98 protein-coding genes, 1 other RNA gene, 3 pseudogenes and 1 CRISPR repeat array (1 of these 103 running past the window's edge) are annotated in these 115,343 nt (G+C 45.5%); of the genes and pseudogenes, 62 read left to right on the top strand and 40 right to left on the bottom strand.

Annotated features, from left to right (window positions below):
- From gntU to ABLA76_RS00495, 4 genes are all read right to left on the bottom strand, one after another.
- On the bottom strand, positions 1–59 hold the start of the coding sequence (gntU, locus tag ABLA76_RS00510; RefSeq protein ID WP_348986446.1) for a gluconate transporter. The gene continues 1,279 nt to the left of window position 1, outside the view; only the first 59 of its 1,338 coding nucleotides appear in the window; it begins with the start codon at positions 57–59; its stop codon lies off the left edge, out of view.
- Positions 56–613, bottom strand: a complete 558-nt coding sequence (gene gntK, locus ABLA76_RS00505; protein ID WP_047768847.1) for a gluconokinase — start codon at positions 611–613, stop codon at positions 56–58. The genes gntU and gntK overlap by 4 nt, the downstream gene beginning before the upstream one ends.
- A 220-nt stretch (positions 614–833) precedes the next feature.
- The gene (gene gntR / locus ABLA76_RS00500; RefSeq protein WP_348986456.1) at positions 834–1,829 is read right to left on the bottom strand and encodes a gluconate operon transcriptional repressor GntR; all 996 of its coding nucleotides are present in this window, start codon (positions 1,827–1,829) and stop codon (positions 834–836) included.
- Positions 1,830–2,279: 450 nt separating this feature from the next.
- A CRISPR array of direct repeats spans positions 2,280–2,738; the repeat unit is 29 nt; unit sequence GTGTTCCCCGTGAGTACGGGGATAAACCG.
- A 225-nt stretch (positions 2,739–2,963) separates the two neighbouring features.
- Positions 2,964–3,161 (bottom strand): AbrB/MazE/SpoVT family DNA-binding domain-containing protein, encoded by a 198-nt coding sequence (locus ABLA76_RS00495; RefSeq protein ID WP_348986445.1) that lies wholly within the window; start codon positions 3,159–3,161, stop codon positions 2,964–2,966.
- A gap of 433 nt (positions 3,162–3,594) precedes the next feature.
- On the opposite strand from ABLA76_RS00495, the gene ABLA76_RS00490 reads away from it, so the two are divergent.
- From ABLA76_RS00490 to ABLA76_RS00425, 14 genes and pseudogenes are all read left to right on the top strand, one after another.
- Positions 3,595–3,855 (top strand): transposase, encoded by a 261-nt coding sequence (locus ABLA76_RS00490; RefSeq protein WP_348986444.1) that lies wholly within the window; start codon positions 3,595–3,597, stop codon positions 3,853–3,855.
- A 247-nt stretch (positions 3,856–4,102) separates the two neighbouring features.
- On the top strand, positions 4,103–4,501 hold the full coding sequence (locus tag ABLA76_RS00485; protein ID WP_348986455.1) for a VOC family protein: 399 nt from the start codon (positions 4,103–4,105) through the stop codon (positions 4,499–4,501).
- Positions 4,502–4,553: 52 nt separating this feature from the next.
- Positions 4,554–7,304 (top strand): CRISPR-associated helicase Cas3', encoded by a 2,751-nt coding sequence (cas3, locus tag ABLA76_RS00480; RefSeq protein ID WP_348986443.1) that lies wholly within the window; start codon positions 4,554–4,556, stop codon positions 7,302–7,304.
- Positions 7,304–8,923, top strand: a complete 1,620-nt coding sequence (gene casA / locus ABLA76_RS00475; protein ID WP_348986442.1) for a type I-E CRISPR-associated protein Cse1/CasA — start codon at positions 7,304–7,306, stop codon at positions 8,921–8,923. The genes cas3 and casA overlap by 1 nt, the downstream gene beginning before the upstream one ends.
- The gene (casB, locus tag ABLA76_RS00470; protein ID WP_348986441.1) at positions 8,916–9,467 is read left to right on the top strand and encodes a type I-E CRISPR-associated protein Cse2/CasB; all 552 of its coding nucleotides are present in this window, start codon (positions 8,916–8,918) and stop codon (positions 9,465–9,467) included. Before casA ends, casB begins: the two co-directional genes overlap by 8 nt.
- A gap of 41 nt (positions 9,468–9,508) precedes the next feature.
- Positions 9,509–10,546 carry a type I-E CRISPR-associated protein Cas7/Cse4/CasC gene (gene cas7e / locus ABLA76_RS00465; RefSeq protein WP_348986440.1) on the top strand — a complete coding sequence of 346 codons (1,038 nt, stop codon included), beginning with the start codon at positions 9,509–9,511 and terminating at the stop codon, positions 10,544–10,546.
- Between the two features lie 11 nt (positions 10,547–10,557).
- On the top strand, positions 10,558–11,331 hold the full coding sequence (gene cas5e, locus ABLA76_RS00460; RefSeq protein ID WP_348986439.1) for a type I-E CRISPR-associated protein Cas5/CasD: 774 nt from the start codon (positions 10,558–10,560) through the stop codon (positions 11,329–11,331).
- Entirely contained in the window at positions 11,318–11,992 is a 675-nt protein-coding gene (cas6e, locus tag ABLA76_RS00455) for a type I-E CRISPR-associated protein Cas6/Cse3/CasE (protein ID WP_348986438.1), read from the top strand. Before cas5e ends, cas6e begins: the two co-directional genes overlap by 14 nt.
- Positions 11,992–12,162: pseudogene (locus tag ABLA76_RS00450) on the top strand (subtype I-E CRISPR-associated endonuclease Cas1); the annotation flags it as partial. The gene cas6e and the pseudogene ABLA76_RS00450, both read left to right, overlap by 1 nt.
- 555 nt (positions 12,163–12,717) lie before the next feature.
- Complete coding sequence (locus ABLA76_RS00445; protein ID WP_348986437.1) at positions 12,718–13,713, top strand: hypothetical protein; 996 nt, start codon at positions 12,718–12,720, stop codon at positions 13,711–13,713.
- Positions 13,713–14,864 (top strand): BamA/TamA family outer membrane protein, encoded by a 1,152-nt coding sequence (locus tag ABLA76_RS00440; protein ID WP_348986436.1) that lies wholly within the window; start codon positions 13,713–13,715, stop codon positions 14,862–14,864. Before ABLA76_RS00445 ends, ABLA76_RS00440 begins: the two co-directional genes overlap by 1 nt.
- Before the next feature lie 35 nt (positions 14,865–14,899).
- A complete protein-coding gene (locus tag ABLA76_RS00435) occupies positions 14,900–15,997 on the top strand; it encodes a DUF4056 domain-containing protein (protein WP_348986454.1) in 1,098 nt (365 codons plus the stop codon).
- Between the two features lie 288 nt (positions 15,998–16,285).
- Positions 16,286–16,531, top strand: coding sequence for a hypothetical protein (locus ABLA76_RS00430; protein WP_348986435.1), 246 nt, complete (start codon positions 16,286–16,288; stop codon positions 16,529–16,531).
- Between the two features lie 14 nt (positions 16,532–16,545).
- The gene (locus ABLA76_RS00425) at positions 16,546–16,785 is read left to right on the top strand and encodes a helix-turn-helix domain-containing protein (protein ID WP_348986434.1); all 240 of its coding nucleotides are present in this window, start codon (positions 16,546–16,548) and stop codon (positions 16,783–16,785) included.
- A 33-nt stretch (positions 16,786–16,818) separates the two neighbouring features.
- Here the strand turns inward: ABLA76_RS00425 and ABLA76_RS00420 are convergent, their stop codons facing one another.
- Complete coding sequence (locus tag ABLA76_RS00420) at positions 16,819–18,549, bottom strand: ABC-F family ATP-binding cassette domain-containing protein (RefSeq protein ID WP_348986433.1); 1,731 nt, start codon at positions 18,547–18,549, stop codon at positions 16,819–16,821.
- A gap of 587 nt (positions 18,550–19,136) precedes the next feature.
- On the opposite strand from ABLA76_RS00420, the gene ABLA76_RS00415 reads away from it, so the two are divergent.
- The 7 genes from ABLA76_RS00415 (at position 19,137) to ABLA76_RS00385 (ending at position 23,535) form a co-directional block, all read left to right on the top strand.
- Positions 19,137–19,574 (top strand): hypothetical protein, encoded by a 438-nt coding sequence (locus ABLA76_RS00415; RefSeq protein WP_348986432.1) that lies wholly within the window; start codon positions 19,137–19,139, stop codon positions 19,572–19,574.
- Positions 19,575–19,631: 57 nt separating this feature from the next.
- Positions 19,632–20,633 carry a DEAD/DEAH box helicase gene (locus ABLA76_RS00410; protein ID WP_348986431.1) on the top strand — a complete coding sequence of 334 codons (1,002 nt, stop codon included), beginning with the start codon at positions 19,632–19,634 and terminating at the stop codon, positions 20,631–20,633.
- Between the two features lie 431 nt (positions 20,634–21,064).
- The gene (locus ABLA76_RS00405; RefSeq protein WP_348986430.1) at positions 21,065–21,733 is read left to right on the top strand and encodes a DedA family protein; all 669 of its coding nucleotides are present in this window, start codon (positions 21,065–21,067) and stop codon (positions 21,731–21,733) included.
- A gap of 219 nt (positions 21,734–21,952) precedes the next feature.
- Complete coding sequence (locus ABLA76_RS00400; protein WP_047768817.1) at positions 21,953–22,258, top strand: YqjD family protein; 306 nt, start codon at positions 21,953–21,955, stop codon at positions 22,256–22,258.
- Position 22,259: 1 nt separating this feature from the next.
- Positions 22,260–22,661, top strand: a complete 402-nt coding sequence (locus ABLA76_RS00395) for a phage holin family protein (RefSeq protein WP_047768814.1) — start codon at positions 22,260–22,262, stop codon at positions 22,659–22,661.
- Positions 22,654–22,947, top strand: coding sequence for a YqjK-like family protein (locus ABLA76_RS00390; RefSeq protein ID WP_348986429.1), 294 nt, complete (start codon positions 22,654–22,656; stop codon positions 22,945–22,947). The genes ABLA76_RS00395 and ABLA76_RS00390 overlap by 8 nt, the downstream gene beginning before the upstream one ends.
- A gap of 192 nt (positions 22,948–23,139) precedes the next feature.
- Positions 23,140–23,535: a DoxX family protein gene (locus ABLA76_RS00385; RefSeq protein ID WP_348986428.1), complete on the top strand. Its 396-nt coding sequence runs from the start codon at positions 23,140–23,142 to the stop codon at positions 23,533–23,535.
- A gap of 122 nt (positions 23,536–23,657) precedes the next feature.
- On the opposite strand, the gene ABLA76_RS00380 is transcribed toward ABLA76_RS00385, so the two are convergent.
- The gene (locus ABLA76_RS00380) at positions 23,658–24,563 is read right to left on the bottom strand and encodes a LysR family transcriptional regulator (protein ID WP_348986427.1); all 906 of its coding nucleotides are present in this window, start codon (positions 24,561–24,563) and stop codon (positions 23,658–23,660) included.
- Between the two features lie 112 nt (positions 24,564–24,675).
- Between ABLA76_RS00380 and ABLA76_RS00375 the strand changes: the two genes are divergently transcribed.
- On the top strand, positions 24,676–25,377 hold the full coding sequence (locus tag ABLA76_RS00375; RefSeq protein ID WP_348986426.1) for a pirin family protein: 702 nt from the start codon (positions 24,676–24,678) through the stop codon (positions 25,375–25,377).
- Positions 25,378–25,434: 57 nt separating this feature from the next.
- Here ABLA76_RS00375 and rnpB read toward each other — a convergent pair.
- Positions 25,435–25,821, bottom strand: an RNA gene (gene rnpB / locus ABLA76_RS00370) — RNase P RNA component class A.
- A gap of 42 nt (positions 25,822–25,863) precedes the next feature.
- Complete coding sequence (gene rsmI, locus ABLA76_RS00365) at positions 25,864–26,754, bottom strand: 16S rRNA (cytidine(1402)-2'-O)-methyltransferase (protein WP_348986425.1); 891 nt, start codon at positions 26,752–26,754, stop codon at positions 25,864–25,866.
- Between the two features lie 63 nt (positions 26,755–26,817).
- Here rsmI and ABLA76_RS00360 point away from each other — a divergent pair, with 63 nt between their 5' ends.
- The 4 genes from ABLA76_RS00360 to dolP are packed head-to-tail and all read left to right on the top strand — an operon-like array spanning position 26,818 to position 30,191.
- The gene (locus tag ABLA76_RS00360; RefSeq protein WP_348986424.1) at positions 26,818–28,554 is read left to right on the top strand and encodes a penicillin-binding protein activator; all 1,737 of its coding nucleotides are present in this window, start codon (positions 26,818–26,820) and stop codon (positions 28,552–28,554) included.
- Positions 28,555–28,579: 25 nt separating this feature from the next.
- A complete protein-coding gene (locus ABLA76_RS00355) occupies positions 28,580–28,960 on the top strand; it encodes a YraN family protein (RefSeq protein WP_348986423.1) in 381 nt (126 codons plus the stop codon).
- A gap of 54 nt (positions 28,961–29,014) precedes the next feature.
- Positions 29,015–29,605, top strand: coding sequence for a DnaA initiator-associating protein DiaA (gene diaA / locus ABLA76_RS00350; RefSeq protein ID WP_047768800.1), 591 nt, complete (start codon positions 29,015–29,017; stop codon positions 29,603–29,605).
- 10 nt (positions 29,606–29,615) lie between these two features.
- Positions 29,616–30,191, top strand: a complete 576-nt coding sequence (gene dolP / locus ABLA76_RS00345) for a division/outer membrane stress-associated lipid-binding lipoprotein (protein WP_348986422.1) — start codon at positions 29,616–29,618, stop codon at positions 30,189–30,191.
- A 21-nt stretch (positions 30,192–30,212) separates the two neighbouring features.
- Here dolP and mtgA read toward each other — a convergent pair whose 3' ends face one another.
- From mtgA to arcB, 3 genes are all read right to left on the bottom strand, one after another.
- Positions 30,213–30,962: a monofunctional biosynthetic peptidoglycan transglycosylase gene (mtgA, locus tag ABLA76_RS00340; protein WP_348986421.1), complete on the bottom strand. Its 750-nt coding sequence runs from the start codon at positions 30,960–30,962 to the stop codon at positions 30,213–30,215.
- A gap of 4 nt (positions 30,963–30,966) precedes the next feature.
- Positions 30,967–31,620, bottom strand: a complete 654-nt coding sequence (gene elbB, locus ABLA76_RS00335; protein ID WP_348986420.1) for an isoprenoid biosynthesis glyoxalase ElbB — start codon at positions 31,618–31,620, stop codon at positions 30,967–30,969.
- Positions 31,621–31,856: 236 nt separating this feature from the next.
- Positions 31,857–34,199 carry an aerobic respiration two-component sensor histidine kinase ArcB gene (arcB, locus tag ABLA76_RS00330; protein WP_348986419.1) on the bottom strand — a complete coding sequence of 781 codons (2,343 nt, stop codon included), beginning with the start codon at positions 34,197–34,199 and terminating at the stop codon, positions 31,857–31,859.
- Positions 34,200–34,870: 671 nt separating this feature from the next.
- Between arcB and gltB the strand changes: the two genes are divergently transcribed.
- The 3 genes from gltB to ABLA76_RS00315 all read left to right on the top strand — a co-directional run bounded on the left by gltB (position 34,871) and on the right by ABLA76_RS00315 (position 41,578).
- Positions 34,871–39,328, top strand: a complete 4,458-nt coding sequence (gene gltB / locus ABLA76_RS00325) for a glutamate synthase large subunit (protein ID WP_348986418.1) — start codon at positions 34,871–34,873, stop codon at positions 39,326–39,328.
- Positions 39,329–39,338: 10 nt separating this feature from the next.
- Positions 39,339–40,757: an FAD-dependent oxidoreductase gene (locus tag ABLA76_RS00320; RefSeq protein ID WP_348986417.1), complete on the top strand. Its 1,419-nt coding sequence runs from the start codon at positions 39,339–39,341 to the stop codon at positions 40,755–40,757.
- 314 nt (positions 40,758–41,071) lie between these two features.
- Positions 41,072–41,578 carry a hypothetical protein gene (locus ABLA76_RS00315; RefSeq protein ID WP_348986416.1) on the top strand — a complete coding sequence of 169 codons (507 nt, stop codon included), beginning with the start codon at positions 41,072–41,074 and terminating at the stop codon, positions 41,576–41,578.
- A gap of 123 nt (positions 41,579–41,701) precedes the next feature.
- On the opposite strand, the gene sspB is transcribed toward ABLA76_RS00315, so the two are convergent.
- The 5 genes from sspB to zapE form a co-directional block, all read right to left on the bottom strand.
- Complete coding sequence (gene sspB, locus ABLA76_RS00310) at positions 41,702–42,199, bottom strand: ClpXP protease specificity-enhancing factor (RefSeq protein ID WP_348986415.1); 498 nt, start codon at positions 42,197–42,199, stop codon at positions 41,702–41,704.
- Between the two features lie 3 nt (positions 42,200–42,202).
- Complete coding sequence (gene sspA / locus ABLA76_RS00305; protein WP_047768787.1) at positions 42,203–42,844, bottom strand: stringent starvation protein SspA; 642 nt, start codon at positions 42,842–42,844, stop codon at positions 42,203–42,205.
- Between the two features lie 426 nt (positions 42,845–43,270).
- Positions 43,271–43,663 carry a 30S ribosomal protein S9 gene (gene rpsI / locus ABLA76_RS00300; RefSeq protein ID WP_045959780.1) on the bottom strand — a complete coding sequence of 131 codons (393 nt, stop codon included), beginning with the start codon at positions 43,661–43,663 and terminating at the stop codon, positions 43,271–43,273.
- Between the two features lie 15 nt (positions 43,664–43,678).
- On the bottom strand, positions 43,679–44,107 hold the full coding sequence (gene rplM, locus ABLA76_RS00295) for a 50S ribosomal protein L13 (RefSeq protein WP_047768784.1): 429 nt from the start codon (positions 44,105–44,107) through the stop codon (positions 43,679–43,681).
- Positions 44,108–44,345: 238 nt separating this feature from the next.
- Positions 44,346–45,473, bottom strand: a complete 1,128-nt coding sequence (gene zapE / locus ABLA76_RS00290; RefSeq protein ID WP_348986414.1) for a cell division protein ZapE — start codon at positions 45,471–45,473, stop codon at positions 44,346–44,348.
- A gap of 355 nt (positions 45,474–45,828) precedes the next feature.
- On the opposite strand from zapE, the gene zapG reads away from it, so the two are divergent.
- The 3 genes from zapG (at position 45,829) to degS (ending at position 49,057) form a co-directional block, all read left to right on the top strand.
- The gene (zapG, locus tag ABLA76_RS00285; RefSeq protein WP_047768780.1) at positions 45,829–46,227 is read left to right on the top strand and encodes a Z-ring associated protein ZapG; all 399 of its coding nucleotides are present in this window, start codon (positions 45,829–45,831) and stop codon (positions 46,225–46,227) included.
- 299 nt (positions 46,228–46,526) lie between these two features.
- Positions 46,527–47,906, top strand: a complete 1,380-nt coding sequence (locus ABLA76_RS00280; protein ID WP_348986413.1) for a Do family serine endopeptidase — start codon at positions 46,527–46,529, stop codon at positions 47,904–47,906.
- 89 nt (positions 47,907–47,995) lie between these two features.
- Complete coding sequence (gene degS / locus ABLA76_RS00275; protein ID WP_348986453.1) at positions 47,996–49,057, top strand: outer membrane-stress sensor serine endopeptidase DegS; 1,062 nt, start codon at positions 47,996–47,998, stop codon at positions 49,055–49,057.
- Positions 49,058–49,118: 61 nt separating this feature from the next.
- Here degS and murA read toward each other — a convergent pair whose 3' ends face one another.
- From murA to mlaF, 7 genes are all read right to left on the bottom strand, one after another.
- Positions 49,119–50,381 carry a UDP-N-acetylglucosamine 1-carboxyvinyltransferase gene (gene murA, locus ABLA76_RS00270; RefSeq protein ID WP_348986412.1) on the bottom strand — a complete coding sequence of 421 codons (1,263 nt, stop codon included), beginning with the start codon at positions 50,379–50,381 and terminating at the stop codon, positions 49,119–49,121.
- A gap of 57 nt (positions 50,382–50,438) precedes the next feature.
- Positions 50,439–50,693, bottom strand: coding sequence for a BolA family iron metabolism protein IbaG (gene ibaG / locus ABLA76_RS00265; RefSeq protein WP_047768772.1), 255 nt, complete (start codon positions 50,691–50,693; stop codon positions 50,439–50,441).
- Positions 50,694–50,829: 136 nt separating this feature from the next.
- Positions 50,830–51,183 carry a lipid asymmetry maintenance protein MlaB gene (gene mlaB, locus ABLA76_RS00260; RefSeq protein WP_348986411.1) on the bottom strand — a complete coding sequence of 118 codons (354 nt, stop codon included), beginning with the start codon at positions 51,181–51,183 and terminating at the stop codon, positions 50,830–50,832.
- A 1-nt stretch (position 51,184) separates the two neighbouring features.
- The gene (gene mlaC, locus ABLA76_RS00255) at positions 51,185–51,814 is read right to left on the bottom strand and encodes a phospholipid-binding protein MlaC (protein ID WP_047768768.1); all 630 of its coding nucleotides are present in this window, start codon (positions 51,812–51,814) and stop codon (positions 51,185–51,187) included.
- Between the two features lie 34 nt (positions 51,815–51,848).
- Positions 51,849–52,361 (bottom strand): outer membrane lipid asymmetry maintenance protein MlaD, encoded by a 513-nt coding sequence (mlaD, locus tag ABLA76_RS00250; RefSeq protein ID WP_047768767.1) that lies wholly within the window; start codon positions 52,359–52,361, stop codon positions 51,849–51,851.
- A 4-nt stretch (positions 52,362–52,365) separates the two neighbouring features.
- Entirely contained in the window at positions 52,366–53,148 is a 783-nt protein-coding gene (mlaE, locus tag ABLA76_RS00245) for a lipid asymmetry maintenance ABC transporter permease subunit MlaE (protein ID WP_285811811.1), read from the bottom strand.
- 10 nt (positions 53,149–53,158) lie between these two features.
- Positions 53,159–53,962, bottom strand: coding sequence for a phospholipid ABC transporter ATP-binding protein MlaF (gene mlaF / locus ABLA76_RS00240; protein WP_189758744.1), 804 nt, complete (start codon positions 53,960–53,962; stop codon positions 53,159–53,161).
- A gap of 230 nt (positions 53,963–54,192) precedes the next feature.
- On the opposite strand from mlaF, the gene ABLA76_RS00235 reads away from it, so the two are divergent.
- From ABLA76_RS00235 to rnk, 15 genes are all read left to right on the top strand, one after another.
- Positions 54,193–55,170 carry a calcium/sodium antiporter gene (locus tag ABLA76_RS00235; RefSeq protein WP_348986410.1) on the top strand — a complete coding sequence of 326 codons (978 nt, stop codon included), beginning with the start codon at positions 54,193–54,195 and terminating at the stop codon, positions 55,168–55,170.
- Positions 55,171–55,194: 24 nt separating this feature from the next.
- Complete coding sequence (kdsD, locus tag ABLA76_RS00230; RefSeq protein ID WP_348986409.1) at positions 55,195–56,163, top strand: arabinose-5-phosphate isomerase KdsD; 969 nt, start codon at positions 55,195–55,197, stop codon at positions 56,161–56,163.
- Positions 56,164–56,231: 68 nt separating this feature from the next.
- Complete coding sequence (kdsC, locus tag ABLA76_RS00225) at positions 56,232–56,795, top strand: 3-deoxy-manno-octulosonate-8-phosphatase KdsC (RefSeq protein WP_047768762.1); 564 nt, start codon at positions 56,232–56,234, stop codon at positions 56,793–56,795.
- A gap of 18 nt (positions 56,796–56,813) precedes the next feature.
- Entirely contained in the window at positions 56,814–57,407 is a 594-nt protein-coding gene (lptC, locus tag ABLA76_RS00220) for an LPS export ABC transporter periplasmic protein LptC (RefSeq protein ID WP_348986408.1), read from the top strand.
- Positions 57,388–57,936, top strand: a complete 549-nt coding sequence (lptA, locus tag ABLA76_RS00215; protein ID WP_348986407.1) for a lipopolysaccharide ABC transporter substrate-binding protein LptA — start codon at positions 57,388–57,390, stop codon at positions 57,934–57,936. The genes lptC and lptA overlap by 20 nt, the downstream gene beginning before the upstream one ends.
- Positions 57,937–57,942: 6 nt before the next feature.
- Entirely contained in the window at positions 57,943–58,668 is a 726-nt protein-coding gene (gene lptB, locus ABLA76_RS00210; RefSeq protein WP_348986406.1) for an LPS export ABC transporter ATP-binding protein, read from the top strand.
- Positions 58,669–58,737: 69 nt separating this feature from the next.
- Positions 58,738–60,183, top strand: a complete 1,446-nt coding sequence (gene rpoN / locus ABLA76_RS00205; protein ID WP_348986405.1) for an RNA polymerase factor sigma-54 — start codon at positions 58,738–58,740, stop codon at positions 60,181–60,183.
- 68 nt (positions 60,184–60,251) lie between these two features.
- Positions 60,252–60,539 carry a ribosome hibernation promoting factor gene (hpf, locus tag ABLA76_RS00200; RefSeq protein ID WP_348986452.1) on the top strand — a complete coding sequence of 96 codons (288 nt, stop codon included), beginning with the start codon at positions 60,252–60,254 and terminating at the stop codon, positions 60,537–60,539.
- Between the two features lie 193 nt (positions 60,540–60,732).
- Complete coding sequence (ptsN, locus tag ABLA76_RS00195; RefSeq protein ID WP_348986404.1) at positions 60,733–61,200, top strand: PTS IIA-like nitrogen regulatory protein PtsN; 468 nt, start codon at positions 60,733–60,735, stop codon at positions 61,198–61,200.
- Positions 61,201–61,240: 40 nt separating this feature from the next.
- Positions 61,241–62,092: an RNase adapter RapZ gene (rapZ, locus tag ABLA76_RS00190; protein WP_047768744.1), complete on the top strand. Its 852-nt coding sequence runs from the start codon at positions 61,241–61,243 to the stop codon at positions 62,090–62,092.
- A gap of 17 nt (positions 62,093–62,109) precedes the next feature.
- Complete coding sequence (gene npr / locus ABLA76_RS00185; protein ID WP_047768742.1) at positions 62,110–62,382, top strand: PTS phosphocarrier protein NPr; 273 nt, start codon at positions 62,110–62,112, stop codon at positions 62,380–62,382.
- 369 nt (positions 62,383–62,751) lie between these two features.
- The gene (locus ABLA76_RS00180) at positions 62,752–63,594 is read left to right on the top strand and encodes a hypothetical protein (RefSeq protein ID WP_348986403.1); all 843 of its coding nucleotides are present in this window, start codon (positions 62,752–62,754) and stop codon (positions 63,592–63,594) included.
- A 39-nt stretch (positions 63,595–63,633) separates the two neighbouring features.
- On the top strand, positions 63,634–64,959 hold the full coding sequence (locus tag ABLA76_RS00175; protein ID WP_348986402.1) for an LLM class flavin-dependent oxidoreductase: 1,326 nt from the start codon (positions 63,634–63,636) through the stop codon (positions 64,957–64,959).
- 247 nt (positions 64,960–65,206) lie between these two features.
- The gene (alr, locus tag ABLA76_RS00170; protein WP_348986401.1) at positions 65,207–66,439 is read left to right on the top strand and encodes an alanine racemase; all 1,233 of its coding nucleotides are present in this window, start codon (positions 65,207–65,209) and stop codon (positions 66,437–66,439) included.
- Positions 66,440–66,645: 206 nt separating this feature from the next.
- Positions 66,646–67,056 carry a nucleoside diphosphate kinase regulator gene (rnk, locus tag ABLA76_RS00165; protein ID WP_348986400.1) on the top strand — a complete coding sequence of 137 codons (411 nt, stop codon included), beginning with the start codon at positions 66,646–66,648 and terminating at the stop codon, positions 67,054–67,056.
- Between the two features lie 50 nt (positions 67,057–67,106).
- Here the strand turns inward: rnk and pmbA are convergent, their stop codons facing one another.
- The gene (pmbA, locus tag ABLA76_RS00160; protein ID WP_348986399.1) at positions 67,107–68,450 is read right to left on the bottom strand and encodes a metalloprotease PmbA; all 1,344 of its coding nucleotides are present in this window, start codon (positions 68,448–68,450) and stop codon (positions 67,107–67,109) included.
- Positions 68,451–68,648: 198 nt separating this feature from the next.
- Between pmbA and yjgA the strand changes: the two genes are divergently transcribed.
- Positions 68,649–69,185: a ribosome biogenesis factor YjgA gene (yjgA, locus tag ABLA76_RS00155; RefSeq protein ID WP_348986398.1), complete on the top strand. Its 537-nt coding sequence runs from the start codon at positions 68,649–68,651 to the stop codon at positions 69,183–69,185.
- Positions 69,186–69,271: 86 nt separating this feature from the next.
- Here the strand turns inward: yjgA and ABLA76_RS00150 are convergent, their stop codons facing one another.
- From ABLA76_RS00150 to mreB, 9 genes are all read right to left on the bottom strand, one after another.
- Positions 69,272–69,430: a hypothetical protein gene (locus tag ABLA76_RS00150; protein ID WP_348986397.1), complete on the bottom strand. Its 159-nt coding sequence runs from the start codon at positions 69,428–69,430 to the stop codon at positions 69,272–69,274.
- 87 nt (positions 69,431–69,517) lie between these two features.
- Positions 69,518–70,963, bottom strand: coding sequence for a metalloprotease TldD (tldD, locus tag ABLA76_RS00145; RefSeq protein WP_348986396.1), 1,446 nt, complete (start codon positions 70,961–70,963; stop codon positions 69,518–69,520).
- Between the two features lie 18 nt (positions 70,964–70,981).
- A complete protein-coding gene (nit1, locus tag ABLA76_RS00140) occupies positions 70,982–71,830 on the bottom strand; it encodes a deaminated glutathione amidase (RefSeq protein ID WP_047768726.1) in 849 nt (282 codons plus the stop codon).
- On the bottom strand, positions 71,827–75,639 hold the full coding sequence (gene yhdP / locus ABLA76_RS00135) for an AsmA2 domain-containing protein YhdP (RefSeq protein ID WP_348986395.1): 3,813 nt from the start codon (positions 75,637–75,639) through the stop codon (positions 71,827–71,829). The genes nit1 and yhdP overlap by 4 nt, the downstream gene beginning before the upstream one ends.
- Before the next feature lie 107 nt (positions 75,640–75,746).
- Positions 75,747–77,216 (bottom strand): ribonuclease G, encoded by a 1,470-nt coding sequence (rng, locus tag ABLA76_RS00130; RefSeq protein WP_047768722.1) that lies wholly within the window; start codon positions 77,214–77,216, stop codon positions 75,747–75,749.
- Positions 77,213–77,800 carry a Maf family protein gene (locus ABLA76_RS00125; protein WP_348986394.1) on the bottom strand — a complete coding sequence of 196 codons (588 nt, stop codon included), beginning with the start codon at positions 77,798–77,800 and terminating at the stop codon, positions 77,213–77,215. Before ABLA76_RS00125 ends, rng begins: the two co-directional genes overlap by 4 nt.
- A 77-nt stretch (positions 77,801–77,877) precedes the next feature.
- Entirely contained in the window at positions 77,878–78,366 is a 489-nt protein-coding gene (gene mreD / locus ABLA76_RS00120) for a rod shape-determining protein MreD (protein ID WP_348986393.1), read from the bottom strand.
- Positions 78,363–79,364: a rod shape-determining protein MreC gene (mreC, locus tag ABLA76_RS00115; RefSeq protein WP_348986392.1), complete on the bottom strand. Its 1,002-nt coding sequence runs from the start codon at positions 79,362–79,364 to the stop codon at positions 78,363–78,365. The genes mreD and mreC overlap by 4 nt, the downstream gene beginning before the upstream one ends.
- 108 nt (positions 79,365–79,472) lie before the next feature.
- A complete protein-coding gene (gene mreB / locus ABLA76_RS00110; RefSeq protein WP_047768715.1) occupies positions 79,473–80,516 on the bottom strand; it encodes a rod shape-determining protein MreB in 1,044 nt (347 codons plus the stop codon).
- Positions 80,517–81,083: 567 nt separating this feature from the next.
- Between mreB and ABLA76_RS00105 the strand changes: the two genes are divergently transcribed.
- The 9 genes from ABLA76_RS00105 (at position 81,084) to fis (ending at position 88,791) form a co-directional block, all read left to right on the top strand.
- Positions 81,084–82,058: an oxidoreductase gene (locus ABLA76_RS00105; protein WP_348986391.1), complete on the top strand. Its 975-nt coding sequence runs from the start codon at positions 81,084–81,086 to the stop codon at positions 82,056–82,058.
- Between the two features lie 155 nt (positions 82,059–82,213).
- Positions 82,214–82,666 (top strand): type II 3-dehydroquinate dehydratase, encoded by a 453-nt coding sequence (gene aroQ / locus ABLA76_RS00100; RefSeq protein WP_047768710.1) that lies wholly within the window; start codon positions 82,214–82,216, stop codon positions 82,664–82,666.
- Positions 82,667–82,693: 27 nt separating this feature from the next.
- A complete protein-coding gene (gene accB, locus ABLA76_RS00095) occupies positions 82,694–83,140 on the top strand; it encodes an acetyl-CoA carboxylase biotin carboxyl carrier protein (protein WP_348986390.1) in 447 nt (148 codons plus the stop codon).
- A gap of 13 nt (positions 83,141–83,153) precedes the next feature.
- Positions 83,154–84,503: an acetyl-CoA carboxylase biotin carboxylase subunit gene (gene accC, locus ABLA76_RS00090; protein WP_047768706.1), complete on the top strand. Its 1,350-nt coding sequence runs from the start codon at positions 83,154–83,156 to the stop codon at positions 84,501–84,503.
- A gap of 130 nt (positions 84,504–84,633) precedes the next feature.
- Positions 84,634–84,876: a YhdT family protein gene (locus ABLA76_RS00085; protein WP_047768703.1), complete on the top strand. Its 243-nt coding sequence runs from the start codon at positions 84,634–84,636 to the stop codon at positions 84,874–84,876.
- Positions 84,866–86,311, top strand: a complete 1,446-nt coding sequence (gene panF, locus ABLA76_RS00080) for a sodium/pantothenate symporter (protein WP_348986389.1) — start codon at positions 84,866–84,868, stop codon at positions 86,309–86,311. Before ABLA76_RS00085 ends, panF begins: the two co-directional genes overlap by 11 nt.
- Before the next feature lie 26 nt (positions 86,312–86,337).
- Positions 86,338–87,219: a 50S ribosomal protein L11 methyltransferase gene (gene prmA / locus ABLA76_RS00075; protein WP_348986388.1), complete on the top strand. Its 882-nt coding sequence runs from the start codon at positions 86,338–86,340 to the stop codon at positions 87,217–87,219.
- Positions 87,220–87,503: 284 nt separating this feature from the next.
- A complete protein-coding gene (gene dusB, locus ABLA76_RS00070; RefSeq protein ID WP_047768699.1) occupies positions 87,504–88,487 on the top strand; it encodes a tRNA dihydrouridine synthase DusB in 984 nt (327 codons plus the stop codon).
- 7 nt (positions 88,488–88,494) lie between these two features.
- Complete coding sequence (fis, locus tag ABLA76_RS00065) at positions 88,495–88,791, top strand: DNA-binding transcriptional regulator Fis (RefSeq protein WP_010847912.1); 297 nt, start codon at positions 88,495–88,497, stop codon at positions 88,789–88,791.
- Between the two features lie 205 nt (positions 88,792–88,996).
- Here fis and ABLA76_RS00060 read toward each other — a convergent pair.
- Together ABLA76_RS00060 and ABLA76_RS00055 are read right to left on the bottom strand one after the other, a co-directional pair.
- Positions 88,997–89,453, bottom strand: a pseudogene (locus ABLA76_RS00060) (phage portal protein); the annotation flags it as partial.
- A gap of 38 nt (positions 89,454–89,491) precedes the next feature.
- Positions 89,492–89,599 (bottom strand): annotated as a pseudogene (locus ABLA76_RS00055) (type VI secretion system tube protein Hcp); the annotation flags it as partial.
- A gap of 708 nt (positions 89,600–90,307) precedes the next feature.
- Between ABLA76_RS00055 and ABLA76_RS00050 the strand changes: the two are divergent.
- A complete protein-coding gene (locus tag ABLA76_RS00050) occupies positions 90,308–91,699 on the top strand; it encodes a hypothetical protein (protein ID WP_348986387.1) in 1,392 nt (463 codons plus the stop codon).
- Positions 91,700–91,723: 24 nt separating this feature from the next.
- The gene (locus tag ABLA76_RS00045; RefSeq protein WP_348986386.1) at positions 91,724–92,518 is read left to right on the top strand and encodes a sulfite exporter TauE/SafE family protein; all 795 of its coding nucleotides are present in this window, start codon (positions 91,724–91,726) and stop codon (positions 92,516–92,518) included.
- A gap of 227 nt (positions 92,519–92,745) precedes the next feature.
- Here ABLA76_RS00045 and ABLA76_RS00040 read toward each other — a convergent pair whose 3' ends face one another.
- Both ABLA76_RS00040 and ABLA76_RS00035 read right to left on the bottom strand, forming a co-directional pair.
- Positions 92,746–93,153, bottom strand: coding sequence for a carboxymuconolactone decarboxylase family protein (locus tag ABLA76_RS00040; protein WP_348986385.1), 408 nt, complete (start codon positions 93,151–93,153; stop codon positions 92,746–92,748).
- Positions 93,150–94,361, bottom strand: a complete 1,212-nt coding sequence (locus ABLA76_RS00035; protein ID WP_348986384.1) for an MFS transporter — start codon at positions 94,359–94,361, stop codon at positions 93,150–93,152. The genes ABLA76_RS00040 and ABLA76_RS00035 overlap by 4 nt, the downstream gene beginning before the upstream one ends.
- A 145-nt stretch (positions 94,362–94,506) precedes the next feature.
- On the opposite strand from ABLA76_RS00035, the gene ABLA76_RS00030 reads away from it, so the two are divergent.
- Positions 94,507–95,418: a LysR family transcriptional regulator gene (locus ABLA76_RS00030; RefSeq protein ID WP_348986383.1), complete on the top strand. Its 912-nt coding sequence runs from the start codon at positions 94,507–94,509 to the stop codon at positions 95,416–95,418.
- 96 nt (positions 95,419–95,514) lie between these two features.
- On the opposite strand, the gene ABLA76_RS00025 is transcribed toward ABLA76_RS00030, so the two are convergent.
- On the bottom strand, positions 95,515–96,402 hold the full coding sequence (locus ABLA76_RS00025; RefSeq protein ID WP_348986382.1) for a LysR family transcriptional regulator: 888 nt from the start codon (positions 96,400–96,402) through the stop codon (positions 95,515–95,517).
- A 95-nt stretch (positions 96,403–96,497) separates the two neighbouring features.
- Between ABLA76_RS00025 and ABLA76_RS00020 the strand changes: the two genes are divergently transcribed.
- Complete coding sequence (locus ABLA76_RS00020; RefSeq protein ID WP_047768284.1) at positions 96,498–97,865, top strand: MFS transporter; 1,368 nt, start codon at positions 96,498–96,500, stop codon at positions 97,863–97,865.
- Positions 97,844–98,248, top strand: a complete 405-nt coding sequence (locus ABLA76_RS00015) for a hypothetical protein (RefSeq protein WP_348986381.1) — start codon at positions 97,844–97,846, stop codon at positions 98,246–98,248. Before ABLA76_RS00020 ends, ABLA76_RS00015 begins: the two co-directional genes overlap by 22 nt.
- A gap of 136 nt (positions 98,249–98,384) precedes the next feature.
- On the opposite strand, the gene ABLA76_RS00010 is transcribed toward ABLA76_RS00015, so the two are convergent.
- Both ABLA76_RS00010 and ABLA76_RS00005 read right to left on the bottom strand, forming a co-directional pair.
- On the bottom strand, positions 98,385–113,888 hold the full coding sequence (locus ABLA76_RS00010; protein WP_348986380.1) for an amino acid adenylation domain-containing protein: 15,504 nt from the start codon (positions 113,886–113,888) through the stop codon (positions 98,385–98,387).
- Between the two features lie 929 nt (positions 113,889–114,817).
- A complete protein-coding gene (locus ABLA76_RS00005) occupies positions 114,818–115,009 on the bottom strand; it encodes a hypothetical protein (RefSeq protein ID WP_348986379.1) in 192 nt (63 codons plus the stop codon).
- Positions 115,010–115,343 lie beyond the last annotated feature (334 nt).

The following is a 115,343-nucleotide window of genomic DNA, read 5'->3' as shown; positions in this document are numbered from 1 at the left end:
AAAAACAATAATAGGAGAACAGAGCCGACGGCTGTCAGAACCAGAGTTACAGTACTCATGAACATCCCTCACTAATACGGTTAATGGCGTGGATATGGTCAATGGCTTTAATCACATTTTTGATGACTTCATCAAGATCAGGTTTGATATCAATGTGATGGACATCCTTTTCATCACTGGTCGGCTCTTCCAGTGTCTCAAATTGCGAGATGAGCATTTGCGGCTTGAAGAAATGCCCCTTGCGGGCTTTCAGGCGGCTTTCGATTAAGCCAAGATCCCCTTTCATATAAAGAAATGACAGGTTTTTGTTGCCATCACGTAACATATCCCGATAGTTTTTTTTCAAGGCAGAACACACGAGCAGGGAGATAGGGTTGGTGCGCTGCATGGCAAAAATGGCATCATTGAGTGCCATCAACCACGGCCGACGATCATCATCATTCAAGGCATGACCCTGTGCCATTTTTGTAATATTGGCACGGGGATGAAGAAAGTCCCCATCCAGAAACGCAGCCCCTAGTTCACGGGCAACACCACTGGCAACCGCAGATTTACCGCTGCCGGATACCCCCATCAATACAAAAACGTGGTTTGGCTGTTGGGTATCACTCATATCAAACTCCTTTACACAGACCTTACTGCTTTGATATCCATTTGATTTATAATAAAAAATTAGCAGTGGAATAGTAACCATCAAATGTTACCGGTAACTAATTGCCGGTAACATTAGCAGTGGAGCTGGATGGTAGGCAATCAATCAGAACCATCAAAAAAGGAAAATGTGAGGCTTATCGCAATTGAAAATGGGAAAGCATCATTTTGAGCTACAAAAATTAAACACTTTCACCCAATGAAAGGGTAAACCCAACATCGATCAGAGTTTGTTCCAGCGTTTCCCCACTCAGACGAGCAAGCAAGGATTCTGCTGCCTTGCGTCCCATTAAGTTACGAGGAGTCAGCACGCTGGCAAGCTTGGGTGTCATTACCTGGCCGACATCATGACCATGAAAGCCAGCTATCGCAATTTCTTCCGGTATTTTGATCCCCTGCCGCTGGCACTCAAAAATCGCCCCGATAGCGATATCATCATTCGTACAAAACAGGCCATCAATTTCGGGATATTTCTGGCAGGATTCCTGCAAAAGCTGCGCGCCTAATGAATAAGAAGAGCTGACGGGTGTCATCATTTTTCTTGGTTGAAGCCCGGCACTGAACATCGCCATTTCAAACCCTTGCAAACGGATCAGCGTTCGTTCATCCTGCCGGGCACCGAGATAAATAATGTTTTTGCAGCCGCGTTCGATCATCGCCATCGTCATCTGACGAGCCGCTGCTAAATTATCGATCCCTACTGCAATATCAAGGCAAGGCGATACACTGTCCATCAATTCAACTACGGGTATGCCTACTGTTTGCAACACCTTTAACGTTTTGGAGGTATGTGTGCGTTCCGCCAGAATCAGGCCATCAATATTATAGGCAAGCAGGGAGAGTAAACGTTCTTCTTCTTTTTGGGCAGAATAACCATAGTGGGCAAGCATAGTCTGATATCCGTTGCGATCAGTCACATGCTCAATACCGCGAATGACTTCGGCGAAGACCTGATTGGTCAATGAAGGAAGCAAAACACCTATTGCACGACTGGTCGAATTGGAAAGAATATCGGGTACACGGTTAGGGATATAACCTAGTTGCTCCACAGCTTCCGCGATTCGTTTTCCCAACGCGTCAGAAACCTGATCGGGATTACGTAAAAAACGGCTGACCGTCATTTTTGTGACGCCAACGAGGTCGGCAACATCTTGTAAAGCTGGTCGTTTTTTCTTCATTTTCAATGTAATGCAATCAGTTATTGATAGGTACAGAGGAATAACTCGCGGTTTTAACATATTTATACAGCATCACAACACGCTTTCTAGTGAAAAATGCCAATCTACTCGCATCTTATTTATCAGTAATTGCTGAAATTGTGATGGATTACACGCGCTTGAATAAATCTTCCAACATGCTGGTAACATCCCCACCGCATAACACAATAGTTTTCACACCCTTACTCTTTTTGTTGTTGCATTAAGGCCAACAGGTTCTTTTGCGATTTCTGTGATGGAAATCTCATAAATTGGTAAGTAAGAATTAAAAATATGGATGAAATGTGATCTGAATTACAGATAGTAAAACAGCAGAATGAAAGCGAAAATTTGACTGACTTTATAGACTAAAAAAATGGTAGAATTTTTCCGCCCTAAAAAGATGTTATAAAACATATGGATAAAATTAGAGTGTTCCCCGTGAGTACGGGGATAAACCGGTGATTAGCGTCAGGCTTCCCGAAGATGATGCGTGTTCCCCGTGAGTACGGGGATAAACCGTTTAGTTTACTTCTTCACTATTTTGTATTCAGGTGTTCCCCGTGAGTACGGGGATAAACCGTTATTTGTGTCTCATAGAACAATTGCCAATCAGTGTTCCCCGTGAGTACGGGGATAAACCGGAAAACCAGAACCACTAAAACATAATCTTAGTGTGTTCCCCGTGAGTACGGGGATAAACCGTTTTTCAATCATAGCTGGATTATGTAAATCCAGTGTTCCCCGTGAGTACGGGGATAAACCGTAAACGCGCTGTAAGTACTTTCTCCACTGGTAGTGTTCCCCGTGAGTACGGGGATAAACCGGGGGAAACCCCCAAGTAACCGATGAATTTATCGTGTTCCCCGTGAGCACGGGGATAAACCGGAACTTGATGGATAAGAATTGCCCCCTGGGTCGATAATTCTTCGGGTAAGACAACTTCTAGCATCATGCCCCTCACGGTACTGGTAGTGGGAATCACAACAGCAAATCCGGTATGCTCGTTAAACATCTTTCGAGAGATCACAAACGCAGGGCGGCGTTTCATCATTTACTTCCCTGCGCTCGGAGCAAAATCCAATGAAACAATGTCTCCTTTGTCTGGTATGTACATCAAATCACTTCCTTACCAACAGGATTAGCATTGATCCATTCTCTATCCTCATCTGTTACCGTAAAATATTCTTTAGGACTTCCGGCTAACAGTGATTCCAACGTTAACTCTTCTTCGATTGGTGTAAGCACAATTTTGTTATCTTGAATGGACAAATCAAGCTTTGAACCCGTATGCAGATTGGCGAATAACAACAACAGTCATGCCCATCATCATAAACACAATAGAGACGTAATGATGGTGATTTGCTACACTTCAAATCACTGCTTCTGGCAAACATAGTGAAGATAACAATCAGGAATGTATTTGTCTTAAGAAAAGATAAAAAATAGAAATGTCCACAGTTTAGTGATATGAATACTTTTCCCCGTGAATACGGGGATAAACCGTTTTTATTTTTACTTTTATTTGATCACAACTTATGTTCCCCGTAGATACGGGGATAAATATCTATCTGGATATCTAATCTATACACTAACAGGTGTGAATAAATGATAATCCAAGCAGCCTAATTTTTAGAAGTTTTTCTTTTTTTGCTTTTATTTGAAATTGAAAAAAAATTTGCCTTTCCACAAACTCCCTCTACACTTTTAAAATATTCCACATAAAAATTCTCATAGGGGACAAAATTTGAAACGATATTCACCTGAAAAAAAACGAGCCATGCAAAAAAAAATGCTACCGCCCTACAACATCAGTATTTCCTCTCTGGCCAAATCAGAGGGAATCTCTAAAAGCACCCTGATTAGATGGCGCAAAGAAGCGCTGACACAAATAAAAATGCAGCACCTACAAAATGAACAAACACTGATATATAGAGATAAAACACTATCAGAAAAAAATATTCACGAAGGATTACAATTTACTATAAAAACTATCATAAAAATCTAATTCATAGCGAGATGAGATGAAATTTTCATCATTACCTTCTCATGTGATTTTAAATGTGATCAATATTCCATATAAGATAGAATGTTAGTGATAACATAATATAAAATAGGGTAAATTCTCCAAATCCGTTGTTAACAGAGTTGATTTAGCTAATTTTTTAAGAAATTCGCTATTTTAAAATAATATAATCACCCAGGAAAACACTTTGATTGCTAACAATGTAACAGAAATAACTTACTGGAATCGTATGGTGCCAGAACTTACTGTGACCAATTTTGCGGCTTCACTTGATTTCTATCAAAAAATATTGGGTTTCGAAATATTAATTCGTCGAGAAAATCCCGACTTTGTTTATTTAGGATTAGGTGAAGCACAATTAATGCTGGAAGTATTTCATGACAATGGTTGGAATACCGGAGAACTCAATAATCCATTAGGGCGCGGTATTAATTTTCAAATTGAAGTCGATGACATTATGCCAATCCTGGAAAATCTGAAAATTAACGAAATAGAACTTTATCGACCACTGGAAGATAATGATTACTGCATAGGTGATACCACAATCTGTCAGAGAGAATTTCTCGTTCAAGATCCAGATGGTTATTTACTTCGATTTAGTCAATATATAGAAAACACAGAAGATTAATGACAAACTATTAATATAGGAAAGTTATAATTTTATTTATTCATGAGAGCATATGACTAACTTAATAAATAACTTTAATTACCTCACACGATATTGGGGAAAAGCTAAAAAGAATCCCTATTCTAACGAAAATTATCATCTCCTGGCTTATCACTGCTTAGATGTCGCCGCAGTAGGCCAATTATTATTGGCGCCACATAAGAAATTAACGCAAGATCTCGCAAATTTTTTGGGATTATCATCAGAATCATTACAAAACCTGTTTTCATTTTTTCTGGTACTGCATGATATCGGCAAATTTGCTTCTGCATTTCAGCAATTATATTCCCAGGAAAATACTGAGCTAATTAAACCGGAGCAATACTCCCCCTATGATTCCAAATTTTTCAGGCATGATCGGTTAGGGCTATTTTTCTGGAAAAAAATTCAGGATGACGTACTGTTGACTTTAGTGGGAAATGATGGCTTTCGATTCGGTGAAGATAAACAAAAGAAACAAGCACTGAAAACGTTAATGGTTTTAATGCAGTGTATACTTGGTCATCATGGTAAACCCATTGATGATGATCATTGGAGCGCAATTACCGATTTTACCGAGCCCCAAAATGTTATCGATGCCACAGCATTTACCCATGATCTGCTGACACTTTTTCAACCTCATCTGCCACTGGCAAAGCTACTTTCAAAAGAGTGGCGGCGCAAACTACAACAAGTGAGTTGGCAACTTGCCGGTATTGTCGTGCTGGCAGACTGGATAGGCTCTGACTGTTACCATTTTCATTATCAAACCAAAGCCCTTCCGCTGGCAAAATATTGGCTGATTACCCAAAAACAAGCCCAAATCGCCTTAGATGGTATTGATATCCATAACACCCCCGTGATATCTCCTTATACTTCTATCCAGGAGTACTACCAATTTTCACCAACTCCATTACAAAAATGGGCGGAAGAAGTCTCGATTGATGACTCCCCACAGCTTTTTATTCTGGAAGATGTTACGGGCGCAGGCAAAACAGAAGCCGCCCTTGCCCTGACTCACCGCTTAATGCAAACCGGGGCTGCGGACGGTTTCTATTTTGGCCTGCCAACAATGGCGACTTCCAACGCCATGTTTAGCCGAATCGCTAAGCATTATCATCATATGTTCGATACCAAAAACGGCAAACTGCCCAGTATCGTTCTCGCGCACGGTGCACGTGAAATGAATGATAATTTCCGTGACATCATCCTGACGTCTGAACATAACGACAGTGACTACACCAGAGACGATAGCACCGCGACAGCACAGTGCCACCGATGGTTGGCTGATTCTAATAAAAAAGCTCTATTGGCCTCGGTGGGCGTAGGCACTATCGATCAGGCATTACTTGCCGTTTTACCGAGAAAATATCAGTCACTTCGATTGATTGGGTTAAATCGCAAGGTATTGATCTTTGACGAGGTACACGCCACCGATGACTACATGTTTGCATTGCTGGAAAGCGTATTAAGTCTGCACTTGCACCAGGGTGGTTCCGTGGTATTACTGACTGCCACACTCTCCTTGAAACAGCGGCAACGGCTGGTGGATATCTGGTTATCTGCCAGCGGCATACCACCGCAGAAATTGCAAAAAATGGCCTTTCCACTGGCAACCCATGTCACGTTAAATCCAGAAACTCCACTGATTGAAACTCCCCTGCACAGTCGCCCAGACGTCAGCCGTACCGTCACGGTAAAAACCGTGAATCATCTGGATGGCGGCGTACAAATTGCCCTCAACGCCGCTCAGAATGGGCAATGCGTGGTTTGGGTTCGCAACTCAGTGGATGATGCACTCCAAGCTTTCCGGCTTATTCAATCGCACATGGCGCAACCGGAAAATTGCCTGTTATTCCACAGCCGTTTTATTTTGCATGACCGAAAAGCGATCGAAAATCGTGTGCTGGCAATATTTGGTAAAGAAAGCAAGCAGAAGGATCGGCAAGGAAAGATCCTGATTACAACGCAAGTCTTTCAGGAAAGCCTTGATGCAGATACGGATGTCATGATCTCCGATATCTGCCCGATCGATGACTTGATTCAACGGGTTGGTCGTTTGCACCGCCATACTCGCAATGCAAATGGCGAATACAAGCAAGGCATTACCGATAGCCGATCTGCACCTGAATTATATCTCCACGCCCCAGAATGGGATGATCAACCCAAAACTGATTGGTTGAGCAAAGATTTTCGCAATACCCAATATGTATATCGTTCAGCCGGGCGTTTATGGCTTGGCTTACGCGAATTACTGCGCTTAGGTGCCATTCGTATGCCTGCTGAGGCGCGAACCTTGATCGAAGCCGTTTATGGTGAAGACGCCGATGAACACATCCCTGAAGCACTCAAACACAAGGATAATGAAGAGATAGGAAAAGGGCGGAGCAAAGACGCCGCAGCACGCTCACAAGCCCTGCAATGGCAACGCTATGAATATAGCAAACGCAGTGCCCACGGCTGGTATGACGATGACGGCGATATCAGTACCCGATTTAGCGATATCGAAACGGTGAGTGTGCTGCTCGTCAAACTGACTGAAAACGGGGAATTAATACCGTGGGTAGAGGATGAAAAATTCCCTGTCCAATTAAGTATTGTCAAAATTTCAAAAAACAAATTTGCCGATAAGCTGCAACCCGTACCAGAGTCCCTTTCTCAAGCCGTGGCGCGGCTACAGGATCAATTCAAGTCCGTCAAATACCTGCAAATCTGGCTGCCAGAGAGTGACCCCCAGTTTACTTATGATCCCAACATCGGTTTTTATCCTAAGCAGGAGGCGTAATGAACCTCGTCAAAGACGCATGGCTGACTTTTAGAATGAGAAATGGTAGTGAGAAAAAGTTACCGCTGACGGCAATCGGCGATCCTGCCGTTGTCGATTTTTCCCTGCCACGGGCTGATTTTCAGGGCGCCGCTTACCAGTTAGCCATTGGTTTGCTGCAAACGGTTTTTGCTCCTGAAGATGAAGACGAATGGTATGAATTTTATCAACAAGCCCCTACCCAAGCTGACTTACAGACTGCATTTCATCGCGCAGAACATGCTTTTAATCTGACGGGGAATGGCCCTCTGTTTATGCAGGATTTTGATTCGTTAGCGGAAAGAAAACCCTCCAACATTTCAGGATTATTGATTGAATCACCCGGTGAAAAAACATTGAAGGATAATACTGATCACTTTATTAAACGCAACCAATGTGACGTGATCTCCCCTGAAATGGCCGCCATTGCACTATTCACATTACAGATTAATGCTCCTGCCGGCGGTGTTGGACATCGTGTCGGGTTACGGGGAGGTGGCCCACTAACGACCTTGATTCAGCCACAAGAACCGGATGCTTCGCTATGGCAAAAACTTTGGCTTAATGTCATTAATCGGGAACGTTGGTCTTATCCAGATCCTGATCTCAATAGCTCAGACGTTTTTCCCTGGTTGGGTAAAACGCATATCAGCCAAACCGCAGGGACAGAAATTTACGCACATAATGTCCATGAACTGCATATGTACTGGGCCATGCCACGGCGAATCCGGCTGGAGATAGAGGATAAACCCGCCATCTGCCAATTAACGGGGCAGGCAACTCACCTATCCGTTGCCAGTTATCGTAGCCAAAACTATGGCAACAACTATTCTGGCACCTGGCAACATCCTCTAACCCCCTATCGATGGAATCCGAAAAAACCGGATGAAGAGCACCTTTCTGTCAAAGGGCAACCTGGTGGTGTTACCTACAAGATCTGGGATAGCCTGACTTTTTCCGATGATAAACAGGGTCAACAGGCAGCCCAGGTTGTCGACCATTTTCACCAGATCAATGATTATTTTGCCGATGAACAGAGTTCCACGCCACGGTTATGGGTTTTTGGCTATGATATGGACAACATGAAAGCCCGCGGTTGGTACTCCAGCACCCTGCCTCTGTTTTCCATGCCGATTGAAAAGAAAGATGCTGTTTTCCGGCGCGTCAAAACACTACAAAACCTCTCTGCCAATGCATTAACTCAGTGTCGTACCCAGATCAAAAGCGCGTGGTTCCGTCGCCCGAATGAGATAAAAGGCGATATGTCATTTATTGATGCGACTTTCTATCAACGCACTCAGGCCGCCTTTTTTAAGGCTGTACGACAGATTGTCAGCAGCCAGCATAAAGCTTCTTCCCTATCCACCGAAGACGCTAAAATCTGGCTCTACCAACTCAGAAATACCTGCTTTGATCTCTTTGATGAGTTCGTGCTGTCAGAAGATACCGATCCCCAAAAACTCATCGAAAAAATCGAGGCACGACAAATTCTTACCAAGTGGTTAATGGGTTCTAAAGATATCAAGTCATTTATGACAGAGCACAATATAGAAACCCAATCATCCAAGAACAAAAAGAAGGAGGAGGTTATCAATGAATAACCTAAGTGAAGGTCGTTTACTGCGCTGGTGGGAAAGCATGTTTTTATCCTCCGAAGAATTGAAGAAAAAAGAGATCCCCCCTGCACCCACGCTCTTTAAAGCTGAATTAAAGCGTTGCCAGGATATTGAGGCAGCAACTTTCACCGAAGGTTTTCGCGCATTATGGTTCAGTTTGCCTGAAGATATCATCAAAGAAGCTCAGCAACAGACCGTTATGCGATGGGCGATGATTGCCGTCACGTTGGTGTATGTCAAAACCAACACCACCACTAATCTGGCAACTGCCGCTGGCACCAAAACCGAAAATGACAAGCCGATTGTCAGTACACATCGCTTTGCCCAATTGCAGGCGGCCAAAACACCCGATGAATTTATTATGCGTTTGCGGCGCATCCTACAACAACTGAAAGGCCAGGTTTCCGTGTTATCCCTCGCCAAAGATATTGAACAATGGTTGAGAGAGTACCACCAGCCAAGAGCCTATCGAGCCAATAAACGCCTCTGTGTGCAATGGGCGATGGATTACTACAAGGCCGCTAAATAACGCCAATAATTAACCACTTTTAATCTAATAAGGAATTTTAAATGAGCCAATTTATTCAGCTACATCTGTTAACTTCCTACCCTCCAGCCAACCTGAACCGCGACGATCTCGGACGCCCTAAAACCGCCAGAATGGGCGGAGCGGAGAGATTAAGAATGAGTTCTCAAAGTTTGAAACGCCACTGGCGCATCTCTGATCTGTTTCAGGATGCCCTCGCAGAGCACCTTGGTTTTCGTACCAAGCGCTTTGGATTTCAGGTTTATCAACGCTTGCTTAATGGGGAAGTTAAAGAGATGCAAGCGGCTGAATGGGCTTCTGCCATTGCGAACGTATTTGGCAAAAAGAAAAAAGATGAACCCCTGGAAATTGAACAACTGGCACATATCAGCCCGGCAGAAAAAGAGGCTACCTTTGCTTTGGCCGATAAACTTATCGACGAAAATCGCGCACCAACCAAAGAAGAGCTGAATCTGCTGAGCAGAGAAAAAACAGCCGTAGATATTGCCCTGTTTGGCCGTATGCTGGCATCCAGCCCTGCCTATAATGTGGAAGCCGCCTGTCAGGTTGCCCATGCGATCAGCGTTCACCGTGTTACCGTAGAAGATGACTATTTTACCGCTGTTGACGATCTCAATGCGGGCAAAAGCGATTCCGGTTCGGCTCATATTGGCGAAACCGGCTTTGCCGCCGCGCTGTTCTACAGCTATATCTGCATTAATAAATCTTTGTTAATCGAAAATCTGTCCGGCAATGAAGCATTGGCGAACCAAGCCATCGCCGCCCTGACAGAAGCCGCGATTAAAATCGCCCCGTCCGGCAAACAAAACAGTTTCGGCTCCCGCGCCTATGCCAGCTATGTGTTGGCGGAAAAGGGAGAATATCAGCCTCGCTCCCTGTCTGTTGCGTTCTTAAAACCCATTGATAGCGAAGATCAGGCAACTGATGCCATCAAAGCGTTAGAAGATCAGAGAGAAAACTTCGATAACGTTTATGGCGCTTGTGCTGACACGCGCTATAGCATCAACGCCATCACGGGTAAAGGTTGTTTTGCTGATCTACTTCAATTCGTTACTGAATAAAAGAGGCCAATATGAAGACTTACCTGGTCTTTCGTTTATATGGAGCACTAGCCAGTTGGGGGGTGGAGGCGGTTGGTGAAAACCGGCCAACCGGCACTTACCCAACCCGTTCGGCTATTCTGGGATTATTAGGTGCAGCACTGGGCATCCGGCGCGATGATGAAACACAACTCATGGCATTGCAGCAGAGTGTCAAAATTGCCATCAAACAGATCGTTTCCGGTTTATTGATGCGGGATTACCATACCTCTCAGGTTCCTTCGCAAGAGAAAAAACAGTCTCACCCAACCCGTAAAAGTGAGTTACGTGATAAATCTAAATTAAACACCGTACTGTCTTCACGCGATTACCTTGCTGATGGCGTGTGGGTTATCGCAATTTCATTGACCGAACAGGCCAGTTTCCCCCTTTCTGCCCTGCGTGATGCGCTGCTAAAACCCGTTTTTACGCTGAGTCTTGGGCGAAAATCCTGCCCTCTTGCACTGCCGATGATGCCGCAACTGACAGAATATCCGTCATTAAAAGCAGCCCTTGATACGCCTTTTCCTCTCTTGCCTTATCAATCAGAAAAGGCCAATCACTATTATTGGCAGCGTAATCATGATGTCGTGAGTTATTTCTGGGAAGGAAATAAAGACGAGATCATGATCCCTGATACGACAATACTGACTCATCAACTTTGGAATGAGCCACTACCACGCAGCCGCTGGCAGTTTACGCAACGCACGATGCACCAATTATCGTTCCAGTTATCCGGCGTGGAGGGAACACATGTATCTGTCTAAAGTCACCTTGCACCCTTTTGCTTACCCTATACAAGCACCATCACGAAAACAGACGAAAAATGATGTCTATGCTTCCCACCAACTCTTGTGGCAATTGTTTACGGGGCAGGAAGCGCGCAATTTCCTTTTCAGGCAAGAGATGAGCTTAAGTGGCAGACCTGAATTTCTTGTGTTGTCCACGACCACACCGATAGCCAATTCCCCGCGGTTCCAGATTCAGACCAGGTCTTTTGCCCCTCAATTACATAATGGACAAAAACTGGCGTTCAAACTCCGCACGAACCCCACTGTCTGCCTCACAGATAAAAATTCAGGCAAACAACTTCGCCATGATGTATTGATGCATGCCAAGCGTCAGGCAAGACATTCTGGTCGCTCAGGAGACATTGAATCAGTAATGATGCAAGCCGCCCAAACCTGGATACAAGATGAAAGACGGCTGGCTAATTGGGGTATTCGCTTTGATTTTCCCCCGGATGTTGAACGCTATACTCAACATCGCAGCTTTAAAGCCTCTGGCCAGAAAGTGGTATTTTCCAGCGTAGATTTTCAGGGTGTGCTCACTTTGTCAGATAGCAAACTTTTCCTTGAGCAATACCAGAAAGGATTTGGCAGGGCAAAATCCTTTGGTTGTGGGTTAATGCTGATAAGGGCACTGTAATGGTATTTATTCCATTAAAACCCATTCCCATCAAGGACAGGAATTCAATGATCTTTATTGGCATGGGACGTATTGATGTCAAAGATAATGCGTTTGTTGTGATTGATGAAGTCAACGGTGAACGTATGCATATTCCCGTCGGCTCCCTTGCGCGTTTAAAGTTGCTGCCACCAATAGCATTGCTCCTGACAGGCAAGTCAGAATTGCTTGTCGTGAAAAATTCAGGACAGACAAAATTTTGAAACGCCTTATTCCCTTGATTGAAGAAGTCCTTGCAGTGGGCGAAATTTCCCCGCGTAGCGGGGAAATATAACACGCATCTTGAAGTTGGATTGGTATAACTACTAATTAAATAAGGTAATAGCAGATCAAAAATAAAATTATCAATTGTCTTTTAACAATGACTTATTGTAATAAGTCATATAAATAATAAATAAAATTAAAACCTTTATAAGCTATCCTCTTATTTTAGGTAACCGAAATAAAAATCAATACAGGAAATAATTTCAATATAAATTAATCATTTTTACTAATACTTTGGAGAGATAAAACTCGCTCTATTTGACGATAAAACAAACGAATATGCCAAATCGTGCGATATTCCATCTACAAGCATAAATCGTTGATGATTGCCAAAAAGAGCTATGATAATCTACGCGCCTTTCCGGCTTAATCTGTTCATTTTGCACACATAAAAACACCAAAAATAGGAAGCAAATTTACTTATGAACTTAACTAACACGCGCAAATTGTTAGCAGCGACGCTATGTCTGGCGACCTCCTATGGTTATGCAGATAGTGATCGCCCACTTTTTTCATTAACGGTGTCAGAATCTGGCGCTCCACAGGTGAACCGTGACGGTAGCTTATCCCGCACTACCAAGTCTGAATCTCGTATTCTGCCAATTTGGGGCGATGCAGCACGCGCCAAAGGCTACGACCTGCCTGAACCGTTTGGTGCTAGTTATAGTTATATGAATCTGCGTCAGGATGTTGTTGTAGATAGCATTAAATTCAGATTCACCAATCCGCTGTTCAAACCTTGGGAAAGCCAGACTATTGTTAATGCTGGTGATACCCGAGGGAAAAGCGAAACACATATGCTTAAATTGGATTCCTGGATCTTACCTTTCTTAAATGTTTATGGTGTATATGGAAAAACTAAAGGGACTTCAAAAACCAATCTGGATAGCATTTATATACCAGGGTCTTCACCTGACGAACCATCGTGGGAAAACTTACCTTTTGAGCTAAATTTCAAAGGGAAAACCTTTGGTGGTGGTGCAACCCTTGCTGGCGGTTATAACCAATTTTTTGCCACATTAGATGCGAACTATACCCGTACCAATCTGGATATTTTGGACGGAGATATTAGTGCACTAGTTATCACGCCGCGGCTCGGTTATGAATTCGTTTTTACCCCTTTGATAACTGGACAAGGAAATACCAAAGTTCAAGTCTGGTTCGGTGCTATGTATCAAGACATTACTCAACGCTTTAAGGGGGATGTCAGCAAACTAAATTTACCACCTGAACTCGCACTATTTAATATGATTAAAGACTATACAGATATCAAATTCGACGTCAAACAACACCTTGCCCATAAATGGAACAATACCGTGGGTGCACGCTTTGAAATTACCCGTAATTTCAATATCCTGTCAGAAGTCGGTTTTGGTAACAGAAACAGCTTCTTTATCTCCGGTGAGTTCCGTTTTTAATGTTTGACCTTGCAACACTGAAAAGACTGGTTATTTCCAGCCTGCTTATTTTTACCCTTTCATCCGCACACGCTGATATCCTGCCTGATCGGCAAAAAATGGATGGTTGGTTAAACGAATTAGGCGGCAGCAACCATTTTGATGAGCGCAAAAAAATTGACTGGGGCGTATTGCCCGGTCCTTTCTACACCCCTGAAATGGGTATGGGGATTGGTGTGGCTGTGGTCGGTCTGTACCGTCCTGACCATTCAGACCACACCAGCCAGACTTCTTCATTGGGACTCAGTGGCTTTGGTTCATCTACCGGCGCGTTTGGCCTGAACTTTACCAATTACAATTTTCTTGCCAGTGACCAATGGCGGTTATTTGTTTCCGGTACACTGAATAACACCCCAACTTACTATTGGGGTCAAGGTTATCGTGCTGGTAAAAATGACAGCAACAAAGAGAAGTACCGTTCTCAGGAGTTTGCGATTCATCCACGGCTTCTCTATCGCATCACTGAAGCCACCTATGTGGGATTAGGCTGGAATTTATCTTCCGTCAATGCCAGTGATCCCGATATCGGAGCAAAACGGTATTTTGCCCAGTCCGTCGGGGGTCGCTCTGTGATAAGTTCCGGTGTCAGTGCCCATTTCAGTTATGATACGCGGGATTTTTTGCCCAATGCTCGGCACGGACAGGCATTTGAGATCATTTATAGCTATTTTTCCCCAGAATTAGGCAGTGATCACCGTTTCCATACCACACAGCTTCAATTCTCGACCTATTACCCGTTATCTGAAAAGACAGTCCTGGCCTTTGATAACTATGCCCGTTTCAGCGCAGGTGATGTACCGTGGAATCAGCTATCCCTGCTGGGTAACGGCCAGCGGATGCGCGGGTATTATGAAGGACGTTATCGTGACAATAATATCTTCACAACACAGTTAGAGTTACGGCATAAACTTGACTGGCGCCACGGTGTGGTCGGTTGGATAGGCACCGGCACGTTGGGAGATACCCCTTCACGGTTGGGAACCAAGCATTGGCTTCCTTCTATTGGTGTTGGCTATCGTTTCGAGTTTAAACCACGCATGAATGTCAGATTAGATTTTGGTGTCGGTAAGGACAGTACCGGGTTCTATTTTCAGGTTGGGGAAGCGTTTTGAGATTATTCGTTACACTCTGCCTCTGTTTTTTACTGATGGCATGCCAAAACCAGCCACAATCTGTTGATCCGGTAGAACCTGTCCTTGTCAGTGATACCTATGAACAATCACAGCAAGATTGGAATGCATTACCTCCCATTGCCCCGCCAGAAGGTTTAAGGGCTTGCTGTGCCTTCGGCTATAACCTAAAAGCCCAACTCTGGAATATTCCCATTCCCTTCTACGACATCGACAATATTGTAGAAGCCAAAAAATTGGGTGAGCATCACTATAATAACAGTGTTATCGGTGCCAGTGCCGCCTTACTGGGGGTAAGCAATGAAAAAGTGGGTCTGCTCTATACTCACAAGGGAGGGTTTATTGATATCTCCCATGTCAGGGATACCGCAGATTATACGCTTTATCTGTTTAGCCAGATTTACGCTCATCTTGGTCAAGAGTGGCAATTAACCCTGAACAATGAACTTGCCGCGCGTAAAATTCACTTTTTTGCTTTTACGCCACCGCAAGATCCTGCCGAACGCTATACACTCAGTGCCTATTTGGCTGCCAGACTCGCTTTTCAGCTTGCCGCCTGGCATGAAATAGCGCAATGGTATGGCTATCAATCAGTCCCCGGGTTTTCGGAGGAAATTTCGGCTTTTTCCCCGGAAGATCTCTATTCAAACCTGTTGGGAGCAAGATTAGCATTAACACTGATTCTGACAGGTCACGCGTCTTCTGTGACACAGTTCTCAACCTCAGTGGATAAGATCTTACCGATGGCTTTGCATGAACTCGGGGATTATTCCAGGTCAGGCACAAAGGAGATATTTGATAGCATAGATGGTTTATGGTGGAACAGTTATCGACGCATTCCTGAGAAGTTTTTAGTACTGCATCGGAATTATGATATCCAGGACAACCGCTCCCCATTAATGCCTTTCGGTAAAGAGCACCTTGCCCTGCGCCTGTCTCTGCCTGAGCATTATCAGCATTTCTCATTAGAGAAACTGGCGGAATTTCAGCTATGGTCAACCCATGAAATGAAAAACCTGCCTGTTCCAAAGCCATATTGGACAGTGAAAGATTTTAAAAGGCTGGCGGAAAATGCCCAACGGGAAGATGAGAAACAGTTGTTATTGAATAAATAGAGCCTGTACGTAGATTTGTGGAATTACCCGATTGTGATAGGGCTAATTATCCGTCGTTACCACGGTGCCCATTACATTCATAATTTCTTCTCCTGCCACCCTATATCCCCTGTGCAGTGTTTGGATAAAGCGTGCAGCAGGTGGATATAGGACTCTCGAAGAGCTGAATCAAGATATTCAGCTTCAGACTGTTCAGATCCTAAATATGCAGTGACCAAAATCGGGGAGCATCTCAATTCCCCAAAGCATTTACTTTTTTCATCCAACGATCTTGATGAAGTTAAATCTATGGTCGGACGGGTCATCCAGCCTCATCAGCTAACTATCGTGGACGCCCAAATGCACTATATTCCACTTGGGGGTATTTCCATGAGCCGATTACGTTACGGTGCCTGCGTTGAAATCACCCCAGGAGAATTGGATTCGTTCTTTCTCATCCAGATGCCGCTGGCGGGCTGTGCGGGTATTGAAAGCGGTGATCAGTACCTCGACTCCCCCCCTAATCTGGCTTCCATTCTCAACCCAAAACCGTAGAACAGCTCGCTCAGGTGGCAGCCGTCAGCCTGCGCAGCCCCTATTCCGGCTTTAAGGAGTTTCTGAATATCAGCCCGATGCAGTATTTACGTGACCTGCGTATGGAACATGTACGCACAGAACTATTAGCGGGAGAAGCCACCAGCGTCACAGGCGTCGCTCTGCGTTGGGGATTCGCCCATATGGGACGCTTTAGCGCAGAATATAAAGCCCACTATGGTGAGACGCCAAGTAAAAGCCTGAAACGTGGGTAGCCTGCAAAGCATCGTATTTTATTATTTCGTCATTTATCCCAGCATTTCATACAACTTCTGAATTTCATTTCTCCAGCTCTCCTGATTTTTGGGCTTCTGGTGCCTCGGTTTCCTGGCCAAATCCTGCGTCAGATTTTGCTCCAATACCACAATGCGTTGCAGGATCTCTTCCTCATCCGTTAATACTTTCAAACCATCAGAAGTGCTTTCCTGATCCTTAACCACTGCTTTTTGATAAGGGATCACTTTTTTATTCAGGAACTGATAATACCCCTCACTGGATGTGACCTCTTCCAGTTTGCCATTTTTAATCAGCCAAAAACGATTAGCGATGTTATCGATAAACGCCCTATCATGCGAAGTGATTAATATCGTCATCCCGTTATTAATCAATTCATTCTCCAGCTCCATTTTGCCAAAAATATCCAGGTGGTTTGTTGGCTCATCGAGGATCAGGAAATTGTGCTTATTCAGTTTCAAGATCAAAAACATTAATCGGGAACGTTCACCACCACTTAATCGCCCCACCAATTGGTTAAAATCAGCATATTTAAAGCCTGTCGCAATCAGTTGCTGTTTACAGGTGATATCATCGATATTCGGCGTGTTATTTCTGACAGCATCAAAGATCGATTCGTTTAGCGGGATTTTTTCCAATTCCTGATCGAGATACCCCATATTACACTGCGGGGAAAAGATATTTCTGGCATTATTATAGGACTCAACAAGCGTATGAATCAGGGTGGATTTCCCCACGCCATTATCACCTAATAAGGCGATTCTATCGCCCGGCCGGATATACAAGCCATTATTAATTGAAAATAACGGATTAAACTGCCCATCCTGGTGATAGCCAATCCATTCTTCCCCAATTTGCAGCATATTTTTCGATTTAACTGAGTCGGCATCCAATGATAATCGGTAGATTTCCCCTTCGGTTATTTTGGTTTTATCCTTTTCAAGTTTTTCTGCCCGTTTTTCCATCGATTTGGCTTTTCTGGCAAACTTTTCGTTATCGTGGATTTTTCCCCACAATGCCAAACGCTTGGCACTTTCCTGTATACGCTGAATGTTCTTTTCTTCCGCTTTCAAACGTAATGCATCCGCTTTATCTTTTTCCTGCAAAGCAGTCAATGCCGGGCTGAATGGCAGGGAAAACGACGTCAATTGTTGGTCACGCAAGAAAATCGTCTGGTTGGTGACGTTATCCAGAAAGTTTCGGTCGTGGGAAACGATAATAAACGCGCTCTTTAGGCTGCTATTAAAGAAATCCTCGAAAAATTTCAGGGTATTGGCATCCAAATGGTTACTGGGTTCGTCAAATAAAATAATATCGGGTTCTGCAATCGCACTCATGGCAAACATCAATTTTGTTTTTTGCCCACCACTGAGATCAATAACTTTTGTCTTAAAATCAGTATTCTGAAAACCAAAATCATAAAGCATGGATACCGCTTTGTAATCACCATATTCATCTATTTGTTTTACTTTCTGGGAAATAGATTCAAATAAGGTCATCTCAAGCAATGCGTCATCAATAAATTGAGAAACCATCTCCAATCTCAAACCATTAGCATATTCAATTACCCCATCATCCGGCTTTTCAATACCCGCTAGTAGCTTAAGTAAATGAGTTTTTCCCGTGCCGTTATAACCAACTAAAGCAATTTTGTCATTTTCTTTAATCGTTATGGAGAGATTGCTGAATAATGGCTTTGAATTAATGCTAAAGTTAACTTTATTACAATGAATCAGCGTTGACATATTTATGCCCCCATCGCAAAACCTTTATTAATATCATAATTTTGATTATTTTCAGTCAATATTTATATCTTCAAAGAAAAATAAGGTCAAGTTTTCATTATAATAAATGAAGGGATAACCGCGAAATCTTGTGTATCTTAATGTGATTATTTATTTGATTAACTAACTTATATACTCGATAAACGTCAAGTTGCAATCCGCAAGACGACGCGAGGCCTTATATTTCCCCCGTTTATTCCCGAATTTCTTCAATCAGTTGTGAATGGATGTATTCTTCACAAACACGAGCCACGGGAACAGTACCGAAGGATGGTTGAACGCATTAACAATCGTGCTGGCGAGTAACGGTAACGGAGAAAACCGATTGCTGGGGCCTTATCGCAGCCGCACTGGGAAAGCAGGAAAATCGGAATATTTTCGGAGATCGTGTTTTCTCCAAAAAACACGAATGTGCCATCGCGCCATCGCCTGCGGACACCTATCGCCATTTATTCGCTGTAATCAATCAATGCCCTGAGAAAGCCTTCACAAATGCGAAGAAAGCGTTCAATCAGGCACAGGAGCAATATGAGCATATTATTAATGAATTGAAGATCCTCGAAGCCTTAAGCGACCAGCAGAATGCTTGCCAGAAACTGCAATTAAAGATTGAAAAATTAAACCTCCGCCAATTACAGCTCAGCGCATTTTTAGCCAAACGCCATGCTCGTACTCCAGCATGGTGGACATTGCGAATAAAAAAAATCTGTCGTGAAAAAGCAATTGCTGAAAGACTGAGTCGCAGGCTAGAGGCCTCTCAGACCAGCTACCAGCTGGAAGAAAAGCGCTTTCAAAAGGCCTCAACTGCACTAAATACAGAACAGCAGCGGTATGCTCCGCTGAAGCAGAAATACACAGATGTACTGTTTGCCTCTTTGGAAACAGATATGGAAGCTCCAGATATTCAGCGAACCGCATTTGGCCACGATCAGGCCCTGAATGAGGCTCGCAGTCTTCTGACCGTTAGAGCACTGGAATTGCACTAAGCATGGCTTGCGACCGTCTATAAAGAATGTAAATTAAAGGACGTATTATACTGTTTAATGTCTGTCATCAATAACTCATTTGAAAACAGAAAGGTAAGCCTGGCTCTATGGCGACTGCTGTTTATGATTGTCCCCGTGGTTTCATCAACATTTGCATCTGTGGGGCGCCAATTTAGCGCTTTCAGTGCTGGTGATATCGGCTGGTTATTCATTGATGAAGCTGGGCAGGCAACACCGCAGCAAGCAGTTGGTGCGCTCTGGCGCGCTAAACGTGCGGTTGTTGTTGGTGATCCTTTACAGATTGAGCCAGTGTTCACTATCCCCCCTATATTTGTGGAAGCAATTGCAAAAAGAGAGTTTGGTGAAACATGGCGGGACTGGTCTCCAACCATCCAGTCGGTTCAAAATCTGGCGGATAGAGTTAATCCTTATGGCACCATGCAGATTTCGAAAGATACCTGGCTTGGTAGTCCGCTTCGCGTTCATCGACGCTGTAATGAACCGATGTTCAGCATCGCCAATGTCATTGCCTATAACAACAAGATGTTGCACGGCAAAAACCAACTCTGGCCTCAAGATGAGTTTCTGTGGGGAAGTAGCTGCTGGTTTGACGTTTCTGGCGAGGCAGAAGGGAAGCATTATGTTCCTGCTCAGGGGCAGCATGTGTTGACTATGCTGAAAACCTGGCTACAGCACAACAATCAAACGTTACCCGATACCTATATCATTTCACCGTTTAAACAAGTCAAAAACCAATTGAAGGTTTTCCTGCAAAAAGAGCTTCGTGGCGTAGAAGGTATAAATCAGTGGGTCAACAAGCGTATTGGCACAGTACATACTTTTCAGGGTAAGGAAGAGAAAAACGTTATTTTTGTTCTGGGACTCTCGGAGAAGACCCAAGGTGCCGCAAAATGGGCCTCTGAGAAACCGAACCTACTCAATGTCGCTATTACTCGCGCACAAAGCCGTGTCTACATCGTTGGCAGTAAACGCATCTGGTCAGGTTGCCAATATTTTGACGTTGCAGATGAAAAGCTGGGAGAAGTTTTGCAAGATTGATTTTACTTTATGGTGAGCTTGCTTAAATCTATCCGACATCATTATGGGCAAGGATACCCATTTCTTTATAATTTCCTCACCTCATTCACCATTATATGGACGCTCCAATGCTTCGACGATAACAACATAAGAGTCCCTTGGTGAGACGGATATAAATATAATGAAAACAATTTATATAAAATAGTATTGGACTAAAAAACCATTTATTCACAACTAAAAAGCCCTATTCATTACCAAAATTGTCTGTCTCGATACTACTGATTTTGTTAAAGTGTGCCAATCGATCTTTATACCATCTTGAAGGGATTTCGAGATTATTTTATGACAACTGATATTAATTACTTTTGATTACAATGTATTTAATAGAAATTAACCATAAATGCACCATAAAAGTAAGGTGTAATCCTTAATCCGTGTTTTAGGAACATTTGATGGAAATTGTAACAGACCTGATTTATGCACTTTGGCACCAAGACTACGAAACATTGGCGAATCCGTCGCTGGTGTGGGCAATCTATATACTACTATTTACCATCCTGTTTCTGGAAAACGGGATATTACCGGCGGCGTTTTTACCGGGCGACAGCCTGCTCATATTAGTCGGTGTTTTAATTGCAAAAGAAACCATGAGTTTCCCTGTCACATTAGTCATTCTCACCACCGGAGCCAGCCTCGGCTGCTGGATAGGATATCTTCAGGGAAAATGGCTTGGCAATACAAAATTAGTTCAGGGTTGGCTGTCACATCTTCCTGCACATTATCATCAACGCGCACATAACTTATTCCATCGTCATGGCTTATCTGCCTTACTGATAGGCCGTTTTCTCGCGTTTATCAGAACATTACTGCCAACATTAGCAGGCCTTGCCGGGCTAAAAAATGGACGTTTTCAAATATTCAATTGGCTGAGTGGGTTCATATGGGTGGTTATTCTAACAACATTGGGTTATGCCCTTGGTAAAAGCCCGCTGTTCCGCCAGTATGAAGAATATCTGATGAGTTTTTTGCTGCTGTTACCTGTAGGTCTATTACTTATTGGTTTAATTGGCAGCCTGACTGTCATTTGGCGCAAAAAGCGCACTAATAAAACGCTATCGTAACGCTTTATTTCCCTGTGGTATGGCCGCGTATACCACAGGGCATTGCTTTTCCCACTTTCCTAACCTTGTCGATTAAGCTTCTCCACTTAGCCCTCTCAAACGGTATTTAAGGCTAATTCGCAATATATTGTGATAATTTTTCATCTATTCATACTTTCATCTCTTGATAAAAACGTCTATGTTTGAAATTCATCCATCGTATATTTAAGGAGACAGGCAATGCCACAAAAGAAAAGCTCTGAAGATCTACGTACTGAATTACAATCGCTTGCGGATACGCTAGAAGAAGTCCTCAACAGCTCCGGTGACCATTCAAAAGCAGAACTGGAAAAACTACGCAGCAAGGCAGAAAGAACACTGAAAAATGCACGAACTACACTCAGTGAAGCTAGTGATAGGCTGGTAGGTCAAACCAAGGAAATTGCCGGTCATGCAGACAGTTATGTTCGTGAAAATCCGTGGACCGGTGTCGGTATAGGTGCAGCCATTGGCGTTGTATTAGGCGTTCTGCTTTCAAGGCGCTGACATGACCCAATCCCCTCACCCGAAAGGCCCGGGAAAAGGGTTCTTTGATACGGTACGGCGAGTAGCAGCCATTGCTGTTCACATAGTTGAAACTCGCATCCAACTCGTTGCCGTTGAGTTGGAAGAGGGAGCAGCAACACTGGTACAACTGCTATTGCTGGTAGGATTGACATTACTATTTGCAGGCTTTGGCCTGATGTGCCTATTGGTGCTGATATTCTGGGCTATCGATCCAGCCTACCGAATAACAGCAATAGCTATCACTGCCGGAATGTTACTGCTCCTCGCCGTATTTAGTGCAATATGGACAATAAAAAAGGCGCGAAAACTGACCTTTCTTAACGCAACTCGAACACAATTGCATGTTGACCGCAAAATGCTGGAGGATGATCCTCATGAGTAAATCGGGGGATCGTCAGCGAAAATTGCGCAAGCAACAGCTATTAAAAGAGATCCAGCAACAACGACAGTTACTTGCTACTTATAGCCAGAACTGGCTTAAAATGACACAACCCTATGATAAAGGCTGGCAAACCTTCATTACTTTTAAGCCTTATGTTGCCATTGGATCTGGCCTTGCCCTGCTTTACGGACTCCGCCACCCCAGGCAGTTTTATCACTGGTCACGTCGTATAATCAACATCTTCGGGATCATAAAAATCGTCCGAAACACACTATACAAAAATTAATACCAACGAATTCTTTCAAAAAAACTGCATAAAATAGTTAATATTCCTTACTATCAACCAATAATACCTCTCCGTAGAATACTTCCCATCAGATAATGATTAACAAATCGTGCTGTTCAGTCCATTTTTTAGACAATAAAAGCTAAACAGACAGTTTATTTATCGCGGCCTGCGGTATTTGTGGAGACAATCATGAAAAAATTTGAAGATATTGGCCTGTTGGTTGCCCGTATTTTAATATCCGTGCTTTTCATTATCGCAGGATATGGAAAACTGGGTGATGCCTATGCAGGAACGCAGGAATTTATGGAAGCCATGAAGGTGCCAGGAATTCTATTGCCACTGACTATCTTGCTTGAACTGGGGGGCGGGCTTGCTGTGATATTAGGCCTGTTGACCCGCACCACGGCTGTGTTTATATTTATTTTCTGTATTCTGACCGCGCTCCTGTTCCATAGCGATTTTTCAAATGACCTGAACCTGACTATGTTCCTGAAAAACTTCTCAATCAGCTCAGGTTACCTGCTGCTGGCTATGATGGGACCAGGAAGATTCAGTATTGACCATGTAATGAAGAAAAATTGGTAATCGAAAAAACAGCGCATTTCCCTTTCTTTTTATAGCCCCTTCCTGTGTATTCGCAGCAAGGGGCTTTATGATATTTGCTGCATTCGCTTTATTATCTTGGTGTATACATCTTAATTGTATTTTCACGCATGTCTTTGCTTCGCAAACAATTTAGGAATTTCACGCAAGCACCAGGACTTAGCTTCGCCCATACTATCACGCCGCCATGCCATGATAATGTTGGTTTCATGGCTGTATTCCGAACCAATAACCCGCAAATGACCTTCGGCAATATCTTGTTCCACCATAGGGTATGGCATGGTTGCCACTCCTAGTCCTGCCAAAAGTGCCCGACGTTTATCTTCCAGTGAACTCACCGTCAAGCGCGGTTGTTTATCCAATAATTTAACCGTCAACACCGGACGCTCTCTTGCTGTATCAGCGACAGCTATTCCACGATATTTCACGCGTGTGGCATCAGACAATGGTTCGGGTTCATGATGGATAGGGTGATCCGCACTGGCAACATAGACATTATTAATAGAATAAAGTACCCGCGAATTCACTTCGGCAGAAGCCCTGAAATGCAGATCAGGCGCAATCACAATATCAGCATATCCTGTTTCCAGACGTTCCCACGCACCAGCTAAGACTTCCGTCATTAACGAAAGTTGCGTATTCGATTTAGACGCTAATTTATCCACAAGCGGAAACAGCGATGCCATTGGGAACAACGCTTCACACACAATCGTCAGGTGAGTTTCCCAACCACGGGCGAGCGCTTCTGCATCTGCGGTCAATTTATCCGCAGCTTCAAGCAGTAACCGCCCTCGCTCCAGTAGCATCCGGCCAACATTAGTAAATTTCGTGCGATGACCAGAGCGATCAAACAGCACAACGTCCAATTCCTCTTCCAGTTTCTGCATGGTATAGCTCAGTGCAGAAGGAACTCGCCCCAACTCATCCGCTGCCGCAGCAAAACTTCCCCGTCGGTCTATCGCATCCATTACCCGCAGGGATTCCAAAGTAAGCGCACGTTCTTTACCCATATTTTTCTCAATCAGGAATTTTGAATATAGTCACCAGATTAACTGGCTAACATTTCAACGTCCAGATAATTAAGATCGACAGTCATAGATCTATGGTTAAAGAGATAACAACATGATAATAACGAGAACAGCAAATCAATGCGGAAAAGCCAATTATGGCTGGTTACAAGCTCGCTATACGTTTTCATTTGGTCACTATTTTGACCCAAAATTTTTGAACTACAGGACGTTGCGTGTTCTTAATCAGGAAGTTTTGGCGCCGAAAGCCGAATTCCAACCCAAATCTTACCCTCATGTTGATGTCCTGAATATTATCCTGCACGGAGAAGCCCAATATCGAGACAGTGAAGGCAATCACTTCCATGCACGCCAAGGGGATTGTTTGCTATTTTCTGCCCGTCAAGGGATCCGTTACAGTGAGCACAATACCAGTGACACGCTCCCATTGACACGGCTGCAACTCTGGCTAAAGGCCTGTCCTCAGCAAGAAGCACGGCCATTACAGCATATAATTCTGCCAAACAAGCCGCTTACCTTACTGGCTTCTCCTACATCAGAAAATAACAGTATGCATCTGCGCCAGCAAACGTGGATAAGCTATCTCGAGCTTAACCCCCGTGACAGCCAAATTTTGGCTTTACGTAGCCAACATGCTTACCTGCAATCCATCAGTGGTAATGCAATAATTAATGGCCACCAAAGCAGGGACGTAAAGATTAAATGTGGGGATGGCGTATTTATTCAGGAAGAGCAGGAAGTGATGTTACAAACGGAGACGCCATTTCGGGGCCTGCTGATTGACTTGGCTGACTAATAACTCCTTGTTTATAAAGAAAAAGCCCTATAAAGCATCTGCTCTATAGGGCAAAATCTGTGAAGTTGACCGATAAGCCGGGTTCTGTCTTGGACAGCCATTCATCTAGGCCAGCACTTGCGCACTGGCTCAAGCAACCTACCCGGGTTCGGTACGGGCCGTACCATGCGAACCCCTATTTGGTCTTGCTCCGGGTGGAGTTTACCGTGCCACGAACTGTTGCCAGTCGCGCGGTGCGCTCTTACCGCACCCTTTCACCCTTACCTGATCCCAAAATTGCTTTTACAAACAAAGCTGGGCCATCGGCGGTTTGCTCTCTGTTGCACTAGTCGTAGGCTTTCACCTCCCAGACGTTATCTGGCACCCTGCCCTATGGAGCCCGGACTTTCCTCCCCTTTACTGCTCCCAAAAGAGCGGTAAAGCAGCGACTGTCTGGTCAACTCCGGCGCGGATTATAAGAGGTTTAATAGCCAATGTATAGGGTTTTCACGCATCTTCTTCAATTTGTCCCAAGGTCGTGTTTTGATCGAGTGAATAACGATATAAGGCATTTTTTTTCACACCGTGGATCTCTGCCGCCAATGCCGCCGCCTTTTTCAATGGCAGCTCTTTTTGCAGCAATGCCAATGTCCGCAAGGCTTCCTGTGGCAAGCTATCCTCGGCGGGCTTACGATATCCTTCCACAATCAGAACCATTTCTCCGCGGCGACGGGTTTCATCTTCCTTGACCCATGCCAGAAGCTCACCAGCGGGCATTCCTTGAATCGATTCCCACGTTTTGGTTAATTCTCGTGCCAACACGATATAACGATCGGCTCCCCATACTTTCACAATATCTTCTAAACTGTCCAACAGACGATGTGTCGATTCGTAGAAAATCAGCGTACGCGGCTCTTGCCCTAATTCACGCAAAGTATCCTGGCGTCCCTTACTTTTAGCCGGCAAGAAGCCTTCATAACAAAAACGATCTGAAGGCAGGCCAGCAGCAGACAGTGCTGTAATTGCCGCACAAGGGCCAGGTAGTGGAACTACATTGATACCGGCTTCACGGCAACGACGAACCAGATGATAACCCGGATCGTTAATCAACGGCGTACCGGCATCAGATACCAATGCGATGCTCGTTCCTTGTTCAAGTTTCGTCAGCAATTGATCTGCTTTTTGCTGTTCATTATGATCATGAAGTGCGAACATGCGCGCATTAATGGCAAAATGTTGAAGCAACAAGCCCGTGTGTCGCGTATCTTCGGCTGCAATCAGATCGACATGTTTAAGAACTTCAAGAGCACGCTGAGTAATATCCCCCAGATTTCCAATAGGGGTTGGCACAACATATAGCGTGGATGTCGTAACCACTGCTCGATTGGTTTGATTCATTGTTTCATCCGAATGACCGATTTAAGATTGAGCATCTTTGAAAAAAACATCACTGGATACAGTATGCTTCCCTCAATTTTTGTGCGTTTAAAAACTGGTTTAATCTATACAGCACTGCTGTCAACTATGATTATTGCAGGGTGTACCATGCCCGAACGGCAAGGGCAACCAACTTCTAAGCCTCAGGATAAGATCAGCGCAGAGATTAACCGCTATCAAGCCATTATTGACGCAGCACACAATCAACCATCGTTGGATGTGATCCGTGCTTACATCGTATTGGGATCTTACGCAACAGATGAAGCTACCCGCCAGAAAAACCTTGATGAGACCTGGCAATTACTGACGCAACTTTCTCCACAGCAAATGAGTGAATTGGTGATTAATGCCAATGAGTATACGTTGCAGGGCTGGCTTGATTTGCTCAATACCTATCAGACCAATAAACAGGATCTCGATAAACTGCGACTCGCTATTCACGATTGGCAAATCCGTTATCCAGACAACCCCGCTGCACACAGTTTACCCACAGCCCTGCAACAAATGTTGCAGGAAACTAAAAACAGCCATGCCACAATGGGGTTATTTCTGCCATTGAGCGGCCAGGCCAAAATATTTGGGGATGCCATCCGTCAGGGTTTCCTTGATGCTCAAAAAGGGCTACCAAAGCCACCATTACCAGAATCACCATTGCCGGCAAATGCCAGCGCTGCAAATTCAGGGAATACTGATGTTGTCACAACTGAACCAGATATGGGTGTGATAAATGATGTGCCTGTTAATGATCTGACCGTAAAAATCTATGATACCAACAGCCAGCCTCTTACCGAACTGCTGGAACAGGCTAAACAAGATGGTGTCACTCTGGTGGTTGGGCCATTACTGAAACCGAATGTGGAACAATTGGCTCAAATTGAAACGCCACTGAATATTCTGGCGCTCAATGAACTCGATATGCCACAAAGACGCCCGAATATCTGTTATTTCTCACTCTCCCCAGAAGATGAGGCAAAAAATGCGGCCATGCATCTCTGGCAGCAGCAAAAACACAGCCCTTTGGTGTTGATACCCCGCACTGAATTAGGCTCACGGGTTGCAAAAGCTTTTGCACAAGAATGGCAAAAACTGGGCGGTCATACGGTATTGCAGCAATCTTTTGGCACGCTGGATGAAATGAGGAAATCCATGAATCGTGGTATCGGCATTCGCTTGTCAGGTACACCGGTTGTGTCCACAAATTCTGCCACAGAGCCTGTCGATGCCGTTTATATTGTTGCAACCACAAGCGAACTGACCACGATCAAGCCCATGCTCGATATGGCGATCAGTTCCCGTAAAAAGCCAGCTCTTTATGCCAGCTCACGCAGTAATAAATCAGATTCAGGCCCTGATTTTCGTCTGGAAATGGATGGCATGCAGTTTAGTGACATCCCGTTGCTGACCGGCACAAACGTGCCCTTAATGCAGCAAGCAGCCAAAAAATTCACCAATGATTATTCCCTGATGCGTCTCTATGCTATGGGAATTGATGCATGGTCGCTAGCCAATCAATTTACGCAAATGCAACAAGAAATGGGGTTTCACCTGAACGGCGCTTCGGGAGAACTATCCGTGACGGATAACTGCACTATCTTGCGTCAATTGCCCTGGATGCAATTCAATAATGGTCGCATAAGCCTCGAAAATACCAATAACACCGAAAATATAAATAACACAAAAGGTCTCGATAACGCAGGAAATACCAATAATATAGAGAGCAGCAATAACACTGATTCCAATGCAGTGCATGGTTCTCTGTGATTACAGGCATCGTGGTCATTTCAGGATGAAAAAACCAACAGGCAATCACTACGCGCTGGGGCACCATTATGAACAGCAGGCTAAACTGTTTTTGCAAAAACAGGGGCTTGTCTTTGTTGCTGAGAATGTGAAAATTCGGGGCGGGGAAATCGATCTGATTATGCGTGACAGGCATACATGGATATTCGTTGAAGTCCGTTTCCGCAAAAATGCACAATATGGTGATGCCATTGCTACAATTACTCAAAGTAAGCGTAGAAAGATATTATATACGGCTGCTGTCTGGCTGTCTCAACGCAATGAATGTCTGGAAACGGCATCCTGCCGTTTCGATGTTTGTGCAATAACAGGACAGAAATTTGAATGGCTGAAAAATGCCTTCAACCTGAATGAGAGCCCATTTTAATAGATTCTCAATTTTCTCACTAAATAAATAATTCCAATATACATAGGTCATAACGTGCTGGATAGAATTAAAGTCTGCTTTACTGAAAGTATTCAAACTCAGATCGCGGCAGCAGAAGCATTACCTGACGCAATATCGCGCGCCGCGATGATGATGGTTCAATCACTACTGAACGGCAACAAAATTCTTTGCTGTGGTAATGGTGGCTCTGCTGCAACGGCGCAGCGTTTTACCGCCAGCATGATCAATCGATTTGAAACAGATAGGCCAAGTCTGCCAGCTCTGTCACTGAATACTGACAATGTGGTGATCACTGCGATTGCCAACAGTAAACAGCCTGATGAAATCTATGCCAAACAAGTCAGGGCACTGGGACAACCAGGGGATGTCCTCTTGGCTATTTCTACACATGGAAACAGCCGGGATATTATCAAAGCGGTGGAAGCCGCTGTGACCCGTGATATGACAATCGTCGCGCTGACAGGTTACGATGGCGGTGAATTAGCGGGTTTACTAGGCCCTCAGGATGTTGAGATACGTATTCCTTCACATCACAGCGTCAGGATCCAGGAAGTTCATATGTTGACAATCAACTGCCTGTGCGACTTAATCGACAACACGTTATTCCCTCATCAGGATGAATAGGAGCCAGCTAATGCGGTTATTTTCTCTATTATTGGTCTGTTTCAGTGCAATGCTATTACAAGGGTGTATTGGTGCCGCCGTCGTAGGCTCCGCTGCGATTGCCACAAAAGCAGGTTCAGATCCGCGAACTATTGGGCAGCAAGTTGACGATACCACGCTGGAAGCCCGTGTCAGCAATGCCATCAGCAAGGATCCACAAATTAAGGCACAAGCCCGTGTGTCAGTGACTGTATATCAAGGCAAGATCCTTTTAACCGGACAAAGCCCCAATATGACTCTGGCTGAACGGGCAAAACAGATTGCGGCAAAGGTTGAAGGTACTGATGTGGTATATAACGAGATCCGTCAAGCCAGTCCCGTGACATTGGCGACGGCCTCCGCTGATGCCTGGTTGACGACCAAAGTGCGTTCCCAAATTTTAACCAGTGATGCGGTGAGATCATCCAGCATCAAAGTGGTGACAGAGGATGGTGAAGTCTTTTTGTTTGGCATTGTCACGCAACAAGAGGGGGCTGCGGCTGCAAAAATCGCCAGCGAAACTAGCGGCGTAAAACGGGTAACAACAGCATTTACCTACCTCAACTGAAAACCATCAAGGCGGCATTAATCAATGCCGCCCAGCCCCACATGTATTCAACGCCCATCCTAACTTATTTTGCTCTAAGTAATTCACGCCTCCCATTAACTGCATTTGTCGCAAGATCCATTGCTGGCGTTGTAATACATACCTGGAAGGCGTATGCACTTTATAACGATGAGGGTTTGGCAATACAGCAGCAAGCAATGCGGATTCGGCAGCTGTCAATCGGCAGGCCGGCTTGCCAAAGTAATGTTGGGCCGCTTCCTCAACGCCGAAAATACCGTTGCCGAACTCAGCAATATTGAGATAGACCGTTAAAATACGTTGCTTTGACCAGAGTAATTCAAGTACAGCAGTCATTCCCGCTTCTAATCCTTTTCTTACCCAACTGCGTCCTTCCCATAGAAATAAATTTTTGGTGGCTTGCTGGGAAATTGTCGATGCTCCCCGAATTCGTTTCTCATATTTTTTGTTATACGCCATAGCAGTTTCGATAGCCTCAAAATCAAATCCCCAATGTTTTGGGAATTTTTGATCTTCCGCTGCAATAACGGCTAACGCCATATAAGGTGAAATGTGATCCTGATCCCTCCATGAGGAACGAGAAACATAAGACAAATTAATTGATATTAAGGCGGCGACTTGTCTTTCTATCATCACCATAGAAAACGGCACTGGCAAAAATGAAAAGGCAATTACAGCAACGAACCACAAAACCGTGATCGACACGACAATTCTTTTCAGCCAGCGCCACAGTATTGAAAAAGGATTTCTCATCCGATTACTCAATCATTTCCAATATTTTTCTCACCAACTTATCAATTCCTTTTTCTGCCTGCGCCAAAGATTCTGCGAGCATATAAGCGGGCGTTGTTACAATTTTGTTTTCAAAATCAATGACAATATCATCAACCGGACACTCAACATGTACCCCACCCATCCTCGCTATTTGAGCCGCAGTTTCTGGATCATTGCCGATGGTGACTTTTATCGGTTTACCTAATATTTTAGATACCATAACCGGCGCAATGCATATAAACCCCATTGGCTTGCCTTGCCGGTGCATATTTTGCACTATACTTAATAATTCTTTATTTATTTCGCAATCCGATCCTTTAAATGCGAAATCACATAAATTCTTGGCTGCGCCAAACCCACCAGGAATAATAAGCGCATCCAACTCATCAATATTAACTTTGGATAAAGGTTGTATATTTCCCCGTGTTATACGGGCCGACTCTTCCATTATGTAGCGTCTTTCTTGTTTCTCTTCCCCGTTAAGGTGGTTAATAACATGATGTTGTATCTCATCAGGCGAAAAAAAAGACACTTCGGCGCCAAGACGGCTTAAAGAGAGCATAGTGAGAACTGATTCGTGAATTTCACTTCCATCGTACACTCCACACCCACTTAATATAATGGCAACAGATTTCATATTTCTCTCCCTTTGTAGTAGATTAATGCTTAACCCCTTAGAGGGTTAAACACCAATCTTCATCACAGATTTTAATGAATCTTGTAACAAAAAATCTTATCTTTGCTATGTTGGTACTTGTGTTCTGTGTAAAAGAATCCTTTAATGACTCGCATCGAAAACAAACCTCAGATAAGCGGGTAAACAGATTTCCCTGGTGTTGGCGCAGTATTAGCGCACCCCAACTTCGGTTGGGGTTATTTTTTTGTAACGCCTGATAACCAATTTCTTAATATTTCTATATCTTGCTTCCATTCCAACTTTAACTCATCCACCCATTCCTGAACATTATCCCACCACGCCGGTAAATCCGGTGACTGAATCTGTTGAGCCAATTGCTGCAAATGGCGTAACCCGACTGAACCCGCCGCACCTTTGATTTTATGCGCCTCTTCCGTAATGCCTTTTTGATCTCTGGCGGTCATATTGGAGTCCAGCAAAGCAAGATAATTTGGCATCATGGTTTCAAAAATAACCAGATTGTCTGTGATCATTTGTGGCCCAACCAATTCGATATATTGATTAAGCATCTCCGTATCCAGCCGTCCTTCATCCTGAGTCACAAGCTCAACATCCACTAAGGCAGTGTCAGATTCAGAACCCTTGCCCCAATATTTTTCTATCACGGCAGTCAACTCCTTGACAGATAACGGCTTATTGAGCACATCATCCATGCCCGCATCAAGGTATTCTTTTTTATCCTTTAATACATTAGCCGTCAGCGCGATCAAAGGGGGCAAGAATTGGGAGGAATAACGCTGGTGCAATTGACGGGCAATATCCAGCCCCGTCATATCCGGCAATTGGATATCCAGTAACACTAAGTCATATTCATCAGGATCAAACATGGCCAGTGCATCATAGCCATTCATAGCAACATCCACACTGTTCCCCAATTTCTCCAGAACAGAACGGGCGACAATGACGTTCAATTCAATATCTTCTACCAGTAAGATATTAAGCGCTGGCAATGGGATAGTATCCTGTTCAGCCTTCCCTTCCGGGTGTTCACCAATGGCTGGCGCAACGACAGACAAGGTAAAGCAAGAACCTTTGCCTAACGTACTTTTCACCACAATGTCCCCTCCCATGCTTAGGGCAAGACGCTTCGAAACAGCAAGGCCAATCCCCGTTCCGGTTGCAGGACGCCCACCAGCGCTGTCTTTAACCTGATAATACATGGCAAAAATTTTTTCCAATTCGTCAGGAGGAATACCAATGCCGGAATCCGTCACTTCAAAGAATAGGCGTTCCTCTTCTGCTTCACGCCAGATACGAACCTTAATTTCGCCTTCAGGCGTAAATTTCACGGCATTACTAATCAGGTTCCACAAAATCTGGCGCAAACGGGTTCCATCAGTCAGCACTTTTGCGGGGAGTGGCAGTTCAGGCTCCAGAACAAATTTAATGCCCTTCGGCTGCGCCAATAAAGCGGAAATATTTTCTAAATCTGTTATGAAGCCGGTGAAATCAACGGGTTGGTTATCAAGTTGGACTTTTCGACGCTCAATTTTATCTAACTCGATAATATCATTGAAAATATTACCCAATGTAATAGCGCTGACATGGATTGTTTCCAGGTACTTACATTGTTCTGGGGTTAAGTCGGTATCCATCAGAATTCGGCTCAAGCCCACAATGCCATTTAAAGGCGTACGAAGCTCATGGCTAATCGTAGAGATAAACGTCGTCTTATCCCTGCTGGCGTTCTCCAATGCATCCTGATAGCGTTTACGCTCCGTTATATCGCGCCCAAACCCCATTAACCCATGTCGCTTGCCAACGCGATCATAAAAAGGGACTTTTCTGAGTTCAAAACAGGCTTTACGTCCATCGGGGTAAACTAACCACTGCTCATAGGTCAGGGATACATTGTGGCGAAATACTTTTTCATCCGTTTCCATCACCTTGCTGGCAATTTCTTTATCGTAAACATCTGTCGGCGTCAGGCCGATGAGCTGTTTTTCGCTTTTGCCCGTCAGCAATTCCATCGCCCTGTTACAACCGGAAAATTCATTATCTTCATTGCGGTAATAAACCAGGTCCGGGGAAGCATCCAGAAATGAACGCAATAGCACCGATTGCTGCTCAAGCTCAATCTGGGTTTTTTCACGCTGCTCCATTTCCAATTTGAGTTTATCCAACAAAACCAAATGGGCTTTTTCCACCTTCTCCCTGTCACTAATCTCCTGGTTCAATTGGTCGATGTTTTCTTTGAGTTGCAGGTTTAATTTCGCATCACGCTGGCGCATTTCTTCAAGTTTTGCGACCAGACTCGATAACCGCTGGCGGGATTCTTCAAGCTGTTCTACGACGATGGAGAGAAAATAAACCGCCCAAGGGGTAATTAACAAACCAAAAAAAATGGAGCGAATTAAATCAATACCCTGCACTTCTCCATGCAGTACAAATGTCACCGCCATCTGCATCGCCATCGCAAGAATAACTAAAGCTGATGCAAGTAATATAGAAAAACGCACCAGCCCCAGCTTCATCATCAAATCTACATAATATTGGGCAAGCCCCCGAATCAGCTTCATAACAACTCCCAGTAAAATCTTTTCCAGTAAAGTGACTAGATTGAATCATAACGTAAAAAGTCCCAACGTCGTTACGGGATATGACTTTCAACCTCTCACAAAGAATAAAAATGAAAGCAATAAGAATAATTATGCAATAAAATTTCATCGCCCTTTTTTAGATGAAAAAACAACCAATCACTTCTTCTTGCAAATTAAAAAATACACAATATAAATCCAATTTAAGCAAAAAAATAAGAATAAAACATCAATATGGATCTATTTTAAAGCATATCCAAAATAGATAGTGTGGTGATTTTAGTGATATAACTCACATCATTTAAGCGGAATGATCTTAGTCACAAAATACAAAAAATCGCCATTTACTCATAAAAATCAAAAAAATAAATGAAAATCATCAATAAAAAACGCTATTTAACACGATTTGACCAACTCTGCTTTTACCGTTAAGTTGGGAATTCGCTGAAAATCACCTGTCAGATGATCCTCTGACTCATATTTATGCAGTGATAGGTAGAGAACATAACATCATTTTGATTCACCGCTTGTTAATGCCAATAAAACAAGTGGTGTTTTATTGAGGGCGCAAATTAGACGCCTGTAGAAAAAATATATATCGATCCCCTCTCGTGAGTGATGTGAGAGTCGGACAGAACTTGGGGAGCTTTACAATGTTATATGACAGATTGCAGGAAAAAGATAACTGTGGCTTTGGATTAATCGCACATATTGAAGGTGAACCAAGCCACAAGGTGGTGCGCACAGCCATACACGCACTGGCCCGGATGCAACACAGGGGGGCAATTCTGGCGGATGGAAAAACAGGTGATGGCTGTGGTTTGTTAATGCAAAAACCAGACCGTTTCTTCCAAATGATCGCCCGCGAGCAATCATGGCGGCTCGCTAAAAATTATGCTGTCGGCATGTTGTTTCTAAGCCAGGATGCCGAAATCGCTCAATTATGCCGTGATATTATCGAACAGGAATTACAACACGAAACCCTGTCCATTGTGGGTTGGCGGGAAGTTCCTATCAATCACGATATCTTAGGTGATATTGCCTTATCAAGCCTTCCTCGTATTGAGCAAGTTTTTATCAACGCCCCCGCCGGATGGCGAGCGCAAGATCTGGAACGCCGCCTGTTCGTTTCTCGACGTCGCATAGAAAAACGTATTACCGATAACGACTTTTATATTTGCAGCCTGTCCAATCTGGTCACGATTTATAAAGGATTGTGCATGGCTGCGGATTTACCACGTTTCTACCTCGATTTGGCTGACCTGCGCATGGAATCTGCCATCTGTTTATTCCATCAGCGCTTTTCAACCAATACCATTCCCCGCTGGCCGCTGGCACAACCCTTTCGCTATCTGGCTCACAATGGGGAAATCAATACCATTACGGGAAACCGTGAATGGGCTAAAGCGCGGGCCTATAAGTTCCGCACGCCGTTGATCCCGGATTTACATACTGCGGCACCTTTTGTTAATGAAACAGGTTCCGATTCCAGTTCACTGGATAACATGCTGGAACTGTTTCTCAATGGCGGTATGGATTTAATCCGCGCAATGCGTTTGCTCGTTCCACCGGCGTGGCAGAATAATCCTGATATGGATGATGATCTGCGTGCATTTTTCGATTTTAATTCCATGCACATGGAACCCTGGGATGGACCGGCCGGCATCGTTATTTCCGATGGGCGTTATGCCGCCTGTAATTTAGATCGCAATGGCTTACGCCCTGCCCGCTATGTGATTACCAAAGATAAGCTGATTACCTGTGCTTCTGAAATCGGTATTTGGGATTACCAACCCGATGAAGTCGTCGAGAAAGGCCGTGTTGGGCCAGGTGAGTTAATGGTTATCGATACCTATGAAGGGCGTATTCTCCACTCAGCGGAAACTGACAATGATCTGAAAAGCCGCCACCCTTATAAAGAATGGCTGGAGAAAAACGTCAAGCGTTTGATACCGTTTGAAGAGTTGCCACAAGCACAGGTCGGACAGCGAGAATTAGATGATCACCTGTTGGTGACTTATCATAAACAGTTTGCCTACAGTAATGAGGAATTGGATCAAGTTATCCGTACCCTCGGTGAAAATGCGCAAGAAGCGACCGGTTCAATGGGCGATGACACACCATTTGCTGTGCTTTCCAGCCGCCCGCGCATTATCTACGACTATTTTCGCCAGCAATTCGCCCAAGTGACCAATCCTCCCATCGATCCATTACGTGAAGCTCATGTGATGTCTCTGGCTACCCGCATTGGGCGAGAAATGAATGTCTTTTGTGAAGCAGAAGGGCAGGCTCATCGGTTGTGCTTTCAATCGCCCGTCCTGCTCTATTCTGATTTCGTGCAACTGACAACACGGCAGGAATCCTATTATCGCGCTGATACGTTGGATTTGACCTTCAATCCACAGGAAATCACGCTGAAACGTGCTGTCTTCGCTTTATGTGAAAGGGCTGAGGAACTCGCCCGCAATGGGGCAGTATTGTTGATACTATCCGATCGCAATATTGCACCAGAAAAGATCCCCATTCCTGCGCCAATGGCGGTCGGTGCTATCCAGCACTGCCTGGTTGAGAAAAACCTGCGCTGCGATACCAACTTGATTGTAGAAACCGCCAGTGCACGTGATCCGCACCATTTTGCGGTATTGATGGGTTTTGGCGCTACCGCTGTTTACCCTTATTTGGCCTATGAATCACTGGGGAAAATGGTGGATGATGGCACCATCAGTGCGCCATATGCCCGCATAATGCTTAATTATCGCAATGGCATTAATAAAGGGCTGTATAAAATTATGTCCAAAATGGGCATCTCCACCATTTCCTCTTATCGCTGCTCTAAGTTGTTCGAAGCCGTTGGTTTGCACCGGGATGTGACAGACTTCTGCTTCAATGGTGTTGTCAGTCGTATTGGGGGCGCAGATTTCAGCGATTTTGAACAAGATCTGCGTAATCTTGCCAAACGGGCATGGCTGCATCGCCACGCCATCGATCAAGGGGGACTGCTGAAATATGTCCATAATGGGGAGTATCACGCTTATAACCCCGATGTTGTCAGCACATTGCAGGCCGCCGTTCACAGTGGCAATTACCGTGATTACCTGAAATATTCCGAACGGGTCAACGGGCGCCCTATCACCACCTTGCGGGATCTGCTTGCCCTTGCGCCTAAAGGTGAACCCATCGATATTGCAGATGTTGAACCCGCAGAAGCACTGTTCAAACGGTTTGATACCGCCGCTATGTCAATTGGCGCACTCAGCCCTGAAGCCCATGAGGCGCTGGCAGAGGCAATGAATACGTTAGGGGGGTTTTCCAACTCTGGCGAAGGTGGCGAAGATCCCGCACGTTATCGTACCAAGAAAGTTTCCCGCATTAAGCAAGTTGCTTCCGGCAGATTTGGCGTTACACCCGCCTACTTAGCCAGTGCCGATGTGATCCAGATAAAAATCGCCCAAGGTGCAAAACCAGGGGAAGGCGGTCAATTACCGGGAGATAAGGTAACGCCTTATATTGCCAAATTGCGCTACTCCGTTCCCGGCGTTACCCTGATTTCTCCGCCGCCACATCATGATATTTATTCAATCGAAGATCTGGCTCAATTGATTTTCGATCTTAAGCAGGTGAATCCGCAGGCGCTGATCTCCGTCAAACTGGTTTCAGAGCCTGGCGTGGGAACCATTGCCACCGGTGTCGCCAAAGCTTATGCCGACCTAATCACCATCGCCGGTTATGATGGCGGAACAGGTGCCAGCCCGCTCTCTTCTGTCAAATATGCGGGTTGCCCGTGGGAATTAGGGTTGGTGGAAACCCAACAGGCGCTGGTTGCCAATGGGCTACGCCATAAAATCCGCCTCCAGGTTGACGGTGGCCTGAAAACAGGGATGGATATCATCAAAGCGGCTATTTTAGGCGCTGAAAGTTTCGGTTTCGGCACTGGCCCAATGGTTGCTCTCGGCTGTAAATATTTGCGCATCTGCCACTTAAATAACTGTGCCACAGGTGTCGCTACACAAGATGAAAAATTACGCCAATCTCATTATCACGGCTTGCCAGAAAGAGTCATTCACTATTTCCATTTTATTGCGCAGGAAACACGTGAACTGATGGCGCAATTAGGGGTAAAAAGACTGACCGATTTGATTGGACGCACAGACTTGCTGGAAATACTTGAGGGAATTTCTGCCAAGCAAAGCAAGCTCAATCTCGGACCATTGCTGGAAACGGTGGAACCTCATACCGGCAAAGCGCTGCATTGCACGGAAGGGAATCCGCCTTTTGACCCTGGTACGCTAAATAAATTGATCGTCGCCAAAGCTATGCCTTATGTAGAAAACGCGCAAAGCAAGGCGTTCTATTTTGATATCCAAAATACCGATCGCTCTGTTGGTGCCTCTCTCTCCGGTGAGATTGCGGCTCGGTATGGCGATCAAGGGTGCGCTGCCGACCCGGTCAAACTGCATTTCAATGGAACAGCCGGGCAAAGTTTTGGCGTCTGGAATGCTGCCGGTGTCGAACTGACTTTAATTGGCGATGCCAATGATTATGTCGGTAAGGGTATGGCTGGCGGCTGTATTACCATCCTTCCTCCTGCCGGCTCAGCATTTAAAAGTCACGAAGCCACGATTATCGGTAATACCTGCCTTTATGGGGCAACAGGCGGGAAACTCTTTGCTGCCGGACGTGCCGGTGAACGCTTCGCAGTACGTAATTCAGGTGCCATCACCGTTATTGAGGGGATCGGCGACAATGGCTGTGAATATATGACTGGCGGGATCGTCTGTGTTCTGGGCAGCACTGGCGTAAATTTTGGTGCAGGTATGACAGGGGGATTTGCTTACGTCCTTGATGAATTTGATGACTTCCGCAAACGCGTCAATCCAGAACTGGTAGACGTTCTCTCAATGGATACCCTTGCCATTCATAAAGAGCATCTCCGGGGATTAATCACCGAACATGTCCGTCTGACAAACTCTCAACACGGTGAAAGCCTATTGGAAAATTGGTCTCAGTGGGTCAATAAGTTTGCTTTGGTTAAACCTAAATCCAGTGATGTCAGTGCGTTGTTGGGGCACCGTAGCCGTTCTTCCGCCGAATTGCGGGTTCAGGCACAGTAAGGAGCTAATCATGAGTCAGAATGTTTATCAATTTATCGACTTACAACGTGTCGATCCTCCTAAGAAATCGTTGAAAATCAGAAAAATAGAATTTGTTGAGATTTATGAACCCTTTTCTGAAATTCAGTCACAGGCACAAGCAGATCGCTGTCTCTCTTGTGGTAACCCATACTGTGAGTGGAAATGTCCCGTACATAACTACATTCCAAACTGGCTGAAACTCGCCAATGAAGGACGCATCATCGAAGCAGCGGAATTATCACACCAGACCAACAGCTTGCCGGAAGTCTGTGGGCGAGTTTGTCCGCAAGATCGTCTGTGTGAAGGTGCTTGTACCCTCAATGATGATTTCGGGGCCGTCACTATCGGTAACATTGAACGTTATATTAATGACACGGCTATTGCGATGGGCTGGAAACCGGATATGTCGCATGTCATCCCAACCGGTAAACGTGTCGCCGTGGTTGGGGCAGGACCGGCAGGATTAGCCTGTGCAGATGTCCTGACTCGTCATGGCGTACAAGTGGTGGTCTACGATCGCCATCCTGAAATTGGGGGCTTGCTCACATTTGGCATTCCCGCCTTTAAACTAGAAAAAGAGGTGATCATTCGCCGCCGTGAAATATTTTCTGGGATGGGGATCGAATTCCGTTTAAACATAGAGATAGGCCAAGATGTCACTCTGGCTGAACTCACCAAAGAATTTGATGGCGTATTTCTTGGGGTGGGGACTTATCAATCCATCCACGGTGGACTGGAGAACGAAAACGCTGACGGGGTATATGACGCCTTACCTTTTTTAATCGCCAACACCCGTCATTTGATGGGTTATCCGTCTCTGCCTGAGCAGCCTTATGTTGATATGAAGGGTAAACGGGTTCTGGTATTGGGCGGCGGTGATACAGCAATGGACTGCGTCCGTACTTCGATTCGCCAGGGTGCAGCCCGTGTTATCTGCGCCTATCGGCGAAATGAGGAAAATATGCCCGGTTCCCGTCGTGAAGTAAAAAATGCGAAAGAAGAAGGTGTAGAGTTTCGTTTTAACCTGCAACCCATTAGCATTGAGATTAATGGTGCAGGACGGGTTTGTGGGGTCAAGGTGGTGAAAACACAGCTGAGTGCCATAGATGAAAAAGGCCGTCGTCAGGCTGAGATTATTCAAGGTTCCGAATTTTTGATAGAAGCCGATGCAGTGATCATGGCATTTGGTTTCAAGCCTCACACTATGAACTGGCTGGATGAACATCAAGTCAGGATCGATCAAAAAGGTCGTATTATCGCGCCTGAATCCAGTGATCTGCCTTTTCAGACCAGTAATCCTAAAATATTCGCAGGCGGGGATGCTGTACGTGGTTCTGACTTGGTAGTAACCGCCATTGATGAAGGCAGAAAAGCTGCTTTCGGTATCCTCGACTATCTTAAAGTCTAATATTCCATTCTTTTTTCTAATAACTTCTCCGATTTTTTAATCGGAGAAGTTCCCCTGGTATAAAAATACTGTCATTTTTTTATTTTCTTTTACTACCAGATTACTTGTATTTTTGAGATTTATGCGACTATTCTTATATTCTAAAGTCAAATATATCGATTTAATCTCCTGCTCATTATAGCAATACAGCCATAGTGCAATGCCGTAATACAGCAATAAGGTTTATTTTTTTCGAAGAGAAAATGGCTTAACAAAACTGATTAAATAGATATGAAATAAAAAATCATTAAAGTGATAATAATAGGTAGAAATATATGCGCTTACTTTCCCAGATACTCTTCTTCTCTTTTATATCCTCAGCAAGCTTGCCCTCAGTTGCCAGATTCTCTACTCCTGCCGAAATTATGCAACAAGTACAAGAAAGAGGAGTAAATTCTGTTGTGGCAGAGATAAACGCAGAATATAAACAAGACAAAATTATCCAGAATATTGCGACTGGTGATAAGCAATGGCTGCAAGTTGCCTTTAAGCTATATCCTAATATCCATCCAGAATTTTCCCAGCAAATTATTAATGCTTTATCAGTTGCTTTAATTGAAAATCCCGTAGAGATATTATCACTGACGAAAGTACAAAGCACCCCCTCATTCACGGATATCTGCAACATGCCGCCAACGATCAGAGGATTGAGCCAACAGAAATCATTTGCCAAGAAAATGATAGATAGCCTCAGAGCTACGGAGAAATCTAACAGGGGAGAAAACCAATATAATATCGAAATCTGTCTATGGCAATTTGAGAAATCGCTTAGTTATATGTAGCACTAATTTGCTAAAAATAAAGGAGATCAATGTCTCCTTTATTTCTCATGAATCCCTTTCACCTTCCAAACTGTGGCCTTGCTGACTACAACTTGAAATCTATTGGGTATGAGCTTTGAACAATTATTTTACGACGCGTAAGGTTGGGCGGCCTTTTGGCGGTTGAGGAGGTTCATCATCTGGCGAATCATCGTCGTGAGCAGCTTTCCTATCATGCTTACTATTATGGATATGCACCAAATTATCCGCTACTGGCATGTCCGTTTCTTCTGACTCAGCATTGTCCACATTATAGACGAATTCTGGCTCAAACATCATTCCCGCGCCATTTTCACGGGCATAAACCGCAATCACAGCCGCCATTGGAACAGTCACTTGACGACCAACACCACCAAATCGGGCATTAAATCTCACTTCATCGTTCGTCAATTGCAAATTGCCAACCGCTCTCGGTGAGATATTCAAGATAATTTGCCCATTTTGTGCATATTCCATCGGGACGTTAACGCCATAAAAGTTAACATCCACAACAATATGTGGGGTCATGTCATTATCCAACAGCCATTCATAATGCGCCCGCAGTAGATAGGGGCGGCGTGGAGACATTTGAGTCATCTCCATATATTAACTCCGTGATTGTAAACGCATTTCACGTTCAACTTCCGTCAACGAAGCCAAAAATGCGTCACGTTCAAATACACGCTGCATATAGACTTGAAGATCTTTGGCGCCAGGTCCTGACAACTCAACACCCAAGACAGGCAAACGCCACAACAGTGGAGATAAATAACAATCCACCAAGCTGAACTCTTCACTCATGAAGAACGGCATTTCTCTGAAAATTGGCCCAATCGCCAGTAATTCTTCAGCAAGCTGTTTACGTGCAGCATTCGCTTCCTGAACACTCCCTTCCTGAATTTTGTACATCAGGGAATACCAGTCTTTTTCAATTCTATGCATCATCATACGACTGGAGCCTCGTGCGACAGGATACACAGGCATGAGTGGTGGATGCGGAAAACGTTCATCCAGATATTCCATAATGATGCGAGAATCATACAGGGCCAGCTCACGATCAACGAGAGTAGGAACAGATTGGTAAGGATTCAAATCAATCAAATCCTGGGGCAAATTACCTGCTTCAACGTGTTCAATCTCTACGCTGACCCCTTTTTCCGCCAATACAATTCTCACTTGATGGCTAAAAATGTCGGTCGGGCCGGAAAACAGAGTCATTACCGAACGTTTGTTGGCAGCGACAGCCATGAAAACCTCCAAGTTTATCTAAAAAAAGGAACGAACAGCCCTTCAATGAACAGCGGCTATTCTCGCTCATATTCTCATCCTGTTTCGCGCTTATTATCCGAGGTTATCCCCCTTTATCTTCCAGTGACTGCTTTATTGGCTGTAACAAGAAAATATCTTGGGGTATTTTTACCTCTGCCAAATCGGGCAAACTCATGGATAAGGCAAAAAATTGTTACTAGTCTACCAGATTTTGCCCATTTTGTGGGGAAGTACATTGAGAATTAATGATGAAATATTAGAGTCTGGGAATTTATTTCTCAAAAATGCTCTTTTTTTGCCAAAAATAGCGAATTATCGGAGAGTGAAAAACCGGAAGGAATAAAAAACCCGCCATAAAATGACGGGCTTTTAACTTTAACCCACTGCCACAGTTGTGGCAATAAATTAACGTTTGGAGAACTGTGGACGACGACGTGCTTTGCGCAGACCCACTTTTTTACGTTCAACTTCACGGGCATCGCGGGTAACGAAGCCAGCTTTGCGAAGTTCAGAACGCAGAGTCTCGTCATAAGCCATCAGTGCACGGGTGATACCGTGACGGATTGCGCCTGCCTGACCAGAAATACCACCACCTTTAACAGTGATGTACAGATCCAGTTTGTTCAGCATATCAACCAGCTCAAGTGGCTGACGAACAACCATACGTGCAGTTTCACGACCGAAATAAACTTCGAGGCTGCGTTGGTTGATTACGATGTTACCGCTACCTGGCTTAATGAAGACACGAGCGGAAGAGCTTTTGCGGCGACCAGTGCCGTAGTATTGATTTTCAGCCATTGCCTATAATCCCGATTAAATGTCCAGAACTTGTGGTTGCTGTGCCGCGTGGTTGTGCTCGCTGCCCGCGTAAACTTTCAGTTTACGGTACATTGCACGACCCAGTGGCCCTTTTGGCAGCATGCCTTTAACCGCGATTTCAATGACACGCTCAGGACGGCGGGCAATCATCTCTTCAAAGGTCGCTTGCTTGATACCACCGATGTGACCAGTGTGGTGATAATAAATTTTGTCAGAACGTTTGTTGCCAGTTACAGCAACTTTTTCTGCGTTAACAATAATGATGTAATCACCAGTATCAACGTGCGGAGTGTATTCCGCTTTGTGCTTGCCGCGCAGGCGACTAGCCACTTCAGTTGCAAGACGGCCCAAAGTTTTGCCATCTGCGTCAACAACATACCAGTCGCGTTGTACGGTTTCTGGTTTAGCTGTAAAAGTTTTCATTAAAGCTTACCCAATTATAAGTTACACGTTGGTGAACACTCGATGTTCAGAAACTGTTTTTTGAGGTTCACACGACTCATGTCCAGCAAACCTACCCCTTCGAATAGCCTATGCCGGCACTAATGCAAGTTTTTTGGGAAATAAAAAATCCTGCTGTAACGTGGGGTCGCAAGATTATAGAGAACTCATCATAAAAAATCGACCCCAAATTCAATAATTATCCCAAAGAGCAAAGGAATCAGGGTAAATGTGGAAGTTTCAGGTATTCCTCACTTTGCATTTCCTGCAACCGGGAGAGGCAACGTTGATATTCAAAGGTCAACAACTCACCTTGATAAATCTGTTCCATTGGCGCGTCAGCATTAATGATAAGTTTCACCTGGCGCTCATAGAATTCATCCACCAGTGCGATAAAGCGCCGCGCCGCATTTTCATTCAATGTTGTCATAATCGGCATATCGTGTAACAAAACAGAATGATAAAGCTTCGACAAAGCAATATAGTCCAGTTGACTGCGCGGATCTTCACACAATGTTCTGAAATGGATTGCCAATATCCCATCAACACTACTGATGACGGGCATATTGCGATGATTGATCACCAATATTGGATTCGGCTCCCCTTCTTGCCCGGCCAAACGCAGAAACATATGACGCATCTCCTGTCGATTCTCCTCTGACAATGGCGTCAGATAGAGATGAGCCGGTGTCAGTGTGCGTAGGCGATAGTCGATACCGGCATCGACATTCATCACATCACAATATTTTTTGATCTGCGCAATGGCTGGCAGAAATCGGGCGCGCTGCAATCCATTTCGGTATAACGCATCTGGCGGGATATTGGATGTCGCCACCAAAGCAATTCCCCGTGCAAATAGGGCCTCCAGCAATGTGCCGAGGAGCATGGCATCCGTAATATCAGAGACAAAAAACTCATCAAAACAGAGTATATCCGTCTGTGCCTTGAAACCATCAGCAATGATCTCTAAAGGATCTTCATGGCCTTGTAACGCGGTTAACTCTTCGTGTACCCGTAACATGAAACGGTGAAAATGGAGACGCAGTTTCCGCTCAGTAGGTAAACTCTGGTAAAACATATCCATCAGCCATGTTTTGCCACGCCCGACACCGCCCCACATATAAAGCCCCTGCACAGGGCGGAATTGCGCAGAAGTTTGCCGACTAAACAATTTGCTCAATACGCCTTTCAGTCCACTGGCTTGCGAAGTATGGCGCGGTTGAGCATTGATAAGATCGCGATGAATAAGATCAAGGCGTTCAACCGTCTTGCGCTGTACTTCGTCAGGTTGATACTGCCCCTCAGACAATGCTGATTGATAGAGAGATGAAGGTGTAATCGGTGACATGAAAAAGACAATCCTTAAAGTTTTTTATTCTCAGTACATATCGTAATTTACCAATAAGAACGATGCCAATTCTCACTGATGTGAATTGAGAGATCTGCTTTTGGATAAGAACTTTTACCTGCATACTTTGGTAAATCTGTATAAAATATATCTATCAGATTACAGATAAATAAATAAATTAATTAATAATCAATATTCCACTCTGACTAAATTAACGGTTATAGTGATCATCATGAACCAAGAACCTATCCCAATAGTTGTCTACCCTTGCAAACAGAATGACCTAATGGGATAACGCTCGAAGAACATTGCAGAAACAATATTGCAGAATAACGATGTGACTAAAGGAGTTGCCATGACTTGGGAATATGCCCTGATCGGATTAATCATCGGTTTTATCGTCGGCGCGCTGGCTGTCCGCTTTGGCAGCTCAAAGCTACGCCAACAAAATGCCCTACAGGCTGAATTGGAGAAAAATCGGTCTGAATTGGAAGAATACCGCAAAGAGCTGGTCAGCCATTTCGCCCGTAGCGCTGAATTACTTGACAATATGGCACGCGATTACCGTCAGTTGTATCAGCACATGGCTAAAAGTTCCAATGAACTGATGCCCAATATGCCAGTACAGGATAATCCTTTCAATTATCGTCTAAGCGAATCCGAAACTGAGAAAAATAAAGTGACTGCTAACACGCCTCCCCGGGATTATTCTGAGGGTGCATCTGGTCTACTCCGCCCGAACCAAGATAAATAATTAATGCACTTTGCCGTGGTAATAATCGCTACCACGGCCCCTTGAGTCCCCTCCATCCAATGGAAAAATTTTTAGTTTTTATTTTTTATTCACGTAAATGCCTGTAAAGAAGCGTATTGAAACGACTTTATTAGTGAACTTTGCTGAATAATTGAGAGTCATAACAGCATTGAAACAATGATGCTTAAGGCCTATCTAACCCCTGGGAATAAGTGATTTCCAAGGTAGCAAAGCCTTGACAGGATAGGTCTCTTAAGCACAATTTCCTTTTCTAGCTTAGGTATTAAGAGAACGTATTCATGAAAATAAAAAATACATTGTTCAGCGCACTCGCTATTAGTATCGGACTGTCTTTGGCTTCAATTCCAATGGTAAGTAATGCAGCCCTACCTGCTGCAATGGCCCCTCAAGAATCACCCAGTCTCGCTCCCATGCTGGAAAAAGTGCTGCCTTCTGTTGTCACTGTTCATGTTTCAGGTACAGAAGTACAAAGCCAACAGCTCCAATTACCTGAAGATTTCCAGTTCTTCTTCGGGCCGGCTTTTCCTCCGCAAGAACCCAGGAAACGTCCATTCACGGGGTTAGGCTCTGGGGTCATTATTGATGCCAATAAAGGTTATGTATTGACCAATAGTCATGTCATTAATAATGCAAATAAAATACGCATTCAATTAAATGATGGCCGTGAATACTCAGCAAAACTCCTTGGGCGTGATCCACAAACTGACATTGCTCTTTTACAATTGAAAGATGCCAAAAACCTGACTGCCATTAAGTTTGCTGACTCTGATCAACTGCGCGTCGGAGATTATGCGATTGCCATCGGTAACCCATTTGGCCTGGGGCAAACCGTCACATCTGGGATCATTTCTGCTCTTGGTCGCAGCGGCCTGAATCTGGAAGGGTTGGAAAACTTTATCCAGACCGATGCCCCAATTAATCGCGGTAATTCTGGTGGTGCATTGATTAACCTGAAAGGCGAACTGATCGGTATTAACACCGCCATCCTTGCCCCAAGCGGGGGTAACGTCGGTATCGGTTTTGCCATCCCAAGTAATATGGCTAGGGTTCTTTCCGCTCAACTCATTGCCCATGGAGAAATCAAACGCGGTATACTCGGGATCAAAGGAACCGAGATGACGGCAGACATCGCCAAGGCACTCAATGTTGAAGCACAACAGGGGACATTTGTCAGCGAAGTTATGCCTAAATCGGCCGCAGCTAAAGCGGGTATCAAACCAGGGGATGTCCTAATCTCCTTTGATGGCAAGAAAATTAATAGCTTTGCTGAACTGCGTGCGAAGGTGGGTACAACCGCTCCAGGTAAAGAAGTCACAATTGGTCTGCTGCGTAAAGGGAAGCCACTTGAAGTCACCGTTATACTGGATAACAGTGATGAAGAGCCAACGAAAGCAGAAAACTTGAGTATTGCCCTGCAAGGCGCAACCCTGAGTAATGCCACCCTGAAAAATACCCAAGGCATCAAAGTGGATTCGATTACCCCGAACTCCCCTGCTGCTATATCAGGTTTGCAGAAGGATGACTTGATTGTTGGTGCCAACAATGTACGTGTCCGAAATATCAGCGAATTACGCAAGATCACTGAGGAAAAGCCGACTATTATCGCACTGAACGTCTTACGTGGTGACGATAATGTTTATCTCTTACTGCGTAATTAACCTATACCCACGACAGACGCAGTATGATGCTGTGTCTGTCCACTTCTATGCTATTCTTCTTTCAATCAATTACTATTCTGAATAATGTCATGCTGATCAAGTTAGTACGCTCTATACTCATAGGCTTATTGATTGCCGCTATTTTGCTGGTCGCGATACCGTCCCTGCGTCCCAGCGGCTTAAAAAATTTCCTGAGCGATAACAACAGCAACGATAAAATATCCAGTTTCAGCAAAGCAGTCCGCCGGGCTGCTCCTGCGGTAGTCAATATTTACAGCAGCAGCATGGGGAGTTTTTCCCATGAAAGCCGGGAACTGCTTCCCTTGGGTTCCGGTGTCATTATGAGTGAACAAGGCTATATTCTCACTAATCGGCATGTTATCAATAAGGCAGCGTCCATTATTGTCGCCTTGCAAGACGGGCGCTTTTATGAAGCATTGTTAGTCGGTTCAGATGGCCCTACGGATCTGGCAGTTTTAAAAATCAATGCCACAAACCTGCCTGTGATCCCCATTAATCCTAAGCGAATAGCTCACGTAGGGGATATCGTATTGGCTATCGGCAATCCGTACAATTTGGGACAAACCATCACACAAGGCATTATCAGTGCAACCGGGCGCGTCGGCCTTAGCCCAACACGGCGCCAGAATTTCCTGCAAACAGACGCGTCAATTAACCAAGGCAACTCCGGTGGCGCTTTGGTCAATACGCTAGGCGAATTAGTCGGCATCAATACATTGACGTTCGATAAGTCTGAGTTTGGTTCAACACCGGAAGGACTGGGATTTGCCATTCCAACAAAACTGGCTACTACCATTATGCAGAAATTGATCCGTGATGGCCGAGTTATCAGGGGATATATAGGCATCACCGCCAGAGAGTTACCCTATATTCGCTCATCAGGCAGTCATATCAATCAAATTCAGGGATTGCGCGTTTTCCAGATTGCACCCAACGGCCCGGCTGAAAAAGCGGGGATCAAAGTGGGGGACATCATTACCCGCGTTAATCACCAGCCAGCCATCTCACCGGTGGAAACGATGGATAAAGTTGCGGAAATTCGTCCGGGCAGTGTTGTTCCTGTCACTGTGCTACGCGATGGCGCTTATCTCACCCTTAACGTCACAATCGATGAGTTTGATGGCTACTAATCTTTCCTCGCCCATTATTTTCTCACCCACAATGTGGGCGAGAAAAAATATCTAATTCCGTTTAACCAGCCGCCTTTATACGCTCAATATTTGCCCCAAGACCACGCAGCTTATCTTCAATATGTTCGTAACCACGGTCAATATGATAAATACGGTCTACGACTGTCGTTCCTTCGGCAATGCAACCCGCTAATACTAAGCTCGCAGAAGCACGCAAATCAGTCGCCATTACCTGTGCACCAGATAATTTTTCAACACCATGACACAGCACGGTATTGCTCTCAATTTCAGCCCGTGCGCCCATGCGAATCAACTCAGGGATATGCATGAAGCGATTTTCAAAAATGGTTTCAGTGATCATGCCTGCGCCATCTGCAACCAGATTCAATAGGCTAAATTGCGCCTGCATATCAGTTGGGAAACCTGGATGTGGTGCCGTGCGGAATGTCACTGCTTTCGGCCGCTGACCATGCATATCAAGGCTAACCCAATCCTCTCCCACTTTGATATCCGCCCCGGCTTCACGCAGCTTGGCTAAAACCGCATCCAAAGTATCAGGTTTCGCATGACGACACATCACCTTACCGCGCGAAACCGCCGCAGCAACCAGGAAGGTGCCGGTTTCGATACGATCAGGCAGTATGTGATGAACACCGCCCCCCAAACGCTCAACCCCCTCAATCACAATGCGATCGGTGCCTGCACCTTTGATTTTTGCTCCCAGCGTATTGAGAAAATTGGCCGTATCTTCAATTTCAGGTTCACGTGCAGCGTTTTCAATAGTGGTTGTGCCTTCCGCCAATGTTGCGGCAGTCATGATCGTAACCGTTGCCCCCACACTGACTTTATCCATCACAATGCTGGCACCTTTCAAACGGCCATCTACAGTGGCTTTGACATACCCCTCATTCAGCACGATTTTCGCACCAAGTTGCTCCAGACCAGAAATATGGAGATCAACAGGACGCGCCCCAATAGCGCAGCCGCCTGGCAAAGAAACCTGCCCCTGACCGAAACGCGCCACCAACGGTCCCAACGCCCAGATGGATGCTCGCATGGTTTTAACCAGTTCATAAGGGGCACAATATTCATTGACTCCACTGGCATCAATAAAAACAGAACCATTACGTTCCACTTTTGTCCCCAGACGATTAAGCAATTTGATCGTGGTATCAATATCTCTCAATGCAGGAACGTTCTGTAATTCAACCGGCTCTTCTGCCAGTAACGCTGCGAACATAATTGGTAAGGCGGCATTTTTTGCCCCGGAAATAGTCACCTCTCCCGACAGGCAGGCAGGCCCTTTCACACGAAATTTATCCATCTGTCATGATTCTCTTATTTAATTCAAAGTGTGCTGTTCGCGGTGAGGCAAACAACTTCAAAGTCCCTGAAGCTTACGGTCACGCTGCCACTGTGCTGGTGTATAGGCTTTGATTGACAACGCGTGAATGCGGTTATCCGCGATGTATTCCATCAAAGGAGCATAAACAGCCTGCTGTTGTTTAACTCGGCTCAGGCCATCAAAAAATGCGCCAACGGCAATAACCTGAAAGTGGCTGCCGTCACCGCTGACGATAACGTCATCAAGTGCCAATTTTTCCATCAGCACTCTTTTGATTTCATTTGTATCCATAAATCTGCTCACACTCGTCTTTAGCGTTAAAATAATAGTAGATGCCTATCCTAATGGAATACAGGCAACTCTTAAACCAAGAAAAACGCCCCTGTAAGTTGATGGCTTACAAGGGCGCTGATGATCAAAAAAAGAATTACGCCTTGGGCTGATCCTCGTCAAGAAGCGCTTGCAAACCATATAACGCTATCAACGTGCCAAGGCGTTCCCCTATACCTGAAAAGGTCAGTGTCCCGCCACGTTTCTGGCATTCTCCTTTTAATTGAACGAACAGAGCCAACCCCGTAGAATCCACACGGCTTAATTGGGAGACATCAATATTGTCAATGCCCTCCAGAGCTTGCTCTTTTTGTTGCCAAAGAGGCAGCAAGCTATCACGATCCAACGTGCCTTGCAGAAACAAAGTACTCCCCGCTTTTTCCCAGCTAACGGTTCTCTGATTGACGTTTTTGTTACTCATCATACCGTTATCAAAAGTCGCTTTTTCCATATCACTTTTTCTTTTCTAACGTGATCGGTGCTTTCGCGCTGATGGCTAATTGTTCAGTCAGGCCATCAATACCTTTCTGACGCAGGATATCCGCCCATTCATTCTGCTTGGTTGTGATCATGCTCACACCTTCTGCGATCATGTCGTAAGCCTGCCAATAACCTGTCTTACTGTTTTTACGCCATTGAAAATCTAAACGAACTGGCGGCTGTCCATTAGGATCGGTAATCGTGACACGAATGGCCACTATCGTCTTATCACCCAACGGCTGTTCTGGTGCAATCTGATAATCTTGTCCGTGATACATCGCCAGGGCCTGACCATATGCCTGCTCCAGATAGGATTCAAACGTCTTGAAATAAGCATCACGCTGCTCCGGTGTGGCTTGTTTGTAGTAAGGTCCCAGAACCAGTGCGCCTGCATATTTTATCTGTACATAAGGCAGCAATTCTTGACGCACAATCTGGCGCAAAACGTCTGGATTAGCCTGAATTTTCGGTTGCTCGCTCTTCAAATGGCTAAACGTTTTTTCCGCCGCATCTTTCATCAATGCGTAGGGGTTGGTTTGATCTGTAGCGCTGGCCAATGGTGCAACCACCAGCAATGCAATCATAAGTAATCGCTTAAACATAAGTGTTATTTCTCCTAAGCAGTGGATTGCTAACTTAATGTGCTTGTTCAGGTGCCGAAGCGGATTTTCCTTGATTCCCGCTACTACTCTTATACAAGAACTGTCCAATCAAATCTTCAAGTACCATCGCAGGCTTGGTATCTTCAATACGATCGCCATCTTTCAACATGGCAGTCCCTAAATCAGGGTCATCAAACCCGATATTGAGAGAAATATATTGCTCTCCCAGTAACCCTGAAGTTCGGATAGAAAGCGAGCTGGTATTTGGAATATTGTCGTATTGCGTGAAAATATCCAATTCAACTTGTGGCGTATAAGTTTTGTGATCCAGCCAGATTTTCTCCACGCGACCAACAACTACCCCGCCAACTTTCACCGGTGAACGGACTTTCAGACCACCAATATTGTCAAATGTGGCATATACACGATAAGTTGGCTGGCTGCCGAAAGATCGGATATCTGCAACTTTGAGGCACAAAAATACGATTGCAGCCAACGCAATCAAGACAAAAGCTCCCACCCAAATTTCATTTTTCTTGCTTTGCATCGAATTAGTTCCCAAACATCAGTGCTGTCAGCACAAAATCCAAACCCAATACCGCCAACGACGCATGAACTACCGTGCGCGTCGTTGCCCTGCTGATCCCTTCCGATGTTGGGATAGCGTCATAACCATTGAACAGTGCAATCCAGGTTACCGTAATAGAAAAAGCCACGCTCTTGAGAAAACAGTTGAACAAATCTTTTTGCCATTCCACCGCAGATTGCATGGACGACCAGAAAAAGCCCCCATCAATGCCTTTCCAATCCACACCGACTATTGCGCCACCCAAGATCCCCACAGCCACAAAGATCAAGGAGAGTAAAGGCAGACTGATAAAACCAGCCCAAAAACGCGGGGCAATAACGCGGCGCAGCGGATCAACCGCCATCATTTCCAGACTGGAAATCTGTTCAGTGGCTTTCATCAAACCAATTTCGGCGGTCAACGCTGAACCCGCGCGCCCCGCAAACAGTAGTGCAGTCACCACAGGTCCCAGTTCACGTAGTAGTGATAACGCCACCATCATGCCAAGGCTGCCTTCCGCACTAAATGTGGTTAAAACCAGATAGCCCTGTAAGGCCAACACCATACCAATAAACAGCCCTGAAACCACAATAATCAGAAGCGACTGCACACCTACGCTATACAGTTGCTGACGCAATAGTGTCCATTGTTTGGCTGGCTCTGGCTTACCAATGATTGCATTAAACAGCATAAAGCCCGCACGTCCGAATGAAGCCGTAACCTCAATCGTACGTCGGCCCATTGCTGCTAATGCCCGTGTTAACATCAACATTCCATCATCCTAATAACTCAGTTTTGTAATCCCCGGCCGGGAAACGGAAAGGTACAGGTCCATCAGCAATACCATCAAGAAACTGCCGTACCCGTTGATCCTGATTCATTCTCAACTGATCGGGAGTACCTTCTGCGATCACTTTCTTCTCAGCCACAATATAAGCATAATCGGCAATACTCAGTACTTCAGGCACGTCGTGGGAAACCACAACACACGTAACACCAAGCGCATGATTCAGCTCATCGATCAGCTTCACCAAAACACCCATCGTGATGGGGTCTTGACCCACAAAGGGTTCATCAAACATGATCAAGTCAGGATCGAGTGCAATCGCCCTTGCTAATGCGGCTCGCCTTGCCATACCGCCAGAGAGTTCCGATGGCATCAAGTGCGCAGCGCCACGCAACCCGACCGCTTCCAGCTTCATCATCACGGTTGTGTGAATCAACACTTCAGGCAGTTGGGTATGCTCACGCAGGGGAAAAGCCACATTGTCAAAAACATTCAGATCGGTGAACAAGGCACCTGACTGAAATAACATGCTCATTTTCTTGCGGGCAGCATACAGACGCGGGCGGGACAATGCCGGAATATTATCGCCATCAAACCAAATTTCACCGCGCTCAGGGCGAATTTGCCCCCCAATCAAACGCAGCAAGGTGGTTTTTCCTATACCGGAAGGTCCCATAATGGCGGTAATTTTTCCTTTCGGAACGGTCAGATTAATATCAGCAAAAATCGGGCGCTGGCCTCGGGTGAAATGCATTCCGCAGATCTCAATAAGATTTGCTGTTTGTTGACTCATCATTGATAGCCCCTAACCGTTAATAGAACTGTCTTCATGACTGTATTTAAATAATTAATCATGCATACTACAAAAAATTGTCCAATTTTGCGTTAGCAATGTTGTGACAAATTTTACTTTTTATCGCGGGATCGTCAGAATGTATAAGTCTAGCTGAATAAACATTCCATGTTTAAAAATCAACCATTATTAGCATTATGCTCGGAATAAAACTTATTTAAGGGAACCTCATGTTTCTGACAATTGTACTGCTCATTACCGGGTTGATTTTACTGGTATATGGTTCCGATAGATTAGTTTATGGTGCGGCCGTTTTTGCCCGCACCATGAAAATTCCCCCTTTTATTGTCGGCCTGGTTATTATGGGAATAGGAACCTCCCTGCCAGAACTGATGGTTTCTGTCACAGCCATTTTAGACGGACAGCCAGACATGGCCATCGGCAATGCCATTGGTTCCAATATTACTAACCTGTTGCTCATTACGGGAGCCGCAGCGCTCATTCGGCCAATCGGGGTAAAATCAGAAATTCTGCGACAAGAAGTGCCCCTGATGTTGGCGATCACCGCATTTGCAGGATATTTGTTGTCCAATGGCTACCTGAGCCGACTGGATGGTATTCTTTTAGTGTTTTCAGCCCTCTTCTTTATTTCTCTGATGATAAAGATGACCACTTTCTCTCAACACAATAGGGCTGATAGCTATACCCAGGAACGAAATGCCGAATTGCCGCTCGAAGGCAATAAAGGAATTGCGCTTCTCTGGGTCGTTCTGGGGTTAATTATTCTTCCCATTTCTACCCGTATGGTGATTGATAATGCAACCGTTATTGCACGTATTTACGGTGTCAGCGAACTGGTGATTGGCCTGACCATGCTTGCCGTAGGAACCAGCTTGCCTGAGCTTGCCACCACTATTGCTGCGGCCATAAAAGGTGAGAATGACATGGCAATGGGCAATATTGTTGGCTCCAACGTATTCAATACCACTCTTGTTCTGGGTATCCCAGCCATACTTTCCCCCAGTGCCTTTTCACCTCAAGCATTTTCCCGGGATTTTTGGGTCATGATGGCCGCGAGTATACTATTCACGGTATTTTGTCTGGGAAGAAAGCATCGACTGAACCGATTGAACGGCATCTTGCTACTGGGCTGTTTTATCGCTTATTTTGTCGTACTTTTTGTTTCTAATTGTTACGGTACTGAGTAATTGCCAATTGAGTGGGAAATAAAAATGCCTAAAATCGATTTTCAGCAAGCAGGTAAGCAAGTATTACAGATTGAACTTGAAGGGCTGGCTGGCCTGGCACAATACATTAATGACGATTTCAGCCAAGCCTGTGAATTAATGTTTAGTTGTGAAGGAAAAGTCATTGTGATGGGGATGGGCAAATCTGGTCATATTGGACGAAAAATCGCTGCGACATTTGCCAGCACCGGTACACCTTCGTTCTTTGTCCATCCTGGCGAAGCCAGCCATGGTGATCTCGGCATGGTCACAGCAAAAGATATCGTGCTGGCGATTTCCAATTCCGGTGAATCAAATGAAATTCTGGCGTTAATTTCCGTACTCAAGCGGCAAAAAGTCCCGCTCATCTGCATGACAAATAATCGCAACAGTAACATGGGCAAAGCCGCAGACATCCACTTGTGTATCAAAGTTCCACAAGAAGCCTGTCCATTGGGATTAGCCCCCACCACCAGCACCACCGCCACACTCGTCATGGGCGATGCATTAGCCCTTGCGCTCTTGCAGGCCCGTGGCTTTACGGCCGAAGACTTCGCGCTTTCCCATCCGGGTGGAACACTCGGACGCAAACTTCTGCTGCTGACCAGTGATTTAATGACCACGGGTAATGACATTCCCCGGGTTCCCCGGACAGCGACGCTGCGTGAGGCTTTAGTGGAAATCACCCGCAAAAAATTGGGCATGACGGTTATTTGTGATGATGACAGACAAATCAGTGGTATTTTTACCGATGGCGATTTACGCCGTGTTTTCGATATGGGCATTGATTTAAACAATGCAAAAATCTCAGATGTCATGACTGCCGGCGGTATTCGGATTAAACCCAATGCACTGGCGGTTGACGCGCTAAACCTGATGCAATCACGCCATATCACCTCACTCTTGGTCACAGAAGGTGACAAATTACTGGGTGTATTACACATGCACGATCTTTTGCAGGCCGGTGTTGTGTAGGCCGGTCTTCTATAAAGCAAGTAAACTGATACAAACAAGCATGATATCAATCTTAAGAGAATGTCTTAATGAGTCAAAAAGAGTACCTGAACACCTGTTATGGCCCAGTTAATAAAGTCATTATCGAAAAAGCCCGCCAAATCCGTTTACTGATTTGTGATGTTGATGGCGTAATGTCTGATGGGCTTATCTACATGGGCAATGAAGGCGAAGAGCTGAAAGCCTTTAACGTTCGTGATGGTTATGGCATCCGCTGTTTAATCACCTCCGGTATTGAAGTGGCCATCATCACTGGCCGCAAAGCAAAACTGCTGGAAAATCGGGCAGAAACACTGGGTATTACCTATCTTTACCAAGGACAAAACGATAAGGTTTTGGCGTATAAGGAACTGTTGGATAAACTAGCGTTGCAGCCAGAGCAAGTCGCCTATATTGGTGATGACCTTATTGACTGGCCGGTCATGGCACAAGTGGGATTATCTGTTGCAGTTGCTGATGCCCACCCATTACTGTTGCCAAAAGCAGATTATGTGACTCAGATTGCCGGCGGCCGCGGTGCAGTCAGGGAACTGTGTGATTTGGTACTCTTCGCTCAGAATAAGCTCGAAGATGCCAAAGGATTATCCATATAAATTAAAACTGAAAAAAGAATGAGCAAATTTCAATCCTGGCTGATCGCACTACTGGCACTGATCGCGCTTGCGCTGATTGGCTGGAATTTATCGAGTGTCAATGATGATGCCTCATCAGCCATTGCGGATGATGGTTATCCTGCTTATCAAACCCAGGAAGCCATTACTTTTGTCTACGATCCGGAAGGTAAGTTATCTTACAAACTGGTCGCTGACGATGTTAAAAACTATACGGAAACTAAACTGACCTGGTTTACCAACCCGGTATTGACAACATTTGCCCCCAATGGTCCCCCCGGAACCCCGATAGCAACATGGACAGTACGTGCCAACAAGGCCAAACTGACCCAAGATAAGATGCTCTATCTGTACGGGGATGTCCAAGTGGATAGCCTGAACGATGCGTCACAATTGCAGCGGATCACAACAGACAATGCGATCGTCAATCTGACAACCCAAGATGTCGCATCTGATGACCGAGTCACTCTTATTGGGGTCGGTCTGAAATCTGTTGGCATGAAAATGCGTGGCAATCTGCGAAACAAAACTGCTGAACTGATTGAAAAGGTGACCACTCAATATGAGATCTCACATGAACAACCTAATCCGTAATTCCGTTATTGCCAGTACACTTTTTGCCGTCAGCCTGCCTGTACTGGCCTTAAAAGATGATACAAAAAAACCCATTACCATCGACTCAGCAAGACAGTCGTTAGATTTGACGGGAAACGTTGCCACATTTACGGATAATGTTATCGTAAAACAAGGCTCGATCGACATTCATGCAGATAAAGTCGTTGTTACCCGCCCGGAAGGAAATTCCGACAAGACCGTTATTGAAGCATTCGGTAATCCTGCCACTTTTTACCAATTGCAAGATGATGGTAAACCCCTCAAAGGCCATGCATTAAAGATGCGCTATGAGATGGATAAAGAGCTGGTTACCCTAATGGGAAACGCCTATCTTGAACAGCTAGACAGCAATATCAAAGGCGATAAAATCACTTATCTCGTACCGACACAACAAATGGAAGCGTTTAGTGATAAAGGTAAACATGTCACCACCGTCCTGTTACCTGCCCAGCTGCAAGAAAAAGGTTCTGGTGTTAACGGCGCTGACACTCAGAAAAAGGGTAAATAACGACTGATGGCAATATTAAACGCAGAAAATCTGGCGAAAGCCTACAAAGGCCGTAAGGTCGTTGAGAACGTCAGCCTAAACGTGAAGTCAGGGGAGATTGTTGGCTTACTTGGCCCTAATGGAGCAGGCAAAACCACCACTTTCTATATGGTCGTCGGCATTGTTCCCCGTGATGCCGGCTCTATCACCATTGATGAAGACGATATCAGCCTGCTGCCCCTGCATGAACGTGCACGCCGGGGGATAGGTTATTTGCCTCAAGAAGCTTCCATCTTCCGTCGTTTGAGTGTATTCGATAATTTGATGGCGGTACTGGAGATCCGCAAGGATCTGAATCAGGAGCAGAGAAAAACACGTGCAGAAGAGTTGATGGAAGAGTTTCACATCTCTCACTTGCGTGATAGCCTTGGTCAATCACTTTCCGGTGGTGAACGCCGTCGTGTGGAGATTGCCCGTGCACTGGCCGCCAATCCTAAATTCATCCTGCTGGATGAACCTTTTGCCGGCGTTGACCCCATTTCCGTACTGGATATTAAAAAGATCATTCAACATCTGCGGGATTACGGATTAGGTGTCCTGATTACCGACCACAATGTGCGTGAAACACTGGATGTCTGCGAACGTGCCTATATCGTCAGTCAGGGCCACTTGATTGCCCACGGTACACCAAATGACATCCTGAATAACGAGCAGGTCAAACGCGTCTATTTGGGTGAAGGTTTCCGTCTTTAACACTTATCCTTCTATCAGATGCGATTCAAGGAACTATTCAGGCCAGACTAAGGAGAAAGTGGTAACGTTATGAAGCAAAGTCTGCAACTCAGGCTCAGTCAGCAATTGACGATGACGCCACAGCTCCAGCAAGCCATCCGTTTGTTACAACTGTCTACGCTTGAACTTCAGCAGGAGATTCAGCAAGCTTTGGAAACGAACCCACTGCTTGAACAGGATGACCCGCATCAGGAAGTGGAGAATCAGGCACTTTCTGATACTGATGCCGAAACCGAAGTCATGGATACCCGTGAAGCGCTTGAACAGAGGGATATGCCTGAAGAGTTACCACTGGATGCCAGTTGGGATGAAATTTACACCGCTGGCACACCATCAGGCACTCACAGTGACTATAGCGCTGATGATTTCCCCGTATATCAGGGTGAAACTACCCAAACCTTGCAAGATTATCTCATGTGGCAGGCAAGATTAACGCCCTTTACCGAAACGGACGCTGCTATTGCCACTTCAATCATAGATGCCATTGATGACTCCGGATACCTGACCATTTCTATCGAAGAGATCCTTGCCAGTATCGGGGATGATGAACTGGCTTTGGCAGAGGTCGAAACCGTTCTCAAACGCATACAACATTTTGATCCGATCGGAGTTGCTGCCCGTGACTTACGCGAATGCTTACTTATCCAGCTTGCAATGCTGCCGCCAAAGACACCTTATCTGAATGATGCCAGACTTATTGTCAGCAACTATCTGGAACTACTGGGTAACCGAGACTTCCGTAATTTATTACGTCAGAGCAAATTAAAAGAAAGTACCCTGAAAGGGGCAATTGATATCATCCAATCACTGGAACCAAAACCTGGCCTGATAGCCAATACCGGTGAATCCGAGTACGTTATTCCAGATGTATTGATACAGAGAGAAAATGAAAGCTGGCAAGTCAGGCTAAATACCGATAGCATCCCCCGTCTGCGCATCAACCAACACTACGCAGCACTGGGACAACGGGCCAACAATGAGAGTGACAGCCTGTTCATACGCAATAACTTACAAGAGGCCAAATGGCTGCTCAAGAGCCTCGAAAGCCGTAATGAAACATTGCTGAAAGTCGCCCGTTGTATTGTTGAACGGCAACAAGATTTTTTTGAATATGGTGAGGAACACATGAAACCACTGGTATTGGCTGATATCGCCTATCAGATTGACATGCATGAGTCCACCATTTCCCGCGTGACGACCCAGAAATACCTGTATAGTCCACGCGGGATCTTTGAACTTAAATATTTTTTCTCCAGTCACGTCAATACCGACAGTGGTGGTGAAGCCTCTTCTACCGCGATACGTGCTCTGGTGAAAAAACTGGTCGCGGCAGAAAACCCGGTCAAACCACTGAGTGACAGTAAATTGACCAGCATACTCGCTGAACAAGGTATTCTAGTGGCTCGCCGGACAGTCGCAAAATATAGAGAGTCGTTATCCATCCCGCCTTCAAACCAACGTAAAAAATTGGCTTGAACAACACAGAGAAGGAAAACACTATGTCACTCAAAACCATGCCACTCAAAACCATGCCACTCAAAACCATGCCACTCAATGTTACAGGCCACAATATTGAAATCACCGATGCACTTCGCAACGTGGTGAACACCAAATGCGGCAAATTGAATCAATATTTCGATAAAATTACCCTCATTCAGGTCATCCTTCGAGTAGAAAAGGTACAACGGATCGCCGAAGCTACTGTGTATGTTAATGGAGGTGAGTTGCATGCAACCTCAGAACATGAAGACATGTATGCGGCAATGGATGTACTGGCAGATAAGCTGGCGCATCAATTGACCAAACACAAAAGTAAATTGAGACAACATTAATCGCTTTTAGGCAACGGGGCTGTCATAAAATTATCACTGTTCTATCTATAACACCGTCTATAACGCCCTATAGTACTAGGTAATTAGTACTAGGTAATGAGTGCGATCTGTCGATCGGTTTTAGAGCGCAGTGCATTAATACCGGATGCCTCATCAGGCATCCGATATAACAAGGCCCTAAGTGAATAAAGAAATGAACAACAAAACAGATTTACCACTAAGCTCTGTGCTTTCACCCGCATGTACACGCAACAACGTACCTTGTTCGAGTAAAAAGCGCGCCTTAGAGATTATCAGTGAGCTGGCATCAAAACAGCTTGAACTGCCGGAAAATACCGTATTCGAGGCTATTCTTTCGCGCGAAAAAGTCGGCACAACAGGAATTGGCAACGGGATTGCGATCCCTCACGGCAAATTGAGTAAAGCGTGTTCGGATAATGCCGTTGGGGTATTTTTACACCTGGAACAACCCATTACCTTTGACGCCATTGATAATCAACCTGTTGACTTGCTGTTTGCTTTATTGGTGCCATCAGACCAGTGTCAGACCCATTTACACTCACTATCATTGATTGCAAAGCGCCTTGCAGATAAAAGCCTCTGCCGTCGCCTGCGTTCAGCGCAGAATGATGAAGAACTGTATAAAATTATTACTGAATAAATAGCGATTATAATTATAAACATTTAGGGGGAGTCACCTCATGGTGCTGATGATAGTCAGTGGTCGTTCAGGTTCTGGGAAATCCGTTGCTTTGCGGGCATTGGAAGATATGGGCTTCTATTGCGTGGATAACCTGCCCGTTGTGTTACTGCCAGAATTGGCAAACACACTGGCTGAACGTGATATCTCGGCTGCGGTTAGCATTGATGTCAGAAATATGCCGGAGTCGCCAGAAATTTTTGAAGAAGCACTGACGCAATTACCTGACAGTTTTTCACCACAATTACTGTTTCTTGATGCTGATCGTAATACCCTGATCCGCCGCTATAGTGATACACGCCGCCTGCATCCACTCTCCAGCAAGAACCTGTCACTGGAAAGTGCCATTGACCAAGAAAGCGATTTACTTGAACCCCTGCGCTCACGCGCTGACTTGATCATTGATACCTCTGAAATGTCCGTTCATGAACTGGCGGAAATGCTCAGGACACGTCTATTAGGCAAACGGGAACGAGAATTAACGATGGTGTTTGAATCTTTTGGATTCAAACATGGTATTCCTATCGACGCAGACTATGTTTTCGATGTACGTTTCCTGCCAAACCCTCACTGGGACCCTAAACTGCGCCCAATGACGGGTTTGGATCGCCCTGTGGCTGCATTTTTGGATCGCCATACAGAAGTTCATAATTTTATTTATCAGACCCGTAGCTATCTTGAGCTTTGGCTACCCATGCTGGAAACCAATAATCGCAGCTATCTGACGGTCGCTATTGGTTGCACAGGCGGTAAACACCGTTCAGTCTATGTGGCAGAACAGTTGGCTGATTATTTTCGTTCCCGTGGCAAAAACGTGCAATCACGCCATCGCACACTGGAAAAACGCAAGTAATACGCATAACACAAGCCATGACAGTCAAACAACGACTTGAAATTAAAAATCGGCTCGGAATGCATGCCCGGCCTGCGATGAAACTGCATGATCTGGTACAACAGTTTCAATCAGAAGTGATACTGCGCAATAGCAGTAACTTACAGGCCGAGGCCCGCAGCGTCATTGCCATGCTGATGCTGGATTCTGAGCAAGGCAGCCATATTGACGTTGAAGTCAACGGGCCGGATGAACAACAAGCACTGGCGGCCATTATTGAACTCTTCAACGCAGGATTTGACGAAGAGTAACACGCCCTTCTCCCAATCCCAATAAAGATATTGTCTTAAGAGGCAATTTTGAAAGACGAAGTGTATACTTGATAAACTTCAAGTTGCAATCCTCAAGACGACACGAGGCCTTATATTTCCCCGCTACGTAGAGAAATATAACACGCATCTTGAAATTGGATTGGCATATATAGCTTGAGTCTTAATTTATTTCCTGATATATAACAGGTAATGTAATAATTATTCCTTTTATTGCAAAATAACCTTATATTCAATACTTGAAATAGAACATTAGCAAAAGAATAAACAGCCAATATTTAGCTTTCCGATTACATAAATTAAAAGCCTTAACTCCAGCCATCAAGGCAACTATGAAAAAAGTTAAAAATAATGAAATCAGAAGAAAAAACAACTGAACCTCGTTCCGATAATGACCTGATAGAGTTAATTAATTTTAATCTCGATTGTGCTGAAAAAGAATGGCAACAAGTTCGGCATAAATTAAATGAATATAAAAATGAAACTAATATACCCATGAATTTTATTAGTGATAATTTTTATAATAACGCTAATAAAAATAATAAAATTAACACGAATGGATCGGTAAATTATCCATTCCCTTCCGACTTCAGTTACAAAAATTATTTTAAGCCAGTGTCAGAAAAAGAAATGGTAAAAACGTTCATCCCTGGCTACCCTGTCTTAGAGAACAACAAGCCTGAAGTTGGTGAATTCGTGGTATTCATGATGGATATGAGGGACTCCAGCTCTAGTTTCAAACAGCTTCCCACCTCTCCTGTTATAGAGTGTGGTTTACAAAGAGTTGTCTATGAGACATCCGCTTTAATTCCAGCGATTGTTTATACAGCCGCACAAGAAGGAGGAAAAGCAACCGAGTTGCTGGGTGATGGAGCATTAATCCTTTTTCACATTGGATCTGACAACCGGGTTAATGTAATCAATAAAGCTTATCTAGCTGCTGAACAATGCATTAATAATACAATTAATCATGTTAATGCTATTTTATGGAATAGATATAATTTCCCACCTTTAAGAATTGGCATAGGCCTTGCCTATGGCCCTGCCATTATTAAAGTTATGAATGTGAACGGATATCATCCTAAAGTAATAGGCCAATGTGTTTGGAAAGCAACAAAATTAAGTCACGGAGAAAATACAATAGGCTTGTCAGAAGAAATGCAAGAAATATTAAATCTGAATAAACCCTCTTGATATTATAAAAAATATTTAGCCCAAAAGCGGAAACTCATTATGTCTAATAATAAAAGAAAAATGCATCTTAACTGCCATATAGTGGGAGTGGGTCAGCACCCCGCAGGGTGGAGAACCCAAAACGATACCCGTGCATTTATAAATCCGCATTTTTATCAAGAAATTGCAAAATTGGCAGAATTAGGCAAATTTGACGCGCTGTTCTTTTCTGATTCATTGTCATTACATGGCCACCCCCATGGCCCTTCGCAGATGTTAGATCCATTAATCGTTTCGTCATCAATCCTGTCAGTAACAAAATATCTTGGATTTATTTGTACCGCATCCACCACCTTTAGCGACCCCTTTATTTTAGCGCGACAATTTTTAACGCTGGATCATCTTAGCCAAGGCAGAATAGGCTGGAATGCCGTTACTACCTATAATCCAGCCGCCGCAAAAAACTTTGGAAAAATTCTGTTACCCAGCTCATTAGAGCGCTATACACGGGCAAAAGAATTCATTCAGGTTGTCATGAAGTTATGGGAAAGCTGGGGAAAGGAGGCGCTCATTGCTGATGCAAGAAGTGGGATGTTTGCCGATCCTGCCCAAGTGAATAGTATTGATCATCATGGACAATATTACACCGTTACCGGGCCCTTAACTCTTCCTCGCAGTCCTCAAGGCATGCCACTGCTGGTACAGTCCGGTTCGTCTGAAGCAGGACAAGCGCTGGCAGCAAAATTTGCCGATATCGTCTTTACCTCACAGACCTCTTTTGAAAGAGCAAAACATTTTTATCGATGCCTGAGAGCAAAAGTGAAAGCTCAAAAACGCAGCGAAAACTCGCTAAAAATCTTGCCGGGTTTATTCCCCATCATTGGTTCAACACTCGCTGAGGCACAAGAAAGAAAGGCAAAAATGGACGAACTCAGGAATGTAGATGAAGATATTATCATGTTAGCCCGGCAATTGGGGATAGAGCCTGACGACCTGAAGCTACACCAACCTCTCCCTTATCAACTCATCGAAAAATCATCTAAAGATATTGTTTCCAAAGGCTTCTTATCAGAGATAGTGAATTTTGCCCGAACCAGAAACCTAACCGTTTATCAGCTTATTTTACAAAATATGGGAATGCATCGCATGTTGTTGGGAACTCCTGAAATGATTGCTGATGATATGGAAAAATGGTTTTTGGAAAGTGCTGCTGATGGGTTCAACCTGAACTTTGATTCATTTCCTGACGCACTTCAAGTTATGGTCGATCACGTTATCCCCATATTGCAAAAAAGAAACCTCTTTCGGTCTGACTATACAGAGCAGACCATTAGAGAGCGCTTCGGTGTGGCCTATTGCCAAGGTAAACGCGAAATCAGTGATTAAAACTGACCAAAGATAAAAAATTATTAATATAATCTGCTCGTTAAATTTTCACCAAGAGTAAAAATAATACGTTTTTATTATTAATTTAGTTAATTAATCTAATTATTTATAAATAGTATGATATAGATAATAAATGTTAGCTTTCAACAAGTTAACCATGTGAAATTAAATTAGAAAAAACTTATTATTAAAACGCAATGACACGAAGAACATTATGTATACAGTTCCTAAACTGGAGATTTACATCATGCGTTTTAATAAAACCACACTGGCAATTCTTCTTGGTTTGAGTCTGTCCCAAGGTGTTGCCCAAGCCGCGCCTGTACTCTCTTTAGATAACACCCATGCAGAAAGCATCGCAGCAACCAATAATGCCTGGGTTGAAATCAATACCACGATTTTCGAAAATAATATTCACACGCTGCAAAAGAAACTGAATAAAGGCACTAAAATGTGTGCGGTTTTGAAAGGCGATGCTTACGGTCATGGTATCGATCTGCTGATGCCATCCATCATCAAAACTGGCGTACCTTGTGTAGGCGTCACCAGTAATGAAGAAGCCCGCATCGTGCGTGAAAGCGGCTTTAAAGGACAATTGATACGTGTCCGTACGGCCAACATCACTGAAATCGAAAGCACACTAGGCTATGACATGGAAGAGATGATCGGCGATCTGGATCACGCCCAAGCTATTGATAAACTAGCCAAAAAACACGGTAAAGCCATTCGCGTTCATCTGATGCTGAACACAGGTCTTATGAGCCGTAATGGTTTGGAAATGAAAACGGAGCAGGGCAAGCAAGAAGCTTTGAAAATCGCTCAGTTATCTAACCTGAAACTGGTTGGTATGATGAGCCACCATGCATTCACCGATACGGATGCAATCCGTGACAGCATTAAAAACTTCAAAGAACAAACTTCCTGGCTGATCAAAACAGCAAATCTGAACAGAGACGAAATCACGCTGCACGCATCAAGCTCTTTTGCATCACTGAGCATTCCTGAAGCACAGTTCGACATGGCACGCGTTGGCAGTGCGCTGTACGGCATTCTGACCACTAGCTACCCAGAATTCAAGCCATTGATTCAAATGAAAACCCGTGTTGCTTCTGTTAAAACCTATCCTAAAGGTAATGGTGTCGGTTACGACAACACTCACATTCTGCAACGCGATTCCAGGCTCGCTAACTTGCCGGTTGGTTTCTCTGATGGCTTTAGTTCTTCCATGTCAAACAAAGCTTACGTTCTGATCAACGGTCACCGTGCCCCTGTTGTCGGTAGCGTTTCCATGAACACCGTGATGGTCGATGTGACTGACTTGCCGGAAGTGAAGAGTGGCGATGAAGTGGTTATTTTCGGTAAACAAGGTAACGACGAAATCACCCAGTCTGATATTCAGAAATGGGGAGGAATGCATGTTGTTGAGCTTTCTTCCATTTGGGGAGAAACCAACCCACGTATCGTCACGACAGGTTTATAATCTACCGTTCAAAATGATGGCAGACTGTTCTTTTTTTCCATGACGGATAAGCCGTGTTTCATTAACAATGCAAAACAGTTCGTGATCATGATCTCTTTATTTTCGTGGCAGAACAGCCTAATATCATTTTAATCACTTTGAAAATGACACCCCCCTCCTTGCGATGTGGGGTGTTATTTTATATTGAGCCTAATTTGGAGTGTGGTATGAAAAAACCTAAAATCATTATCAATGAATTGGATGCCGAGCGTTTAGATTCTCTGTTGGAACAACCTGCTTTTGCCAATACCCGCATCGCAGAGGCCTTGAACGAAGAGTTGGATAGAGCCGAAATAGTGGCTCCGGTAGATATCCCGGCCGATGTTGTCACCATGAACAGTGAAGTTCGCTTTATTGATCTGGGCAGTGATGAAGAGCGTGTTCGTACACTGGTCTACCCTGCGTCCCTGCAAGACAGCACCAAACATCTGTCCGTCATGGCTCCTTTGGGTGCCGCTCTTCTGGGCTTGCGGGTGAATAATGAAATAACATGGAAATTGCCAAACGGTGAAACAACCCGAATAAAAGTATTAGAACTACTTTACCAGCCCGAAGCGGCGGGTGAGTACCACCGCTAATTTCCAGCCAGCTCAGTGACACCAAACTGGCTGCTGTTGATTGAGTATCCCTACTGACCGGCGATACTCATTTCCGGCAGTAACACCGAACCACACTGAATATTACTACGTGTTTCGATATCATCACCGATTGTCACCATATTCGCCCACATATCTTTCAAATTGCCTGCAATGGTGATCTCACTGACAGGATATTGGATCTCGCCATTTTCAACCCAAAAGCCGGATGCGCCGCGAGAATAATCACCTGTCACCGCGCTAACACCCTGCCCCATCAGCTCAGTGACGATCAAGCCCGTACCCATTTCACGCAACAAGCCAGTAAAGTCCAGACCCTGACCCGCAATACGCCAGTTATGAATTCCACCTGCATGGCCCGTGTTCACCATTCCCAATTTACGGGCAGAATAGGAAGTCAGTAACCAAGTCTGCAAAACCCCCTCCTTAACAATATCACGTGGTATTGTACGCACGCCTTCACTGTCAAATGGCGTTGAAGCTAGCCCACGCAATAAGTGCGGCTGTTCTTCAATCGTCAGCCATGAAGGCAAGATAGGTTTGCCCAGGCTATCCAACAAGAAAGAAGATTTACGATAAATGCTGCTACCGCTGATCGCGCCAACCAAATGACCGAACAACCCCGTAGCCACCTCCGCAGAAAAGATAACTGGCGCTTTCATCGTTGGTAATTTACGCGCTCCCAGACGAGAAAGCGTACGACGCGCGCACTCTTGCCCCACCCACTCAGGCGATTTCAACCCGTCAAAATGGCGACTCACGGTATAAGCATAATCGCGCTCCATATTGCCATCTTGTTCGGCAATCACACAGCTTGACATAGAATGACGACTTGAGCAGTAGCTTTGCAGCATACCGTGGCTATTACCAAACACCCGAATACCATAATGGCTATTGAAACTTCCGCCTTCCGTATTGGTAATGCGCTCATCTGTCTGTAATGACGCCTGTTCAGCACGGGCTGCCAACTCAATCGCTTTATCTGCATCCAGATCAGCGGGATGGAAAAGATCTAACTCAGGCGCTTCGAATGCCAATAACGCTTTATCGGCCGGGCCAGCATAAGGATCAGGCGAAGTATAACGCGCAATATCAATGGCGGCCTGCACAGTACGGGCTATCGCTTCTGGGCTGAGATCGGTTGAGGAAGCGCTACCTTTGCGCTGCTGGTGATAAACCGTGATCCCCAATGCGCCATCACTGTTAAACTCAACATTTTCGACTTCACTAAAACGAGTGCTGACGCTAATCCCCGTCGTTTTATTGACCGCGACTTCCGCAGCATCACTACCGGCTTTCGCTAAATCCAGCGCATGGGCAACCGCCTCTTCCAGCAGTTTGCGCTGTTCCGCGATTTGTTGATTGGTAACTCTCATTAATTAACCGTAATCCAATGAAGTAAAGGGAGAATTCGTCAGAAAAAATGCCTGCTTTCGGTTCATGACACGAATGTAGAGTGGTAATCAGGCAATTTTCCCAGTTACAATACACAATATTAGGATGTTAACACCCACCGGACGATAGGTCATGCTCCAAAACATACCTTATCCGGCCTTTTTAGAAGGAAAACAATTATGGCAATGCAGCCTGAAGATTGGCTCGACAATTATCCTGCTGAAGAGGAAGAAGAAGAGATAATCTGGGTCAGTAAAAGTGAAATCAAGCGGGATGCTGAAATACTGAAAAAGTTGGGAACGGAACTGGTTGAACTGAGTAAAAATCAACTGGCGCGAATTCCACTGGATGAAGATTTGCTGGCAGCTATTGAGTTGGCACAGAAAATCAAACGGGAAGGACGCCGCCGTCAATTGCAATTAATTGGCAAACTGTTGCGCGCCCGCGATCCTGAGCCAATCACTACGGCGTTGGATAAACTGAAAAACCGTCACAACCAGCAAATCATTGTGTTACATAAACTGGAAGAACTACGTGACAAACTGCTCGAAAATGATGATGCCTTTGAAGAAGTCATCGCACTGTATCCACATACTGATCGCCAGCAACTTCGCTCATTGGTTCGTAATGCGAAAAAGGAAAAGGCCGCTAACAAGCCACCTAAATCCTACCGTCAAATTTTCCAGTATTTGAAAGAGTTATCGGAATCAGCTTAACCCTCCATCACCGCCATTTCGTTAAGAATTGGCGGTCATTTCGGCAGTTCAAGGCATCCCGACAACATCCCAGCAGAAGAAAAAACTCAATCTATCACATTAAACCGCCATTCCCCTTCCAGCTCTCCTTCGGCTTCTTCTAACAACAATATTAATGCCGCAAAGCGCGTTCTTTTTTGCGGCGTCACGTGGATAATATTCATCTCAACAGATAACTGAATATAGCCAGGGTTGATAGCCCGCAACACGGCTCTGCTCAGTCAGAACATCAATCTGTTCTTTCTCTGAGTTGGCAAAGGCGGTATCTATGCGATCTATTGCTCAAGAAATTATCAGGCTGTTCCACCTACGGTCAGGCTATCCAGTTTCAACGTTGGCTGACCAACACCCACGGGGACACTTTGGCCTTCCTTACCGCAAACCCCTACACCTTTGTCGAGAGCCAAATCATTTCCAACCATTGAGATCTGCTGCATAGCTTCAATCCCCGAACCAATCAAGGTCGCACCTTTTACTGGCCTGGTGATTTTGCCGTTTTCAATCAAATAGGCTTCAGAGGTTGAGAACACAAATTTACCCGATGTGATATCCACCTGACCGCCACCGAAATTCGGTGCATACAGCCCACGATCCACACTGGCGATAATTTCTTCTGGTGTGGAATTCCCCGCCAGCATATAGGTATTAGTCATACGTGGCATCGGCAAGTGGGCATAGGATTCACGGCGGCCGTTACCGGTCGGAGCCACACCCATCAAGCGAGCGTTGAGTTTATCCTGCATGTAGCCTTTCAAAATGCCATTTTCGATCAGGACATTGTATTGCCCCGGAACGCCTTCATCATCAATCGCCAGTGAACCACGGCGACCTTCAAGTGTGCCGTCATCCACCACCGTACACAGTTCTGAAGCCACTTGTTGCCCAACCTGACCAGAGAAAACAGAAGTTTCGCGGCGGTTAAAGTCCCCTTCCAGACCGTGCCCCACCGCTTCATGTAGCAGAACTCCCGGCCATCCAGCACCCAATACGACAGGCATAGTACCCGCAGGCGCTGCAACCGCTGACAAGTTGATCAGTGCCATGCGAACCGCTTCACGCGCAAACTGCTCTGCCAGGATCTGACCATTTTCAGTACGCAGGAAATATTCGTAACCATAACGAGCACCACCACCACTACCGCCACGCTCACGCTTACCCTCTTCTTCCACCAATACACTGACAGAAAGGCGTACCAATGGGCGAATATCCGCTGCCAATGTACCGTCTGTCGCCGCCACCAGCACTTGTTCATAAACCCCGGTCAGGCTGGCACTCACTTCCTGTACCCGGGGATCTTCCGCCCGTGCAATTTGATCAAGGCGATGCAACAAAGCAATTTTGTCTTCCCGGCTCATGCTCTGCAAAGGATCAATGGCCGGATAAAGTGCCTTATGCGTCACGGCACCTAACGTGTGCGAAATGCCATTACCTGCGTCCCGTACGATGCTGCGTGCAGCCTGAGCGCTTTGCTGTAACGCATTTAAGGTAATTTGATCTGCGTAAGCAAAACCCGTTTTTTCTCCGCTAATCGCGCGAACGCCCACGCCTTGATCGATATTATAGGAACCCTCTTTGATGATGCGGTCTTCCAATACCCATGTTTCATGATAACTGGCTTGGAAATAGAGATCGGCATAGTCCAGACGACGCTCCGACAATTGACCCAGTACCGAAAATAAGTCTTGATGATTCAAATTATTAGCAGCCAGTAAATGTTCACTGACATAAGTTAAACTCATATTGATTACTCTTTTATCTTAATTTGTATTCTTTTTTATCAAAGAAGTCAGTTGTGGACGGAAGCGATTGTGTTTCACCACTTTTATCTGCTCACGCATGTGAGTCAAACTCTCCCGACGAATATTAAGCTGTAATGCGCTGACGGCCAGAGGATTTTTCTTGATAATTTCTCCCCAGCCACTGACCGCCATTGTGTGTCCCCATGTCCTGCGAGTGCCATGTACACCAACCTGGGCAGGAGCCAGAATAATACATTGATTCTCAATGGCACGGGCCTTCAGCAAGGGTTCCCAATGCGCCTTACCCGTCAAGCGGGTGAAAGCCGCAGGGACGGAAATAAGCTCCGCACCCTGTTCACGCAATGCCTGAAAGAGTCCCGGAAAACGCAGATCATAACAGATAGCCATCCCCAGGCGACCAACCGGCGTATCAACAACAGTAATATGCTCCCCACGCTGGTAAATAGTCGATTCGTTATAGGCACTGTGTTCATCGTTGATATTGGCATCAAACATGTGAATTTTGTCGTAACGGGCCAGAATTTCTCCCTGATCATCAAACAGCAGGCTGCTACTGGTGATACGAGTAGGATCTTCTCGACTGACCAGCGGCATAGAGCCAATCAGCAGCCAAACACCGTAACGTTGCGCAATTTCGCTCACAGCTTGTTGCAATGGCCCATCGCCCTGCATTTCTGCATGTGCGCGGTAGGTATCAGCATCAGCGAACAACAGGGCATTTTCAGGTGTCAGAACCAGTTTTACTGTCTCTGGCAATTGCTTAATCTGCTGTTCAATTTGCGCTAGATTATGTTTGACATTCGTACCACTGCATAATTGTAAAAGTGCAACATTAGCATTTCTCATGACCCTTTATTCTCCTTAAGCTGACGTAAAACTTCATCAATTTTAGGCTGTTCAAGGCTGCCCGTTAGCCGATAGCGAATGACCGATATTTTGTTCCATAGGGGCCTCAGCACTTTTGTCGCGGCAAAAATTGCGGCGCCGGCCACCGGATTAACGGCAAAGGCCGTTGCGACGCCCACCGTTGTCGAAATTTCTGGCGTGATGACCAGTTCCATATTGATCTGACGATGAACTAAATCTGTCCGCCCTGTAGCATTAATGTCCGCTGCCAATCCATCAATGAGAAAGTTATCGGTATATATGACGCCATTTTTTATCGTCGCGTCACCACGAATGGAATCAAAGTTGAAATCATTACTGAATGTGTCACTGAAATCCAATTGTAATTTACGCAGCAACGCATCAAAGCTGATAAGCCGGAATAATTGCCCGGCCCTGCCACCGCCCAGTTTGGCGATAGCCCCTTTTTTCATGTCTCCCGTCAACGTGCCATTCAATGTCTTGAGATCTGGCTGCCACGGGACATTGTGCCATTTCAAATTGAAATCAAATTTGAAAGGTGCATCCACAATCGGAACGATAAAGCCCAAATAAGCGGCCATATCATCGAATTTTTCGCCTGATAACTGACCCTTGATATGGCTATAACTTCCAGTGTGGTTTTCATACCAACGCCCGGATAATGTCAGGTTTCCGGCGCTGTTTTCCATCTGTCCATTGGTCAAAACCAGAGAATCACCTTCTGGCTTGATCGAGCCAGATACTTTGCCGAGTTTTAATCCAGCCACCCAGCATTCTGCGCATTTAACATCCAATGCAGGCCAATTGTTCAAAGCATAATGGGGAACGGGCACCTTATCTGACATTAACTTTTTGTCATCAACCGACGGATCTGTCGCAAACAGAGGATCGTAATAAAGATAATTGATTGATGCCTGAATAGGTTTATGATTTTTAATCAGTAGGTTGCCATTAATTTCTTTCCCCTTTGCAAGCACGGTTACTTCACTGTTTTGTTGCATGACACTGAATGTGAGTTGATTCCAACGCTGTCCAGCAAGATCCAGTGCAGGCAATGAAATTTCAACTATGCCTGGCCACAGTGAACCATTCTCTTTCGAGGGCTTCCAATGCAGCAGTTCAAGCAACGGCAATAATTTTTCACCCTCGATGGCAGGCAAATTTACAGCCAACAATGATTTTTTCGGCAGCGCAGGAATACCCGTATCATCGGTCTGAAAAATACCTCGCTGCAATTTGGCATGGGCTTCTTCCAGCCTCCACTGGGTATTGAAAGCATATCGCTTGCCCATTAATCCTTTGAGCTGGAGCTGATTCATATCACCTTCAGCATGGAGATTAACCTTATGCCATTCCCGCAGAGATTCTGTGTCCAATATGGGTAATTGACTGTTTAAATGTGACAAATCTGCATTAACTGCAACACGATATTTGACGTCACGTTCTGATTCACCAGAAGGTATCGTCACATTGACATCTCCCTGCCAATTCAGCGTTCCAGATAGCTTGTTACGGATCTCCGTCGGAAGTTCCGGTAATGCCTTCGCCGCCCAATGTGAGTTCAGTTTTACATCAACCTGATAATGTTTTGCCAAGTCTTGGGTAGAAAACTTCAGGGACAAAGGATTTCCCAGCCAGTGAGCAGACAATGTCTCACTGTTTAACTTGCCATTGTCAAAGCGAAATTTGCCATTGAGATGCGTCATCTCGCTATTTAATGGTTTAATGAACAGATGGGTATCTTTCAGCGCCACTTCTCCGCTCGCCACAACTTTGCCATGCTGCAAGGGAATATCTATATGGAGCTTACCATCCACCCGGCCATTAAGCTGTAAGTTATCGAGGGCGCTGCCAATCGAGTCTGCCATCGGGCTGTGGTTGAAATAATCATGGATACTCTTCCCGTCCCCAGAGAGTGACGCATCAATAAACAGCTTATGCTTACCGTAATCCGGGATCACTGCCGAGACGTGATTCGCTTCCACTTTTCCCAAATGCGCTTTCTGTGCCAGCATCCACAATCCGTTATTCTGGAAATTCAGATCGATATTCAAATCGAACAGCGCCGGCCAATCAGGTTGGTATTGAAAGGTGGCATGGCGCAGCGGTACAAATACCTGAAATTGACCATTGTTCTGTTTAAACGGGAAATCATGTGGATCACCATGAAAAACCAAGGTCGCATTATCGACCTTTCCCTTAATCAAGGAGGCGGTCAAATAGTCTGTCAGGGCGCCTCCCATCAGTGGCTTGGGAAAATAGCGCCAGGCTTCACCCAGATCATTGGCTCGAATTCCCGCTAACATGGCTAAAACAGGCGGTTTGCTGTGAGGTTTTAGGTAATGGAAATTCCCATTGAGCCACAGCGATTTGGTCTGCAAATCCAGCCCCTGGCTCCAGACTTCCAGGCCATTTTGACCATTTCTCCAGGATACCTGCCCTTCGCTGCGGGTAATCTCAAGCGGAGCCTGAAACATATTGCCATAATCAATGGTGCTGTTTTTCAGTGCAAGATTGAGCTTTCCCCACTGCTTATTTCCCTCTAACCTGCCACTGAAATGGTTGATTGAGGGCAGTTCCTTCCAACGTAACCAGCTTACATCCTGCCATTTCAGGCGAATTCCCATGTCATCAGGAAGCGCTGGCGTGATATCGAGGGCCAAATGGTCAATCATCCCCTTTGGCCGTCGATGCTGCCAATCCTTGACCGTATCCGGTGTCACAAAAGAGAGTATCGGTAATATCCCGTTTAAATATTCAAGCTGAATATTTTCGGCACGAATACGCCAGTGATCATTACCCTGATATTGCGGTGACTGCTTAACATACAGTGTCGCTAGCTTCCCTTCAGGCCACTGTTGCTCATCAGTTTTCAGGCTTGCCAGATTGGGGACTTCAAACAACCACCCTTCGCCCTGGCGACGCATCTGCACAAGGAAATCACGCACTTCAAGCCGATGTTTTTCATTTTCGATATGCCAATTGGCGCCACCGTGCCTAAGCTGCATACGTCCACTATCAATCCGCCCATTCTGCAAGGTGATCCAACTGGCTAAACTGAAATGGGCATTATCCAACCCTGTATTATCCCTTAACCAACGGCTTAACCACAGTCGCATGTCGATATCATCGGCCTGCAAATAAACGGTGCCATTATCCAAAATCCCATCACTATCTTTCAGGTCAAGCTTCACCTGAATAATACCTTCCTGCCCATTAATCGAAGAGAGGCTTACGCTGCCTTGTGCCCGATGGCGGTTGCCTTGATTCAGCCACATTAGCTGTGGTAATAGCAAATCGGCTTTTTCACCCGATGGCGTCAAAAAGGTCAATCGGCTGTCATGTAAATCAAAATGATTGAATTGTTCAAGAAACAGGGTGGAGAGGCTATCCGGCTGGGAAAGCCTGTTTTCGCCCTCTGCGCCAAACAGCGCTTTATCGTAATTGACCTGAAGCTGGTAAAAGGCGAGATCACGAAAATGCCAGCGCCGTTGTAACAGTGAGCGCCAGACATCCAAAGAAAGCATCACCTTTTTGGCGTGAATATCGACATCTGCCGTTTTTGCGCTGATATCGCGGATTTCCAGACTAGGGCCAAAAGGCTCCCAATGACCTTTTATGTCGCCAATATTGACAGGAATGTTTGTCACGTCAGCAATTTTTTCGACTAATTGCTGACGATATTCATTGATGTGAGGCAGGAAGAAACGCAACCCGCTGACAAGCAAAGCCACAATGATAATGACTATTGCGGCTGTCGCTAATAGTATCCCCGGCAGTCGCTTCACACATTTCTCCTTGGTTGCAGCGCTATTTCTCTGCAAGCCAGTTTTCTACAAACTGTCTTCTACAGACTCGCTTTTACAAACTAGCTCTTACAAATTAACTGAGTGTGTTACATCATAATGATGTCAAATTTCTCCTGACTGTAACGCGGTTCCGTCTGCACTTTGACCTGTTTACCCACAAAAATTTCCACCTCGGCCAATGCGTGGGACTCATCCCCATTTAGGGCATCACTTACGGCTGGCGAGGCATAAACCAGAAAACGAGTGGCATCAATTGCATGGTTGACGCGTACAATTTCACGCAAGATTTCATAACAGACGGTTTCGACGGATTTTACCGTGCCACGCCCCTGACACGTTGGACAATGATCACACAAAATATGTTCGATACTTTCCCGTGTACGCTTGCGCGTCATCTCCACCAAACCCAATTGTGAAAAACCATTAATGGTGGTTTTCACCCTGTCTTTGCTTAATGCCTGTTCCAAGGAAGCTAATACACGGCGACGGTGTTCTTCATTACCCATATCAATAAAATCAATGATAATGATCCCCCCCAAATTACGCAGCCTTAATTGTCGGGCGATCGCCTGTGTTGCTTCGATATTAGTATTAAAGATAGTCTCATCTAAGTTGCGATGCCCAACAAAAGCACCGGTATTAATATCAATTGTCGTCATGGCTTCTGTCTGATCAATAATCAGATAGCCGCCTGACTTTAATTCCACCTTACGTTCCAGCGCCCGTTGAATTTCATTTTCCACGCCGTACAAATCAAATATCGGTTGATTTCCCTGATAATGTTCCAGTTTAGCGTTCATTTCAGGAATATATTCATCAATAAATTCCTGCAATTGGAGAAATGTTTGGTGGGAATCGACCCGAATGCGATCAAGGGAAGCGCCAACAAAATCCCGTAACACACGTTGCGCCAGCGCTAATTCACCATAGACCTTGTTTTTGGTGATATTGCGTTTCTTACGTTCAATCACTTTACTCCACAGGCGCTTTAAAAATGCCGCATCTTGTACCAGCTCTTCTTTTCCCACCCCTTCAGCGGCCGTGCGGATAATAAACCCCCCATACTCATCACAATACTCCGTAACGATGCTTTTCAGGCGCTCACGCTCTTCTTCGCTCTCTATGCGCTGTGAAACACCAACATGCGATGCTCCCGGCATAAACACCAAATAACGTGACGGTAAGGTAATATCCGTTGTCAAACGGGCACCTTTTGTCCCCAGAGGATCTTTCACTACCTGAACCAGTAAATCCTGCCCCTGACGCACCAATTCAGCAATATCCCTGACATGAAAATTTTTCCGCTCTTCACCGGCAATACATTCCGTATGGGGCACAATATCCGAAGCGTGCAAAAAAGCGGCTTTCTCCAGCCCAACATCGACAAAAGCCGCCTGCATACCCGGTAAAACCCGACTCACACGCCCTTTGTAAATGTTTCCGGCAATGCCCCTTTTGGCTTCCCGCTCAATATGAATTTCTTGTAAGATACCGCCATCAATATAAGCAACCCGCGTTTCGGACGGTGTTATATTGACTAATAACTCTGCTGTCATGAATAGTCCTTCCCATCAGCTAACGCTAAAAATCGTGTGATTAATTCATACGTTTCCACCAGTGGTAAGCCGACAACAGCGTGGTAACTGCCATTAATTTTTCTGACAAAACAACCGCCTTTACCTTGAATGCCATAAGCGCCGGCTTTATCCATTGGCTCCCCAGTGGCAATATATTCCTGTATTTCCCGTTGGGACAACTGGCGGAATATCACATCTGTAATGACTGTCTCACACAAGGTATGTTGATTGTTCGATAAAGCAACAGCCGTCATGACCTGATGGCACTGACCAGACAAAGCGTTAAGCATTTCCACAGCATGTTGCTGATTTCGCGGTTTTTCCAAAATTCGGTTATTCAATACAACAATGGTATCAGCCCCCAGGACGGGGTAAGCATGTGGTGCAATGGCTACGCCAGTCAGGGCTTTCTCTCTGGCTAATCGAGTAACATATTGCTGTGGAGACTCGCCTGCACACCATTTTTCTTCGACCTGAGATGCCAGGATTTCAAAATTAAAATCCAATAATTCCACCAGCTCCCGCCGTCTTGGGGAGCCAGAAGCTAAATAAATGGTTTTCATCGCGAATAATCCTTAGGAGTCTACTCATCAGCTATTTTTTGTTATATACCTTTGCTTTTTAAATACAGAAACCCACTTTAACGGACTGAAAATTGCCGACGGATTTTCCGCATTAATAAGAATAGCCAAGGCCAGAGAATACCATTGATCACCCCGCTCCAGAACACTTCAGGATGAAAGAGGGTCTTTAGTAATAGAGCATGGACCAGGAAAACACAGAGATTCATCAATGTCGAAAGACCGACCACAACCAGGGCTTGCTGCCAAAGCGCCATATTGCGGATAAGCTGGAATTTGAATGCAACCAGAAAACTGATAATGCTAAATGCCAGAGCATGTGCTCCCAAAACACTCCCGTGCAACAGGTCAGTAATAATCCCCAAGACAAAGCCAGTACCAACACTGACACGATGGGGAAGCGCAAGCAACCAATAAACTAAGCACAGCATCAGTAAGGTAGGCCGAAACATAAAAAACTGCTCCGGCCACGGCATAATCTGTAGCACTATTGCAATCAGGAAAGATAACCAAATGACCCAGCATCCTTGGCTATGATATTGACTCATTGACGATTTCCTGTAGCTGGTAATGACGGTTTTTCCGCTGCCGCTTCTGCTGATTTTGGTGCCAGCAACTGCGGTGACTCATTTGATGGATTTGGCAACACTTGCGGTAACATCTGCATCAGACGTTCATTAGCAGCGCGGTATACTTCCGAAGGCGGCAATGGTTCAGAGGGATCATTATCCCCTCCCCACAATAGGAGTAAATAGCGCAAGCGCCGCAATTCAGCCAACGGACGGGCACGAATGACCGTATGCGCCCGCTGGTTATCAATTTTGACAGAAGAGACGACAGCCACAGGATAACCTTCAGGAAAACGTCCTCCCAGCCCCGATGTCACCAATACATCACCTACGCGGATGTCTGTATCACTGGGTAAAGGCTCCAGCAGGAGATCATCCGTACACCCTGCTCCACCAGCGATAACACGAATGTCATTACGCAGCACCTGCACAGGAATTGCATGTGAGGGATCGCAAATCAACAATATCCGGCTGCTCAACTGGCTCACGGCTGTCACTTGACCCACAACACCGCGATCACTGATAACCGGCTGCCCTTCGTACACGCCATCCTTCGCCCCTTTATCAATGACAATTTGATCGCGGTATGGGTCCATTCCCCCGGAAATCACCTGCGATACCATCATGTGTTCATCATGACGCAGCGGCGACCCCAGCAATTCACGTAAACGGGAATTTTCTTGTTTCAGTTGCCCCAACAGCAGTAATTTACTGTCCTGTAAACGCAATTCATTACGCAAGGTGCTATTTTCCAGCTCAAGATGATTGCGACTCACGAAAGATTCCGAGATGCTGTCCAAAAACTGACGCGGCCCGTTGGCAAGAAAATAAAAAGGACTCACAGCCGTATCCATGTAGCTACGGACTTTATTGAAAATACCAAGGCGACTGTCTACCACCATCAAAATAATGGCAATAATGATAGCAAAAAAGAGTCGTAGTTGCAGAGAAGGCCCTCTGCTAAAAATCGGCTTCATAAATGGCGTATTGTCGAGCTGTGTTGTCTCATAAATGATAAAACTCCGGCACAATCAGCAAGGAGGTTCCAATCAAACACGTTCACCTCCCAGCTCACAGAGTTACTTTCAGTCTTCGCTGAACAGATCGCCACCATGCATGTCGATCATCTCCAGCGCCTTGCCACCACCACGGGCAACACAGGTCAGTGGATCTTCAGCAACAATGACAGGAATGCCGGTTTCTTCCATCAGCAAACGATCAAGATTACGTAGCAACGCACCACCGCCAGTCAGCACCATACCTCGTTCAGAAATATCAGAGGCCAATTCTGGGGGGCACTGTTCCAGCGCGACCATCACAGCGCTCACAATACCCGTTAATGGTTCTTGCAGAGCTTCAAGAATTTCATTGGAATTCAAAGTAAAGCTGCGCGGCACACCTTCGGCAAGGTTACGACCACGTACTTCAATTTCATGTACTTCATCCGTTGGATAGGCAGAACCAATGCCATGTTTGATACGTTCTGCCGTTGCTTCCCCGATCAGAGAACCATAATTGCGGCGAACATAGTTGATGATGGCTTCATCAAAACGGTCGCCGCCAATACGTACAGAAGAGGAGTAAACAACCCCATTAAGGGAAATAACAGCAACTTCAGTGGTTCCCCCACCAATATCAACGACCATTGAACCCGTTGCTTCGGAAACCGGCAAACCCGCACCGATAGCCGCCGCCATAGGCTCTTCAATTAAAAAGACTTCCCGCGCGCCTGCACTTTGGGCGGATTCACGGATGGCACGACGCTCAACCTGAGTCGCACCGACAGGCACACAGACCAACACGCGCGGACTTGGACGCATGAAACTGTTATTGTGAACCTGCTTGATAAAATGCTGTAGCATCTTTTCAGTAACATAAAAATCAGCAATAACCCCATCCTTCATAGGACGGATAGCGGCAATATTACCCGGAGTACGTCCCAGCATCTGTTTTGCTTCCAGCCCTACTGCTGCAACGCTTTTTGGTGAACCGGCTCTGTCCTGGCGAATCGCAACGACAGAGGGTTGATCCAATACTATTCCTTGGCCTTTGACGTAAATAAGGGTATTGGCAGTACCCAAGTCAATGGACAAATCGTTGGAAAACATGCCACGAAATTTCTTTAACATAACGAAAGGATAATCCTGCAAGCTGGGGACGGAGATTTTCCGTCTACTCTACCAACCACATGAAGCAGCGACAAGGCGCATAATTAACTACTTTTACTACTTCAATAAAAGTGGCCACGTTATTCACATCGGAAATACGATATTCTACGTTACTTTTCTCTAACGGAGCAGAAAAAAACTGCATAAAAATGGGTTAATTCAGCTAATACACCAAAAAACACCATGACAAAGAAAGTCCCAAGGCGAAATAGTTGATGAATTATAAAAACAATAGATGAATTTGGTGAGATATCACAACATTGTTGCCACCCATTTCTTCAGTCCATCAGGTTTTATCTATACTCGATAAACTTCAAGTTGCAATCCGCAAGACGACGCGAGGCCTTATATTTCCCCGCTTCGCGGGGAAATATAACACGCATCTTGAAGTTTGATTGGTATATATAGGCTTTATCTATATTGTAGTAACGCAAAATTGTAATGATGCAAAATTGTGGTAATACCCGCATCGTGGTAATGCTAAACAGGTAATAATGTCAGCCAGATACCTATCAAGAGAGGATTATCATGAAAGCTTTATTACTGGAACAACACGAAACATTATCAGCATCTATTCAAGATATTGATGTATCTCAATTACCCCCGGGTAATGTGGTTGTTGATATCCATTGGTCAACACTCAATTACAAAGATGCCCTTGCCATCAGCGGCAAAGGGAAGATTATCCGCCAATTTCCGATGGTGCCAGGGATCGATTTTTCGGGTGTTGTCCATCACTGCGAAGATCCCCGTTTTCACGTCGGACAACATGTTTTGCTGACCGGCTGGGGCGTGGGAGAAACGCACTGGGGTGGGCTGGCAGAACAAGCGAGAGTATCAGGTGAATGGCTAACCCCCCTACCACACGCACTAAGTCTCCGACAAGCGATGATCATCGGCACGGCGGGTTTTACTGCCATGTTATGTGTCATGGCGTTGGAACAAGGGGGCGTCACACCGGAAAGCGGAGAAATTGTCGTAACGGGAGCCAGTGGTGGAGTCGGCAGTACGGCAATAACCTTACTGTCACAATTGGGTTATTCCGTCACAGCAATTAGCAGCAAACCCGACAGTCAAGATTACCTGATCTCGCTGGGCGCTAAAGCGGTTTTGCCCGCCAGCGACTTCAACCAGCCATCACGTCCATTAGAAAAACAACGTTGGGCCGGTGTGATAGATACCGTTGGTGGCACGATATTGGCTACCTTGCTGGCACAAGTGCGTTACAACGGTACAGTCGCCGCCTGTGGCATGGCAAGCGGCAGTCAACTCCCCACCAGCGTCATGCCGTTTATTCTGCGTAATATTCGTTTACAGGGCGTGGAATCTGTCACTGTCCCGGCTTCGGAACGCCCTGCCATTTGGCAGCGTCTGCAAACGCTATTACCCGCTTCATTTTATCAGCAAGCCGCTAATGAAATTACATTAGAACAGGTGATCGAACACGCCAATAAGTTGATAAACAATCAAATTACAGGCAGAACCGTGGTGAAAGTGCGCTGATAAGACCAGTATTTAGCTGCTAAATGCCACGATATGTTTATAATGTCGGGCTTTATCGCCAAATTTACAATTCTAGCTATCAGAAAGAGATGACAAACCGTTGACATCGAGTTATCTTGGTCGATTGTTGACAGATTGCCGGAGATACCCGCACAATGGCAGACAAGTTTCGCATTTTACTCTTGAATGGCCCTAACCTGAACCTGTTGGGAACGCGAGAGCCAGAGACCTACGGCAAGTTAACGCTGGACGACATCGTTAACAGACTGTCAAAAGAAGCGCTACAATCGGGCGCTGAATTATCCCATCTGCAATCCAACGCAGAATCTGAACTGATTGAAAGAATTCATTCTGCGCGGGGCAATACGGATTTTATTTTAATCAACCCTGCGGCATACACGCATACCAGCGTGGCATTGCGCGACGCACTTCTGGCGGTAGGTATCCCATTTATTGAGATTCACCTTTCCAACGTGCATGCCCGCGAACCATTCCGCCACCATTCCTATCTTTCCGATATTGCCGTCGGCATCATCTGCGGATTGGGGGCGGATGGTTATAGTTTCGCATTACAGGCAGCGGTCAACCGCTTGTCAACATCCAACTAATTGACTTAAAAGTACGGAACCACACTCATGGATATTCGTAAGATAAAAAAATTGATCGAGCTGGTTGAAGAATCTGGCATTTCTGAATTGGAAATTTCTGAAGGTGAGGAGTCAGTGCGCATCAGCCGGATCACTACACCCGCAGCAGTGCCTGTAACTCAGCAATATATTTCTGCACCCGCCCAGCAGCCAGTGCAGGCCGCTGCGCCAGCCATCGCTGACAAACCGGCTGAAATCAGCGGCCACACAGTTCGCTCTCCAATGGTTGGTACGTTCTACCGTTCCCCCAGCCCGGATGCGAAAGCTTTCATTGAAGTCGGCCAGCATGTTAATCAGGGCGAAACCCTGTGCATCGTTGAAGCGATGAAAATGATGAACCAGATCGAAGCCGACAAAACTGGCGTAGTAAAAGCGATTCTGGTTCAGGACGGTCAACCTGTTGAATTCGACGAGCCATTGGTCGTCATCGAATAACAAGGCGCACCCCATGCTTGAAAAAATTGTCATTGCTAACCGCGGTGAAATTGCACTGCGTATCCTGAGAGCCTGTAAGGAACTTGGGATCAAAACTGTGGCTGTGCACTCTGCGGCAGATCGTGACCTGAAGCACGTCCTGCTGGCGGATGAAACCGTCTGTATCGGCCCGGCTGCCTCAGCGAAAAGTTACCTGAATATTCCTGCCATTATTTCTGCGGCGGAGATTACTTGTGCGCAGGCAATCCATCCGGGTTATGGCTTCCTGTCTGAAAACGCTGACTTTGCCGAGCAGGTCGAGCGTTCTGGCTTTATTTTCATTGGTCCGAAAGCGGACACCATCCGTTTGATGGGGGATAAAGTTTCCGCTATCAACGCAATGAAAAAAGCGGGCGTCCCTTGCGTACCTGGCTCTGATGGCCCATTGGGTGACGATACCGAGAAAAACAAGGCCATTGCAAACCGCATCGGCTATCCGGTGATCATCAAGGCCTCGGGCGGTGGCGGCGGTCGTGGGATGCGCGTCGTACGCTGCGACAAAGATCTGGAACAATCCATCGCCATGACCCGCGCAGAAGCCAAAGCCGCTTTCAACAACGACATGGTCTACATGGAGAAATTCCTTGAAAACCCACGTCACGTTGAAATTCAGGTTCTGGCTGATGGTCAGGGCAATGCACTCTATCTGGCTGAACGAGACTGCTCCATGCAGCGCCGTCACCAGAAAGTCGTGGAAGAAGCGCCAGCACCGGGCATCCCACCAGAACTGCGTCGCAGTATTGGTGAACGTTGTGCCAATGCCTGTATCGAAATCGGCTACCGTGGCGCGGGTACATTTGAGTTCCTGTACGAAAATGATGAATTCTACTTTATCGAGATGAATACCCGTATTCAGGTTGAACATCCCGTGACGGAAATGATCACTGGCATTGACCTGATCAAGGAGCAGCTGCGTATCGCCTCTGGTTTACCACTGTCTGTCAAACAGGAAGATGTCGAAATCAAAGGCCATGCGATTGAATGTCGTATCAATGCAGAAGATCCGAAAACCTTCCTGCCAAGTCCGGGCAAAATCACCCATTTCCACTCACCGGGTGGATTTGGTGTGCGTTGGGAATCCCATATCTATGCGGGATATACCGTACCGCCTTATTATGATTCTATGATCGGTAAGTTGATCACTTACGGCGAAACCCGTGAAGTGGCCATTGTGCGGATGAAGAACGCACTGGCTGAGTTGATCATTGATGGCATCAAGACCAATATCGATCTGCAACTGGCAATTATGGATGACGAGAACTTCCAGACAGGTGGAACCAATATCCATTATCTGGAGAAGAAACTCGGCTTGCATGATAAGTAAGGTTTCTTTGACGCTTATTTAGCATTTGTTGCTTTGAATAAAATCCCATCTTTTACAGGTGGGATTTTTTATAGTTTCATATGGCTAAAATTCCCCCCATATTGTTTCATGTAAATTACCCGGAGAACGAATGGACGGACGATTTGTTCAATCCCACAAAGAAGCACGCTGGGCGATATTCCTGACGTTGGCTTATCTTGTTGGCTGGCTACTGTGTGCTTATTTACCCAGTGATGCCACCGGTTTAACTGGATTGCCCCGCTGGTTTGAACTGGCTTGCCTGCTGCTACCTGCCTTATTTATCATCCTCTGCTACTTGATGGTGAAGTTTATATTCAAAGACATTCCACTGGAGGATAGTGATGCAAAGTGAAGTCATTCTGCCTCTCGTGGGATATCTGGCATTGGTTTTCATACTCTCAATCTATGCTTATCGCCGCCGACAAACCGGTGAATTCTTAAGTGAGTATTTTCTCGGCAGCCGTTCAATGGGGGGGTTTGTATTGGCAATGACCATAACAGCAACCTATATCAGTGCCAGCTCATTTATTGGTGGCCCTGGTGCCGCTTATAAGTATGGTATCGGTTGGGTATTGTTATCACTGATCCAACTGCCCGCAATATGGCTCTCACTTAGCGTACTGGGGAAAAAATTTGCGATCCTCGCCCGCCGTTACAATGCGGTCACCCTCAATGACATGCTATATGCGCGCTATCAGAGCCGATTTCTGGTCTGGTTTGCCAGTATCAGCCTGTTAGTCGCCTTTATCGGTGCCATGACAGTTCAATTCATTGGGGGTGCTCGTTTGCTGGAGACAGCCGCTGGTATCCCTTACGATACGGGATTGCTGATTTTTGGCGTTTCCATTGCCCTCTATACCGCATTTGGCGGTTTCAGAGCCAGCGTCCTCAATGATGCCTTACAAGGGCTGGTGATGCTGCTGGGAACGGCATTATTACTGACCGGTATTATCTACAAAGCCGGTGGATTGTCAGCCGCAGTGACGACACTGCGCACGATTGACCCCAATCTGGTTTCCCCTTATGGCGCTGATCATATCCTCACCGGGCCATTTATGGCGTCTTTCTGGGTACTGGTTTGCTTTGGTGTCGTTGGGCTGCCACACACCGCCGTGCGCTGTATCTCTTATAAAGACAGTAAAGCAGTTCATCGCGGTATTGTGCTTGGCACGATCATCATGGCATTCCTGATGTTCGGTATGCACCTTGCCGGTGCCCTTGGCCGAGCCATCATTCCTGATCTGACGATCCCCGATCAAGTGATCCCAACGTTAATGCTCACGGTACTACCTCCTGTTGCTGCCGGCGTTTTTCTGGCAGCGCCAATGGCGGCAATTATGTCGACCATTAACGCCCAACTGCTGCAATCTTCGGCCACTATCGTCAAAGATCTCTATCTGAATCTGTTTCCACAGCAGATCAGTCAGGAGAAAAAACTGTCACGTATCTCCAGCTACTCCAGCCTATGTTTAGGCGCATTACTGCTACTGGCAGCATGGCACCCCCCTGAGATGATTATCTGGCTGAACCTACTGGCATTTGGTGGACTGCAAGCCGTTTTCCTCTGGCCACTGGTTCTGGGATTATATTGGGAACAAGCCAATGCCCAAGGCGCGATCAGCTCAATGCTGGCAGGTGCGGCAAGCTATACCTTGCTGGCAACTTTCAATCTCCATCTTTTGGGTTTCCACCCCATTGTGCCATCGCTATTGCTGAGTTTACTGGCATTCTGGATAGGAAATAAATTCGGCGGGATTGGCTCTAAACGATTACCTTTCACACAATAACGTGATTCACAAAACGAGAATTTTTTATGCCTTGGATACAATTAAGATTAAACACCACGGGACAACAAGCGGAAGCGTTAGGCGATGAGCTTATGGCAAGTGGCGCAGTATCAATCACCTTTCAGGATAGCCACGATACGCCTATTTTTGAGCCTCTGCCGGGCGAAACGCGTTTGTGGGGGGATACCGATGTTATCGGCCTGTATGACGCTGAAATGGATATGAACGCGGTTGTCAGCCAATTGGAACAACGTCCACAACTGGGCAAAGGTTTTATCCACAAAATTGAACAACTGGAAGATAAAGATTGGGAGCGAGAGTGGATGGATAACTTCCACTCTATGTGCTTCGGTAAGCGTCTGTGGATCTGCCCCAGCTGGCGCGAAGTACCCGAACCCGACGCCGTCAATGTTATGCTTGACCCTGGTCTGGCCTTCGGAACGGGTACTCACCCAACGACCTCCCTTTGCCTGCAATGGCTGGATGGCCTTGACCTGACAGGTAAAACGGTAATCGACTTCGGTTGTGGCTCAGGCATATTGGCTATCGCAGCCCTGAAACTGGGCGCGAAACATGCCATCGGTATTGATATCGACCCACAAGCCATTCAAGCCAGCCGGGATAACGCTGAACGCAACGGTGTATCTGACCAATTAACCCTCTGTCTGTCTAAAGATCAACCTAAAGACCTCGAATGCGATATCGTGATTGCCAATATTCTGGCGGGTCCTCTGCGCGAACTCGCCCCTGTCATCGGCTCACTGCCTAAATCGGGTGGATTATTGGGCTTATCCGGTGTTCTGGCCAGTCAGGCGGAAGGCGTTGTTCAGGCCTATAACAATGAATTCATTATTGATCCGATAGCCGAACAAGAAGATTGGTGTCGCATCACAGGGATTAAAAAATAATCACCTAATGCCTATTGAAAAGCGAGATTATCCACTAAAATGATCACCCAGGAGGTTAATTGGTGGTAATCCGCTCTCTTTATGATTAGAAATATAAGTAATAACAAATTTCAGCAATAAAATGTAACTATTTGTTATTTAACAGTAATCAACCAAGTTTAAAAAAATCAACTGGAAAAAATCCGTTATAAATGTCGATTCGCTCAAAGTTTGGCCTTTCATATCTTGTGAAAAATGCGTAATATACGCGCCCTTAGTCACAGTTGACCACTCTTTCTTCGTCTATGCGTATCGGACAATACCAGTTGAAAAACTGTCTTATTGCAGCCCCTATGGCTGGCATAACAGATCGCCCGTTTCGATCTCTTTGCTACCAGATGGGTGCAGGAATGACAGTCTCAGAAATGCTTTCTTCCAATCCTCAGGTTTGGAAGACGGATAAATCACGGCTGCGTATGGTTCATAGCGACGAACCCGGAGTGCGTTCTGTACAAATAGCCGGTAGTGATCCCGATGAAATGGCGGCGGCAGCGAAAATTAACGTCGCTAATGGCGCTCAGATCATCGATATCAATATGGGGTGCCCAGCTAAAAAGGTGAATCGTAAGCTGGCAGGCTCTGCATTACTGCGTTACCCGCAACTGGTTGAAAAAATCCTGTCTGCGGTCGTCAATGCGGTTGATGTACCTGTCACTTTGAAGATCCGCACAGGATGGTCACCGGAAGAACGTAACTGTGTAGAAATTGCCCAATTGGCCGAACGTTGTGGTATTCAGGCTCTTACGATACATGGCAGGACGCGATCTTGCCTGTTTAATGGTGAGGCCGAGTACGACAATATTCGGACAGTTAAGCAGACTGTTGCCATTCCAATTATTGCCAATGGTGACATTACTGACCCGCTAAAAGCCAGAGCAGTGCTTGAATACACTGGGGCTGATGCCCTAATGATAGGCCGCGCTGCTCAGGGAAGACCCTGGATCTTTCGGGAAATCCAGCATTATCTGGAAACAGGAGAAGTGCTATCACCGATGCCACTTGGCGAAGTGCAGCACTTAATGAGCGAGCATATACGAGAACTGCATGACTTTTACGGTCAAGGCAAAGGAGTTCGTATTGCACGCAAGCATGTATCTTGGTATCTCAAGGAACATGCCCCTGATGACCAGTTTCGGCGCACATTCAACGCCATAGAGGATGCCAGCGAACAGCTGGAGGCGTTGAAGGCATACTTCGAAAATTTTTGCGTAAATAAAGAAAAGAGCTGACAGAACTATGTTCGAACAACGCGTAAATTCTGATGTACTAACCGTTGCTACTGTAAATTCACAAGATCAGGTAACTCAAAAACCTCTGCGTGATTCAGTTAAACAAGCACTGAAGAACTATTTTGCTCAACTGAACGGTCAAGATGTTAATGACCTGTATGAGCTGGTACTGGCTGAAGTAGAACAGCCACTGTTGGACATGGTGATGCAATACACCCGTGGCAACCAGACTCGCGCAGCCCTGATGATGGGAATCAACCGTGGCACTCTGCGTAAGAAACTGAAAAAATACGGCATGAACTAAGTTTCACTTAGTAACTTGTTGATAAATTGGCACTTTTCATTATATGGGAAGTGCCTTTTTATTTAATATTACCCCACCGATTACCCCACAGAAAAACCCTCAGCACAAAGACCCACAGAACAGCATGAGAACTAAAGAAAAATAAGAAGTGGACTTGTTATAGAGGTTAGTAAGTTAAAGGTTCTAACCGTGAAGAGATTGCGACGTATTCCATCCCGCCTTCAAGGATCGGTGTTTTCCCTGCATTGCGAGCGCCCTTGTAACGTTCGAGGGCTTCCAGCGCCTTAACGCCTTTTCGTACCATCTAACCAATCAGCGGATTTAATCACGCCAGCCGCCATCATTCCGTCTTTCATAATGCTTGCACCATGGCGTTGTTGTGCCAGTCCCAAGTCCAACGTTTCACGGCAAATGGTGACAGGGGAATGCCCCAAAAAGCCGTCTTCGGTGGCATAACGCAAATGCAGCACTTCTTCTTGCAGGTAAGTTTTGACCTTGCCGCTATAAGGTTCAGTGATGGTATAAGCGAACCGGTGATCGGATAACCGTTGAGGTACAATCGCTGACGGTGGGTAAGGGTGTAACGATTGTGGCTGTCCGTCTTTGTCCCAGACAATCACCGCATAGGCATTACCATTCAGTAAACAATGGCGCATCACTGATTCATCAGTCAGTTGCTGCATGATCTGCTTGTCTAGCAATTCGTTGCCATCGCTAACAGTGGCGAAGATTTATCAATGGGCTTGGTAAAGCTGACAGGGTGATGATGTGCGTTCTGGTCGCGGCTCATTGAATGGCTGATGTGTAGGAGGGACGAACAAGCGCAGCCCGTTGCCACCTTGTACACATGACGTGGAATGAAATCAGGACTTAGCTCAATCCCATCGGGTAAAAGACTAATTAATTTCATCACTTAATGGATAATTATTGAATATAATAATTATCCATTAAGTTTATTATTTACTTTTGAAACAGAAAACACTTTCAACTTAATCAAAATATTTTATTCTTATTGCCATATAACTTATAAAACAAATAATCACTATTAAAATAATTATCTATAAATAAAATAAACAAATGAAATCAAAAAAAATAAAAATCATATAAAAAGCAATATAAATATTTAGTAAAATGTTTTAAACTAAAAACATAAAATTTCAATATATTCAGAAAAAATCCATTTATGAACACTCAGTCTTTTAGAGAGAATTGTTGTCATCCAAAGAAAAATAATGATCAGATTTGTTTAATATTTAACCTTACAATATGATTGTTATTTTTTTGACCATATTATTTGTATAAGAGTTTAAATAACACCCTAATTGATCGCATTTTATTCCGGTTGCATTCTATAAAATAGAGTGATTTTTAATATATCGCTAAAGAATTGTGCTCTCCTCCTTCATTAAAAAAAGAGGGTCTGTATTTGACATATAAAAAAATAAATTCATTAAATTATTAAATTATTAAATTATTAATAATTTTATTTTTGTTGTTTAATTTATAAAGGAAATATATGAACAATAGATACAAAACAGTTGTTATTTTAGGGGCTGGGCCAATTGGATTATTTTCTGCTTTTAAAATATTAGAAAATAATTTTGCTGAAAATGTATTGATCTTAGATAAACGGTTAATTTCCGCTCACACACTTAAAGGGTGGGCAGAAAGATCAATGGTTGTACAATTCCATCGAAAGCTTTTTTCCCTCTCTCATATTCCAGAAATAATGCAGAATTGCCCTCATGGAGTACTTAAAGAAGATTATGAAGATAATCGGAGAAAATATAGTGATCTCGATCATATGAGCATAAAAAACATACAATCCACAATACTCGAAAATATAGAAAAGGATTACAAAGATCGTTTTTTTATGATGGGATTAAAAGATATATCCACTAATAATGATATTATTTCAATTTCTATTTTTTCAGATGAAAATAAGAATAACCATATTTTAAGGAATTTAAAACCAGAATTAATTGTAGATGCAACTGGCTATCACTCCGTCTTAATGAATAAAACAATAGGTATTCACTTCGAAAGTGAATATGAATATGGTTCAGCGCTAAAAATAACCTGGCCAGAACATGAAATGAACCATATTGAAAATAAAGAAACCGAATTCCATGACTGTCATGAAAATACAATCTTTTTTAGCGAAGGAAATTCATCTGTAGCTGAATTTTCATATCCTTCTGATAAATTTAGTAAATTTTTTGAAGAATGTGGGTATTCTATCAACCACATGAGTATTAAATTACCATTTCTAAAATTTGACAAAACACCTTTTTCAATAAAATTACCCCCATTCTTAGAAAAAATAACCTCTCTTAAGAAGGATCATTTTCTATATAAAAGAGCAATCGAATTATTCAATACAATTAGAAAAAATAAACTTATTGGTATTAATGGATTAGAATTCATTCATTACCTACAAGGTTTCAATTGGTCAGAAGCAGACAATCTTGCTTTAGTCATTCGCAAAATAATAGATAAAAGAGTGACTGTAGAAAACGCATATGCTAATCTTGAAGAAAATTGTTTAGATTTAACAAAGATTAGAATTACTTTTGTACCCTCCAGAGCTGAGAGGTGGTTATCAACAAATAAAGTAACAACAAAAATTAATCTTATATTTTCGAATGATAATGATACATTACTTAACCAAGCATGTTCTGTAACAGCCTGCGCTGTCGGAGATAGTCTCGCTAGCACGGATTTTAGGCATGGTCTTGGCATCAATCGAGGATTTCATACAGCAACGAGATTATTTCAAGATAAATTAGATCTAGAATTAGTCAGGCTTGAATTGATAAAAAATAGCTACTCTACGTTAGATGTTATAAGTGACAACTCGATATTTAACAGGGCTATTTCATGTCGAGATTGGCTTATTCTACAATAAACACTATTAATGCAAGGTACATGTATGTATATAGATATATTAATTATAATATCCGCATTTATTGGAAGTATTCTATCTGGACTTTTTGGTGGTGGTGCAGGCTTGATTTTTACGCCCACAATTTATTTATTTTTATCTTATACCAATCCACATTCTAGTTATATTATGCAAACCAGTATAACAACAATGATCGCTTCTTTAATGGTATCTGGTTTAGTTGCGATTGTTAAACATCATAAATACAATCATATTGATTGGCGTGTTCTAAAATGGTCAGCCCCACTGATTATAATGGGGTCAATACTCGGTTGCTTTGCTATGACTGTTGTTTCAAGTCAGTCAGTTATATATGTATTTTCTTTAGCAACACTAATTTTAGCCGTTAGATCAACACAACAAATTATTTCCAACAAATCGCAAGATAATATCAACAGAGATCTTGGTTGGTCATTCCGTTATATTGGTAGTGTTTTATTAGGGCTAATATCAACTTTATCTGGAGCCGCTTCATTTGTTGTACCTTATTATGAGCGCATCGGTTTAAACATTAAAAAAGCGATAGGCACAACAACTGTTGTAGTCTGGCTGTATTCTGTATTTGTACTCATTTTCATGATATCACTTGGCTTAAATCAAAATAATCTACCACCTGGGAATATAGGTTTTTTAAATTATAAGTACCTCTGGTTATTCATAATACCCACAATACCTGGGGCATTGTTGGGAGCAAAGTTGGCTAATATCCTTCCAGAAAGAAGATTAAAAATTTCTTTCACGATATTATTATATTTTATTGGGTTAAGTATGCTTTTCTCATAATATATCTCCTTTAGATGATTATTTTATTTATTGTGATTTTTGGCATTAGATAACCTCTATAGAATTAGAACAGGGCATGAATACATATTTTTAGTGACATTTTAAAGTTAAATGTTGATCAAAATATACTTCTGCCCTGTCCTTCAATCATAATGAAATTGCTACCTCTGATATTTTGATCATATAGCTTCTTCTATTTTAACTATCTGATTTAAAAAATAAAAAAATCAATCTCTTGATTCAGTGGGAAAACAGTTTCCTGTAGCGGAAATGGCAGAACGGTACGCCGTTAACCCATTCATACATGCAGGTACTCCTGCATAAATTGCCATCTGGATGACAACTTCCAGTAATTCCTCAGGTGTTACGCCAACATTAAGCGCCCCTCGCATATGTAACTCCAACTGTTGCGGGGCATTACCAAGACTGACTAAAGAGGCAACCGTGAGCATTTCACGGGTCTTAAGGTCAAGACCAGGGCGACCTACCACTGAACCAAATGCATAATCAGTCACCAGATAGGGTAAGTTTTCATCCAACTGTTTAAGACGATTGATGACTTTATCGGCGAGGCCATTTTCTAACTGATCCATAATGTCCCGACCATGATTTGTCAGCTCAATACCTTTTTTCATACCGCTTTCTCCGTTAATTTTTTACTGATGGAATGATGAGTAGGGATCGTTGAAATAATGAGTATGGACAGCGCGATTGCAGCACCAGCGGTAACAAAGAGTGCATGAAGTGACAAAGCGGAAACCATCCAAGCCCCCACTAAAGCACCAATACCGATTGCTCCGTTAAAAAACGAAACATAAACCGCAGATGCAGGAAACACTTCGTCACCGGCCAGACGGAGCACCCAAGTTTGTAACCCCACAAAAATTCCAGAAATTGCGACGCCCCATAAAACTATGGCTATCAGGATATCTGTGCGGGATAATAATTCTGCTCTGATACCCAAGATCAGAAGAACAATCCCGATAAGCAAAGCAGACAGTGTGACCGTCGTTTTAAGGTGCTTATCAATGATAATACCCGTCAGGAAATTACCGCCTAAACCTGCAATACCATAAATGAATAAGATTGTAGGGATGAAATCCTTCGAAAATATGGGTTGCGCATTGAGCCAGGGTTCGATGAAAGTAAACGCAGCAAAGTGTGCTGTAATAGCAAGTAATGTGGCCGCATAAATTTTCCATTGCATGGCTGAACTCAACACACTTTTTAAGGCGTTAATGCCAATCGTACTTTTAGTTGTCACTTTAGGAACAAGCAGCATGATGCCAAAGAATACAAGCACACTCAGCAATGCCATCAACCAAAATGCTTGACGCCAACCAAAATGCAAGCCTATGTAGTTAGACAAAGGGACACCCAATACGCTGGCGGCTGAAACGCCACCAAAGACAATGGATGTTGCGATACCCAGATACTTTATCGGCACCATTGCCACCGTTGTTGCTCCGATCATCGCCCAGAAAGCACCATGAGCCACAGAGCCAATGACACGAGCAACCAGCAGTACTTCAAATGAATCGATGGTTGCAGACAAGGTATTTGATACAGCCAAGATCATTGTCAGCGTTAACAACAGGATCTTTTTGGGGAAATTCCCCAGAAAAACAGAGGCCAAAAGCGCACTTAATGCCCCACCCCATGCGTACAGTGATACCGTCATCCCAATGCTGGATTCTGACGTATTAAGGCCATCTGCTATAGGTGTCAGCAGGCCAACAGGAGCCAGTTCAGTCGTCACAATAGTGAACGTTGATATTGCAAGAATAAACAAAGCTAACCATGTCCTAAACGACATCTCAGGACTTTTAATTTCTGAAGTCATAAATTACACCCTTTAAATAAATTCAACCCTTCAATATCAAAATACCACTATGAATTTTCATGAGAATTGTTCATTTTGTAATTCATTTTTGATATCAAGGGCCTTATTATTCAAGATGCCACTCAATGAATGGAATGGAGAATTTGTGGACAACCTACGTAGTAAGCTACCTAGCATAAAACAGTTACAATGTTTTTTAGCCGTTGCTCAAGAGCTTAATTTCAGAAGAGCAGCCGAAAGATTACATATGACACAACCTCCCCTGACTCGTCATATCAAATGTCTTGAAGAAACTCTTGGTTGTGATCTTTTTACCCGAAATACGCATAAAGTTCATCTGACAGACAATGGGCTGATGCTAGTTAAAAAAGCAACATACCTTATCAATGAACTCACTCTGTTTATGGATAAAATTAAAAATGAGGAAACTTATTTACGTATTGGGCTTACCAGCACTTTAAATTTTAATAATATCCCTGAGCTAAGTAATAAAATTAAAGCGCTTATGACAGGAGGGGAAATTGGCACATCACATCTGGTTTCTAGCCAACTCTTGCGTTTTCTCTCAAAAGAGAAAATAGATCTTGTTGTTATAGGAGAACAAAGTCTACATAATAAACATGATTTTCAATTTTACTGGCTCTATCGTGAACCTCTTCTGCTTGCATTACCGTCTTCTCATCCTGGCAGTTTGAAAGAAAAAGTGTCGCTTACCGATGTTGCCGATCTGTCTCTTTTTTGGTTTTCAAGAAACGCAAATCCCGTTTTTTACGACAAATGTGAAAGTTATTTTCAACAATTACCTTTCTTATTAAAAAGATGTCAGGAGCCTGATGATTCACTGGTCATGCTTTCCAGTATTGCAAGAGGGAAAGGAATGGCGCTTATGCCCCGTTCTATGTGTATCTCTAATCAAAAAGGGCTTTGTTACAGGGAATTAGATAAAGTTGCTGCTCAATCCTTAAATATTGATATCTATGCAGCCATTCGTAAGAATGAATCCAGAGAAGTCGTTATCAATGGCTTAAACCGTTTACTCAATGAAAAAGAAGTTTAGGTTATATTTTTAATTGAAGTGATCAATAAAAATTGATCACTTCAAATTGAGCAAGGCACAAGATTGAAAACAGGTACAAACTTTGGTTTCTCTTACTCACATGACCAAATTTTTTAATAGGTAATCTATAAAAAGACGGTTCTTACGTTGAAGTTGTACATTATTTGGAAATACAACCGTTATTTCCTGTTTGGGTAGATGATATTCTGGGAAAAGCGCTACCAGAGTACCAGACGCTATATCCTCATTGACAAGCCATTCGGGTAATATAGATACGCCTAAACCAGATAGAGTCAGTGAACGAATGGCAGAGGAATTATTTGAGGCATATTTAATTTTTCCACGGATGATAAACCTGGGATGAATAGGATGTTTTAATTCCCATTGGGTTGGGTTTTGTAGATTCGTGTTGGCAATCCAGTCCACTTTATTCAGCTCCATCGGTTCACTAATAGGGTTGCGTTCTAACCAATGTGGAGCTGCAACTAATTTAATTTTAAAAGTCGCTAACTGCCTGCTTTTCAATGTTGAGTCATTTAATGTCCCCAAACGGATCGCAAGATCAATTCTCTCGGTAATTAAATCATTTAAGGCTGAGTCAGCAAAATAGCCAATTTCCAGTTGAGGATGGATTTCACAAAATTGACTGATTAAAGGAAGCAGAAATTTTTCACCAAATTCCACTGTTGAAGTAATTCGTAATTTTCCGGCTAAGGAGTGATGCCGTTCCGCAACATTATCGAACGCAACCTGAATGTGATGAAATATTTTTTTAAAATCTTCATAAAATTCTCTCCCCGCTTCTGTTAATGCAATACCACGAGTATTACGCACTAACAATGGTACGCTTAAAGCTTCTTCCAGTGCTTTCACATGAATGCTGGCGACAGCTTTGCTGATAAATAAAGTTTCAGCTGCGCGGGTAAAAGAGCCGCATTCTACCACCGTAAGGAAAGTTTGTATCCGATTAAGATGAGGTTGCATTTTTATTGTTAAATATAATTAAATTAAGTGTTTAAATTAAATGAATAGACTAACTAAGTCAATGGTCATTAAACTTCCTGAATGGGGGTAAAATAATGAGTTATCGCTATCGTATCGCATTAATATTTTTGCTTGGTTTCTTTATTGATTGCATCAATATTTTTATGTCGGCAATTGCTTTGCCTGATATTGCCGATCAAATGTCTGTTTCTGAATCTCGCGTAGCCTGGGTATCCAATAGTTATATTCTGGGTTTGACACTCATTATACCTATTAGTAGCTGGTTGGCTGAACGTTTTGGCACACGGCAAATTATGGCAGCTTCAATGCTACTTTTCTCTATAGCTGCTCTGTTTTCTGGCCTGGCGGAACATTTCTATGATTTAGTATTGTGGCGCTTTATTCAAGGATTGGGAGGCGGTTTGTTGATTCCGGTCGGGCAAGCGTTAACCTTTGGGTTGTTTAAAAAGCATGAACGGGCAAAAATCTCGACACTGGTTATGGCTGTTGCACTCATTGCACCGGCTATTTCCCCGGGTGTTGGAGGTGCTATTGTTGATCACTATAGCTGGAGTTGGGTGTTTCTTAGCAATATCCCTTTCAGCTTGCTAGCATCCATTCTTTCACTGATTTGGCTGCGTAATGAAACAATTTCGGCTCAAAAACCTGATCTGAAGGGATTGTTATTGGTTAGTTTAGCATTGGTATCTTTACTATCAGGACTTTCTATGTACGCTGATGCAACCCAGAAATGGCTGCCAATTATCTTCCTGACCAGTGGCGCTTTTTTTACTCTGTTTTATATACGACATTACCATCGTGTACAAAATGCTATTCTGGATCTGTCTGTAATAAAAAATACTCGTATGCGTATTTCCGTGTGGATTTATCACTCAATTCCAGGCGTATTTACCGGCGTTAATCTGTTGAATATTTTTTATCTACAACAACAACTGGGATGGTCAGCGGAAAAAACCGGCTCTCTCATGATTTTATATGCGATTGGTGCATTGGGTGCCATATTAATATGTGGACGAATGTATAACCGTTGGGGTGCTCATCGTCTATTTTTATGTGGGATTGTACTTCATGCTATTGGTATTGCTTTCTTAGCTACCATTAATCATGCAAACGATGTACCAGGTTTGATTGGCGCGTATTTGCTGATGGGAATTGGTGGAGGCATTGGGGCTAACACTGCACAGACCACTGCGCTAATGGATTTTGCCAATGAAAAATTATCTCGAGCCAGTGTGATTTGGAATATCAATCGTCAAATGTCATTTAGTATTGGCACGGCGTTATTTACTATGATTTTTAATTTATTACAGCAAGGATCTATTTCTGCTAATGCGTATCACCTGACTTTTATCCTTGCAGCGATAATCGGTTTATTACCTTTAATGAGTCTGCATAATTTAAAAAAACATTCGGAGAACCTATGCGAAAAGAAAAAGAGTTAATTGCCTGCCAAAGTGTTATTGAAATTCATCAATGGATTGAAAATGTTTTCACCAATAAACAGGAGAAAAATTCTGACTCATTGCATAAACTACTCAATAGTTTTACCCCTGATTTTACTATGACCACTTTGGCCGGTCAGCATGTCTTATTAAATCAAGTAAAAGAAATGTTTGTTAATAGCATTGGTTCCAGACCAAATTTAAAAATTGAAGTTGATAACTGCACTGTGATCGCATTCAGTGCAGAATATGTTTCGGTGCGTTATCGTGAAAAACAGACCAAAGATGGAAATACGAATTATCGTTGGTCACTGGCAATTATTTCATTCGATAATTCCCACCCTCAATGGCGTTATTTACATGAAACAATGATTTCAGAATGAAACTCGGCTCAGTCATGGCTGAATATCAAATTATTCAAGTACATTAATATCAAACAAAAACAGGCGAGACCAACAAAGCTGGTCTCGCCTGTAACAATCAGGTTAATTGATATTTATTCCACAATTAATCGTGAAATTACACCGCCTCCGCTTCACAATTCATTGCTAACGCCTGACTTAAGGTTTTAGCCAAAATGGTTTTATTTTCACTATCCTCCATCAGGCTAAAGTGGTCGCCCGGTACAGATGTTAGCTGGAGCAAAGAATCAGGCATAACCTGCTTCCAGCCTAACGACGGTTCCATACTCAAAGAGGGTAATGCGGATTCTGTAACGAAAGGGATCTCCGGATAAGATTCTATCGCATAGAACTGGTGGAGCGTTATCGCCAATGCTTGTGGTTCATATTCTTTAACCATTTGCATATAATTTACCATCTGTTCCCAACGTTTTGCGATCAAGTCAGGACGCAGATTTGCCGGATATAGTCCCAGTTCCTGCGCCGCAGCAATAAATTGCACCAAATTCAGTTTATCAATTCTCTGATGCAATACCGCAATCTCCTCTTCATGTTCCCCGCCCGACTGTTTTGCCCGTTCAGCAAGAAAATGAAGCTTTGGTTGAATAACCTGCTGCTTAAAGCAGTGAGGGGCAGGCGTATCAATCAAACCCAGAAAATCGACGGTCTCACCGGCGTTCAACAGTTGCTGGGCAATGGCATAAGCCAGTACACCACCAGAAGAGTAACCGTAGATCCGGTATCGGCCTTCCGGTTGAACCGCCTTCATAAAGGTGATCATTTTGGCGGCCAATGCCTCAATAGTCGATATCGGCTCTTCATTGATGGATGGCCAGGGCAAGGCATAAACCGGATAGTCTGACTGAATATGTTTAGCCAATCCAAAGACATAGGAGTAATCATCCATGCCGCTGGACACAAAGAATAACGGCGGTTCCATTCCGGATGGCCGCACAGGTATCGCACTGCTTTGCGGCTGGGACAGTGGATCTAATGTGATTTTTGATACCAGTTCAGCCAGCACAGGGAATTGGAATAGGTCATTCAATGTACACATCAAACCACGGCCTGCGGCAAGGTTTATCATCCGCACAGCAAGCAGCGAGTGTCCACCCAACGCAAAGAAATTGTCATACCGGCCTATTTGCTCAACCTCCAGCAATTCACGCCAGATAGCCGCTAATGCCATCTCAATCTCCCCCTGCGGCGCTTCATAGGCTTGATGAACAAAGGCATTCTGATCAGGTTCCGGCAGCGCCCGACGATCCAGCTTACCGTTAGGGTTCAGCGGAAAGGCGTTCAGACGGACAAAAGCCGCCGGCACCATGTAGTCAGGCAACAGTGCTCTCAGATGGCTATACAAACAGGTAGCCAGTCCAGCTTCCGCTGGTGCCACCACATAAGCCACCAGACGTTTATCCTGCCCATCACCCAGAGCCAGTACGATAGCTTCACGCACCGTCGGGTACTCCGTCAGCCGGGCTTCGATCTCTCCCGGTTCAATCCGGAATCCCCGGATTTTCACTTGCTGGTCGTTACGGCCAATAAACACCAGGTTGCCATCCGGCAAGTAGCGGGCCAAATCTCCGGTGCGGTACATCCGTGCATCCGGTGTCTGACTAAACGGGTCAGTCAGGAAACGTTCAGCCGTCAGATCAGGGCGATTGAGATAGCCACGGGCTACACCGTCACCACCAATATACAACTCCCCGACCGCTCCCAGTGGAACCGGCTGGCCGCAGGCATCCAGCAGATAAATACAGGTGTTAGCTGTCGGACGTCCGATAGGAATTAACGTATCGATATAATCTGCCGGACAACGCCAGGTGGTGGCACATACCGTGATTTCTGTCGGGCCGTACGCATTGAACAGCGTGGCCCGTCCATGCAGTGCCTGAATTAGCGCCGCATTGGGCGCCTCTCCGCCCAGTATCAATGTTGGTCTTATGTTTATCTCCGGTAAATCCGCACCATCCCGCAGCAGAGCCGGTGTCAGGCAGGCATGAGTCACCGCCTGTTCTTCCAGATAATGCCAAAGGCGGCGCGGGTCCTGACGAATTGCATCGACAGGAATATCCAAAGTGGCACCACCACACAATGCCATCATGATTTCCCAGACGCTGGCATCGAAACCAAATGAGGCGAATTGCAGCATCCGGCTGTGGGCATGAATGTCAAACTGGCTGATTTTATCCCGGATAAGGTTGACCAGCCCACGATGTTCAACCATCACCCCTTTTGGTGTACCGGTCGAGCCGGAAGTATAAATCACATAGGCCAGATGCCGTGACGTTAACGCAGGAACCTGCGGATTGTTGTCCGGTTGGTCAGGCAGGGTATTCGGGTCAAGTACGGTGAATTTCGCCAGTGCTTCTTCACCCAAAGCAGCACGCCCGGTATTATCCGCCAGTACGATTAACGGGACAGGATCTAACGGAGCGGCATCATTCAGCATATAAGCGAGACGATCACCCGGATAGGCGGGGTCCAGTGGTACGTAGGCGCCACCCGCTTTCAGTACAGCCAATAGCGCCACCACCATCGCTGGCGAACGTGTCACACAAATCGCCACCCGCTGATCCGGTACTACCCCCAGAGAGATAAGCTGGTGAGCGAGTCGGTTGGCCTGAACATTCAGTTCCGCATAGCTTAAGATCTGCGCCTGATGTATCAGCGCTGTAGCATCTGGGGTTTTCTCCACTTGTTGTTCAACCCACTGATGGATACACATTTGTTCGGAATAGCCTATTTCAGTCGCATTCCGCGTTTCCAGCAACAGCCGACGTTCCGCCGGTGACAAAATATCAATTTCCCTGACAGGTTGTTGTGGGTCAGCCACCATCACTTGCAATACGGTGTGCAGATAACCCACATACCGCTCGATTGTCTGGTGATCAAACAAGGCTGTTGCATAATTCAGACTACCTGCAATTTTGCCTTCTTCCTCAAACAGGTTAAGTTCAAGATCAAACTTGACCACGTCAAAACCCTGATCAACCGGTAAGATTTCCAGCGCTGGCAATTTCCACTCTATTTTCTCATTGTTCTGCCAGGCAAACATCACCTGAAACAGCGGTGTATGCGCCAGTCTGCGCGGCGGTTGCACAATTTTCAACACCTGTTCAAACGGCAGATCCTGGTTATCTTGTGCCGCCAACGTCGTTTGCCGCACACGCGCAAGTAATTCCGTCACATCCGGCGTGCCCGATAAGTCGATACGTAAGGCCAATACATTGACAAAGAAACCCACCAGGGATTCAATTTCCTGACGCCCACGGCCGGCACAAGGTGTGCCGATAACCAGATCACTCTGACCTGACAGGCGCGACAGAACCATCGCCCAGGCTGACAGAATGGTGATGAATAACGTTGTTCCCTGCTGCTCACTCAGGCGCTTGAGGGCTTTCGTTAACGCCTCATCCAGATTGATGGGCAATGAACTTCCGATAAACGACTGCTGAGGAGGACGTGGCCGATCGGTGGGTAAATCAAGCAGTACCGGTGTACCAGCCAACAGGGTACGCCAATAGTCAGATTGGGACTGTAAGCGTTCAACCGAAAGCCACTGACGCTGCCATGCCGCATAATCAGGATACTGAATCAGCAGCGGTGGTAGTGGATCAGGTTGGCCTGTCACCAAAGCCGTATAGAGGGCACTTAGCTCTGATTTCAGTATTCCTAAAGACCAGCCATCAAAAATAATATGATGCAAGATCAGCAGAAATACAGACTCATCGTCTGCCAGTTGTATCAAACTGGAGCGGATTAATGGTCCCTGTGCAAGATCAAACGATTGCCCAAACTCCTCCATACACAAACGATTAAGTTCTCCGTCCACGTCAGGTGCGCCTCGCAGATCATATTTCTTCATGGTCAAACCGGATTCAGGCGGCAATAGCCCAACCTGGGGCTGACCATCAACCGTCACAAAGACAGAACGCAAGGCTTCGTGGCGGGCAAACAGAGCATTAAGCGCCCGCTGCCAGGCACCGATATCAAACTGACCACGCACACGCTGTATCACAGGAATATGGTAAGTATCACTTACCCCTCCAAACTGCGAAATGAACCACAGATGATGCTGGCTAAACGACAATGGCAGAGCACTCTCGCGGGATACCGGAGTAATCTCAGGCAACCTGTCACTATCCTCATGACATTGTGCGTAGATCCTCTCCGCAAACGCAGCCAGAGAGGGGGACATAAACAAGGTAACAAGCGGTAGTTCAGCACCGAAAGCGGCTACCCGGTTCATCACCCGCGCAGCCAACAACGAATGGCCTCCCAACGCGAAGAAGTTATCATGTCGACTAATCTGTTCAACCCCTAACACCTCACGCCAGATAGCCGCTAACGCCGTTTCTATCTCTCCTTGCGGAGCTTCATAAACCTGACGGGCAACGTCTTCCTCTCCCGGAGCTGGCAATGCCCGGCGATCCAATTTGCCGTTAGCGGTTAGCGGGAAGGCGGTCAAACAGACAAAAGCCGCCGGCACCATATAATCCGGTAACAGAGCACTCAAATGCTCACGCAGGCTCGCTGCCAATCCGTCATGCGATTCTGCTACCACATAAGCGACCAAACGTTTATCCTGCCCATCACCCAGCGCTAATACCTGCGCTTCACGTACCGCGAAATGTTCTGTCAGCCGAACTTCAATTTCCCCCGGTTCAATCCGAAAACCACGGATTTTAATTTGCTGGTCATTACGTCCCACAAATACCAGATTGCCGTCCGGCAGATAGCGAACCAAATCGCCGGTGCGATACATGCGGGCATCAGTGTCATCACTAAACGGATCAGCCAGGAAACGTTCGCTAGTTAGCTCAGGACGATTGAGATAACCACGGGCAACACCGGCTCCCCCAATATACAGCTCCCCCACCGCCCCTAAAGGCACCGGCTGACTGAGGGCATCCAGCAGATAAATTCGGGTGTTGGCCGTCGGGCGTCCAATCGGAATGAATCCTCCCTGATAATCTGATGGACAACGCCAGACGCTGGCGCAAACGGTGATTTCTGTCGGGCCATAAGCATTGAATACCGTTGCCTGACCACTCAGTGTCTGAAGCAAGGCTACACCAGGCGCCTCACCGCCCAGTATTAATGTTGGTTTGATGGTTATCGCCGGTAAATCCGCACCATCCCGCAGTAGCGCAGGTGTCAGACAAGCGTGCGTTACCGATTGTTCTTCCAGATAATGCCAGAGATATTCTGGCGCCTGACGAATGGCATTGTCAGGAATAACCAGACTGGCGCCACTGCCTAATGCCATCATGATTTCCCAGACACTGGCATCAAAACCAAATGAAGCGAATTGCAACATCCGGCTATGGGCATGAACAGCGAATTGGGCGATTTTATCCTGGATAAGGTTGACCAGCCCGCCATGTTCAACCATCACGCCTTTCGGCGTACCCGTCGAGCCGGAGGTGTAAATCACATAAGCCAGATGACCGGAGGTCAACGCCGCGACGTGTGGGTTATTATCTGGCTGATCAGGCAATAAATTCGGATCAAGAACAACATGCTGCGAAAGTATTTGCTCATTGAATGCGGAACGTCCGGTATTATCCGCCAACAAAATAGTCGGTGCAGCATCGGCCAAAATATGAATCAGACGTTCACCCGGATAAGCAGGATCCAGCGGCACGTAGGCACCACCCGCTTTCAATATTGCCAGCAGTCCCACTATCCGCGCCGGTGAACTGGCCACGCAAATCGCTACCCGCTGCTCCGGCTCAACCCCCAGCGCGATAAGCTGATGCGCCAGCCGGTTAGCACGAATATTTAATTCCGCATAGCTAATGGATTGGTTTTCATAGACCAACGCCGTGGCGTCCGGGGCATTCTCCACCTGTTGTTCAAACAGTTGATGAATGCACAGTTGGTCAGGATAGGCTGTTTCGGTCGCATTCCAGGTTTTCAGCAACAATGTACGCTCAGTTTCCGGCAGGATTTCCAACACCTGTACCGACGTTTCCGGTGCCTGTTCAAGTGCCTCTGCCAGACTCTCCAGCGCCTGCTGCATGTAACCGCATATCCTTTCCGGATCAAAGGGTTGTACAACCTGAGCCGTCAGCCCCAAATCGGAACCCCCGTCCTCTACCGACAATACAAACGGGTAATTAGTCCGTTCCTGTGCCCCAAGGAATTCAATTCCGCTGATGATGTCATCCGACGTGACCGGCTGGGTATTATGTCGGTAATTCAACAGTGCATTGAACAGCGGTGTCCCGCTGGCTACCCCACTGCAACGTTGAGCCAGCGCCAGTGATGCATGTTCATGCGCTAATAATCCTGCCAATCGGCTATGGGCAGCCTGTACGCTCTCTCGCACCGGCGTTTCATCGATATCCAACCGTAACGGCAGGGTATTAATAAACAGCCCCATGCCATTGTCGGCGCCTTCGCCAGCCTGCATACGCCCAAACAGCACTGTGCCAAATACCACTTGCTTCTGATCACTGGTACGTGACAACACCTGTGCCCAGGCCAAATGGCACAGCGCCGCCACACTGACGCCCAAACGCCGGGCCTGATTACGCAGGCGGTTATTCAGTGCAGGCGTCAGCATTCTGTGCGATTCCGCCACCTGCGAGCCGTCATGGTGTACTTCTGTTAATCCGAATGGCAGCGTCGGTTCCTCCACCGCCGCCAGCATATCAGTAAAGAAACGGGTATGTTCCTCCTGACTGATCCCCAATTGAGACTGAGCGACCAAAGTACGAAAAGGTACTGGCGCAGGCAAGCTGCCTCCCCGTCCGGTCAGATACGCCTGCACTTCGCCGTTCATCACTTCCAGCGTGGTATGGTCACCAATCAGGTGATGTAACAGTTGCAGCAGGATCCAGCGGCCATCAATATCCTGAGCAATAACAAAGCGCAGCAACGGTGCCTGACTCAGGTCAATACGATGCTGGCACGGATCAAAGCGTTGGGCCAGTTGGTCACTGATCGAACCGTCAGCCGGATCGAGTGTCAATTCTGTGATGAATAAGGAAACCTGACGACAAACCACCTGAGCCGGAGCGGATAATCCTTCCCAGATAAAAGCGGTTCGCAGGATATCATGGCGATCAACCACCTGTTGAACGGCGCTCAGATAACGATCCAGCAAAGACCGATCGGCAAAAGCCTGTTGGGTTAGCAGAAGATAAGGATCGCCTTCATTTGCCAGCAGATGGTGGAATAAAATGCCATCCTGTAGCGGTGACAGAGCATAGATATCCTGAATGTTAGCCAGCCCACCCGGTATTTGATCAACAATACAGTCAATTTCACCCTGAGTGAGGTCAATCAGCGGCAACATCTCCGGTGTTAACACAGCCGTATCCGGTGTAATACCGTTATCAGGCACCTTGATCTCACAATGCTGAGACAAAGACTGAGCCAGCACGTTCAATGTCGGGTGCTGGAATAGCGCTTGTACCGAGATGCCCAACCCCATACACCGCAAACGCTCAATCATCCGCACCGCCAACAGCGAGTGGCCCCCCAGAGCAAAGAAGCTGTCGTGCCGACTGATCTTCTCAATGTCCAGCAATTCACGCCAAATGGTCGCTAACGCCACTTCTATCTCCCCTTGCGGGGCTTCATAGACCTGACGGGCAAAGGCGTTTTCTCCCGGTGCCGGCAGCGCTTGACGATCCAGCTTGCCGTTTGGCGTCAGCGGAAACGCCTCCAGACGTACAAAAGCCGTCGGCACCATATAATCCGGCAACCGCGCACTCAGGTGTTCACGCAGACGGGCGGCCAATCCATCATCCTCTTGCGCCACCACATAAGCCACCAGGCGTTTATTCTGTCCATCACCCAACGCCACGACCAATGCTTCACTCACCGCCGGGTGTTCAATCAACCGCGTTTCAATCTCTCCCAATTCAATTCGGAAGCCACGGATTTTAACCTGTTGGTCATTACGGCCAACAAAGACCAAATTGCCATCCGGTAGATAACGGGCCAAATCTCCGGTGCGATACATCCGCGCATCCGGCTGATGACTAAACGGATCCGTCAGGAAACGTTCAGCGGTGAGTTCAGGGCGGTTGAGATAGCCACGGGCCATACCCACACCGCCAATATATAACTCACCGACTGCGCCCTGCGGCACCGGCTGACCGTGTTTGTCCAACAGATAGATTCGTTTGTTAACTGCCGGTCTGCCGATGGGAATTGATCCCCCTGTGTAGTCTGGCGGGCAATGCCAGGTGGTGGCGCAAACGGTGATTTCCGTCGGGCCATAGGCATTGAACAGCGTGGCCTGACGGTTTAATGTCTGGATTAGCGCCGGACTGGGTGCTTCACCGCCCAATATCACGGTCGGTTTTATCGTCAGCGCCGGTAAATCCGCACCATCCCGTAGCAGGGCGGGTGTCAGACACGCGTGCGTCACCGATTGCTCTTCCAGATAATGCCAGAGGCGGTGCGGGTCTTGCCGGATTGTTTCCGTCGGAATAACCAGCATAGCCCCACTGCTCAATGCCATCATGATTTCCCAGACGCTGGCATCGAAGCCAAATGAGGCAAACTGCAACATCCAGCTGGTGACACCAATATCAAACTGAGCAATGTGTTCCAGCGTCAGGTTAACCAGACTCTGATGTTCAATCATCACCCCTTTCGGTCTGCCCGTAGAACCGGATGTGTAGATCACATACGCCAGATGCCGTGAGGTGAGATTAGGGATCTGTGGATTATTGTCTGGCTGATCCGGCCGAGTATTTGGATCGAGTACAGTTAACGTCTCCAGTGCTGCTTCACCCAATGCTGCCCGTCCAATATGATCCGCCAGCAAAACAGTTGGCGCAGCATCCGTCAGCAGATAAGCCAGACGTTCACCCGGATAAGCCGGATCTAGTGGCACATAAGCCCCGCCTGCTTTCAACACCGCCAGCAATCCCACGATTCTTTCCAGTGATCGTGTCACACAAATGGCAACGGGTTGATCGGGGATGACACCGAATGCCATCAGTTGATGTGCTAATCGGTTGGCGCGGGTATTCAATTCAGCATAACTGAGCGTCTGGTTTTCATACCTTACCGCTATCGCATCCGGGGTTCTTTCTACCTGTTGTTCAATCAACTGATGAATACACACCTGTTCAGGATAGGGGGCTACGGTTGCATTCCAGGTTTCCAGCAACAACTGGCGCTCTACTGGTGCCAGAATATTCATTTCCCCGACTGGCTGCTGAATGTCAGTGACCATCGCTTGCAGTATTGTGTGCAAATATTCAACGTGTCGTTCGATAGTTGCTTGATCAAACAAAGCAGTTGAATAACCGAGATAACCGACAATCCGATCTTCCTCTTCAAACAAGTTAAGTTCCAGATCAAACTTAACGACATCAAAGGCTTGATCGATCGGTGAAATTGTCAGTTCCGGCAATCTCCACGCCACAATCTCATTGCTCTGCCAGGCAAACATCACCTGAAACAACGGGGTATGTGCCAGCCTGCGCGGGGGTTGTACAATTTCCACCACTTGTTCGAACGGTAAATCTTGATGCTCCTGTGCCGCCAGCGCGGTTTGCCGCACACGCGCCAGCAACTCCGTCACATCAGGCTCACCCGATAAGTCGATACGCAAAGCCAACGTATTAACAAAGAAACCGATCAAGGATTCCACTTCCTGACGACTGCGACCGGCACTTGGTGTACCGATAACCACATCATCCTGACCTGACAGACGGGACAGCACTATTGACCAGGCTGATAGCAAGGTCATAAATAACGTGACCCCCTGTTGTTCACTCAGACGCTTAAGGGATGCCGTTAACTCAGCGTCCAGATTGACAGGCCAGAGGTTTCCGGCAAACACCTGTTCCGGTGGACGTGGTCGATCAGTTGGCAAATCCAGCAAGACTGGCGCGTCAGCCAACGCTATTCGCCAATAATCGGATTGAACCTGAATCCTCTGCGCAGAAAGCCACTGACGCTGCCATGCAGCATAATCAGGGTATTGGATCACTAACGGCGGCAACGGATCAGGCTGTTGGTTTAAACAGGCGGAATAAAGTGCACTCAGTTCTGATTTCAATATCCCTAAAGACCAGCCATCGGACACAATATGGTGCTGGGTCAACAGGAAGACATACTCATCGTCAGCCAGTTGGATCAGAACAGAACGAATTAAGGGATCACAGGCAAGATTAAACGGTATTTTCGCTTCCTGCTCACACAAACGCTTAAGCTGTTCATCCATCTCAGGAGCTTTACGTAAATCGTGTTTTTTCATCGGCAAACCCAAGTCCGCCGGCAGGAGTTCAACCTGTGGCTGCTCATTGACTGTGATAAAAACAGAACGTAATGCTTCATGGCGGGCAAACAGGTGATTCAGCGCCTGCTGCCAAGCATGAGTATCAAGCTGGCCCCGTAAACGCAGTGCTAACGGAATATGGTAGGTATCACTTATCCCCTCAAACTGCGCCAGGAACCACAAACGCTGTTGCGCGAATGACAGGGGCAGCGCTCCATCATGGGGTGTCGGTGTGATGGCTGGCAATGCCCCACGCTGTTCATTAAGATGCTCATCAACCACCTTAGCAAAGGCCAGCAAAGCAGGCGCTTTAAACAATGTAGTCAGCGGCAGTTCGGCACCGAAAGCCGCAACACGGTTCATCACCCGCATCGCCAACAACGAATGGCCACCCAGAGCAAAGAAATTGTCATGCCGACTGATTTGCTCAACATCCAACAACTCGCGCCAGATAGCCGCCAAGGCTATTTCAGTTTCCCCTTGCGGCACTTCATAGATCTGACGGGCAAAGTTTTCCTCGCCCGGCACCGGCAATGCCCGACGATCCAGTTTGCCATTCGGCGTCAGCGGGAATTCATCCAGACGGACAAAAGCCGCCGGGATCATATAATCAGGTAAGATTGCGCTTAAGTGGGCACGCAGGTTGTTGATTAATCCGTCATCTGCCTGCGCTACTATATAGGCGGCCAGCCGTTTGTCCTGCCCGTCACCTAACACCAGCACCGCCGCCTCACGCACCGCAGAGTCCTCCTTCAACCGCGCTTCAATTTCCCCCGGTTCAATCCGAAAACCACGGATTTTAACCTGCTGATCATTACGGCCAAAAAACTCCAGATTGCCATCCGGCAGATAGCGGGCCAAATCTCCGGTTCGGTACATGCGCGCAGCCGGTTGATCACTAAAAGGATCAACCAGGAAGCGTTCAGCTGTGAGTTCAGGGCGATTAAGATAACCACAGGCAACGCCGTCACCACCAATATAAATCTCACCGATCGCCCCCAGTGGCACGGGTTGACCATGAGTGTTCAACAAATAGAGGCGTGTGTTAGCGATTGGCCGACCAATGGGAAGTTTTGTCGTCCCTACCGGCAGTTCAGTGATACGGTATGTCGTGGTAAACGTCGTTCCCTCGCTCGGGCCATAGCCGTTCAATAACTGCTGAGGCGGGCGATTACGCAGAACCTGAGCGATCACATGCGGATTAAGCACATCCCCTCCGACAATCAAGATATTGATCTGTGGGAGAACCGAAGACAACGCCGCGGCCAGTCGGTTAAACAATCCAACCGTCAGCCACAAAACCGTAATCCGATGAACCTGTAAAGCCTGTACAAATGCCTGTGGTGTCAGCAAGGTAGCGTGGTCGATGACCACCAGTGCGCCGCCGTTAAGCAAAGGCGTCCAGACTTCAAAGGTACTCGCGTCGAAAGCCGGGTTAGCGGTAAAGGCAACGCGGTCATCCTGTCCGGTTTCAGCATAACCATTATTGATAACCAACCGAACTACCGCGCGATGAGGCACTACCACGCCTTTTGGTGTACCGGTAGAGCCAGAGGTATACATGATATACGCGGCTCCGGTACGGGAAGCGGGTAAGTCAGGATTGAGGCGATCTTCGTCCCTGATGGTGCCCATCTCACCAGAAAGACGAAATAACGGAATAGCCAGAAGATCAGCCGGAATATCAGCCCGCATATCGGTGAGCAGCAATTTGGCTGAACAATCTTTTATCAACCAGTTCTTCCGCTCCTCCGGTACACCAGGATCAAGCGGAACATAAACAGCACCCGCTTTGAGAATAGCTAACTGAGCCACGACCAGCTCAATAGATCGCTCTAATAAGATCGCAACATGTTCCCCCGGATAAACCCCTTGCTCAATTAACTGACGCGCCAGTCGGTTAGCACGGATATTCAGTTCCATATAACTGAGGGTTTGATCTCCCGCTATCAGCGCGGTAGCAACCGGCGTTTTCTCTGCCTGTTGTTCAAACAACTGATGAATGCATAACTGCTCAGGATACGGTGTTTCCGTTGCGTTCCAGGTTTCCAGCAATAACGCCCGCTCCGTTTCAGGCAAAATGTTCAGTGCCCGCACCGGCGTTTCCGGTGCCCGCACCGGCGTTTCCGGTGCCCGCTCCAGCGCGTCTGCCAGACTGGTCAGCGCCTGTTGCATATAACCACAGACCCGATCCGGCTCAAACGGTTGTACTACCTGCGCAGTCAGCCCCAGAGTAGAACCTCCGTCCTCTACCGACAGCACTAACGGATAGTTGGTCCGCTCCTGTTCACCCAGGAATTCGATACCCGGTACAACCTGATGTGGGATCAGCGGCGGCTCATTATGCCGGTAGTTCAACAAGGCACTAAATAGTGGCGTGCCACCCGCTACGCCACTGCAACGTTGGGCCTGCGCCAGTGAAGTATGCTCATAATCCAACAATCCGGCCAACCGGGACTGTGCCAGCCGTACACTGTCGTGCACCGGTGTATTATCCATATCCAGTCGCAACGGCAAGGTATTGATAAACAGCCCCATGCCGCTGTCAGCCCCTTCTCCCGCCGCCATGCGCCCGAACAGCACCGTGCCGAACACCACTTTTTCCTGCCCGCTGGTCTGCGACAGCACCTGCGCCCAGGCCAGATGACACAATGTGGCTACACTGACGCCCAGACGTTTTGCCTGCTGACGAAGGCGGTCGTTTAGTTCCGGCGATAACATCCGGTGCGATTGTGTGACTTGCGAACCATCACGATGCACTTCGGTGAGACCAAACGGCAGCGTCGGCTCATCCACGTCAGCCAACATGTCAGTAAAGAAGCGGGTATGCTCTGCCTGATTGGCATTCAACCGTGCCTGCGCCACCAGATTGCGGAAAGGCACCGGTACAGGCAGGTTGTCATTTTGTCCGGCAAGGAAGGCCTGCACTTCGCGGTGCATCACTTCCATTGTCGTATGGTCGCCAATCAGGTGATGCTGCAATTGCAGCACATGCCAGCGGCCATCCGTTTCTTGTGCGACTGTTTCTTGTGCGACTACAAAACGCAACAATGGAGCCTGACTCAGATCAAAACGAGCCTGACGTGGGTCAAAACGGTGAGCCAATTGCTCACCCACTGGCCCGTCTGCCGGGTCCAGAGTCAGTTCAGTGACCGATAAAGGTGCCTGACGACAAACCACCTGCACCGGTGCGGATAACCCCAGCCAGATAAATGCGGTTCGCAGGATATCATGACGATCAACCACCCGTTGCACTGCCGCCAAATAGCGATCCAGCAGCGCCCGGTCAGCAAAAATCATCGGATAGGCCAGCAGATAGGGGTCACCTTCCTTCGCCAGCAGATGATGGAACAAGATACCGTCCTGCAACGGCGACAGCGCATAGATATCCTGAATATTAGCGATCCCGCCCGGCACCTGTTCAACAAGGTGATCAATCTCAGACTGGGTCAGATCAATCAGCGGCAGCATTGCCGGTGTCAGCGCGGTAGTTGCTGGGGTAATGACATTCGGCGGCACCACGACGGCCTGATGTTGTTCCAGTGTCCGGGCCAGTTCTGACAGCACCGGGTACTGGAACAGGTTACGGGCAGCCAGTGTCAATCCCAGATTGTGCAGGCGCTCAATCATCCGTACGCCGAGCAAAGAATGACCGCCCAGCGCAAAGAAACTGTCATGTCGGCTAATTCGCTCAATACCCAGTAATTCGCGCCAAAGGGTCGCCAGAACAATCTCCATCTCCCCTAGTGGTGCTTCATAAACCTGACGGGCGAAGGCGTCCTCCTCCGGTGCCGGCAACGCCCGGCGATCCAATTTACCATTCGGCGTCAATGGGAATTCGTCCAGACGCACAAAAGCCACCGGTATCATATAATCCGGCAACCGCACACTCAGGTGTTCACGCAGGCGAGCGGCCAAACCGTCATTCTCTTGGGTCAGCACATAGGCAACCAGTTGTTTGTCCTGCCCCTCTCCTAACGCCAGCACCACCGCTTCACGTATTGCCGGATATTCCACCAGCCGAGCCTCAATTTCCCCCGGTTCAATCCGAAAACCACGGATTTTCACCTGTTGGTCGTTACGACCCATAAATTCCAGATTGCCGTCCGGCAGGTAGCGGGCCAAATCTCCGGTGCGGTACATACGCGCATGCGGTTTATCGCTAAATGGATCGGTGAGAAAGCGTTCAGCGGTCAGTTCAGGGCGATTGAGATAACCGCAGGCCACGCCATCACCCCCGATATAAATCTCACCGGTCATCCCCAATGGCACCGGCTGACCGTCAGTATCCAGCAAATAAACCCGGGTGTTGGCAATAGGCCGACCAATAGGAATAGAAGTCGTCCCTGATGTTAATCCGTGAATAGGGTAAGTCGTGGTAAACGTGGTTCCTTCACTCGGACCGTAGGCGTTCAATAACTTTTTGGGTGGGTTTTTACGCAGCACTTGAGCAATGACATGCGGATCGAGGACATCTCCCCCAACCAGCAGCATGTTAAGTTGAGACCACACCGAGGATAGCTCCTCCGCCAGCCGGTTAAACAGCCCGACACTCATCCACAGCACCGTAATGCGATGCGCCTGTAACGCCCGGATAAAATCCGGCGGTGTCAGCAATGTGGTATGATCAATAACCACCAGCGCAGCACCATTGAGCAACGGTGCCCAGACTTCAAAGGTGCTGGCATCGAAAGCCGGATTCGCGGCGAAAGCAATCCGGTCATTGGGTTCGATGTCAGCATAACCATTATTGATAACCAACCGGACGACAGCCCGATGAGGCACGATGACGCCTTTGGGTATCCCCGTCGAACCGGAGGTGTACATGATATACGCCGGCTCTGTACTGGCACCCAATAAATCAGGATTGCGATGGTCTTCTGCCCGGAACGGTTCTGTCTCGCCGGAAAAACGGAACGGCGGGACAACCAGTTCAGCCGGGATCTCCGTTTGCATATCCGTCAGCAGTAATTTGGCGGCACAATCGTTTATCAGCCAGTTTTTCCGTTCATCAGGTACGTTGGGATCAACAGGGACATAAACTGCACCGGTCTTAAGGATCGCTAACTGAGCTACCACCAGTTCAATTGAGCGTTCTAACAGGATCGCTACATGGTCACCCAGTCCAATTCCCTGTTCAATCAGTTGACAAGACAGCCAGTTGGCCCGTGCGTTCAGTTCCGCATAACTCAGAGTCTGATCCCCAGCGATTAACGCGGCAGCAGCCGGGGTTTTCTCTGCCTGTTTTTCAAACAACTGATGAATACATACATGGTCAGGATAGGGGGTTTCCGTGGCGTTCCAAGTTTCCAGCAACCCCGCTTTAAGGGTATTTTCCCTGCTGGTAATACTGTCTTTCATTTGCTTACTACCTCAACGAATCTATCGGATATTTGAAAACTGTTATTTCCAGCAACCGTCACAAATGTTTTTCTTTTACTTTTAGGAGAAATAACAACTGGCACGCCAAGCATCGGAAGATACTTAGACACTATTTTTCTCAGGCGCTGGATGTCATGGCCCGGTTAATAACTGCACAGCTAAAAATGATGTGACAATAATTTCCCAGACAACGGAATAAATGGTTTATTTGATGAACCCTAATAAGGAATTCCATTTTTTCCTTGTTTTTTAGATAAGCGTTTTTGATCTACATCAATTTTTTATTACGCTGAATTCCACAACTCAATAAAAATGGATCTGTTGAATATATCTACTGGCATGAACGCTAAGTCCTTGCTGTATTTTTCCATTTAGTATTTGTCTGAAATTATTTCAGATAAAAGGAAGTGTTTATGTTTATAAATAATCACTAACAACAAAGGAACAAGGAGAACCAAATAAACCATTATTTATCATTACGTTATAATAAGCATATATATATTCCCTATGTAAAAAATAAACTAAATTAACTACCTATTATTTTATAATAATAAAATTACACAACTGATGTAAATGTAAAGGCCAATTATATTTAATACCGAAATAAAATAATTTCAAATAAATACTATTTTTGTATAATTGCTCAGTGGAATAATCGCTAAATTTGCAGTTATTGAGTGTAAACGCGATATTTTTAATGGAAGACAAAAAGTTCAGGGGAATTTTCAGCAGGATAAATTGCAATCAGAGTAGTGACGGAGGGAAGAGCGGGCGAGGTTGTTGAAAAAGTAATTTCCTTCCTTATTAAAATACTTTACCTTTTGTTAAATCCAACGTATTTCTTCTTTTTTTTATTTTGCCAATTGATCTGTATCCACATTTCCCCAAGGTGAGAGCGCGAACATTATTTAACCGGATAAGGTCAATTTGAGCTGTGGCTGTAGTGGTGATCTCATCCTTCCTTTTCCGGGAGTGCTGCCATAGATATCGGCGGCGATGTTTTCAACCACAATGGTATTTCTGGGAACCTTGTACAACAGCCGTTTTTTTAATTTTAATGCGATATCCCGAAAAAATACTTCAATACGGTTATTTTCCATAGATAAACCATCAAAGAAAAACAGAATACAACTTGATAGAACGATAATCTACCAAGAAATATATTTATATAATTGTTTTCATTGAAAAAATAAAAATATCGCTCAATAATCCGTAAGGAATACTCTTGCCGTTTTCAAAAAAATCAAAAGTGCGAGTAAACCTCGTTTTTAGGCGAATTAAAAGTCTATTTAGTGGAAAAGGTAATGGTAAATAATATTTTTAATGGGAATAGGGTAAATCAGACGAAATAATCCACCAAAACATAAAAATACCTTTACATAAGTAAAGTAAATAAAATTATATTAAAAAACAAAACAATTTATACCAAACTGT

This window comes from Xenorhabdus sp. SGI240, assembly GCF_040081915.1.
In the GTDB taxonomy this organism is placed as follows: Bacteria; Pseudomonadota; Gammaproteobacteria; order Enterobacterales; family Enterobacteriaceae; genus Xenorhabdus; species Xenorhabdus bakwenae.
The sequence above is the reverse complement of the archived record's forward strand: the minus strand, read 5'-3'. Positions and strand labels throughout refer to the sequence as shown.

What these genes read in the sequence shown, in the direction of transcription:
- kdsC (WP_047768762.1), top strand. Translation starts at nt 56,232, where the DNA reads ATGAGTCAAAAAGAGTACCTGAACACCTGTTATGGCCCAGTTAATAAA.
- ABLA76_RS00180 (WP_348986403.1), top strand. Translation starts at nt 62,752, where the DNA reads ATGAAATCAGAAGAAAAAACAACTGAACCTCGTTCCGATAATGACCTG.
- murA (WP_348986412.1), bottom strand. Translation starts at nt 50,381, where the DNA reads ATGGATAAATTTCGTGTGAAAGGGCCTGCCTGCCTGTCGGGAGAGGTG.
- degS (WP_348986453.1), top strand. Translation starts at nt 47,996, where the DNA reads ATGCTGATCAAGTTAGTACGCTCTATACTCATAGGCTTATTGATTGCC.
- rplM (WP_047768784.1), bottom strand. Translation starts at nt 44,107, where the DNA reads ATGAAAACTTTTACAGCTAAACCAGAAACCGTACAACGCGACTGGTAT.
- ABLA76_RS00280 (WP_348986413.1), top strand. Translation starts at nt 46,527, where the DNA reads ATGAAAATAAAAAATACATTGTTCAGCGCACTCGCTATTAGTATCGGA.
- accC (WP_047768706.1), top strand. Translation starts at nt 83,154, where the DNA reads ATGCTTGAAAAAATTGTCATTGCTAACCGCGGTGAAATTGCACTGCGT.
- ABLA76_RS00025 (WP_348986382.1), bottom strand. Translation starts at nt 96,402, where the DNA reads ATGCAACCTCATCTTAATCGGATACAAACTTTCCTTACGGTGGTAGAA.
- ABLA76_RS00440 (WP_348986436.1), top strand. Translation starts at nt 13,713, where the DNA reads ATGTTTGACCTTGCAACACTGAAAAGACTGGTTATTTCCAGCCTGCTT.
- ABLA76_RS00445 (WP_348986437.1), top strand. Translation starts at nt 12,718, where the DNA reads ATGAACTTAACTAACACGCGCAAATTGTTAGCAGCGACGCTATGTCTG.
- ABLA76_RS00405 (WP_348986430.1), top strand. Translation starts at nt 21,065, where the DNA reads ATGGAAATTGTAACAGACCTGATTTATGCACTTTGGCACCAAGACTAC.
- cas3 (WP_348986443.1), top strand. Translation starts at nt 4,554, where the DNA reads ATGACTAACTTAATAAATAACTTTAATTACCTCACACGATATTGGGGA.
- ABLA76_RS00125 (WP_348986394.1), bottom strand. Translation starts at nt 77,800, where the DNA reads ATGAAAACCATTTATTTAGCTTCTGGCTCCCCAAGACGGCGGGAGCTG.
- rpoN (WP_348986405.1), top strand. Translation starts at nt 58,738, where the DNA reads ATGAAGCAAAGTCTGCAACTCAGGCTCAGTCAGCAATTGACGATGACG.
- ABLA76_RS00015 (WP_348986381.1), top strand. Translation starts at nt 97,844, where the DNA reads ATGCGAAAAGAAAAAGAGTTAATTGCCTGCCAAAGTGTTATTGAAATT.
- zapG (WP_047768780.1), top strand. Translation starts at nt 45,829, where the DNA reads ATGACTTGGGAATATGCCCTGATCGGATTAATCATCGGTTTTATCGTC.
- ibaG (WP_047768772.1), bottom strand. Translation starts at nt 50,693, where the DNA reads ATGGATACAAATGAAATCAAAAGAGTGCTGATGGAAAAATTGGCACTT.
- lptC (WP_348986408.1), top strand. Translation starts at nt 56,814, where the DNA reads ATGAGCAAATTTCAATCCTGGCTGATCGCACTACTGGCACTGATCGCG.
- cas6e (WP_348986438.1), top strand. Translation starts at nt 11,318, where the DNA reads ATGTATCTGTCTAAAGTCACCTTGCACCCTTTTGCTTACCCTATACAA.
- alr (WP_348986401.1), top strand. Translation starts at nt 65,207, where the DNA reads ATGCGTTTTAATAAAACCACACTGGCAATTCTTCTTGGTTTGAGTCTG.
- ABLA76_RS00020 (WP_047768284.1), top strand. Translation starts at nt 96,498, where the DNA reads ATGAGTTATCGCTATCGTATCGCATTAATATTTTTGCTTGGTTTCTTT.
- mreD (WP_348986393.1), bottom strand. Translation starts at nt 78,366, where the DNA reads ATGAGTCAATATCATAGCCAAGGATGCTGGGTCATTTGGTTATCTTTC.
- ABLA76_RS00435 (WP_348986454.1), top strand. Translation starts at nt 14,900, where the DNA reads ATGGCATGCCAAAACCAGCCACAATCTGTTGATCCGGTAGAACCTGTC.
- casB (WP_348986441.1), top strand. Translation starts at nt 8,916, where the DNA reads ATGAATAACCTAAGTGAAGGTCGTTTACTGCGCTGGTGGGAAAGCATG.
- gltB (WP_348986418.1), top strand. Translation starts at nt 34,871, where the DNA reads ATGTTATATGACAGATTGCAGGAAAAAGATAACTGTGGCTTTGGATTA.
- gntK (WP_047768847.1), bottom strand. Translation starts at nt 613, where the DNA reads ATGAGTGATACCCAACAGCCAAACCACGTTTTTGTATTGATGGGGGTA.
- ABLA76_RS00040 (WP_348986385.1), bottom strand. Translation starts at nt 93,153, where the DNA reads ATGAAAAAAGGTATTGAGCTGACAAATCATGGTCGGGACATTATGGAT.
- ABLA76_RS00485 (WP_348986455.1), top strand. Translation starts at nt 4,103, where the DNA reads ATGGTGCCAGAACTTACTGTGACCAATTTTGCGGCTTCACTTGATTTC.
- fis (WP_010847912.1), top strand. Translation starts at nt 88,495, where the DNA reads ATGTTCGAACAACGCGTAAATTCTGATGTACTAACCGTTGCTACTGTA.
- rapZ (WP_047768744.1), top strand. Translation starts at nt 61,241, where the DNA reads ATGGTGCTGATGATAGTCAGTGGTCGTTCAGGTTCTGGGAAATCCGTT.
- cas7e (WP_348986440.1), top strand. Translation starts at nt 9,509, where the DNA reads ATGAGCCAATTTATTCAGCTACATCTGTTAACTTCCTACCCTCCAGCC.
- aroQ (WP_047768710.1), top strand. Translation starts at nt 82,214, where the DNA reads ATGGCAGACAAGTTTCGCATTTTACTCTTGAATGGCCCTAACCTGAAC.
- mlaD (WP_047768767.1), bottom strand. Translation starts at nt 52,361, where the DNA reads ATGCAAAGCAAGAAAAATGAAATTTGGGTGGGAGCTTTTGTCTTGATT.
- ABLA76_RS00320 (WP_348986417.1), top strand. Translation starts at nt 39,339, where the DNA reads ATGAGTCAGAATGTTTATCAATTTATCGACTTACAACGTGTCGATCCT.
- ABLA76_RS00175 (WP_348986402.1), top strand. Translation starts at nt 63,634, where the DNA reads ATGTCTAATAATAAAAGAAAAATGCATCTTAACTGCCATATAGTGGGA.
- ABLA76_RS00050 (WP_348986387.1), top strand. Translation starts at nt 90,308, where the DNA reads ATGAACAATAGATACAAAACAGTTGTTATTTTAGGGGCTGGGCCAATT.
- ABLA76_RS00355 (WP_348986423.1), top strand. Translation starts at nt 28,580, where the DNA reads ATGAAAAAACCAACAGGCAATCACTACGCGCTGGGGCACCATTATGAA.
- nit1 (WP_047768726.1), bottom strand. Translation starts at nt 71,830, where the DNA reads ATGAGAAATGCTAATGTTGCACTTTTACAATTATGCAGTGGTACGAAT.
- npr (WP_047768742.1), top strand. Translation starts at nt 62,110, where the DNA reads ATGACAGTCAAACAACGACTTGAAATTAAAAATCGGCTCGGAATGCAT.
- dolP (WP_348986422.1), top strand. Translation starts at nt 29,616, where the DNA reads ATGCGGTTATTTTCTCTATTATTGGTCTGTTTCAGTGCAATGCTATTA.
- prmA (WP_348986388.1), top strand. Translation starts at nt 86,338, where the DNA reads ATGCCTTGGATACAATTAAGATTAAACACCACGGGACAACAAGCGGAA.
- mreB (WP_047768715.1), bottom strand. Translation starts at nt 80,516, where the DNA reads ATGTTAAAGAAATTTCGTGGCATGTTTTCCAACGATTTGTCCATTGAC.
- panF (WP_348986389.1), top strand. Translation starts at nt 84,866, where the DNA reads ATGCAAAGTGAAGTCATTCTGCCTCTCGTGGGATATCTGGCATTGGTT.
- ptsN (WP_348986404.1), top strand. Translation starts at nt 60,733, where the DNA reads ATGAACAACAAAACAGATTTACCACTAAGCTCTGTGCTTTCACCCGCA.
- kdsD (WP_348986409.1), top strand. Translation starts at nt 55,195, where the DNA reads ATGCCTAAAATCGATTTTCAGCAAGCAGGTAAGCAAGTATTACAGATT.
- ABLA76_RS00105 (WP_348986391.1), top strand. Translation starts at nt 81,084, where the DNA reads ATGAAAGCTTTATTACTGGAACAACACGAAACATTATCAGCATCTATT.
- ABLA76_RS00045 (WP_348986386.1), top strand. Translation starts at nt 91,724, where the DNA reads ATGTATATAGATATATTAATTATAATATCCGCATTTATTGGAAGTATT.
- ABLA76_RS00010 (WP_348986380.1), bottom strand. Translation starts at nt 113,888, where the DNA reads ATGAAAGACAGTATTACCAGCAGGGAAAATACCCTTAAAGCGGGGTTG.
- rsmI (WP_348986425.1), bottom strand. Translation starts at nt 26,754, where the DNA reads ATGAATCAAACCAATCGAGCAGTGGTTACGACATCCACGCTATATGTT.
- ABLA76_RS00035 (WP_348986384.1), bottom strand. Translation starts at nt 94,361, where the DNA reads ATGACTTCAGAAATTAAAAGTCCTGAGATGTCGTTTAGGACATGGTTA.
- mlaB (WP_348986411.1), bottom strand. Translation starts at nt 51,183, where the DNA reads ATGGAAAAAGCGACTTTTGATAACGGTATGATGAGTAACAAAAACGTC.
- ABLA76_RS00085 (WP_047768703.1), top strand. Translation starts at nt 84,634, where the DNA reads ATGGACGGACGATTTGTTCAATCCCACAAAGAAGCACGCTGGGCGATA.
- ABLA76_RS00375 (WP_348986426.1), top strand. Translation starts at nt 24,676, where the DNA reads ATGATAATAACGAGAACAGCAAATCAATGCGGAAAAGCCAATTATGGC.
- ABLA76_RS00420 (WP_348986433.1), bottom strand. Translation starts at nt 18,549, where the DNA reads ATGTCAACGCTGATTCATTGTAATAAAGTTAACTTTAGCATTAATTCA.
- pmbA (WP_348986399.1), bottom strand. Translation starts at nt 68,450, where the DNA reads ATGAGAGTTACCAATCAACAAATCGCGGAACAGCGCAAACTGCTGGAA.
- ABLA76_RS00380 (WP_348986427.1), bottom strand. Translation starts at nt 24,563, where the DNA reads ATGGGTAAAGAACGTGCGCTTACTTTGGAATCCCTGCGGGTAATGGAT.
- elbB (WP_348986420.1), bottom strand. Translation starts at nt 31,620, where the DNA reads ATGAAATCTGTTGCCATTATATTAAGTGGGTGTGGAGTGTACGATGGA.
- ABLA76_RS00005 (WP_348986379.1), bottom strand. Translation starts at nt 115,009, where the DNA reads ATGGAAAATAACCGTATTGAAGTATTTTTTCGGGATATCGCATTAAAA.
- lptA (WP_348986407.1), top strand. Translation starts at nt 57,388, where the DNA reads ATGAACAACCTAATCCGTAATTCCGTTATTGCCAGTACACTTTTTGCC.
- ABLA76_RS00235 (WP_348986410.1), top strand. Translation starts at nt 54,193, where the DNA reads ATGTTTCTGACAATTGTACTGCTCATTACCGGGTTGATTTTACTGGTA.
- mtgA (WP_348986421.1), bottom strand. Translation starts at nt 30,962, where the DNA reads ATGAGAAATCCTTTTTCAATACTGTGGCGCTGGCTGAAAAGAATTGTC.
- mlaF (WP_189758744.1), bottom strand. Translation starts at nt 53,962, where the DNA reads ATGAGTCAACAAACAGCAAATCTTATTGAGATCTGCGGAATGCATTTC.
- ABLA76_RS00410 (WP_348986431.1), top strand. Translation starts at nt 19,632, where the DNA reads ATGTCTGTCATCAATAACTCATTTGAAAACAGAAAGGTAAGCCTGGCT.
- sspB (WP_348986415.1), bottom strand. Translation starts at nt 42,199, where the DNA reads ATGGAGATGACTCAAATGTCTCCACGCCGCCCCTATCTACTGCGGGCG.
- zapE (WP_348986414.1), bottom strand. Translation starts at nt 45,473, where the DNA reads ATGTCACCGATTACACCTTCATCTCTCTATCAATCAGCATTGTCTGAG.
- accB (WP_348986390.1), top strand. Translation starts at nt 82,694, where the DNA reads ATGGATATTCGTAAGATAAAAAAATTGATCGAGCTGGTTGAAGAATCT.
- mreC (WP_348986392.1), bottom strand. Translation starts at nt 79,364, where the DNA reads ATGAAGCCGATTTTTAGCAGAGGGCCTTCTCTGCAACTACGACTCTTT.
- rng (WP_047768722.1), bottom strand. Translation starts at nt 77,216, where the DNA reads ATGACAGCAGAGTTATTAGTCAATATAACACCGTCCGAAACGCGGGTT.
- mlaE (WP_285811811.1), bottom strand. Translation starts at nt 53,148, where the DNA reads ATGTTAACACGGGCATTAGCAGCAATGGGCCGACGTACGATTGAGGTT.
- arcB (WP_348986419.1), bottom strand. Translation starts at nt 34,199, where the DNA reads ATGAAGCTGATTCGGGGGCTTGCCCAATATTATGTAGATTTGATGATG.
- casA (WP_348986442.1), top strand. Translation starts at nt 7,304, where the DNA reads ATGAACCTCGTCAAAGACGCATGGCTGACTTTTAGAATGAGAAATGGT.
- tldD (WP_348986396.1), bottom strand. Translation starts at nt 70,963, where the DNA reads ATGAGTTTAACTTATGTCAGTGAACATTTACTGGCTGCTAATAATTTG.
- hpf (WP_348986452.1), top strand. Translation starts at nt 60,252, where the DNA reads ATGCCACTCAATGTTACAGGCCACAATATTGAAATCACCGATGCACTT.
- ABLA76_RS00395 (WP_047768814.1), top strand. Translation starts at nt 22,260, where the DNA reads ATGACCCAATCCCCTCACCCGAAAGGCCCGGGAAAAGGGTTCTTTGAT.
- cas5e (WP_348986439.1), top strand. Translation starts at nt 10,558, where the DNA reads ATGAAGACTTACCTGGTCTTTCGTTTATATGGAGCACTAGCCAGTTGG.
- gntR (WP_348986456.1), bottom strand. Translation starts at nt 1,829, where the DNA reads ATGAAGAAAAAACGACCAGCTTTACAAGATGTTGCCGACCTCGTTGGC.
- ABLA76_RS00360 (WP_348986424.1), top strand. Translation starts at nt 26,818, where the DNA reads ATGCTTCCCTCAATTTTTGTGCGTTTAAAAACTGGTTTAATCTATACA.
- rnk (WP_348986400.1), top strand. Translation starts at nt 66,646, where the DNA reads ATGAAAAAACCTAAAATCATTATCAATGAATTGGATGCCGAGCGTTTA.
- lptB (WP_348986406.1), top strand. Translation starts at nt 57,943, where the DNA reads ATGGCAATATTAAACGCAGAAAATCTGGCGAAAGCCTACAAAGGCCGT.
- sspA (WP_047768787.1), bottom strand. Translation starts at nt 42,844, where the DNA reads ATGGCTGTCGCTGCCAACAAACGTTCGGTAATGACTCTGTTTTCCGGC.
- ABLA76_RS00430 (WP_348986435.1), top strand. Translation starts at nt 16,286, where the DNA reads ATGGTCGGACGGGTCATCCAGCCTCATCAGCTAACTATCGTGGACGCC.
- ABLA76_RS00390 (WP_348986429.1), top strand. Translation starts at nt 22,654, where the DNA reads ATGAGTAAATCGGGGGATCGTCAGCGAAAATTGCGCAAGCAACAGCTA.
- mlaC (WP_047768768.1), bottom strand. Translation starts at nt 51,814, where the DNA reads ATGTTTAAGCGATTACTTATGATTGCATTGCTGGTGGTTGCACCATTG.
- dusB (WP_047768699.1), top strand. Translation starts at nt 87,504, where the DNA reads ATGCGTATCGGACAATACCAGTTGAAAAACTGTCTTATTGCAGCCCCT.
- rpsI (WP_045959780.1), bottom strand. Translation starts at nt 43,663, where the DNA reads ATGGCTGAAAATCAATACTACGGCACTGGTCGCCGCAAAAGCTCTTCC.
- ABLA76_RS00400 (WP_047768817.1), top strand. Translation starts at nt 21,953, where the DNA reads ATGCCACAAAAGAAAAGCTCTGAAGATCTACGTACTGAATTACAATCG.
- ABLA76_RS00385 (WP_348986428.1), top strand. Translation starts at nt 23,140, where the DNA reads ATGAAAAAATTTGAAGATATTGGCCTGTTGGTTGCCCGTATTTTAATA.
- ABLA76_RS00315 (WP_348986416.1), top strand. Translation starts at nt 41,072, where the DNA reads ATGCGCTTACTTTCCCAGATACTCTTCTTCTCTTTTATATCCTCAGCA.
- yjgA (WP_348986398.1), top strand. Translation starts at nt 68,649, where the DNA reads ATGGCAATGCAGCCTGAAGATTGGCTCGACAATTATCCTGCTGAAGAG.